The sequence below is a fragment of the Massilia sp. UYP34 genome (genome assembly GCF_056279385.1).
The window spans coordinates 283,353-397,377 of record NZ_JBWBRF010000002.1; the positions used below are offsets into that span (position 1 = coordinate 283,353).

Below are 114,025 nucleotides of genomic sequence, written 5' to 3' on the forward strand. Positions count from 1 at the left end.
CGGCTTCGGGGTGGCGCCGCCGCCCGGGCCTGCGGCGGGCGCCGTCCCGTCCAGCGCCGCCGCGGGTCCGGCGGTGCACCCGATGATGCAGTCCACGACGCAGCCCGCGATGCAGTCGTTGAGCGACCTGCTGTCCCGCGCGGGCGCCGCCGGCCCGGCCGCCGCCCCCGGGATGCTGGTCCTGCCCGGCCTGCGCGCCAGCCTGCCGCAGGGCGCGCTGTCGCGCGGCGATGAAACGACGCTCGACCTGCTGTCGCAGGTGTTCGGCGGCGTGCTGCACGACGACGGCGTCGCCCCCGAGACGCGCGAACTGATCGGTCACCTGCAGTTGCCGGTCTTGCGCACCGCGCTGCGCGACCGCAGCTTCTTCTTCCAGGAGGCCCATCCGGCGCGGCGCCTGCTCGACCTGCTGTCGCAGGCCGGCTGGGAGCGCCCGCTGGACGCGGACGACCCGGTCTACCGCGCCATGCGCCGCAGCGTCGAGCGCGTGCGCGATCAGGCCGACCCCGAGTTCGGGGCGGCCGTGGCCGACCTCGAGGCCGGCCTGGCCGCGCGCGATCACATGGAGCAGGCGGCCATGGCGGCGCCCATCGCCCAGGCCATGCGCAGCGAAAAGCGCGCCGCCGCCGAACGTTCGGCGCGGCGCGCGGTGGCGCTGCGCCTGGCCGGAGAGCGCTTGATCCCGGCAGTCACGGGTTTTCTCGAAGGCCGCTGGAGCGTCGCGCTGGCGCTGGCCTACACGATCGAGGACAGTCGTCCGGGCTCCGTCGACAATGCCACGCGCACGATGGACGACCTGATCTGGAGCGTCAAGCCGAAGGCGACCCAGGAGCAGAGAAAGGCCCTGATCGCGCGCCTGCCGGCGCTGCTGGCAAGCCTGAACAACTGGCTCGACGCCACCCGCTGGCAGGATGCCGAGCGCCTGCAGTTCTTTGCCGAGCTGGCCGAATGCCATGCCTCGATCGTGCGCGCGCCGATCGAACTCCTGCCCGAGCGCCAGCTCGAGCTGGCGCTCGAGGCGGCGCAGCAGGATGCGCTGCGCCGGATCGCGCAGGAGCAGGAACAGGAGCGCGAGCAGGCCCGCACCCAGGCCGAGGAAGCGCAGGCCGCGGCAAGCGATCCGGCCGCCGCCGCGCTGGCCGCACTGGAGCGCGGCATGCGCCTCGAACTGCGCGACGCGCACGTCGTGCGCCGGGTGCGCCTGGCCTGGGTCAGCCCGCTGCGCACGCTGTACATCTTTTCGGGCGCCGGCCGCCAGGAAGCCTTTTCGCTGCCGGCCGCGCGCCTGGCCGAGCTGCTGCGCGCAGGCGCGATGCGCGTGGTGGCGGCCGAGGGCGTGGTCGGCCGCATCCTGAGCGCGGCGGTGGGACCGGGCGCGGTCAACGACGCCGGCCCATCGGCGGCGTCGCACGCCGCGGCCCGCAGCGCCTGACGCAGTGCATGTCGCAGTGCATGTTGCAGTGCGTGAAGGTCCGCGAGCGATCGCCCTGGCTGTCCAGGCCCACGCCTGCAATGGTATGATGGGCGCTTTACCTCTACAGCCATAGCCGACCCCACGTGCGTCTCTCATCCATCAAATTGTCGGGATTTAAGTCGTTCGTCGATCCCACCAATTTCCAGGTGCCGGGTCAGCTGGTCGGCGTGGTCGGCCCCAACGGCTGCGGCAAATCGAATATCATCGACGCGGTGCGCTGGGTGCTGGGCGAGTCGAAAGCGTCCGAGCTGCGCGGCGAATCGATGCAGGACGTGATCTTCAACGGTTCCACCCACCGCAAGAGCGCCGGGCGCGCCTCGGTCGAACTGGTGTTCGACAACAGTGCCGGGAAGGCCGCCGGCCAGTGGGGGCAGTATGCCGAGATCGCGGTCAAGCGCACGCTCACGCGCGACGGCACGTCCACCTATTACATCAACGGCCAGCCGGTGCGGCGGCGCGACATCCAGGACATCTTCCTCGGCACCGGACTCGGTCCGCGCGCCTACGCCATCATCGGCCAGGGCATGATCGCGCGCATCATCGAATCGCGCCCGGAGGAATTGCGGGTCTTCCTCGAAGAAGCCGCCGGCGTCTCGAAGTACAAGGAACGGCGCCGCGAGACCGAGAACCGCCTGTCGGACACGCGCGAGAACCTGCTGCGGGTCGAGGACATCCTGCGCGAACTGAACGCCAACCTCGAAAAACTCGAAGCCCAGGCGGCGGTCGCCAACCGCTTCCACCAGCTGCAGGCCGACCAGGAAGAAAAGCAGAAGCTGCTCTGGCTGATGCGCAAGAACGAGGCCAAGGCCGAACAGGCGAAGTTCTTCCGCGAGATGGAAGAAGCCCAAACCAGCCTGGAAGCGCAGACCGCCAGGCTGCGCAGCGTCGAAGTCGATCTCGAACACCTGCGCCAGGCCCACTTCGCCGCCGGCGACCGCCTGCACACGGCCCAGGGCGCCCTGTACCAGATCAATTCCGAGATCGGCAGCCTGGAGGCGCAGATCAAGTTCGTGGTCGAGTCGCGCACCCGCCTGCAGAACCAGATCGCCGCGCTCACGGCGCAGCGCGACCAATGGCTGGCGCAGGAGCAGGAACAGCGCGAGGGCGAGGAAGAGGCCGGAATGCAGCTGGAAGAACTCGCCGTGCGCGCCGAGGGCGCCCAGATCGCGGTCGAGGTCCACAACGAGCGCCTGCCCGAGCTGGAAGCGGCCTGGCGCGCCGGCCAGGAACGGTCGACCGCTTCGCGCGCGCGCATCATGCAGGTCCAGCAGCGCATCGAGCTGGCCTCGGCCCATGGCCGCAACGCCGGCGGCATCCTGAGCAGCCTGGCGGCGCGCCGCGAACGCCTGCAGCAGGAGCGCAGCAGCCTCAATCTGCCCGACAGCGCGACCCTCGACAACCTGCGCCTGCAGCTGGAAGAAAAGCAGCAGTCGCTGGAAGAACAGACCATGCTGCTGGAAGAGGCGGCCGGGCGTCAGGAGGCGGTCGAGCTCGAACGCAAGGAAGCGCAGGCGCAGACGCAGGCCGAGAGCGCGGCGAACGCCCAGCTGGAGGCGCGCCTGGGCGCGCTGCGCCAGATGCAGGAGCGCGTGCAGACCCAGGGCAAAGTCCAGCCCTGGCTCGAGAAGCACGAGCTGGCCGGCTTGCCGCGGCTGTGGCAAAAGCTGGACGTGGAAGAAGGGTGGGAAACCGCGCTCGAGGCCGTGCTGAGGGAGCGTTCCGGCGCGCTCGAAGTATCGAACATCGACTGGGCCAAGGCCTTCGTGCTTGACGCGCCGCCGGCCCGCCTGGCGCTGTACGCGCCGCAGGCGGGCGGCCACGCGGCGCCGCCCGACGGGTTCAAGCCGTTCGCGAGCCTGCTGCGCGTGAACGACCCCGGCGTGCGCGGCGTGCTCGAAGACTGGCTGCATGGCGTCTACGTGGCTGACGCGTCTGACGCCTTCGCCGGGCGCGCGCGCCTGCCGCAGGGCGCGGCCTTCGTCACGCGCGACGGCCATCTGGTGACCCGTTCCAGCGTGCGCTTCCACGCGCCGGACGCCGAGCAGGACGGCATGCTGGCGCGCCAGCACGAGATCGAGAACACGGCCCGGCAGCTCAAGGCCCAGGCCTTGCTGGCCGACGAGGCGCGCACGCGCGCGGTGCGCGCCGATGCCGCCGTGGCCGACCTGGCGCGCCGGCTGCAGGATGCGCGCGGCCGCGTGGCCACCTTGCAGCGCGACGTGCATGCGCTGCAGATCGAGGTGCTCAAGCAGAGCGAGATCGAGGCGCGCTTCAACCAGAGGAGCGGCCAGATCGCGACCGACCTGTCCGAGATCGCGGCCCAGGAGTCCGAGCAGTGCCAGGCCCAGCTTGAAGCCGAACAGGAATTCGAGCAGCTCGACCTGGAACTGGCCGAGCTGCAGGAGGCGCACGAAGACGGCCAGACCACCTTCCTCGACCAGGAGCAGGCCCTGAGCCGTGCGCGCGAACACCTGCGCGAACTGGAACGCGGCGCGCAAGAGGCGCAGTTCGCCGAACGCGCCCAGCGCAGCCGCATCGACGAATTGCGGCGCACGATGGCGACCGCCGCCACCCAGGCCGGGCAGGTCGGCGCCAGCCTGGCCCAGGCGCGCCTGGAGCTGGAGGCCCTCGAAAGCGGCACCGCCCACGAAGGCTTGCAAGCGCTGCTCGAGCGCCGCACGACGCAGGAAGCGGCGCTGTCCGATGCCCGCCATGAACTGGACCAGGTCGCCCAGCAGCTGCGCGCGGCCGAAGAGTCGCGCATGCAGTCCGAGCGCAGCCTGCAGCCGCAGCGCGACCGCATCACCGAGATGCAATTGAAGGAGCAGGCCGCGCGCCTGAACCAGGAGCAGTTTGCCGAGGCGCTGGCCGCCACCGGCGCCGACGAGGCGGCGCTGGCCGAAAAGCTCGACCCGGAGCTGAAACCGCAGTACCTGCAGGCCGAGGTCACCCGGCTGGCCAACGCGATCAACGGCCTGGGCGCGGTCAACCTGGCGGCGGTCGACGAGCTGGCCCAGGCCACCGAGCGCAAACGCTTCCTCGACTCGCAGAACGCCGACCTGAACGAGGCCATCGCCACGCTCGAAGACGCGATCGGCCGCATCGACCGCGAGACCCGCGACCTGCTGCAGGATACCTTCGACCGCGTGAACGGCCACTTCTCGGAACTGTTCCCGATCCTGTTCGGCGGCGGCAACGCCAGGCTGGTGATGACCGGCGACGAGATCCTGGACGCCGGCGTGCAGGTCATGGCCCAGCCGCCGGGCAAGAAGAACGCCACCATCCACCTGCTGTCGGGCGGCGAAAAGGCGCTCACCGCGACCGCCCTGGTGTTCTCGATGTTCCGCCTGAATCCGGCGCCATTCTGCCTGCTCGACGAAGTCGACGCGCCGCTGGACGACGCCAATACCGAGCGCTTCTGCCGCATGGTCAAGCGGATGTCGGAACACACCCAGTTCCTGTTCATCTCGCATAACAAGATCGCAATGGAGATGGCCAGCCAGCTGATCGGGGTGACGATGCAGGAGCAGGGCGTCTCGCGCATCGTCGCCGTGGACATGGAGGCGGCCGCCGGCATGGCCGCCGCCTGAACCGGCGCGGCTCCCCCGGTGCGCCGTGCTACACTGGCCGGCCTCTGCCGCGGCACGTTCCACCGTACGAATGCTTGCAATGACCGACTACCCTAGAACATCGCAGTTTGCCCCGCAGATGCCATCGGAAGCGCCGGCGCTCGCGCAGCGCATGCGGCTGATCGGCGCGTCGCCGGCGCCGATGTGCATCGTGCGCGGCGACGGCGCCATGGCCGCAGCCAATCCGGCCTTCGCGGCGCTGCTGGAAGGCGCCGCCATCCGGGAGCTGGCCGCGCGCATCCTCGACGGCAGCCTGGCCCAGGCCGGCGCCGGGCTCGAACACCCCGCACCCGTCAAGCTCTCCCTGTCGCCGCTACGCGAGTCCGATGGCGCCATGGTCGGCGTGCCGGGCGTGCCGGGCGTGGCCGCGTCGCCGCAGGCCGGGAGCGAGGCGCGCTTTCGCGCGATCACGAACGCCATTTCGCAGATCGGCCTGCCGCGCCCCGGGCGCGCCGGCGCCGGCATCAAGATCGTGCCGGCGCGCCGGCTAGCGATGGCGTCCGCGCGGGGGAGTTGGTATGATTGCACGAATTTCCGTGGGGAGAGCGCCTGCACGGATGCATTTCGATCGAATTAACCATTTCGCAGAACAACAGGACCGCGCAGCCCGCAAGGCTGGCGGATTCGGCGCGAATTTCGCTATTGAGGCACAAGCAGCATGACTGAATTCCAAATGAGCCTGATCGCAGCCGGGGGCGTCTTCGTCGTCGGCGTCATCACCTACAACAAGTGGCAGGAATACAAGGCCAGGAAGAGCGTCGAACGCGCCTTCGCCTCCGACCACGACGACGTCCTGATGCGCGACGGCGAGCAGGCCCCGGCCGTGGACCGCCACGAGCCGGTGTTCGAGGCCGATCTCGACGACAAGGCGCCGCTGCTTGCCAAGGAACCCGTGCTCGACGCCGCCGCCTTCGCGCCGGCCGACGTCAAGCCCGAGCCGCAGCTCGCGACGCCGGCGCCGGCCGCCGCCCCGGCCCCGGCCCAGGCAGCGCCGGTCGCCCCGAGCGCCGGCGCCCCCGCCGCCAGCTACCGCGCCACCGGCGCCAGCGCTGCCCAGGATGCGGTGGCCGCTTCGCTGCCCGGCACCCGCCCCGGCATGCCGCCGGCCGAGCTGGCCGAATGCCTGGTCGATCCGCTGATCGACTGCCTGATTCCCCTCTCGCTCGAAACGCCTGTGCGCGGCGACAAGATCCTGCCGACCCTGCAGACGCTGCGCCGCGTCGGCAACAAGCCGATCCACTACATCGGATTTGCCGTCAGCGGCGAATGGGAGCCGATCGTGCACGGCGGCGTGTACACCAAGCTGCAGGCGGGCGTGCAGATGGCGACCCGCACCACGGCGCTGAACGAACTCGAATACTCCGAACTGGTCACCCGCCTGCGCGCGGTGGCCGACGAGATCGGGGCCGAGCCGGAAGTGCCGGACATGATCGAGGTGATGGCCGAGGCGCGCATCCTGCACCGCTTCGTGGCCGGCCACGACGCCCAGCTGGGCGTGAACCTGGCCGCGAATGGCGCGCCGTGGGCGATGCCGACCCTGATCGGCGCCCTCGAGAACGCGGGCTTCGACGTGCGCCCGGACGGCAGGTTCGCGATGCCCGACAAGGAAGGCGCGGCAGGCGCCGTGCTGTTCACGCTGTCGACCAACGTCACCCTGGGCGCCGACACCACCTCGCGCCTGACCCTGTTGCTGGACGTGCCGTGCGTCGCCCCCGCGCGCGACGGCTTCGGCCGCATGGTCGATACGGCGCGCGGCCTGACCCAGCGCCTGGACGCGACCATCGTCGACGATTTCGACCAGCCGCTGGTGGACGAGGCGCTGGACGAGATCAAGGCCCAGGTGGGCGAGTTCTACCAGGAGATGGACGCGGCCGACATTCCGGCCGGCTCGACCCGCGCGCTGCGCCTGTTCAGCTGAGGACGTGCGGTGACCGAGCAAGTGCAACAGAACGAGCGCGAGCGCAGCATTGAACGCATGCGCTGGCTGGTCGCGGAGCTGAACCGCGCCAGCTACAACTACCATGTGCTGGACGCGCCGACGATTCCCGACGCCGAGTACGACAAGCTGTACCACGAGCTGGTGGCGCTGGAAGCGCAGCACCCGGAAAGCGTCGACCCCGATTCGCCGACCCGGCGCGTGGGCGACGCCCCGATTCCGGAATTCGGCCAGGTCACCCATGCGGTGCCGATGCTGTCGCTGAACAACGGCTTTACCATCGAGGACATCGATAACTTCGACCGCAAGGCGCGCGAAGGGCTGGAAGTGCGCGAGGTCGTCTACAACGCCGAGCTCAAGTTCGATGGGCTGGCGATCAGCCTGCGCTACGAGGATGGACGCCTGGTGCAGGCGGCGACCCGCGGCGACGGCTACACGGGCGAGGACGTCACCGCCAATATCCGCACCGTGCGCGTGATCCCGATGCGGCTGCACGGCGCCGACCTGCCGGCGGTGCTCGAGGTGCGCGGCGAAGTGCTGATGTTCAAGCGCGACTTCGAGGCCCTGAACGAGCGCCAGCGCGCCGCCGGCCAGAAGGAATTCGCCAATCCGCGCAATGCCGCCGCCGGCAGCCTGCGCCAGCTCGACGCGCGCATCACCAGTGAGCGCAGGCTGCGCTTCTTCGCCTATGGCGTGGGTCAGGTGGAGGGCGCTGACTTGCCCGCCACCCATTCGGGCCTGCTCGACTGGTTCGAAGCGCTCGGGCTGCCGGTCGCGAAGGAACGCAAGGTGGTCGCGGGCCGCGACGGCCTGCTCGACTTCTACCGCGACGTCGGCGAACGCCGCAAGGCGCTGCCTTACGAGATCGACGGCGTGGTGTACAAGGTCGACCGCATCGAGGACCAGCGCGCGCTGGGCTTCGTCTCGCGCGCGCCGCGCTTCGCGCTGGCCCATAAATTCCCGGCCGAGGAAGCGCTGACCATGGTCCAGGCAATCGAGGTGCAGGTCGGCCGCACCGGCGCCATCACGCCGGTGGCGCGCCTGGTGCCGGTCTCGGTGGGCGGCGTGACCGTCACCAACGCGACCCTGCACAACGAAGACGAAGTGCGGCGCAAGGACGTGCGCGTGGGCGACACCGTGATCGTGCGCCGCGCCGGCGACGTCATCCCCGAGGTGCTGGCGGTGGTGCTGGAGCGCCGCTTGAGCCCGGAACCGCCAATCTATGAATTGCCGAAGCAGTGCCCGGTGTGCGGTTCGCACGTGGTGCGCGAGGCGGACGAAGCGATCGCGCGCTGCTCCGGCGGCCTGACCTGCGCGGCCCAGCGCAAGGAAGCGATCCGCCACTTCGCCGGCCGGCGCATGATGGACATCGAGGGCCTGGGCGACCGCTACATCGACAGCCTGGTCGAGGCAAAGCTGGTGGAGGGCGTGGCGGATCTCTACAAGCTCACGCTCGACGACCTGCTCAAGATGAAGCGCCTGGCGGACGAGCGCGACGGCACGACACCGGAGACTGTGAAGCAGGGCAAGGTCGCGACCAAGTGGGCCGACAACCTGCTCGCCGCGATCGCCGCCAGCAGGCAGCCGCCGCTCGAGCGCCTGCTGTTCGCGCTCGGCATCCGCCACGTGGGCGAGTCGACCGCCAAGACGCTGGCCGACTGGCTCGGGAGCCTCTCGCTGGTGCGGCGCGCGCCGGCCGCGCTGCTGCGCGTGCTGCCCGACATCGGCGGCACGGTGGCCGAGTCGATCGCCGAATTCTTTGCCGAAGAAAAGAATCAGATCGCCCTCGATGCATTGCTCACGGCCGGCGTGGGTCCGCGCGACGAGCATCCGCCGAAGGCGCAGCTGCGCGAAAAGCTCGACGAGATCAAGCTGCTGGCCGCGCTCGACATCCCGAAACTGACCGAGCCGCGCGCGCGCCAGGTGGTGGGCGCCGGCCAGGGTCTGGAAGACATCGGCGTTCGCACCGACTTCGGCATCTTCGGCCTGCCGGCAACGGTCGCGGCCGCGCTCGAGGAATGGATGGCGGTGCGCGAGAACCGGGAACGGGTGCAGTCGCTGGCGGCCCTGCGGCGTTCGCTGCTGGAATCCCTGCCCGAAGCTGCCGCCGCGCCCGAGGGGCCGCTGGCCGGCAAGACCTTCGTCCTGACCGGCACCTTGCCGACCATGAGCCGCGACGCCGCCGGCGCGCTGATCGAGCAGGCCGGCGGCAAGGTGTCGGGCTCGGTGTCGAAGAAGACCTCCTACGTGGTGGCCGGCGCGGACGCCGGCAGCAAGCTGGCCAAGGCCGAGGAGCTGGGCGTCACGATCCTGGACGAGGCGGCGCTGCTGGCGCTCCTCGGACCATAACCGAACCGTCAACAAGAAACCATGAACCTGATCCGCAAAGCCGTATTCCCCGTCGCCGGCCTGGGCAGCCGCTTCCTGCCGGCGACCAAGGCGCAGCCGAAAGAGATGCTGCCGATCGTCGACAAGCCGCTGATCCAGTATGCGGTCGAAGAAGCGGTGGCCGCCGGCATCACTGAGCTGATCTTCATCACGGGCCGCAACAAGCGCGCCATCGAAGACCATTTCGACAAGGCCTACGAGCTCGAATCCGAACTCGAGGCGGCCGGCAAGCAGGCCCTGCTCGAGACCGTGCGCGGCGTGATCCCGAAGAACGTCAACTGCATCTACATCCGCCAGTCCTCGCCCCTGGGCCTGGGTCATGCGGTGCTGTGCGCGCGCCCGGTGGTGGGCAATGAACCGTTCGCCGTGCTGCTGGCGGACGACTTCATGGACACCGCCGACGGTCAGAAACCGGTGCTGGCCCAGATGGCCGACGTCTACGCCTATGAGCGCAGCAGCATCCTGGCGGTGCAGGACGTGCCGCGCGAGCACACCCGCCAGTACGGCATCGTGAGCAGCGCGTGCTACCGCACCGGCCTGGAGCTGGTCTCGAACATCGTCGAAAAGCCGCAGCCCGCGGACGCGCCGTCGACCCTGGCCGTGGTCGGCCGCTACGTCTTGTCGCCCTCGATCTTCGACTACCTGGAAAACATCGGCAAGGGCGCCGGCGGCGAGATCCAGCTCACCGACGGCATCGCGGCCCTGATGCGCGACGAGCGCGTGCTGGCCTACCGCTACGCCGGCCAGCGCTACGATTGCGGCTCCAAGCTGGGCTATCTGCAGGCCACCGCCGCGATCGGCCTCAAGCACCCGGAGACGGCCGATGGTTTTCGCGCCTCGCTGGCCGGCCTGCTCGAAGGAAGAGGCCCGGCATGACGGTGCGCGCGATCCTGAAAATGGGCGACCCGCGCCTGCTGCGCGTCGCGCAGCCGGTGACGCGGTTCGATACGCCCGAGCTGCATGCGCTGGTCGCCGACATGTTCGAGACCATGCATGCCGCCAACGGCGCTGGCCTGGCCGCGCCGCAGATCGGCGTCGACCTGCAACTGGTGATCTTCGGCTTTGGCAGCAACCAGCGCTATCCCGATGCGCCGCCGGTGCCCGAGACGGTCCTGATCAACCCCGTGCTCACGCCGCTGTCGGACCAGATGGAAGAAGGCTTCGAGGGCTGCCTGTCGGTGCCCGGCCTGCGCGGCAGCGTGCCGCGTCATACGCGCCTGCATTACGAAGGGTTCGACCAGTTCGGCAAGCGCATCGTGGTGGACGCCGAAGGCTTCCATGCGCGCGTGGTGCAGCACGAAGTGGATCACCTGCTGGGGATCCTGTACCCGATGCGGATCCGCGACTTTTCCCGCTTCGGCTTCACCGAAGTGATGTTCCCCCAACTCGACCCCGGAGCCGACGATTGAGCCGCGCTTTCTTCTTCCTGGCCGCTGCGTGCGCCTGCCTGGCCGCGCCGGCGGCGTCGGCCGCTGACTTCTTCACGAAGATCGACCCGTCGCCCACGCGCCAGCTGTGGGTCGACACCGGCTTTTACACCGCGCATTTCGACAGCGACAAGGACCTGAACGGCAACAACAAGGGCCTGGCGCTCGAGTACCGCTTCAAGGGCACGATGACGGCCACCGCAGGCCGCTTCTACAACAGCGACCGCGCCTGGTCGAACTACGCGGGCGTGATCTGGCAGCCGTATGCGGTCGGCCCGGTGCGCGTGGGGCTGGCGCTGGCCGCCTTCGATGGTTACCCGAAGACGCGCGACGGCGGCTGGTTCCCGGGCGCGATCCCGACCCTGACCTATGAGTATCAGCGGGTCGGCGTGAACGTCGGGATCATCCCGAACTACAAGGACCGCCTGTATGGCGGCATTTCGTTCCAGCTGAAATTCAAGCTGTTCGACAAATAAGAGGGGCCGCGCGCTGCGGCCCCTGCGTCGGCGAGTGATCAGCTTTCCTTCGGGTACGGACTCGGCCCGCCCTCCGCGATAAACTGGTCGATCCGCTGCTGCAGCACCGGCAGCGGCACCGAACCCACGTGCAGCACGGTGTCGTGGAAGTGGCGGATGTCGAACTTCGGCCCCAGCGCCTTCTCGGCGCGCGCGCGCGCTTCCTGGATCGCCATCTGGCCAAGATAGTAGGATAGCGCCTGCCCCGGCCACGAGATGTAGCGGTCGACTTCAGTCTCCACCTCGTGCTTCGACAGCGCGGTGTTCTGCAGCAGGTAGTCCTGGGCCTGCTCCCGCGTCCAGCCCTTGGCGTGCACGCCCGTGTCGACCACCAGGCGCGAAGCGCGCCAGGCCTGGTAGCTCAGCATGCCGAACACTTCGTACGGGGTTTCGTAGATGTCCATCTCGGTGCCCAGGCGCTCGGTGTACAGCGCCCAGCCTTCGCCATAGGCCGAGATGTAGGCGCGGCGGAACGGCGGCACGCCTTTCTGTTCCTGCGCCAGCGGAATCTGGAACGCGTGGCCCGGCGCCGACTCGTGCAGGGTCAGGGCCGGCAGGCTGTACAGGGGCCGGGCCGGAAGGTTATAGGTATTGACCCAATAGGTGCCGGGACCGCCGCGACCGGCGGTCCAGAACGGCGCCTGGTCGTCGGGCACCGGCACGATCGCGAAGCGGCGGCGTGGCAGGTGGCCGAAGAACTGGTCGGCCTTGGCGTCGAACTTCTTGGAGGTCCAGGCCGCGCTCTTGAGCAGCTCTTGCGGCGTCTTCGCATAGAACTGCGGATCGGTGCGCAGGAACTGCAGGAAGGCCTGCAAGTCGCCCTTGAAGCCGACCTGCTTCATCACGTCGTGCATCTCGGCGCGGATCTTGGCCATCTCGGCCAGGCCGATCGCGTGGATCTGGTCGGCGGTCAGGTCGGTCGTGGTGAATTCCACGATCTTCGACTGGTAGTATTCCTTCCCGCCCGGCATGTCCTGGGCCGCCAGCGTGGTGCGCGCCTTCGGCACGTACTCGTCGCGGAAGTAGGCCAGCGCCTTGGCATAGGCCGGCTGTATCCTGTTCTGGATGAGGGCCACCGCCTGCGCGCGCAGCGCCGCCTGCTCGGCGGCCGGCATCGACGACGGCATCTGCCTGAACGGGTTGTAGAACACGACGTCCTGCGGCGTCTTCGCCCCGGTCACCGAGCTCAGGGTGCCTTCGCGGCCGGCCAGGGTGACCTTGGGCGGCGTGAAGCCGCGCGCCAGGCCGGCGCGCATATTGTCCAGCTCCTGGTCGAAATAGGCGGGCAGGCCTTCGAGCAGCGCCAGGTAATTGCGGTAGTCGTCGGCGCTCTTGAGCGGGCGGCGCGCGGCATAGGCGACGTCGGACCAGAATGCGGTGTCGGCGTTGACCGGCTGCTCGTACTCGCGGAAGCGCTGGGCGTCATGCAGGGCGGCGATCTGGGCGCGGTAGACGGCGAAATTGATGCGTTCGGCGGGGGAGAGCGCGCCTGGCGAAATCGCATCGAGTTCCTTCAGGATGCCGGCCCAGTAGACGCGGCGCCCTTCCTGGGCCGCGGCGTCGACCCGCGCATAACCCGGGCGTGCGTCGGGCGCGTTTTCGTCGCGCGCCAGGCGCTCGGCGATGCGCCACTTCCACTCCCTGGTGTAGATGTCCTTGAACCGTGCGTCTGCGGCGGTCGCGGTCGCTTTCACCGCGACCGCAGGTGCGTTCGTGGCGGCCACGGCCGCCGGCGCAGATGCCAGACCCATCACGACGGCGGCCGTCGAGACGGCGGCGCCCAGCTTGCATATTTTCATTGATCCCCTGATTAATAATGAGCATGATTGCTCGGCGATACACATCTTAGCGGGGAAACAGGCACATGCCTACCGCATGTTTCGCGCCGTAAATACCTGTGCTGACCCATGGCGCCGCGCAATTTTAATCGCCGGAAGGTCAGGAAATGGCAGGAAGCCAAGATATAATGTTCGTCAACCTATCGCCGGGCGAGCGCACGACGATTCCACGCGATCGTGTGCATGGACCTTTCATGAAGATAACGGCAGCAATTGCTATTCGACCTAGACATGATGACGAGTAAGGGCGGCCCCGGGCGTTCTGAAGAGCATATCCAGCTCATCCAATCCTGGCGGCGCCTGGCCGACCAGTTGGGTCCGCTCATCGGTGACAACGGCTTTTGCGCGCTGTATGGACGGGCATGCCGTCTTGTCGGTCCCGAATTTATTTGGCTGGCGGAAACGTCGCCATGCAAGACCCGCGACTCCCAAATCACCGCGCTGGACGAGCTGCTCGCCAGCGTGGCACCCGACCACGCAAAGGCCGCGCATGCGGCACTGCTCCAGACGTTTACCGAGTTGCTGGCGTCACTTATCGGCCAGGCTCTCGCACGACGCCTGCTCGATGCCGCCGCGCGGGACGGGGAAGAGAAGAATGCACAGGAGCACAAGTAATGAGCGATAAAGTATCCCTTGGAAAGCTGAGCACTGGCGTGCCGGGGCTCGATGTTCTCCTGGGGGGAGGGCTGAGCGAGTTTTCCTTCAACCTGATCGCCGGGCCGCCGGGATCGGGCAAGACCACGCTGGCCCATCAGATCATGTTTTCGCTGGCAAGCAACGAGCGCCGCGCCCTGTTCTTCACGGTGCTGGGCGAACCGCCCCTCAAGATGCTGCGTTACCAGCAACAGTACAGCTTCTTTGACATGGACATGGTCGGCAACTGCGTGCGCTATGTCAACCTGGCCGAAAACCTGCGCGCGGGCGATTTCAGCGGCGTGCTGACGCGCCTGATGAAGGAGGTCGAGGATTTCTCGCCCAGCCTGGTGTTCGTCGATTCCTTCCGCTCGGTGGCGCAGACCGCGCGCGCCGGCATCGAGGGCGTGGCCGATCTGCAGCACTTCATCCAGGAACTCGGCACCCGCATGACCAGCTGGCAGGCGACCACCTTCCTGATCGGCGAATACCTGCACGGCGACGCCGAAGCCAGCCCGATCATGACGGTGGCCGACGGTATGATCGCGCTGACGCCGGTGCACGAGGATAACTCTGTAGTGCGCAAGATGCGCGTGGTGAAGATGCGCGGCCAGGCCCACCTGGGCGGCTCGCACACCTTCCGCATCACCGACGACGGCATCCGCGTGTATCCACGCATCCTGCCGCCGCTGGCGTCCGACCATCACCAGGGGGCGCGGGTCGACCGCGCTCCGGCGCGCATCCCCACCGGCACCCCCGATCTCGACGGCCTGCTCCACGGCGGCCTGCCGCAAGGCCACTCGCTGCTGGTATCGGGGCCGAGCGGCTGCGGCAAGACGATCCTCGGCACCCGCTTCCTGCAGGCGGGCGCGCGGATGGGCGAGAAGGGCGTGGCAGTCTCGTTCGAGAAGGGCGCATCGCGCCTGCGCAATGCCGAACTGGCCGAGCTGGTCGCCAATGGCGACGTGCAGATGGTCGAAAGCCGCAAGATCGACCTGACGGTCGACGAGCTGCTCGACGAGATGAACGAGGCGATCGACCGCACCGGCGCGCGCCGGGTGGTGGTCGATTCGCTGTCCGAGCTGGCGCTGTACCTGGCGCCGGAAGGACGCAACCAGCTGCGTTCGACCGTGTTCCAGATGCTGTCCTCGCTGGCCAAGCGCGGCGTCAGCGTGCTGGTGACGATGGGACTGGACGACGAATTCACCCAGCTCAGGTTCAGCCAGGCCGACGTGGCCTATCTCACCGACGCCATCGTGGTGATGCGCTTCGGCGAGAGCGCAGGCCAGATCCGCCGCTTCATCTCGGTGGTCAAGGTCCGCGGCAGCGCCCACAGCACCGATCTGCGCGAATTTCGCATCGGCGACGACGGCATCCGTATCGAGCCGGTAGCGACCAAATTCGAAGGCGTGCTGCACGGTTTACCCGTCGCGCGCGGGATAGCCTGAATGAATCTCACGGCGGCGACACCAGGCAGCGACGACGGCACCCTGGCGCTCCGCCTGGCGGCGCTGGAACGCGAGGCGGAGCAGTTGCGCGGCGATCTCGTCGCCAGCCGCGCGCTGACCGCGAGCCTGCGCGAAGCGAACGAGCATCTGGTGCTGGCCGCGGTCGACGCCCAGACCTCGCGCGACGACGCCGAGGAAACCAACCGCCGCCAGAACGAATTCCTCGCCATGCTGGCGCACGAGCTGCGTAATCCCCTGGTGCCGATCAGCGTCTCGGCCAGCCTGCTCGAACGGGCGCCGGTGAATCCCGTTGCCCTGGAACGGCTGACCGGCGTGATCCAGCGCCAGGTGGGCCATATGGCGCGCCTGCTGGACGACCTGCTCGACGCCGCCCGCCTCAGCAGCGGCAAGATCACGCTCGCCATCGAGCCGCTGCGGCTGGCCGAGCTGATCGAGCATGCGGCGGAAACAGTCATGCCACGCGTGCGCGAGCGCGGCCAGGAGCTGGCGATCGCGCGGGCGGAAGATGCCCTGGTGGTCGATGGCGACCGGGTACGCCTGACCCAGGTGTTTACCAACCTGCTCAACAATGCCTCGAAATACACGCAGGACGGCGGCCGGATCGGGGTCGCGGCCCAGGCCGGCCCTGACGGCCGCGTGACGGTCACCATCGAGGACAACGGCGCCGGCATGTCCATTGAGACTATCGGCCGCGCCTTCGACCTGTTCACCCAGGGGCCGCGCACGCTGGCGCGCTCGGAGGGCGGGCTCGGGGTCGGGCTGAACGTGGTGCGTAATCTCGTCACCATGCACGGTGGCAGCGTCGCCGCCGCCAGTCCCGGGCTGGGGCAGGGCAGCACCTTCAGGGTGTCGCTGCCGCTGTCGAGCGCGGTGGCGTCCGACGGCGTGGCCGACGGCGCCGCGCCGGTCGCCGGCGCCAGGCGACGGATCCTGATCGTGGAAGACAATGCCGACGCGTCGGACGTGCTGCGCATGCTGCTCGAAGTCGAAGGACACGCGGTGGAAATCGCCGGCGACGGCCATGCCGGGCTGGCGCTGGCGCTGGAAGGGCGGTTCGACGCGGTCGTGTGCGACATCGGACTGCCGGGCCTGGACGGCCTGGAACTGATGGCGCGCCTGCGCGCCGCGGACGCGGGGACGGGAGTAAGTGCGGGCGCGCATGCTGGCACGGGTGCAGGCGCAACCCGGCCCCTGACGATCGCCCTGTCGGGCTATGGCCAGCCGCAAGACCGCGAACGCGCGCTGGCGGCCGGCTTCGACCGCTACCTGGTCAAGCCGGTGGCGCCCGGCGTGCTGATCGAGTTGCTGGCGGGCGCGGCGTCTTAGGCGCGGCGGCAAGGTTGGCTGCGCGCCCCGGCCGACCCTACGCCAACAAACGCCGCAGGCGCGTCACCGCTTCCTCGATCCGCTCGTACTTCGTCGCATACGAAAACCGCACGTGGCGCTGCGGCGCCGCCACCCCGAAATCGTCGCCCGGCACGATCGCCACGTGGGCGTCCTGCAGCACCGCCAGGCTGAACGCCGCGCTGTCGCCGCGCAGCGGGTGCGCCACGCGGTCGATGTCGGCGTACACGTAAAAGGCGCCGTCCGGCATCACCGGCACCCCGAAGCCGAGCTCGCGCAGCGCCGGCACCAGGTAGTCGCGGCGGCGCTGGAATTCGCGCCGGCGCTCCTCGAAGATCGCCAGCGCCTCGGGCTCGAAGCAGGCTAGCGCCGCGTGCTGGGCCACGGTCGGCGCGCAGATGAACAGGTTCTGCGCCAGTTTTTCGAACACCGGCACCAGGCTGTCCGGCACCACCAGCCAGCCCAGGCGCCAGCCGGTCATGTTGAAATACTTGGAAAAGCTGTTCACCGTGATCGCGTCGGCATCGAACGCCAGCGCGCTTGACGGCTGCTGGTCGTAGGACAGGCCCTGGTAGATCTCGTCGACGATGGCAAAGCCGCCGCGCGCGCGCACCGCCTCCAGCATGGCGCGCAACTGGTCAGGGGTCATCGAGGTGCCGGTCGGGTTCGACGGCGAGGCCACCAGCACGCCGCGCGTGCGGTCGCCCCAGAGGTCGGCCACGTGGTGGGCGCCGAGCTGGTAGCGGTCCTCGTGCGAACAGGGCACCAGCACCGCCTGGCCCCCGAAGCTGGCCACGAAATGGCGGTTGCATGGATAGGACGGGTCGGGCATCAGGACTTCGTCGCCTTCGGACACCAGCGCGGCGCAGGCCAGCAGCAGGCCGGCCGAGGCGCCGGCCGTGATCACGATGCGGCGCGGGTCGATGTCCAGGCCCTGGGTCGCGGCGTAGTGGCGCGAGATCGCCGCGCGCAGCTCGAACAGGCCCAGCGATTCGGTGTATTGGGTGACGCCGCCCCGAATGGCTTCTATCGCGGCGCTGGCCACGATGTCGGGCGCGGTGAAATCGGGCTCGCCGACGCTCATGCTGACGACGTCGTGGCCGGCGCGCTTGAGTGCGCCGGCGGCCTTGACCATCTCCATGACGCGAAACGGTTCGATCGCGTGCACGCGCTGGGCGACCTGGAGTTGGCGGTTGGGAGTAATGAGAGACATGCTGGATGGCAGGGAGTGGGAATCCCCGCCATCTTACTGGAAGCCGGGCTGACGCGCGCCCGAACGGCGGCGGCGCACCTGCAATCCGTACTTCTGCCAGACCCTGTCGATACAGGACATCAAGGGGGCCAGCGGCCGCCTGTACCGGCATCTCGAAGCTGGTGCCGGGCTGCGAGAACCAGGGCGAAGACGAATTGAGCACGCCAGCGGTGGCCGTGCTCGCCCAGGACCCGGATGGCCGCACCGTCGTCGTCGCCAACGCGCGCGCCGACGGCCAGGGCCGCCTGATGCAGCCGGCGCTGGGGTCGAACCGAGCCTGGCGAGCGCTTTCTTCAGATTGTCTTCAGCGCCCCGCGTCTGCCCGGGCGGCACGGGGCGTTGCGTTTGCGTCAAGACTGTCTGATCCGGCGGAATTCTGTCATGCTTATCGCCTGCACTTTCACAACAACGATAACGAAGACATGACCAAAGCCCCGATTGCCCGCCTGGCGCTCTGCATTGCAGCCATCCCGCTTGCCGCCAGCCCGCTCGCTCTCGCCCAGAACGCCGAACGCCAGCTGGCCGGCGTCACGCGCAACCAGAATTCCCTCGAGATCGCGACCAACGACGGCCGCTACCTGATCAAGCCGTATTCGAGCACGATCGTCGAGACCACCTTCATTCCCAAGGGCGAGCGCTTCGATCCGGCCTCGCACGCGGTGATCCTGGCGCCGGTGCAGGTGCAGGCCACGTTCAGGGACGAGGGCGGCCGCATCACCTACGCGGTCGACGGCGGCATCAGCGTCATGATCGACAAGCAGCCGTTCCGAATCAGCTACGCCTACAAGGGCAAGCCGCTGGTGGCCGAAAAGGGGGGCGTGCAGCGCGCCAACGGCATGGACGTCATCGAATTCGCGCTGGAAGACGGCGAGGCCCTGTACGGCGCCGGCGCGCGCGCGGTCGGCATGAACCGCCGCGGCCACCGCTTCCAGCTGTACAACAAGGCGCATTACGGCTATGCCGAGCGCTCCGAGCTGCTCAACTACACGATTCCGGTGGCGCTGTCGTCCAAGAAATATGCGATCCACTTCGACAATCCGCAGACCGGCTGGCTCGATTTCGACAGCCGCAACGACGGCACCCTGCGCTACGAGGTGATCGGCGGACGCAAGACCTACCAGGTCGTGGCGGGCGACAGCTGGGACCACCTGATGGCCGGCTACACCGGCCTGACCGGCCGCCAGCCGCTGCCGCCGCGCTGGGCCTTCGGCAACTTCGCCAGCCGCTTCGGCTACAAGTCCGAAGCCGAGACGCGCGCCGTGGTCGACAAGTTCGCGCAAGAGAAGATTCCGCTCGACGCCGTCATTCTCGACCTCTACTGGTTCGGCAAGACGGTGCAGGGCACGATGGGCAACCTGGCCTGGGACCGCGACACCTTCCCCAACGCAGAAAAAATGATGGCCGACTTCAAGGCCCGGGGCGTCAAGACGGTGGTGGTCACCGAACCGTTCGTGCTGACCACGTCGAAGCGCTGGGGCGAAGCGGTGGAGAAGGGCGTGCTGGCCACCGACAAGGCGGGCAAGCCCTACACGTATGACTTCTATTTCGGGAACACGGGCCTGATCGACATCTACAAGAAGGAAGGCCGCGACTGGTGGTGGAGCATCTACCGCGACCTCAAGAAGGGCGGCGTCACCGGCTGGTGGGGCGACCTGGGCGAGCCCGAGGTGCACCCGTCGAGCCTGCAGCACGCCACCGGCTCGGCCGACCAGGTGCACAACGTCTATGGCCACGACTGGGCGCGCCTGATCTTTGATGGCTACAGGCAGGAATTCCCGAACGAGCGGCCCTTCATCCTGATGCGCGCCGGTTACTCCGGCTCGCAGCGCTTCGGCATGATCCCGTGGTCGGGCGACGTCGCGCGCAGCTGGGGCGGCCTGCAGTCGCAGATGGAGATCTCGCTACAGATGGGCATGCAGGGCCTGGCCTATATGCACTCCGACCTCGGCGGCTTTGCCGGCGCGGTGCTGGACGACGAGCTGTACGTGCGCTGGCTGCAGTATGGCGTGTTCCAGCCGGTGTTCCGTCCGCATGCGCAAGAGGCGGTGGCGTCCGAGCCGGTGTTCCGCTCCGAGCGCACCAAGGTCCTGGCGCGCGAGGCGGTATGGCTGCGCTATGCGATGCTGCCGTATAACTACACGATCGCCTTCGACAACGAGCAGACCGGCATGCCCCTGATGCGGCCCCTGATGTTCGTCGAGGCCGATCCGGCCCAGCCGGCCGAGCGCTCGACCACCTATCTGTGGGGCCCGGACTTCCTGGTCACGCCGATCGTCCATCCGGGCGCCACCCGCGCCGAGGTGTACTTCCCGAACAGCGGCAGCGTGTGGTTCGACTTCCATACCGGCCGCGCGCACCAGGGCGGCATCCTCGAGACGGTGAAGCCGGTCGAGGCCCACATCCCGGTCTATGTGCGCGCCGGCGCCTTCGTGCCGATGGCGAAGGTGGTGCAGACCACGCGCGACTACACCGGCCGCGAGATCGACCTGCACTACTACCACGACGCGTCGGTGGCCGCCTCGAACGGCAAGCTGTACGACGACGACGGCGAGACCGCGAACGCCCATGCGCAGGGCAAGTACGAGATCGTGCGCTTCGACAGTCGATTCGCCGACAGGCGGCTCGAGATCGGCTTCAAGACCGAGACCGGCAAGGCGATGGCGGCAAAGGAACGGGCCTTCGCGCTCAAGGTGCACAATGTGAAGGCGAAGCCACGTGGCGTGACGGTCGACGGCCGCGCCGCGCGCTTCGTGTTCAACGCCCAGCAGCACCTGCTCGAAGTGCGGGTCCCGGCGCGCCAGGGCCAGGCGGCGCAGGTCGCCATCGAACTGTAACGACGACAGCGCGGTCTGTCGCACCGCGCTTCTTTAACGCGCCACGATCAGGCGCAGTCCCAGCCCGATGAACACTGCCCCCGCGATCCGGTCCAGCCACATGCCGGCCGTGGGCGTGCGGTTGAGCCACTGGCCGATCGCTCCCGAAAAATAGCCGAGCGCGCCGAAGATGGCGGCCGCCTGCAGCGTGAACACGATGCCCAGCAGGCCGATCTGCAGGTTGGCGTCGCCGCGCGCCGCCACCACGAACTGCGGCAGGAAGGACAGGAAGAACAGCGCCACCTTGGGATTGATGGCCGCGGCCACCAGCCCCTTGGCGAACAGCCGTCCTGCCGGCTCGCCGGATGCGCCGGCGGTGGTCACGCGCGCGCCGCCGCGGCTCCTGATCGCGCCCCATCCCATCCAGATCAGGTACAGGCCGCCCGCCACCTTGAGCGCGGTGAAGGCCGCTGGCGAGGCCGCGATCAGCGCGCTGACGCCGATCACGGCCAGCACGGTATGGCTGATGCAGCCGAAAGCGCACCCGAGCCCGAAGGCGATGCCGCGCAGGCGGCCCTTGGCGATGCCGGTGCTGAGCACCATCAGGTTGTCGGGGCCGGGAGAGAGGGTGATCAGGATGGCGGCGGCGAGAAAGCCGAAGAGCTGTTCGGGCGAGAGCATGGACGTGTCGAAAAAAGAAACGGGCGAACAGCTTATCGCATGTTCGCCCGCGCATGTTCGCCCGCGCATGTTCCCCCGTTCGGGCGGCGCGGGCCTGCAGTCTTACGACTTCTTGCAGCTCAGTTCCTTGGCATTGGCGCCCCACTTGATGGTGACCTTGCCCTGGTGTTCCTTGAATTCTTCGCTGCGGTTGCCGTAGGCGATGCCGCTGGCGGTCCGTTCTCCGCGCAGCAGCACGTGTTCCTTGTCGCGCACCGCGACCATCGAGGCGGGCGTGGTGTCGAGGAAGGTGGCGCTGATCTTGCTGCCGTCGCCGCAGGTGAAGGCGACCGGGCCGGTCGTCTTGACCAGCTTGTAGGTCGATTGCAGCTGCAGCATGCGGCTGCCGTAGGCGTTGTTGATGCAGCCGTTCATGTCCTTGGCTTCGGCGCACTCCTTCACGCCGTCCCACCATTTGGTGTGCCGCTCCTGCAGTTCCTTGCTGGCGCCGGCGTCGAGCTTTTCGAGCGCGGCGCGGTACAGGGCGAAGACCAGGCCTTCGGATTCGGCCGAACCGGGATGCTGGCAGATCTTGGCTTCGGCGCTGCCGATGCCCCTGGCGCAAAAGCCGGGCATCGAGACGGCCTGGACGCCCAGCGGCAGGGCCAGGACGGCGGCGGCGATGAGGTAACGTTTCATGGTGTGCTCCTTATTGTATCGAATGCGATGGTGGTGGCGGCGCTGCGTCGTGCAGCACCGATGGAGATGGGCCCTGGGGACGGCCGCTGGAGCTGAGTCCTACGCCGTGACCTTCGCCAGATCGAGTTCGACCCAGGTCGGCGCATGGTCGCTCGGCTTCTCGCGGCCGCGCACGAACTTGTCGACTCCGGCATCCTTCAGCGCCGGCTGCAGTGCGGGGCTGAGCAGCAGGTGATCGATGCGGATGCCGGCGTCGCGCCCGAAGGCGTTGCGAAAGTAATCCCAGAAGGTGTAGATCGTCTCGTCGGGGTGGATGGCGCGCAGCGAATCGAGCCAGCCCTGGTCGATCAGGCGCTCGAAGGCGGCGCGGGTCTCGGGACGGAACAGGGCGTCGTCGACCCAGCGCTCCGGCTTGTAGACGTCGCGCTCGGTCGGGATCACGTTGAAGTCGCCCGCCAGCACCGCGGGAACGCCCTGCGCCAGGAGTTCGAGGCCGCGCAGGCGCAGGCGCTCCATCCAGGCCAGCTTGTAGTCGAACTTGGGCCCCGGCGCCGGATTCCCGTTCGGCAGGTAGAGGCCGGCGATCAGGATGCCCTTGTAGACCGCCTCGATGTAGCGGCTTTGTTCGTCGGTCTCGTCGCCCGGCAGGCCGCGCTGCACCTCTTGCGCCGGCTCGCGGGTGATGATCGCGACCCCGTTCCAGCTTTTCTGGCCGTGCCAGAGCGCGTGGTAGCCGGCGTCCTCGATCGCCTGCAGCGGGAATTTGTCCTGCGGGGCCTTCAGCTCCTGCAGGCAGACGACGTCGGGCTGGCGCTCGCCGAGGTACTGGATGAGGGCATCCAGCCGGCTATTGATGCTGTTGACATTGTAGGTTACGACGAGCATGGCTTCTCCGATCGAGTTGAGGTCATTATGGCAACAATTTGCAGCATCAGGCGCACGGGTCGCTTGCCTGGTGCGCCGCTATGTCAATTGAAACTGGCGACGCAGGTTCAGGCGCGCGAGCACGCCAGGCAACCGCTCGAGCGGGCCTGCCTGGCGCACTTTGCGCGCGACGTCGGCGACCGGGTCTGGCTCCTGGCCGAGGGGAAGATCCGGGAACAGGCCACGCCGCAAGCATTCTTCGCCAAAGCCGCAACACCCGCGCGCGCAGCAGATCCTGGCCGAGCGCCGCCGCGACTGGCCGTTGCGAGAATCCGCCGCGCTGCTATGATGAAGGCCTTCGGCTTTCATCACAAGGCGGCAGCATGGCGCACCAGACCATCCTCGAGTTTTCGACCGGCGGCCGCGGTACCCGCGAGATCACGCGCGATGTGGCCGCCGTGGTCGCCGCATCCGGCGTGCAATGCGGCCTGGTCCAGGTCTTCGTGCAGCACACCAGCTGCTCGCTGCTGCTCACCGAAAACGCCGACGGCGACGTGCGGCGCGACCTGGAAACCATCGTTGCGCGCCTGGCGCCTGACGGCGATCCGGCCTATCGCCACGACGCCGAAGGGCCGGACGACATGTCGGCCCACGGCCGCACCATGCTGACCGACACCGCGCTCACGATTCCGCTCGGGGGAGGGCGCATGCTGCTTGGCACCTGGCAGGGCGTCTACCTGTGGGAACACCGCACGGCGCCGCACCGGCGCCGGGTGGTCGTCACGGTGCTGGGCGGCTGAACCGTGCACGCTGGCCGTCCGCAGATCATGCCGGCGGCATAAAATTCGCTGCGGCGTAGAGCGGCCCCGCGACTTCTGGTAACGTGAGGCGATCGAGCCCGTCCACGTCCGGAAAAAACCATGACCGCCGCCACCGCCAGCCGTCGCCGTACCCTCCTGACGTTAGTCGCGCTGTGCGCCGAAACGGCCCTGCTCGCGCGCGAGTATCTGCATGGCGGCGTGGCGTCGCATCACCTGCTGGCCAATCCCGACCTGCCCGCGGTGTCCAACTGGTGGGGCCTGCTGCTGGTGCCGCTGCTGACCTGGTGGACGGTGGGGCGCGTCGAGCGCCGCGCCGCCGGGGCGGGGGGGCCGGCAAGACGCGCGGCCCTGGTCGGCTTCCTGTGCGCGCTGGCCTACGGCGCCATGCTGGCGGCGCTGTTCGCGGCCGGCAGTCCCGTGGTGGATTACGTGTTCTTCGGCCTGCTGGCGCTGGCCCTCGTGGTGCGCCTGTGGCACGCCGAATACCTGCTGGGCTTTGCGCTGGCCATGAGTGTCGTGGCCGGCCCGATCCTGCCGGCCATGTTCGGGGCCATCATCGCGCTGTTTTCCTGGCTGGTGCATGCCGCGGCGCGCGCGCTGTGGCGCAGGCTGCGTCCGGGCGTGGCCTGAGCGAGCCGCCTGTCAGGAACCATCCTTTCCTGCTGTTCACCGCGATCTTCCTGACCCCGCTGTCGGTCCTGGTGGCCGTAATCTGGATCGCCGCGAGGGCAAAACGTTTTGGCGCCTGAGCCTCGGGCTTCGGCCCCGGACCGGGAGGGACGGGCCTGGACCGACCTCTGGTGTGGCCGTTCGCTGCGCTTTCTTCCTATAATTGATGGCCAGCCGGCGTGTTCCCGGCCGTTTTTCGCCACTTCCGACCAGCCATGACGTCCAGCACCGCCACGTTCGATGAAGAAGCGCGCCTCGCCGTCCTCGATTCCTACGGCATCCTCGACACGCCTCCCGAGCGTTCGTTCGACGATGTCGTGCGCCTGGTCAGCCAGTTGCTGGCCGCGCCGATCGTCGCGGTCAACCTGATCGCGCGCGACCGGCAATGGTTCAAGTCCGAGATCGGCCTGGGCAGGCGCGAAATGCCGCTGGACGACTCGATCTGCCGTTTCGCGCTGCTCGAGGAGGAGCAGATGATCGTGCCCGACATGCGCGAGGATCCGCGCTTCAGGGACAATCCGCTGGTGACGAAGGATGCCGGGTTGCGCTTCTACGCCGGCGCCCTGCTCAAGACGCGCGACGGCGTTGCGCTCGGCACCTTGTGCGTGCTCGATGACAAGCCGCGACCGCAGGGCTTGAGCGAGCAGGAGCAATTCGTGCTGGCCACGCTGGCGCACCAGGTCATGAGCCAGATCGAGCTGCGCAAGGCGATGGCCGAGCAGGAAAACCTGATCGCGGCGCTGCGCGAGGCCGACCAGCGCAAGGACGAATTCCTCGCCATGCTCGCGCACGAGCTGCGCAATCCGCTGGCGCCGATCGTCTCGGCCGCCACGATGTTGTCCAACTTTCACCTCGATCCCGTCATGGTGCAGCGCGCCAGCGAGATCGTGGCGCGCCAGGCCGGGCACATGACGTCGCTGATCAACGACCTGCTGGATGTGTCGCGCGTCACCCGTGGCAAGGTGGAACTCGAGTTGCGCGAGCTCGATTTCAAGGACGTCGTCGCCGACGCCATCGAACAGGTGCGCCCGCTGATCGAGAAGCACCAGCACCGCCTGACCCTGGACCTGCCGCCGGCGCGCGCCATCGTGGTGGGCGACCGCAAGCGCCTGGTCCAGATCATGACCAATATGCTCAGCAACGCCGCCAAGTACACGCTCGAAGGCGGTCACATCGCGGTGCGCCTGACGACGGATGGCGGCGCGCTCGCGGTCGACATTCGCGACGACGGCATCGGCATGTCGCCCGAACTGATCTCCAGCGCCTTCGACCTGTTCGCGCAAGGCGCGCGCGGCCTGGACCGTAGCCAGGGTGGGCTCGGCATCGGCCTGGCGCTGGTGCGCAGCCTGCTCAGGCTGCACGGGGGCGCGGTCAGCGCCAGCAGCGATGGTCCTGGCAAGGGCAGCGCCTTCCATGTCAGCCTGCCGCTGTCGACGCGCGACCAGGTCGAGCGGCGCGCGCGCGACCGCAACCCGCCGCGCGCAACTATGCCGGCGCTGCGCATCGGCGTGGTCGACGACAACGAGGACGCGGCGGTCACGCTGTCGCTGCTGCTGGAAACCCTCGGGCATACGGTGCTGATCGCGCACAGCGCGCGCGACGCGCTGGCGGTGTTGCCGGACTTCGGTCCGGACGTCTGCCTGCTCGACATCGGCCTGCCCGAGATGAACGGCTACGAGCTGGCCGCGGCGCTGCGCGCGCAGCCCGGCGCGTCGCAGGCGATCCTGATCGCGGTGACGGGGTATGCGCAGGAGAAAGACCGGGCGCGGGCGCTCGCGGCGGGCTTTCACGACCTGTTCGCCAAGCCGGTCGATCTCGAGGTCCTGGGCGCAGCGCTGGTGCAGATCGAGAGCCGGCGCGCGGCCTGACGCCGGCGCATGCCGGAGCAGCGCCGCTTGTTTGCGTCACGTTTTGCGCCAACTGTTGCGCCGCCGCTGGCGTGCGCCGGCGTCGCCGTGCGGCAGGCAGAATCTGTTCCTTCATGAGTCGTCGCGAAAGGACAGAGCAATGACACAGCGTTACCAACCCATCACGCGCCTGGGCCTGGGCGGCACCGGCCTTGGCGATATGTACCACGAGACCAGCGACGAGGCGGCGCACGATACCGTCGATGCCGCCTGGGATGCCGGCATCCGCTATTTCGACACCGCGCCGCACTACGGCGCCGGCCTGTCCGAGCACCGTTTCGGCCAGGCGCTGCGGCGCCGTCCGCGCAACGAATACACGCTGTCGTCCAAGGTCGGCCGCATCCTGGCGCCGAGCGAGACGCCCGAGATCGCGGCGCCGTTCGTGGGCGGCCTGCCGTTCCGGCGCATCGACGACTACACCGCCGACGGCGCGCGCCGCTCGATCGAGGACAGCCTGCAGCGCATGGCGCTGTCGCACATCGACATCGTCTATGTGCACGACTTGTCGCCGGACCGCTTGAGCCAGGCCGAGTACGAGCACCATTACGCGATCGCGGCCGGCCGCGGCGGCGCCTTCGAAGGGTTGGTCAGGCTGCGCGAGGAGGGCGTGATCAAGGGCTGGGGCATGGGCGTGAACACGATCGACCCGTGCCTGCGCGCGCTGCGCGACTCGGACCCCGACATCTTCCTGCTGGCCGGGCGCTACACGCTGATGGAAACCACGCCGCTGGACGAGCTGTTCCCGCTGTGCGAACAGCGCGGCGCCAGGGTGGTACTGGGCGGGCCGTTCAATTCGGGCTTCCTGGCCGGCGGCCCGAACTACGACTACGCCCCGGCGGATCAAGACAAGATCGCGCGCCGCGAGCGGCTGCGCCAGGTGGCCGCGCGCCATGGCGTCGACCTGCCGGCGGCGGCGCTGCAGTTCGGCCTGGCCCATCCGGTGGTGGCGGCCACCATCCCCGGCGCCAGCAGCGTGGCGCACCTGCAGCGCAATGCGGCCTTGATGAACATCGCCATCGCGCCGGCGTTCTGGGAAGAGCTGAAGGCCGAGGGCCTGCTGGCCAGGGAAGCGCCGCTACCGGACGGCAAGCCGGCGCTGCGAGGCGCTTAGAACTGCTCGTCCGGGGCCAGGTAACGCCACTGGCCTTCGGGCAGGTTGCCCAGCTTGACCTTGCCGATGCGCACGCGCTTGAGGCCCACCACCTTCAGGTCCACCATATCGCACATGCGCCGGATCTGGCGCTTCTTGCCTTCGCGCAGGGTAAAACTGAGCTGGTCCTCGTTCTGCCAGCGCACCTTGGCGGGCAGCAGCGGCTTGCCGTCCATCCACAGGCCGTGATTCAGTTTTTTCAGGTCGCTCTCGGGCAGCTTGCCCGGTTTGGTGTACTGCACCCGCACCAGGTATTCCTTGTCGACGCTGGTGGTCTCGCCGATCAGGTGCTTGGCGACGCGGCCGTCCTGCGACAGCACGAGCAAACCCACCGAATCGATGTCCAGCCGCCCGCACGGCACCAGGCTGCGCAGCTGGGTCGGATGGAACTGCTCCTTCGACGGGTCGTCCGCCCAGCGGTTCTCGGGCTTGATCAGGGCGACGGCCGGCGTGTAGCCGTCTTCGGCCTGGCCGCTGACGTAGCCGACCGGCTTGTTGATCAGGATGGTCACGCGTTTCGATTGCTCGGCCGCGGCCTGGCGCTCGACCGTGATGCGCTGGGTCGGCAGCACCTTGCTGCCCAGTTCCGAGACGACCTTGCCGCCCACCCGCACCCAGCCGCGGGCGATCCATTCATCGGCTTCGCGGCGCGAGCACAGGCCGAGTTCGGACATACGTTTGGAGAGGCGGAGCGGTTCGGTCATCTGGAAAAGCTTTACTGTAAAAAGAGGTGAATCACTAGACCTTCAGTGCATCGAGGAGGTCGGTCTCGAGCTGGAGCTGGGTGCGTGGATTGTTCAGGGCCGCGCCATCGATCAGGAACACGTCCTCGACGCGCTCGCCCAGGGTCATGATCTTGGCCGTGTGCAGGTTCAGCCGGTAGCGCGCCAGCACGCTGGCGATCGCGTACAGCAGGCCCATGCGGTCGTTGGCCGCGATCGACAGCACATGGAACTGGCCGCGCTCGTCCGGCCGCAGTTCGACCGTCGGCGTGATCGGGAAGGTGCGCGCCACCCGCGACAGGCGTCCCCGCACCAGCGGCGGCAGCGGCTCTTGCGACAGCAGTTGCGTGTACAGCTCGTGCTCGATCAGGCTGATGATGTCGCGGTAGCTGCCGGCGAAGTTCTCGTCCGCCACCAGGAAGCTGTCCAGCGCGTAGCCGTGCCGCGTGGTGTGGATCTTGGCGTCCAGGATGCTGAAGTTCTTGCGGTCGAAGTAGCTGCAGATGCGCGCGAACAGGTCGGGCTGGTCCTTGACGTAGACCGCCACCTGCAGGCCTTCGCCGATCGGCGCCAGCCGCGCCTTGACCACGGGGTTGTCGGCGTCGACCTTGTCGATCAGCGCGCGCGTCTGCCAGGCGATGTCGGAGGCGTCGTGGCGCAAGAAGTACGCCACGTCGAGCTGCTTCCACAGCGCGTCGTGGGCGTTGGCGTCCAGGCCGAACAGGCGCAGGGTGGCCAGCGCTTCCTTCTGGCGCATGCGCAGCTCGCGGTCGGCGCTATGCGGCTCGCCGCCCAGCACGCGCAGGGTGACCTTGTACAGGTCTTCCAGCAGCTTGGCCTTCCAGGCGTTCCACACCTTGGGGCTGGTGCCGCGGATGTCGGCCACCGTCAGGAGGTAGAGCGCGGTGAGATGCCGTTCGTCCTTGACCACGGCGGCGAAGGCCTGGATCACGTCGGGGTCGGACAGGTCCTGCTTCTGCGCCACCGTCGACATGGTCAGGTGCTGCTCGACCAGGAACACCACCAGCTCGGTGTCCTCGATCGAGAGGCCGTGGGCGTCGCAGAATTGGCGCGCATCGGTCATGCCGAGCTTGGAATGGTCGCCGCCGCGGCCCTTGGCGATGTCGTGGAACAGGGCCGCCACGTACAGCAGCCAGCGATCGTGGAAGTCGGCGATCAGCTGGCTGCAGAACGGATATTCGTGCGCGTGTTCCGGCATCGTGAAGCGGCGCAGGTTGCGCACCACCATCATGATGTGCTGGTCCACGGTATATACATGGAACAGGTCGTGCTGCATCTGGCCGACGATCTTGCGGAAAGCCGGCAGGTAACGGCCCAGGATGCCGAATTCGTTCATGCGGCGCAGCGCGTGCACCAGGCCGCGTGGCGCCTGCAGCACGCGCAGGAACAATGCCTTGTTGCCTTGGTCGGCGCGGAAGGCATCATCGATCAGCGTGCGCGCGTGCCACAGGGCGCGCGTGGCGCGCGCGCTCAATCCCTTCAGTTCGCGCCGTTCGGTCATCGCCACGAACAGCTCGAGGATGGCGGGTGGATGCCGTTCGAAGGTATCGTCGGCCACTATGTCGATCAGGCTGCCGACCTGGGTGAAGCGGGCGCTGATCGGGAAGGCCACCGCCGGCTGCGGGAACAGCTGCGCTTCGATGTTCTGCAGCAGGATCGTGTTGAGCTGGGTGACGGTCTTGGCGGCCCAGTAGTAGCGCTGCATCAGGAATTCGCTGGCGCGGCGCGCGTCCGGGCCTTCGCCGCTGGCGGTGAGGCCCAGGGTGCCGGCGATCGCGGTCTGGACGTCGAACACCAGCCGGTCTTCGCGCCTTTTCGTATGTAAGTGCAGCCGGATGCGGATGTCCTTGAAGGCGCTTTCCTTTTCCATCAGCTGGCGCGCCTCCATGCGCGTGATCAGGCCGCGCGTGGCGAGCTGGCCGAAGGTGTCGGCAAGACCCGCGGCCTTGGCCACCCACAGGATCACCTGCAGGTCGCGCAGCGCGCCGGGACTTTCCTTGACGTTGGGTTCGAGCGCGAAGGCGGTGTATTCGTACTTGGCGTGGCGCAGCCGCATCTCGGCGGTCTTGGCCTGGAAGAAGGCCTGCGGATCGAGTGCGTCGCGGTAGCGCCGCTGCAGTTCCTCGAACAGCGGCGCGCTGCCGGTGACCAGGCGCGCCTCCAGTAAGCTCGTCTGGACGGTGATGTCGGCGGCGGACTCGATGAGGCACTCGTCCACGGTGCGGATGCTGTGGCCGATCTCCAGGCCCAGGTCCCACAGCAACTGGACCAGGCCTTCCAGGCGCGCCTGGGTGATGGCGTCGGCCGGCTGCCCCAGCAGGATCAACAGGTCGACGTCGGAATAGGGGAACAGTTCGCCGCGCCCGTAGCCGCCCACGCCCACCAGGGCGGTATGCTCCGGCAGGCCGGCGGCCTGCCAGGCGTCGAGCAGGACGCCGTCGACCACCTGGCGCAGGCCGCGCAGGAGCTTCTCGGGCTTGCCGTCTTCGTGGAAGGCCTGAAACACCAGCTGGCGCTCGTTCTTCAGGCGCTGGCGCAGCGTGGCGCGGGCGGAGTCGAGCAGGGCGGCCTGTCCCATGGGCTTCCTTCAGGCCGCGGCCAGGCTCGGGACCGCGCCCGGGCTCAGGAGCGGCAGCACGATGGCGGGCGGCGGCGGGCTGCCGGCCGACATGGTCAGCACCTCGACCCCGGACTCGGTGACCAGCACCGTGTGTTCCCACTGGGCCGACAGGCTGCGGTCGCGGGTCTTGATGGTCCAGCCGTCCGGCATTTCCTTGATGTCGCGGCGGCCGGCGTTGATCATCGGCTCGATGGTGAAGATCATGCCGGGCTTGAGCTCTTCCAGGGTGCCCGGGCGGCCGTAGTGCAGCACCTGCGGCTCTTCGTGGAACACGCGGCCCACACCATGGCCGCAGAATTCGCGCACCACGCTGTAGCCGGCCTTTTCGGCGTGCTGCTGGATCGCATGGCCGATGTCGCCCAGGTGCTTGCCCGGCTTGACGGCGGCGATGCCCAGCCACATGCATTCGAAGGTGATCTCGGACAGGCGGCGCGCCATGATCGACGGCTCGCCGACCAGGAACATGCGACTGTTGTCGCCGTGGTAGCCATCCTTGGTGATCGGCGTGATGTCGATGTTGAGCGCATCGCCCGATTTCAGCACGCGCTCGCCCGGGATGCCGTGGCAGATCACGTCGTTGAGCGAGGTGCAGATCGAACCGGGGAAGGGCGGGTAGCCCGGCGGGGCATAGTTCAGGGTCGCCGGGGTCGTGCCCTGGACGTTGACCATGTAGTCGTACGCCAGCCGGTCGAGTTCGCCGGTGGTGACGCCGGGCTTCACGAACGGAGTGATATAGTCGAGCACTTCCGAGCCGAGGCGGCAGGCAATGCGCATGCCTTCGATTTCGTCAAGAGTTTTGGGAGTGGAGGCCATAGGGAATTCGTATCCTGCGGTAGTCGATGCGATAAGTCTGTGCAATAAGGGTCCATTATAGAGGAAACATTCCTTCCTCAGGGCTGCCCCCGCCGCCAGCGCCACGTCATGCTTGAACAAAACGGCAAATCCCGCTAGAATCTCGGGTTGCTCGGATTCGCATCGAGCAATGTTGTAAAAAGTAGCTTTAATTTTATTGAAATCTTATTGAAATCGCGAATGTGGCCCTAAAAGGGTGCCTGACTGGTGACTGGCCACATTCAAGACCCAACCCTGGAGAATCACATGTCCGTTACTATGCGCGAAATGCTGGAAGCCGGTATTCACTTCGGCCACCAGACCCGTTTCTGGAACCCAAAGATGGCGCCGTTCATCTTCGGTCATCGCAACAAGATCCACATCATCAACCTGGAAAAAACCATGGCGATGTACCAGGATGCGATGAAGACCATCAAGCAGATCTCGGCCAACCGCGGCACCATCCTGATGGTCGGCACCAAGCGCCAGGCGCGCGACATCATCGCCGCTGAAGCGCAGCGCGCCGGCGTGCCTTACGTCGACCAGCGCTGGCTGGGCGGCATGCTGACCAACTTCAAGACCATCAAGACCTCGATCAAGCGCCTGAAAGACATGGAAGCGCAAGTCGAAGACGGTTCGGTCGAGAAGATGTCGAAGAAAGAAGCGCTGCTGTTCTCGCGCGAAATGGAAAAGCTGCAAAAGTCGATCGGCGGCATCAAGGACCTGGGCGGCGTGCCTGACGCGATCTTCGTCGTCGACGTCGGCTACCACAAGGGCACCATCACCGAAGCCGGCAAGCTGGGCATCCCGGTCATCGGCATCGTCGACACCAACCATTCGCCAGAAGGCGTGACCCACGTCATCCCGGGCAACGACGACTCGTCGAAAGCGATCACCCTGTACGCACGCGGCGTTGCCGATGCGATCCTGGAAGGCCGCGCCAACGCCACCAACGAAGTCGTTGAAATGGTCAAGGCTGGCGGCGACGACTTCGTCGAAGTTTCCGAGCAGGCATAAGTGACGGCGGGTCGGAGCCTCTCCCGGTAGGTGGGGGGAAGCTCTCAGCGCTCGCTGACACATCGAAGGGGGCGCCGCATGCACGAGCCCCCCTTTTTTTAAGCTGAATACTGTGGGGCGTTGTCATAACGACCTGCAACCCCGGATAAAATATTTAGGAGAATCAACATGGCAGCGATTACTGCAGCGATGGTAGGCGAACTGCGCGCGAAGACCGACGCGCCGATGATGGAATGCAAGAAAGCACTGACCGAAGCCGAAGGCGACATGGGTCGTGCTGAAGAGATCCTGCGCGTCAAGCTGGGCGGCAAGGCATCGAAGGCATCGGCACGCATCACCGCCGAAGGCGTCGTGGCAACCTACATCTCCGGCAACGTCGGCGCGCTGGTCGAAGTCAACAGCGAAACCGACTTCGTCGCCAAGAACGAAGAATTCCTGGCCATGGTCAACCTGGCCGCCAAATTGGTCGCCGAGAACAACCCGGCCGATGTCGCCGCCCTCGCGGCACTGCCGCACGACGGCAAGACCTTCGACGACGTGCGTACCGGCCTGATCGGCAAGATCGGCGAGAACATGACCGTGCGTCGCTTCCAGCGTTTCGAAACCACCGGCAAGCTGGCGTCGTACCTGCACGGCACCCGCATCGGCGTCATCGTCGACTTCGACGGCGCGGACGAGCAAGTCGGCAAGGACCTGGCCATGCACATCGCTGCCATGAAGCCAGTTGCTCTGTCGTCGGAGCAAGTGCCAGCTGAAATGATCGAGAAAGAGCGTTCGGTCGCCGAACTGAAGGCCAAGGAAGACGCCGAGAAGGCCGTCGCCGAAGGCAAGCAGCCGCAATCGGACGAGATCGTCGCCAAGCGTATCGACGGCTCGGTGCAGAAGTACCTGAAAGAAGTGTCGCTGCTGAACCAGGCATTCGTGAAGAACGACAAGCAGTCGATCGAGCAATACCTGAAAGCATCGAACACCACCGTCAAGGCGTTCACCATGTACGTGGTCGGCGAGGGCATCGAGAAGAAGGTCGACGACTTCGCAGCAGAAGTTGCAGCCCAGATGGCTGCAAACAAGCAGTAATCAACTAGAACGGGCCGCAAGGCCCGTTTTTGCAGGATGGGCCGGGGCGCCCCTCCGGTCCACCCTGCATCGCGCTCCTGACGAGGCGTACGCCGTACAATCCATCAATCGCAGGACTGATGAGGCCCACCGACGAGGTGCTGGCCAGACACGAATTCGAAACATTAATTAGGAGCCGCTTCCATGACAAAACCAGCCTACCAACGAGTCCTTCTGAAACTGTCTGGCGAAGCGCTGATGGGCGACGACCCGTTCGGCATCAACCGCGCCACCATCGAGCGCATGGTGGCCGACGTGGCGGAAGTGGCGAAGCTGGGCGTGCAGGTGGCGGTCGTGATTGGCGGTGGCAACATCTTCCGCGGCGTCGCCCCTGGCGCCCAGGGCATGGACCGCGCCACCGCCGACTACATGGGCATGCTGGCCACCGTCATGAACGCGCTGGCCCTGGCCGACGCCATGCGCCACGTGGGCATCACCGCCCGCGTCATGTCGGCGATCGCCATCGAGCAGGTGGTCGAGCCTTACGTGCGTCCGAAAGCCCTGCAATACCTGGAAGAGGGCAAGGTCGTCGTGTTCGCCGCCGGCACCGGCAACCCGTTCTTCACCACCGACACGGCCGCCGCGCTGCGCGGCGCCGAGATCTCGGCCGAGATCGTCCTGAAGGCCACCAAGGTCGATGGCGTCTACAGCGCCGACCCCAAGAAAGACCCGAATGCGACCCGCTACGAGAACATTACGTTCGACGAAGCCATCGCCAAGCACCTGCAGGTGATGGACGCCACCGCCTTCGCGCTGTGCCGCGACCAGAAACTGCCGATCAAGGTGTTCTCCATCGTCAAGCCCGGCGCGCTCACCCGCGTGATCATGGGCGAAGACGAAGGTACACTGGTACACGTTTAAAATATTACTGAACAACAAGGAGAGCAGCATGTCCCTGGCTGACGTCAAAAAGAACGCGCAAGAGCGCATGGCCAAGTCCATCGAGACCCTGAAGGCCGACCTGGCCAAGGTCCGTACCGGCCGCGCCCACACCGGCATCCTCGACCACGTGATGGTCGAATACTACGGCACCCCGACCGCGCTGCCGATGGTCGCCAACCTGACCCTGGTCGACGCCCGCACCATCGGCGTCCAGCCGTTCGAAAAGAAAATGGCGAGCACCATCGAGAAAGCCATCCGCGACGCCGACCTGGGCCTGAACCCGTCGGCGCAGGGCGACATGATCCGTGTGCCGACCCCGCCGCTGACCGAAGAGCGCCGCAAGGAAATGGTCAAGCTGACCAAGTCGGAAGGCGAGGATGCCAAGATTGCCGTGCGCAATATTCGCCGCGACGCGAACGAAGCGCTGAAGAAAATGGTCAAGGACAAGACCGCGTCGGAAGACGACGAGCGCCGCGCCTCGGACGAGATCCAGAAGCTGACCGACAAGGCCGTGGCCGACATCGACAAGCTGCTGACCGAGAAAGAGAAGGAAATCCTGACGGTGTAAGGTCGGGCTCGACGGCTTTCTCGCGGACCGGCCCCGGCAACTTGCCGCGGCCGGTCCGCCTACCTTATGATTGTCCAATTCTGATTGGCTATTTGCGCACCGCGCATGCACCTGGGCGCAGCCCCGCTGGATACAAGATGTTCAAAAGTTCGACCACCGCCGTTCCCGACACGATCGCCGTGCCGCGCCACATCGCCATCATCATGGATGGCAATGGCCGTTGGGCCACCAAACGCCTGCTGCCGCGCGTCGCCGGCCACGTCAAGGGCGTGGAAGCCGTGCGCGGCATCGTCGAGGCCTGCGTGCTGCGCGGGGTCGAATACCTGACCCTGTTCGCCTTCTCGTCCGAGAACTGGCGCCGTCCGGCCGATGAGGTCTCGCTGCTGATGCGCCTGTTCGTGACGGCGCTCGAGCGCGAAGTCGCGAAGATGCACGCCAATCAAATCCGCCTGAAAGTCGTGGGCGACCTGAGCCGCTTCGATCCCAAGCTGCAAGAGATGATCGCCAATGCCGAGCGCCGAACCGCCGGCAATGCCCGCCTCACCGTCACCGTGTGCGCCAACTATGGCGGCCGCTGGGATATCATGCAGGCAACGGGGAAGATGGTGCAGGCCAACCCCGGCGTAACCGAATTTACGGAGGAAATGCTGGCTCCCCACCTGGCGATGGCGTATGCGCCCGAACCCGACCTGTTCATCCGGACCGGCGGCGAGGAACGCATCTCGAATTTCCTGCTGTGGCAGCTGGCGTATTCCGAACTGTATTTCACGAGCACCTTCTGGCCCGATTTCACGCCCGAGGCGCTGGACGAGGCGATCTCCTCGTTCCAGAGGCGCGAACGGCGCTTCGGCCAGACCAGCGCGCAAGTCGCGAAAAAGACCAACTGATGCTCAAGACCCGGATCCTCACCGCGCTCGTCCTGCTGGCAGTCCTGCTGCCGGTGCTGTATTCCAGCAACCCCACGGCGTTCGCGGTGGTCGCCTCGCTCTTCTTCGGGGCGGCGATCTGGGAGTGTTTCCGCCTGTTCAACCCGGGCGCGAAGAGCGCGGTCGCCATCGCCGTGGCCTGGACCCTCGCCTTCGCCTACGCCTTCTTCATGCGCGCGCAGGGCGACCCGACCTTCTGGTTCGCGATCGGCGCGCTGCTATGGGCATTGCGATTCGCGCCCACGCTCAAGCTCGGCCTGCCGCCCCTGGCCACCACGCCGAACACGCTGCTGAGCCTGCTGTACGCGATCGCGCTGGTGGCGTGCTTCGCCGCCATCGTCATGCTGTTCCAGTATTCGGCGCTGTTCCTGCTGTCGGTGCTCGTCATCGTCTGGTCGGCCGACATCTTCGCCTATGTGTGCGGCAAGACCTTCGGCAAGACCAAGCTCGCGCCGTCGATCTCGCCCGGCAAGTCGTGGGAAGGCGCCATCGGCGGCGGCATCGTGACGTTGCTGCTGGCATCCATCACCGTCCTGTTCGGCGGTGAGCTGCTCGCCAACACCTTCGCGGTGCGCGTGCAGGCCAGCTTCGGCTGGGCCGGCATGCTGGCCGTCATCGCCCTCATTGTCGTCGCCAGCGTGGTCGGCGACCTGTTCGAATCCCAGCTCAAGCGCCGCGCCGGCATGAAGGACAGCAGCAATCTGCTGCCCGGCCACGGCGGCGTGCTGGACCGGATCGACGCACTCGTGCCGGTCCTGCCGCTGGCGGCCCTGATCGCCACCCGGCTCTAGAAGGAAGTTCCCATGCAAGGCATTACCATCCTGGGTGCCACCGGTTCGATCGGCGCCTCGACCCTCGACGTGGTGGCGCGCCATCCCGACCGCTACCGCGTCCACGCCCTCAGCGCCCATTCGCGGGTGGAAGAACTGGCCGCCGCCTGCCGCCAGTTCCGCCCGCAGCGCGCCGTGGTCGGCAGCGCTAATGCCGCCGCGCAACTCGCGGCGCTGATCGCCGACCTGCCGACCAGCGTCGAATACGGCGAGGAGGCGTTGTGCGACATCGCGTCAAGCCCGGACACCGACATCGTGATGGCCGCCATCGTCGGCGCCGCGGGCCTCGCGCCGACGCTCGCCGCGGCGCGCGCCGGCAAGAAGATCCTGCTGGCCAACAAGGAAGCGCTGGTGATGTCCGGCCAGCTGTTCATGGACGCCGTGCGCGAGCACAAGGCGACCCTGCTGCCGGTCGACAGCGAGCACAATGCGATCTTCCAGGCGCTGCCGGCCTCGTATGGGCGCGCGCCCGACGGCTGCGGCGTGGCCAAGATCCTGCTGACCGCCTCCGGCGGCCCGTTCCTGAACCGCGCCGTCGACACGCTGGGCAGCGTGACCCCCGACGAAGCCTGCAAGCACCCGAACTGGGTCATGGGCCGCAAGATCTCGGTCGACTCGGCCACCATGATGAACAAGGGCCTGGAAGTGATCGAGGCCCACTGGCTGTTCGGCGCGCCGGCCGACCGGATCGAAGTCGTGATCCATCCGCAAAGCGTGATCCACTCGATGGTGTCCTACGTCGACGGCTCGGTGCTGGCCCAGCTGGGCAACCCCGATATGCGCACCCCGATCGCCAATGTGCTGGCCTACCCGGACCGGATCGATTCGGGCGTGGCCCAGCTCGACTTGACGCAAATGGCCGCGCTGCAGTTCTTCGCGCCCGACTTCGAGCGCTTCCCCTGCCTGGCGCTCGCGTTTGACGCGTTACGCGCGGGCGGCACCGCGCCGGCCCTGCTGAACGCGGCCAACGAGGTGGCGGTGCAAGCCTTCCTCGAGCGCCGCATCGGTTTTCGCGACATCGACCGCGTGATTCGCCACGCGCTCGACGTCGTGCCGCACGGCCCGGCCCCGTCGATCGAGGCGGTGCTGGCCCAGGACGCGCGCGCGCGCGCGGCCGCGAACGACGCCGTCTCGAACCTCGCGCCAGGCTTGCCGCGCTGACTTCCCGGAATCCGCCATGACCATGCTTTACACCGTGCTGGCCTTTGTGCTGGCGCTCGGTCCCCTGATCGTGATCCACGAGCTGGGCCACTACCTGGTTGCGCGCGCCTGCGGCGTCAAGGTGCTGCGTTTCTCGGTCGGCATGGGCCGCGTGGTCTGGTCGCGCCGCTTCGGCAAGGACCAGACCGAATGGGCGCTGTCGGCATTGCCGCTGGGCGGCTACGTCAAGATGCTCGATGCGCGCGACCCCGAGACGGCGCCGGTGGACGATTCCGATCTGGCTCGCGAGTTCACGCGCCAGAACGTCTGGAAGCGCATCGCCATCGTGGCCGCCGGCCCGCTGGCCAACTTCCTGCTGGCGATCGGCCTGATGGCCGCGCTGTACATGCATGGCGTGGACGAACCGTCGGCGCGCCTGCGCGAGGCGCCGGCGGCGTCCGAGGCGGCCAAGGCCGGCGTGCGCGGCGGCGATACCGTCGTCGCCGCGAACGGCAATCCGGTGCGCTCATGGTCCGAACTGCGCTGGCAGGTCGTGCATGCGGCGGTCGACAAATCCGACCTGCGCCTGGAACTGCGCGGCGCCCACGGCGGGGTCTATGCCGCCACGCTCCCGGCGGCGGTGGTCGGCCGGCTCGACGTCGACACCGACGTGATGGCCGAACTGGGCCTGGACCTGTGGCGTCCGCAGCCGCGCATCGACAAGGTGCTGCCGGATGGGGCAGGGCAGCGCGCCGGCCTGCGCGAGGGCGACCTGGTGCTGCGCATGGATGGCCAGCCGGTGGTCGACGGCATCGCCTTCATCGAGGCGGTGCGCTCGGCGCCCGGCAAGCCGCTGGCGCTCGAGGTCGAGCGCGACGGCCGGGTCGTGGCCCTGTCGCTGGCGCCGGAGGCGGACCCGAATGGCCGCGGCGTGATCAAGGCCATGGTGGCCCAGGCCCCGCAGATGGTGACCGTGACGTCCGGCCCGTTCGAGGCGATTGCGCGCGGGGCCGAGCGCACCTGGGACACCAGCGTGATGACCCTCAAGATGATCTGGAAGATGATTACCGGGGAAGCATCATGGAAGAATGTGACCGGTCCGATTACCATTGCCGACTATGCCGGGCAGACTGCAAGAATAGGTCTCGTAAGCTATTTACAGTTCATCGCCTTTATTAGTATCAGCTTAGGAGTAATGAATTTGTTACCAATTCCAGTTCTGGATGGTGGCCATTTACTGTATTATTCGCTGGAAGTTTTGACCGGGCGTCCCCTTCCTGCGCGCGTCGGCGAGTTCGCGCAGCGCGCCGGGGTCGGCCTGCTGTTCATGCTGATGGCGCTCGCCGTCTTCAATGACCTGGTGCGGCTGCTCTAGCGGCCCGCATTCGCTCCCGGAACCTGGCGCGGAAATGCCCGGCGCAGAATAATATGCAATCGTTGTCCAAATGACTGACCCTTTGATCCAGCCAATGAAATCACAACCAGATCGTTTTGCCCTGCCGTTCATTCGTCGCAGCTTGATCGGCGCGGCCGTGCTGGCCATGTGCGCCGGACATGCGCTGGCCGTCAACCCGTTCGTCGTCAAGGATATCCGGGTCGAAGGCATCCAGCGAACGGAAGCAGGCACCGTGTTCAGCTATCTGCCGGTGCGCGTGGGCGAAACCTTCGACGACGCCAAGGCGTCGAGTGCGATCAAGGCGCTGTACGCCACCGGCTTCTTCAAGGACATCCGCCTGGAGGAAGAAAACGGCGTGCTGGTGGTGCTGGTCGAGGAACGCCCGGCGATTTCGTCGGTCGACTTCACCGGGACCAAGGAATTCGAAAAGGACATGCTGGTCAAGGCGCTGGCCGAGATCGGCGTGGCCCAGACCCGCATCTTCGACAAGGCCTCCGTCGACCGCGCCGAGCAGGAGCTCAAGCGCCAGTACCTGTCGCATGGCCTGTACGGCGTGAAGATCACTACCACCGTGACCCCGATCGAGCGCAACCGCGTGACGATCATGTTCAACGTCGACGAGGGCGATGTCGCCAAGATCAAGGGCATCAACATCGTCGGCAACAAGGCCTTCAGCGACAAGCAGCTGCGCCAGTTGCTCGAACTGCGCCCGTCGGGCTGGTTCACCTGGTACTCGAAGGCCGACCAGTATTCGAAGCAGAAGCTGACCGGTGACCTGGAGACCATCAAGTCCTGGTACCTGAACCACGGCTACCTCGAAGCCAACGTCGAATCGACCCAGGTCTCGATCACCCCGGACAAGCGCGACATCTACCTGACCCTCAACATCACCGAGGGCGAGCAGTACACCGTCTCGAGCGTCAAGCTCGAGGGCGAGATGTTCGGCCGCGAGGATGAGCTCAAGGAACTGATCGTGCTCCAGCCGGGCAAGACCTATGTCGGCGACCTGCAGGAGGCGACCAACAAGCTGATCGCCGACCGCCTGGGCACCTTCGGCTACGCCTTCGCCAACGTGACGGCCAATCCGGAACTGAATCGCGAGAAACGCGAAGTCGCGTTCACCTTCTTCGTCGATCCGGGCAAGCGCGCCTACGTGCGCCACATGAACATCTCGGGCAACACGGTCACCCGCGACGAAGTGATCCGCCGCGAATTCCGCCAGTTCGAAAGCTCGTGGTACGACGCCAACCGCGTCAAGCTGTCGCGCGACCGCGTCGACCGCCTCGGCTACTTCAAGGACGTGAAGGTCGAAACGCCGGAGTCGCCTGGCACCTCGGACCAGGTGGACGTGAACATCGCGGTCGAAGAAAAACCGACCGGCAACTTCATGATCGGCGGCGCCTTCTCGCAGTCCGAGAAGTTCACCTTCACCGCGTCGATCTCGCAGGCCAACTTCGCCGGCAGCGGCAACACGGTCGGCATCGAACTGAACACCAGCAAGTACAACCGCACGATCGCGTTCTCGCAGACCAATCCGTACTTCACGGACGACGGCATTTCGCGCGCGTTCTCGCTGTACCTGCGCACCTCGCGCCCGCCGGCGCTGAACATCGGTTCGTATACCGTGCGCCAGATGGGCGGCAACCTGACCTTCGGCGTGCCGTTCTCCGAATCCGACACCGTCTACTTCGGCGCCGGCCTGGAACGCACCGAACTGGAAACCGACCAGACCTCGCCGACGATCTACCAGACCTTCGTGCGCCAGAACGGCGGCCCGGAGAGCGGCATCGGCAAGGCCACCACGAATGCGATCCCGCTGACCGCGGCCTGGGGGCGCGACACCCGCGACAGCGCGGTGACCCCGACCCGCGGCCGCTTCCAGCGCGCCAACTTCGAGATCGACGCCATCGGCGACGCCAAGTACTACCGGATGGTGTACGAGCACCAGTGGTGGAAGCCGGTCACGCGGTGGATGACGCTCGCCCTGCGCGGCGAACTCGATTACGGCAAGGGCATCGGCGGCAGCGCCTACCCGGTGTTCAAGAACTTCTACGCGGGCGGCATCGGTTCGGTGCGCGGCTACGAGAGCTCGTCGCTGGGCGTGGTCGATCCGCGCTACTACGACGCGATCGGCGGCTCCAAGCGCATCATCGCCAACGCCGAGCTGCAGTTCCCGTTCCCGGGCAGCGGCACCGACCGCAGCCTGCGCTGGTTCACCTTCGTCGACGGCGGCCAGGTATTCCAGGAAGACGCGAAGATCCGTTTCGACGAATTCCGCTACTCGGCCGGTATCGGCCTGTCCTGGATTTCCCCGGTCGGTCCGCTCAAGTTGAGTTATGCTAAGCCGCTCAATTCGCTGCCGGGCGACCGCCTGGAACGCTTCCAGTTCCAGATGGGCACCGGCTTCTAAGCGGACGACGGCGACCTGAAGAACGATTGCGAGAGACTTATGTTGAAAAATCTGATTGACTCGCCGCCTGGTGGACGCAAGTCCACGGTTCGACCCGCGCTTGGGGCCTCGCTGCTGCTGGCCGCCGTCTTCGGCGTGTCCATTGCCCCGCTGGCCCAGGCGCAGGCGACCAACAGCCGCATCGGCTTTGTCTACACCGAGCGCCTGATGACCGATTCCAAGATGGCCAAGGCGGCCGACGCCAAACTGACCGCCGAGTTCTCGAAGCGCCAGAAGGCGGTCGAGGAGATGGTCGGCAAGTACAAGCAGACGTCCGAGAAGTTCGACGCCGAGGCGGCCGGCCTGAATGAGCTGGACCGCACGCGCCGCGCGCGCGAGCTGTACAACATGCAGAAGGACGTCGAGCGCATGCAGCGCGAGTTCCAGGAAGACCTGCAGCAGCGCAAGAACGAAGAGCGCGCCGCGATCGCGCAAAAGGCCTATAAGCTGGTCGAGCAGGTCGCGGAACAGGAAAAGCTCGACGCCGTGCTGGTCGAGGCGGCGTGGGTGAGCCCGCGCGTGGACATCACCGACAAGATCCTGAAGCTGCTCGACAAGTAAAGCGGTACCGATTTTGACTTACACTGGAAAGACCGAGATGGGCATTCGACTGGGCGATTTGGTCGAGCGCTTCGGCGGACAACTGGTGGGCGACGCGGACCTCGAGGTCCAGGCGATCGCCCCCCTGGACAGCGCCGGCGCTTCGCACATCAGCTTCCTCAGCAACAGCAAGCTGCGCGCACTGGCCGCGCAAAGCCAGGCGGCGGCACTGATCCTGTCGCCGCTGGACGATCCGACGGTGGCCGCGACCTATGCAGGCGCGCGCATCGTCATCACCAACCCTTACGCCTACTTCGCCCGCGTGGCGCAGTATTTCGCATCGCTCACCGAGCAGGCGCCGGCGCCCGGCATCCATCCGAGCGCCGTGGTCGACCCCGGCGCCACGGTCGATCCGACCGCCCACGTCGGGCCGCACGTGACGATCGAGGCGGGAGCCGTTGTCAAGGCCCACGCCGTGATCGATTCAGGCTGCTTCATCGGGCGCGAGGCGGAAATCGGCGAGCACACGCACCTGTTCGCGAACGTGACGTTCCATGCGCGCTGCCGCATCGGCCAGCGCGGCATCCTGCATTCGGGCGCGGTGATCGGCACCGACGGCTTCGGCTTTGCCGTCGAAGCCGGCGCCTATATCAAGATCCCGCAGACCGGCCGCGTGCTGATCGGCGACGACGTCGACATCGGCGCCAACACCACGATCGACCGCGGCGCGCTGGACGACACCGTGATCGAAGACGGCGTCAAGCTCGACAACCAGATCCAGATCGGGCACAACTGCCGCATCGGCGCGCACACCGCGATGGCCGGCTGCGTCGGCGTGGCCGGCAGCGCCAGGATCGGCAGCCACTGCACCTTCGGCGGCGCCGCCATGGTGCTGGGCCACCTGGAAATCGCCGACAACGTCCATATTTCCTCGGGCAGCATGGTGTCGCGCTCGGTCCTCGAGCCGGGCCAGTACACGGGCTTCTACCCGCTGGCCAAGAACGCCGAATGGGAACGCAGCGCGGCGATCGTGCGCAACCTCGATTCGATGCGCGCCAAGATCCGGAACCTCGAGAAAACCATCAGAAACCTGACAGAACAAAAATGACCTCTCCAGAACTCAAGACCCTCGACATCACCCAGATCAAGGAATACCTGCCGCACCGCTATCCGCTGCTGCTGGTCGACCGCGTGCTGGACGTCGAGCTGGGCAAGCGCATCGTCGCGATCAAGAACGTCACCGTCAACGAAGAGTTCTTCAACGGTCACTTCCCGCACAAGCCGGTGATGCCGGGCGTCCTGATGATCGAAGCGATGGCGCAGACCGCGGCCATCCTGTCGTTCATGACGATGAACGTCAAGCCGGACGAGAATTCGGTGGTGTATTTCGTCGGCATCGACAACGCCCGCTTCAAGCGTCCGGTCGAGCCGGGCGACCAGCTGCGCATGGAAATCGAGATCCTGCGCGTCGCGCGCGGCATCTGGAAGTACAAGGCGGTGGCGACCGTCGACGGCAAGGTGGCGGTCGAGGGTGAGCTGATGTGCACCATCCGCGGCGCCGCCGAGGCCACGATGAAAGGCCCCGAAGCCGCGGCGCAGTAAAGGAGAGCCAGATGAGCAAAATCCATTCGACCGCGATCGTCGATCCGAAGGCGGAGCTGGACAGCTCGGTCGAGGTAGGCCCGTATTCGATCATCGGGCCGAATGTGCGCATCGATGCCGGCACCGTGGTCGGCCCGCACGTGGTCGTCGAGGGCCACACCACGATCGGCAAGGACAACAAGTTCTTCCAGTTCTGCTCGATCGGCGGCGCGCCGCAGGACAAGAAGTGGAACGGCGAACCGACCCGCCTCGAAGTGGGCGACCGCAACACGGTGCGCGAATTCGTCACCTTCAACCTGGGCACGGTCCAGGACGAAGGCGTGACCCGCGTCGGCAGCGACAACTGGATCTCGGCCTACGTCCATGTGGCCCACGACTGCCAGGTGGGCAGCAATACGATCTTCTCGAACAATGCCCAGCTCGCGGGCCACGTGCAGGTGGGCGACTGGGCCATCCTGTCGGGCTACGCCGGCGTGCACCAGTTCTGCAAGATCGGGGCGCACGCCTTCATCGGCATGTACACGAGCCTCACCCAGGACGTGCCGCCCTACGTGCTCGTCTCGGGCAATCCGGCCGGCGCGCGTGGCGTGAACCTCGAAGGACTCAAGCGCCGCGGCTTTACGCGCGAGCAGCTCGACGGCATCCGCAGCGCCTATAAACTGCTGTACCGCTCGAACCTGACCCTGGAAGAGGCCAAGGCGGCCCTCCAGGCCGAAGAAGAGCGCCTGCCGGCGGCCAGCGGCGATATTCGCCTGCTGCGCGAGTTCCTCGGCGCCGCCACCCGTGGCATCGTCCGCTAGCGATATGAGAAACGACGTTTCGCTGGCGTTGGTGGCCGGCGAGGCGTCCGGCGACATGCTCGCCGCGCGCCTGCTGGCCGGGCTGCGGCCGATGCTGCCCGACGCGCGTTTCCACGGCATCGGCGGGCCGCGCATGATCGAGCAGGGCATGGTGAGCGACGTGCCGATGGACACGCTCACGGTGCGCGGCCTGTTCGAAGTCATTCCGCGCTACCCTGAACTGAAACGCATCCAGAGCCGGCTGCGCGACCGCCTGACCGTCGAGCGGCCGGCCGCCTTCATCGGCGCCGACTATCCGGGCTTTAATCTCGGCCTGGAAGAGCAGCTGCGCGGCGTCGGCATTCCGACCGTGCACTTCATCGGGCCGCAGATCTGGGCCTGGCGCGGTGGGCGCATCAAGAAGATCCAGCGCGCGGTCTCGCACATGCTGGTGATCTTCCCGTTCGAGGAAGCGATCTATCGCGAGGCCGGCGTGCCGGTGACGTATATCGGGCATCCGCTGGCCGAGACCATCCCGCTGGCGCCGGACGTCGCCGCGGCGCGCCGCGCGCTCGGCTTGCATGCGGATGCGCGCGTGGTGACGGTGATGCCGGGCAGCCGCATGGGCGAGCTGAAATACCTGGCCGAGCCGTTCGTGCGCGCCGTCAAGCTGCTGGCCGCGCGCGATCCTGGCTTGCGCTTCGTGGTGCCGATGGTCGGCGAACGCCAGCGCGCCTACTTCGACGAGATCGTGGTCAAGGCGGGCTTGCAGGACGTCGAGCTGCAGGTGAGCGCCGCCGGCTCGCACACGGCGATCGCCGCCGCCGATGCGGTGCTGGTCGCTTCCGGTACCGCGACCCTCGAAGTGGCGCTGTTCAAGAAGCCGATGGTGATCGCGTATAAAGTGATGGCGGCGTCCTATGCGATCATGCGCCATATGGGCTACCAGCCCTGGATCGGCCTGCCGAACATCCTGGCGCGCGAGTTCCTGGTGCCGGAACTGATCCAGCACGCGGCCACGCCCGAGGCGCTGGCCGACGCCGTCTGGACCCAACTGCAGGATGCGGCCGGGCGCGAACGGCTGGCCGGCCGCTTCCTGGAAATGCACCACAGCCTGCTGCGCGACAGCGCGCGCGTCAGCGCGCAAGCGGTGCTCGGCGTCATTGGACGCGGCCCCAGGGCCGCGTGAATAGACATGAGAAAGAAGAAAGTCAATTTGTATCCCGGACTGCCGGCCAGGAACCGGCCGTTCACCGAGCTCGATGTCGTGTGCGGCGTCGACGAGGCCGGGCGCGGTCCGCTGGCAGGACCCGTGTTCGCCGCCGCCGTCATCCTCGATCCGCTGCGGCCGATCGAGGGCCTGCGCGACTCCAAGAAGCTCTCCGAGGCGCGCCGCGACGAACTCGCGCCGCTGATCCGCGAGCATGCGCTGGCCTGGGCCATCGCCGAATGCTCGTGCGAAGAGATCGACAGCATCAACATCCTGCAGGCGACCATGCTGGCGATGCGGCGCGCGGTGGAGGCGCTGCAGACGCTGCCGACGCTGGCCCTGATCGACGGCAACCGCTGCCCGCAGATGAACGTGCGCGCGCATGCGATCGTGGAGGGCGACGACAAGGTCAACGCCATCTCGGCCGCCTCGATCCTGGCCAAGACGGCGCGCGACGCCGCGCTGGTGCGCCTGCACGGGCTTTACCCGCAATACGGCTTCGACCAGCACAAGGGGTACGGCACGCCGCTGCACCTGGAGCGTCTGCGCCTGCATGGCCCGTCGCCGGCGCACCGCCGATCGTTCGCGCCGGTGCGCAACCTGCTGCAGGTCGACCTGTTTGCTGAAGTTGGTGGCCAGATGACTGAAGCAGAAACAGTATGAAAACCATCAGCTCGCGCGACAACGCGTTCTATAAAGATCTGAAAAGCCTGGCCACCAGCTCGCAGGCGCGGCGCAAGGCCGGGCAAAGCCTGCTCGACGGCGTGCACCTGTGCCAGAGCTGGCTCGAGCTGCGCGGCGCGCCGCGCCACTGCGTGGTGGCGGAAGGCGCGCTCGGCAACCGCGAAGTGCAGGCCATCGTCGCGCGCTGCGCGGCGCTGCATGCGCCGCTGACGGCGCTGCCCGACGCGCTGTTCAATGCCGTCAGCCAGGTCGAGCACGGCGTGCACCTGCTGTTCGTGATCGATTCGCCGCAGCCTTGCGCGGCGCCGGCCCTGGTGGGGCCGAGCGTGCTGCTGGACGGCGTGCAGGATCCGGGCAACGTCGGCTCGATCCTGCGCAGCGCGGCGGCGGCCGGCATCAAGCAGGTCTACTGCAGTCCCGGCACCGCTTTCTGCTGGTCGCCGAAGGTGCTGCGCGCGGCGATGGGCGCGCACTTCGTGCTCGACATCTTCGAGCAGGTGGAACTGGCGCCGCTGGTGCAAGGCGCTGCGGTGCCGGTGCTGGCGACCAGCGGCTATGCGGCCGAGCGGCTGTATGCGATGGACCTGCGCCAGCCGGTGGCCTGGGTGCTGGGGCACGAAGGGCAGGGCGTGTCGGAAGAACTCTTGAAGCTGGCCACGCACCGGGTCGCCGTGCCGCATGCGGGCCGGGTCGAGTCGCTCAACGTCGCCGCCTGCGCAGCCGTGTGCTTCTTCGAGGGGCTGCGCCAGCAGCAGATGTGGGAGCCTATGCCGGTAGGGGGGAGTCGCTCCTGACGCGCCTGGCAGGCGTGTGCTGCGTTGCTCGTCGCGCAGTGGCAAACCCGTGGGCTCGCCATGCGGCCTGCTCGCGCCTTGCCCACGCCAGCCACGCATCGCGGACGCGCATGTCGTCATGAGCTTCCCCCCACCTACCGGAATAGGCTCCAGGCTATAGACGGCTTCCTCCGCATCGCGTAGTCTTGCGGCTGGGAAACTGGAGTAACGATGGACATCGCGCATTTGCATTTTCTGGTAGCACAAGCCGACATGGCCCAGCGCAGGGCGCTGGTGGATTTGTTGCGCCAGCTCGGCGCCAGCCGCGTCACCGACGTGCCGGACGGGCATCTCGCGTTGCAGGCCCTGGAGGCCGGCATGGCCCCGGCGGTGAACGTCGCCATCGTCGATCTCGCGCTGGCGGGCATGGATGGGCTGGAGCTGATCCGCAAGCTGGGCCAGATTCAGGCGCCCGCGCGCGTGGTGGTGACGGGCGCACAGCCCGCCGACCTGCTGTTTTCGGTCGAGACCCTGGCCCAGGCCTTCGGCGTCGAGCTGCTGGGCGTGGTCGCCACGCCGGTCACCGCCGCCAGTCTGAAGCCGCTGCTCGACAACTACACCCCAATGGCGCGACCGCCCGAAAAGCCTGGCGACCCGCGCTTCACGTTCCAGCAGATCGGCATCGGCTTGCAGAAGCGCCAGTTCGAGCCGTTCTTCCAGCCCAAGATCGAGCTCGCGACCGGCCAGGTAAAGGGCCTGGAAGCCTTCGCCCGCTGGCGCCATCCCGAGCACGGCGTGCTGGGGCCGGCATCGTTCATGGCAGCGCTGGAAGAGAGCGGCCGCATCGACTTCCTGGACTGGAGCATGATCGAGCTGTCGGTGGAGCGCTGCCGCTGGTTCCAGGACCAGGGCATCCCGGTCCCGATCTCGCTGAACATCGCCCCCGAAACGCTGGCCCATCCGGCGTTCGCGCGCCAGATCGTCGCCTCGCTCGAGCGCCACCAGGTCCGGCCCGACTCCATCACCTTCGAGCTGCCCGAATCGTCGGTGCTGAACACCAATCCCGATTTCATCGAGCGCCTGGTGCGGCTGCGCATGATGGGCTTCGGCCTGGCGATCGACGACTACGGCACCGGCCGCTCGAACCTGCAACTGCTGGCCCGCGTCCCGTTCACGGAACTGAAAATCGACCGCAGCTTCGTCGACGGCGCCTCCAAGCGCCGGCCGCTGGGCACGGTGCTGCGCAGTTGCCTGAACCTGGCCCACAGTCTGGATCGCATGTCGGTCGCGGTGGGCGTCGAAACCCGGCAAGACTGGGACTTCCTCCAAAGCCTCGGCTGCACCTACGCCCAGGGCTACCACATCGCCAACCCCATGGAAGCGACCAACTTCCCCTCCTGGCTCGCCGACTGGCGCCAATTCTTCTAACCCCAAATAGGGTCAGAGTAGAATTGTTGTGCAATTTCCCAAATTCGGCCCGTAAATAAATAGGGTCAGAGTAGAATTATTGGCCAATTACTCAGCGGATAATTAGGGTCGGAGTCAAATTAACGGCTCAGCCGTGAATGTTGTCAAACAATTCGACTCTGACCCTAATTAGTTTGTGCGAGGTATAGCGCTAACACACGGAGGAAGTCGTCCTCCACGGCATTTTATTTCCCGAGTACTCGACCAGGGTCGATCAGATAGTAAAAAATATTGAGGGTCAGAGTGGAATTGCCGAGCAATTCCTTGAAGTTGTCAAACAATTCGACTCTGACCCTAATTAATGTGCACGAGCTTTTAGGCAAGCTGCGGCTAGCTTGTGTGAGATTAATTGCCCCGCCAAAAACTTTCCCGATAATTCGACACTGACCCTCGTGTGGTCAGTATTCGCGGCGGTCGGGTTTGATTTCCTGGAGGATGGTGGTGGCGATTTCTTCGATGGATTTCGTGGTCGACGAGAGCCAGCGGATGCCTTCGCGGCGCATCAGGTGCTCGGCCTCGTTGACTTCGTAGCGGCAGTTTTCCAGCGAGGCGTACTTGCTGCCGGCGCGGCGCTCGTTGCGGATTTGCGAGAGGCGTTCGGGCGTGATCGTCAGGCCGAACAGCTTGGCCTTGAACGGCGGCAGCGAAGTCGGCAGCCTGCCGCGTTCGAAGTCGTCCGGGATCAACGGGTAATTCGCTGCTTTCAGGCCGTATTGCATCGCCAGGTACAGGCTCGTCGGCGTCTTGCCGGAGCGCGAGACGCCGACCAGGATCACGTCGGCCTCGGCCAGGTTCTTGTGCGATTGACCGTCGTCATGCGCCAGCGAGAAGTTGATCGCCTCGATGCGGTTCTTGTATTCCTCGGTATCCACCGCATTGTGGATGCGCCCGATCGTGTGCGTCGATTTCACGTCCAGTTCCTGCTCGAGCGGCGCGACGAAGGTCTGGAACAGGTCCATGTGCATGCCGTTCGCCGAGCGGATCACGGCCGACAGGTCGTTCTTCACCAGCGTCGAGAACACGATCGGCCGCTGGCCGTGCAGCGCAAAGCTTTCGTTGATGCGGCGCGCGGCGTCGTACGCCTTCTCGATCGAATCCACGAACGGCAGGCGAATCTGGCGGAAACGCAGGTCGAACTGGCTCAGCACGGCGTGACCGAAGGTCTCCGCCGTGATGCCTGTGCCGTCGGAAACGAAGAACACGGTGCGCGATGCGGCGACTGGGAGAGGCAGGGAATCGTCGGTCATGGTGGCTGGGTCGGTATGCTTTGCTGACAAAGTGGCATTAAATGTGCGCTGCACTTCACCCCGCCGCGGGGTAAAATGCTCGGTAACGGGTTTTGCATTGTGCTGCACGCGGGCCAGAATAACAAGAACACGTCAAGACGCCCCCGCTTGCCGGCGCCGATGCACCAACAGCTTTCCATCATCAAGTAAGGGTGTTTTTATCATGACTAACCTAGCTACTCCAGCATTGTCGCCAGACGCACTGCAGGCCGACGGCGCCAATCGCGTCTACGTGGCCTCGTTCGAGGACCTGCGCATGACCGACGTCGAGTCGGTCGGCGGCAAGAACGCCTCGCTCGGCGAGATGATCAGCCAGCTGGCCGGCGCCGGCGTGCGCGTGCCGACCGGTTTCGCCACCACGGCCGACGCCTTCCGCGACTTCCTTGACCACAGCGCCGACGGCGGCCCATCGCTGGGCCAGCGCATCGCGACCCGCCTCGAGGGCCTGGACGTCGACGACGTGCGCTCGCTGGCGGCCGCCGGCGCCGAGATCCGCGGCTGGATCGTCGAGACCCCGTTCCAGCCCCGCCTGGAGCAGGACATCCGCGCGTTCTACGAGCGCCTGTTCGCCGGTTCGGACACCGAAGTCTCGTTCGCCGTGCGCTCCTCGGCCACCGCCGAGGATTTGCCGGACGCTTCGTTCGCCGGCCAGCAGGAATCGTTCCTGAACGTGGTCGGCATCGACAACGTGCTCGAAGCGATGAAGCACGTCTTCGCCTCGCTCTACAACGACCGCGCGATCTCGTACCGCGTGCACAAGGGCTTCACCCACGCCGAGGTCGCGCTGTCGGCCGGCGTGCAGCGCATGGTGCGTTCCGACACCGGCGCCGCGGGCGTGATGTTCACCATCGACACCGAATCGGGCTTCAAGGACGTGGTGTTCATCACCTCGAGCTATGGCCTGGGCGAGACCGTGGTGCAGGGCGCGGTGAATCCGGACGAGTTCTACGTCCACAAGCCGATGCTGGCCCAGGGCAAGTCGGCCGTCATCCGCCGCAATATCGGCTCCAAGCTGATCAAGATGGAGTTCACCAGCGAGGCCAAGGCCGGCCGCTCGGTCAAGACCGTCGACGTGCCGATCGAGCTGCGCAACCGCTATTCGCTGGTCGAGGAAGAGGTCATCGAGCTGGCCAAGTACGCGATGATCATCGAGAACCACTACGGCCGTCCGATGGACATCGAGTGGGGCAAGGATGGCCGCGACGGCAAGCTGTACATCCTGCAGGCGCGTCCCGAGACCGTGAAGTCGCAGCAGAAGTCCACCGACGCCCAGCAGCGCTTCAAGCTCAAGGGCACCGGCACCGTGCTGACCCACGGCCGCGCGATCGGCCAGAAGATCGGCGCCGGCCCGGTGCGCGTCATCACCGACCCGTCCGAGATGGAACGCGTGCAGCCGGGCGACGTGCTGGTGGCCGACATGACCGACCCGAACTGGGAACCGGTCATGAAGCGCGCTTCGGCGATCGTCACCAACCGCGGCGGCCGCACCTGCCACGCGGCGATCATCGCGCGTGAGCTGGGCGTGCCGGCGGTGGTTGGTTGCGGCGACGCAACCGACGTGCTCAAGGACGGCACCCTGGTCACCGTGTCCTGCGCCGAAGGCGACGAAGGCATGATCTACGACGGCCTGCTGGAAACCGAGGTCACCGAAGTCTCGCGTGGCGAACTGCCGCCGATCAAGACCAAGCTGATGCTCAACGTCGGCAACCCGCAACTGGCATTCGACTTCCAGTCGGTGCCCAACAACGGCGTTGGCCTGGCCCGCCTCGAGTTCATCATCAACAACAATATCGGCGTGCACCCGAAGGCCATCCTCGAGTACCCGAACATCGATGCCGACCTGAAAAAGGCGGTGGAGTCGGTGGCCCGCGGCCACGCCTCGCCGCGCGCCTTCTACGTCGACAAGCTGGTCGAAGGCGTGGCCACCATCGCCGCCGCCTTCTGGCCGAAGCCGGTGATCGTGCGCCTGTCCGACTTCAAGTCGAACGAGTACAAGAAGCTGATCGGCGGTTCGCGCTACGAACCGGACGAAGAGAACCCGATGCTGGGCTTCCGCGGCGCCGCGCGCTACCTGGCCGAGGACTTCGCCGAATCGTTCGCGATGGAATGCGCGGCCATGAAGCGCGTGCGCAACGACATGGGCCTGACCAACGTCGAGCTGATGGTGCCGTTCGTGCGTACCCTGGGCCAGGCCGAGAAGGTCGTGGACCTGCTGGCCAAGAATGGCTTGACCCGCGGCGAGAACGGCCTGCGCCTGATCATGATGTGCGAGGTGCCGTCCAACGCCATCCTGGCCGAGCAGTTCCTGCAGTACTTCGACGGCTTCTCGATCGGCTCCAACGACCTGACCCAGCTCACCCTGGGCCTGGACCGCGACTCCGGCATGGAACTCCTGGCCAAGGACTTCGACGAGCGCGACCCGGCCGTCAAGGCGATGCTGTCGCTGGCGATCAAGGCCTGCCTGGCGCAGGGCAAGTACGTCGGCATCTGCGGCCAGGGTCCGTCGGACCATCCGGACTTCGCCCAGTGGCTGGTGGACGAAGGCATCGAGTCGATGTCGCTCAACCCGGACTCGGTGATCGAGACCTGGCAGAAACTGGCCAAGGCCTGATTGCAGGCATGTTCCATCGCGGGCCGCCGGTGCTACACTGGCAGGAATGATCGCTTTCCAAGCCCTCGAGAATGACCGCCGCGCTTGTCGCGCGGCGGTACAGAACCCTCGTTACCCATCCCGGGTAGCGAGGGTTTTTTATTTCGTCTAACGAGAGGAGACCCTGACATGTCCGACTGGACGTACTGGCTGATCGGCGCCGGCATCCTGGTCGTCGCCGAGCTGTTCATCGGCACCTTCTACCTGCTGATGATCGCGATCGGACTCTTGTCCGGCGCCGCCGCGGCCTGGCTGGGCGCCAGCGGTCCGCTGCAGACCCTGGCGGCGGCGATCGTCGGCATCGTCGCCACCATGATCCTGCGCCGTACCCGCTATGCCCGGCACGGACGCGGCCAGGCCGCGAACGACCCCAGCATCAACCTCGACATCGGCCAGCGCGTCACCGTGCCGCAGTGGCAGGAGCGGCGCGCGCGCGTGATGTACCGCGGCGCGCTGTGGGACGTCGAGCTGCGCGCCGGGCTGGAGCCGGAGCCGGGCGACTTCGAGATCGTCGAGGTCCGGGGCAACCGCCTGATCGTCGCCCGCCGCTAGCGGCACGGAAGAACAACCCGTAACGAGAAAGGATGCACATGGAACCGTCTTTCAGCGTGGTCGCGATCGTGATCTTCGCCATTGCCCTGGTCTTCGTGTTCAAGACCATCAACGTGGTGCCGCAGCAGAACGCCTGGGTGGTCGAGCGCCTCGGCAAGTACCACGCCACCCTGGCCCCCGGCCTGAACATCGTGGTGCCGTTCGTCGACCGCGTCGCCTACAAGCACAGCCTGAAGGAGATTCCGCTCGACGTACCGCCCCAGGTCTGCATCACGCGCGACAACACCCAACTGCACGTGGACGGCATCCTGTACTTCCAGGTGACCGACGCCATGCGCGCCTCCTACGGTTCGTCGAACTACATCCAGGCCATCACGCAGCTGGCCCAGACCACGTTGCGCTCGGTGATCGGCCGCATGGAGCTGGACAAGACCTTCGAAGAACGCGACCTGATCAACACCCACATCGTCAACGCCATCGACGAGTCGGCCGCCAACTGGGGCGTCAAGGTGCTGCGCTACGAGATCAAGGACCTGACGCCGCCGGCCGAGATCCTGCTGGCGATGCAGGCCCAGATCACGGCCGAGCGCGAAAAGCGCGCGCTGATCGCGGCCTCGGAAGGCCGGCGCCAGGAGCAGATCAACATCGCCAGCGGCGAGCGCGAGGCGGCCATCGCGCGCTCCGAAGGCGAGAAGCAGGCCGAGATCAACCGCGCCATGGGCGAGGCGGCCGCCATCGTGGCGCTGGTCGAGGCCAGCGCATCGGCGCTGCGCCAGGTGGGCGAGGCGATCGCCTCGAAGGGCGGCATGGACGCGGTCAGCCTGCGCGTGGCCGAGCACTACGTGGACGCGTTCGCGAACCTGGCCGGGACCAACAACACCCTGATCGTGCCGGCCAACCTGGGCGACATGAGCACCATGATCGCCAGCGCGCTGCAGATCGTGAAGGTGCACAAGTGAAGCGCGTCTTTATCGTCACCGGCGGGTCCAATGGCATCGGCGCCGAGATCGCACGCCAGCTCGCGGCCCGGCACGGCGCCGGGGTCGCGCTGGTGCTGGCCGCGCGCAACCAGGGGCCGCTCGACCTGGTCGCCGGCCAGTGCCGCTCGCTCGGCGCCGACACGCTCACGGTGGCCTTCGACGCCGGCCGCCAGGACGATTGCCAGCGCCTGGTCGCGCGGGCGGTCGACCACTTCGGCCGCATCGACGTCCTGGTCAACAATGCCGGCCGTTCGGCGCACGCCCTGTTCGACGAGGTCGAGAACCTGGCCTGGTACGAGGAGCTGATGCGCGTGAACCTGTGGGGCAGCGTGTGGTGCACCCAGGCCGCGCTGCCGCACCTGAAGGCGAGCCGCGGCGCCATCGTGGCGGTGTCGTCGCTGGCTGGCCTGGTCGGGGTGCCGGGACGCACCGCGTATTGCGCCACCAAGTTCGCCATGAGCGGCTTCTTCGAGGCGCTGCGGGTCGAATTGAAGGAGGAGGGCGTCAGCGTGACGACGGCCTATCCGGGCGTGGTGGCCACGCGCATCCGCTGCCGAGGCTTCAACGCCAGGGGAGAGGAAGCGGGCGCCAGCGCGCTCAAGGAAGAGAAGGCGATGCCGGTCGGGGAATGCGCGCGCCTGATCGTCAAGGCGATGGAGGCGCGCCGGCGCGAAGTCGTGATGACGGCCCAGGGCAGGATCGGGCGCTGGCTCAAGCTGATCGCGCCCGGCCTGGTCGACCGGATGGCGCTGGCCGCCGTGAAGGACGACCTGCGGCCGCAATGAATCGTGGTGGTCACCGAGAGCCGGTTGAGCGCGTCGGCGGCGCAGCCGCCAACGCGTTACATCGCCATCAGAACCCCATGGTCGCCGACACCACCACGCTGCGCGGCGCTGCCAGCACCAGGTAGCCCGCGCCCGGATAGCCGCCGGCCGAGGCCCAGTAATTCTTGTCCGTGACGTTGTCCACGCGCGCGCGCAGGGTCAGGTCGCGGGCCATGAAGCGGGTGCTGTAGGTGGCGCCCAGGTCCACGCGGGTCCACGACGGCAGCTTTTGCAGGTTGGCGCCGTCGGCGTACTGTTTCGACGTGTACACGGTGCGCGCGTTCAGCGACAGGCCGGCCACGCCCGGCACGTCCCAGTCGGCGCCGATGTTCAGCTGCGTTTCCGGCACGCCGATCGCGTCCTTGCCCTGGTTCACGCCGCCGGCCGTCACGCGCTGCTCGGCGTCGATCAGGGTCAGGCCCCCCAGCAGCTTCAGGCCGCGCATCGGGGTGCCGAACACCGACAGCTCGAGGCCGCGGTTGCGCTGCTCGCCGAACACGCCGAACACGCGGTTCTCGACATAGGCGCTCGGCTGGCTGGTCGAGAACACGGCGGCCGTCACGCCGTAGCGGCCGCTGTCGTACTTGACGCCCGCTTCACGCTGGCGCGCGACGTAGGGTGCGAAGACCTCGCCCTGGTTGATTATGTCGACGCCCGAGGCGACCGCGCCGCGCTGCAGGCCTTCGCTGTAGTTGGCATATACCGACACGTCCTTGCGTGGCTTGTAGACGATGGCCGCGAATGGCGTGTTCTCGCTCGATTCGTAGCCCGAATTCTCCAGCCCGGTATTGTAGTCGTAGCCGAAGTCCTTGATGCGCTGGTGGCGCACGCCGACGTTGACCAGCACCTTGTCCTCCATGAACGACATGGTGTCGGCGACCGCCAGGCCCGACAGGATGGTCTTCGAGGTCACCAGCGGATCGCTCATGTCGCCGCCGGTGAAGAAGGTCGGCGACGGCGCCGCGACGTCGCGCGGCGCGTACAGGTTGGACCCGAAGCCGGCGAAGTCGCTCATGCCGTAGGCGTTGCGCGACTTGGAATGAAAACCGGACGCTGACGCGCTCAGCACATGCTTGACGGCGCCCGTGCGCAGCGAACCGCGCACGCCCACTTCGCCGGTGCGCACCTGGTCCTTGCGGATATTGTCGAAGCGGCTCATGGTGGCGTCGCCATTGACGGCGTTGACGTCGATGCCGGCCAGGATGTTGAACTCCTGGCCGTTGCGCAGGCCCGCGGCCGCCCAGGCCACCGCGTCGGTGCCCAGGTCGACCTCGGCGCGCACGGTGCCGAAGGTATGGCGCTCGTTGGAGACGGTCCAGGGCTGGGCGAAGTTGTGGCTCGCATCCGGCGCCGCGATCATTGGCAGGCCGGGCGCCAGGTCCACGCTCGGACGGGCATTGGTCAGCTGGTGGTCCTGCGCGCCGACGTCGGCCGACAGGCGGTAGCCGCGGCCGCGGTAGTCGACGCCGATCGAATACACGGACAGCTCGCGCTCTTCGCGGTCGACCGCCGTGTCGCCGTTGCGGTGCGCCACATTGACGCGCACGCCGGCGCGGCCTTCCTCGCCGAAGCGGCGGCCCAGGTCGATGGCGCCGTAGCCCTGGCCGCCGGTTTCGACACCCACGGTGACTTCGCTCAGTTCCTGGTTCGGGGCGCGCTTGGGCAGGATGTTGATCGAGCCGCCGATGCTGCCGCCGGCCGGCGCCGCGCCGTTGATGAAGCTGTGCGCACCGCGCAGCACCTCCACCCGTTCCATCAGCTCGGTGGCCACGAACTGGCGCGGCAGCAGGCCGTACAGGCCGTTGTAGGCGGTGTCGTCCGAACCGACCGCGAAGCCGCGGATCATGTACAGCTCCTGGTAATTGCCGAAGCCGCGCGCCACCCGCACCGACGGGTCGTTCTGCACCACGTCGGCCACGCTGCGCGCCTGCTGGTCCTGGATCAGCGCATGGGTGTAGTTGGTGCTGTTGAACGGGGTGTCCATGATGTCGACGTTGCCCAAGAGGCCCAGGCGACCGCCGCGCGCCACCTGGCCGCCGGCATAGGCCGCGGGCAGGCCCTGGGCCGAAGCGTCGGCCGACGCGGTCACGACGACGGTCGAGATGCTCTCGCCGGTGTCCGGCGCGTTCTGCTGGGCCGATACGGCGCCGGACGCCGTCATGGCGACGAGGAGGGCGGCGGCCAGCGCGGCCGGGGTGGGGGTTGGCTTCAGGGTCGGGCGCAGGGAATTCATGTGTCTTGCTCTTCTTATGCAATGGAGATGACGCGCATTCTATGCCTGAAGCTTGCGTCTGTAAATGAGAACGATTATTATTCGTGGTCTGTGTCGCTAGCTATTATGCTTACCCAATAACATGTCACCTGTTTCCCTGCGCCGCTGGGGCTGGATTCACAAGTGGTCCAGCCTGGTCTGCACCACCTTCATGCTGCTGCTGTGCCTGACCGGCCTGCCGCTCATCTATTACCACGAGATCGGCCACCTGCTGGGCAACGAGGTCGAGCCGCCGGCCCTGTCGCAACCGATGCCAATGGGCAACGTCGACGCCGTGATCGCCTCGGCCCAGGAGCTGTACCCGTCCAAGAAGCCGATGTTCATCTCCCAGGAAGCGGACGTGCCCGAGATCTGGAACGTGACCCTGGCCGACCACATGCACGACCACGACTACAAGCCGATCGCGGTCGATGCGCGCACCACGCAGGTGATCACCGAGCCGGCCTTCGAGGGCGGCGCATTCATGTCGACCATGCTGGCGCTGCACGTCGACCTGTTCATGGGCCTGGCCGGCCAACTGTTCCTGGGGTTGATGGCCCTGTTGCTGTTGGTGGCGATCGTCAGCGGCGCGGTCCTGTACTCGCCCTTCATGCGCAAGCTCGATTTCGGCACCGTGCGCAAGGAAAAGAGCAGCCGCCTCAAATGGCTCGACATGCACAACCTGCTGGGCATCGTCACGCTCACCTGGCTGTTCGTGGTCGGCGGCACCGGCATGATCAATACCTGGGCCGACCTGATGCTCAAGTATTACCAGCAAAACGAGCTCAGCGAGATCCTGGCCCAGTACAAGGACAAGGCGCCGCAGCCGCATACCGCCTCGGTGCACGACGCGATCGAAAAGGCCAGGGAGCGGCTGCCGGGCATGCGGGTCGCCTTCGTGGCCTTCCCGGGAACGGACTTCACCAGCGCCCACCACTACGGCATCTACATGAACGGCGACGAACCGTTCAGCTCGCGCATGCACCGGCCGGTGCTGGTCGACGCCCACACCGGCGAACTGACCGACGCGCCCGAACTGCCGTGGTACCTGAAAGCGCTGCTGGTGTCGCAACCGCTGCACTTCGGCGACTACGGCGGCCAGTGGATGAAATTCCTGTGGGCGGTGCTCGACCTGGCGACCATCGGGATCCTGGTGACGGGCCTGTACCTGTGGGTCAAGCGCGGCAAGACCGCCAACGCGACGGCCAAGGCCGCGGCCCTGGACAAGCACGCGCCGGCATGTGGCCACGGGGCGCCGGCGCTGGCGCGCGAGGGGGGCGGGTCGTGAGCCGCACCATGAGCCGCACCATGAGCCGCGCCGCTGGCCGAAGCCCGATGCAGATCTGGGGCGCGCCGATCGTGCTCGCCATCCTGACCACCATCGGCCTCATCTCGGCCCTGCTGGGTGACGGCATCTGGGACGCCCTGTCCGCCGTCACGCTTGGCATTCCCTGCCTGGTCGGCGCCTGGTCCTGCCTGCGCCGCACGCCGAGCGCCCGCCAGCGCCGCTGAACCGGCGGCGCCGCGCGGCGCCCGGGGCACGTTTGGTGCGCCGGGGTTGGTGACGGCCCGCGCCACGCTGTATACTTGGCGCCAGTCGATTCCGCACAGCATGAGCTGGCCGCGGGATTCGTCCATTCTCGAAAGGGCCTCATGTTTGCAGCAGTCGACCTCGGGTCCAACAGCTTCCGCCTGCACATCGGCGAGCCGCTCGGCGCCCGCATGCACATCGTGCGCACCGCGCGCGATCCGATCCGCCTGGCGGCGGGGCTCGACAGCCGGAACATGCTCAGCGAGGCGGCGATGCGCGGCGCCATCGCCTGCCTGCACGACTTTCGCAAGATCCTCGACGAATACCACCTCGACGCCGTGCGCGTGGTCGCCACCAACACCATGCGCGTGGCGAAGAACGCCGACCAGCTGCTGCCGCAGCTCGAAGCGGCGATCGGATACCCGATCGAGATCATCTCGGGCGAGGAAGAGGGGCGCCTGATCTACATGGGCGTGACCCGCGCCATCGAGCGCCACGACGAGCGGCGGCTGGTGATCGACATCGGCGGCGGCTCGACCGAGGTCATCGCCGGCGCCGGCGCCGAGATCCACCTGGTCGAGTCGTTCGGCATCGGCACCCAGCCGCAGGTGCGCGCCTATTTCCCCGACGGCCGCATCACCGCGCGCGCCTTCGACGCCGCCGTCACCGCGGCGCGCGCCCGCTTCGAGGACGCCGCCTCGCTGTATCACGCCCAGGGCTGGGACGCCGCCTACGGCTCGTCCGGCACCATGCGCGCCATTTCGGAAGTCATCGGCCGTAACGCGATCGGCGACGGTGCGGTGTCGCAGGCCAGCCTGCTGCTGCTGCGCGACCTGCTGATCGAGCTGGGCCACGTGGAAGCCGTCTCGCTTCCGGGCGTCAAGCGCGACCGGGTGCCGGTGATGGTCGGCGGCCTGACGGTGCTCATCGGCGCCATGCAGGAGCTGAAGGTCGAGCGCCTGCAGGTGGTCAATGCCGGGCTGCGCCTGGGCGTGCTGTCCGACCTCGAGCTGCGCGCCAACCGGCGCGACCGGCGCGACGCCGCGGTCCGCTCCTGCATGCAGCGCTTCCGGGTCGACACCCAGCGCGCGCTGCGCACCTGCGGCATCGCGACCCTGCTGTACGAACGCCTGCAGCCGCAGGCCGACAGCCAGCCGCACTACCTGGCCTGGAGCGGCATGCTGCACGAGATCGGCCTGGCCATCTCGATGAGCGGGGCCCACAAGCACGGCGCCTACATCGTCGAGCACGCCGACCTGGGCGGCTTCACCACGCGCGAGCAGCGCCTGCTGGCGACCCTGGTGCTGGGGCAGAAGGGCAATCTGCGCAAGATCCGCGACGCGCTGATCGATCCCGACCTGGCCAAGGCGGTGCTGGCGCTGCGCCTGGCGGTGGTGTTCATGCACGCGCGCGCCGACAACGACATCGGCGGCCTGCGCCTGCGCATGAAGAGCAGGATCGAGATCGACCTGCCGCCGGAACTGCTGGCGCGCCATCCGACGCTGGCGCCGTGGTTCGAGAAGGAAGAGGGCAACTGGAATGAGGTCGGAATCGGCTTCCAGGTGCGGTAGGGTCGGCGGCTTTGCCGCCGACGCGGTGATAGATTGCCACTAGATCATTCGGCGCGATACCGGAGCCGATCACCATCACCGCATTGCAGCAAGCCGCCAACCCCACGCCGTTCAGCGCAATTTGCCGATCACGTCGGGCCCCGCCACCAGCCGGATAAAGGGTACGCCGTCCGCCCCCTTGTGCTCGATCCAGAACACGCCCGCCTTGCGGATGCGCCAATCCTGCTTGTCTCCGCACACGACCATCGACGCGACTTGCCCCAGTAGCGGCTGGTGGCCGACGATCAGCGCCGGCTGGCGGTGCCCGGGCCAGCCGCAGGCGGCGATGATCGCCTCCGCGCTCGAGTCGGTGCTGAGCGCCTCGACCACCTCGTAGCGCCGTCCCAGCGCCTCGACGGTCTGGATGCAGCGCCTGGCCGGGCTCACCAGGATGCGGCAGGCGGGCGGAAGCTTGCGGTCGAGCCAGGCGCCCATGCGCGCGGCGTGGCGTTGGCCCTTGGGCGTGAGTGCGCGCGCCGCATCCGGCTCGCCCGGCTCGGCCTCAGCGTGGCGCCACAGGATCAGTTCCATTGTCGGTCTCCTTGTCGTTGGCGTCCCCTTTGAGGCTGGCGGCGCCGAGCATGTCCATCAGCACCTGCTGCGCGCTGTACTGCGGCTGCTTGCCGCGCGCCTTGCGGCGCCGGTAATGGCCGTCGGACGCCAGCTCCCAGGCATTGACGTTGTCCTTCAGGTAGGGGTGCAGCCCCTCGCGCAGCACGCGCCGCTTGAGCGCGGTCGAGCGGATCGGGAATGCGACTTCGACCCGGCGGAACAGGTTGCGGTTCATCCAGTCCGCGCTGCTGAGCACCACGTCGTGCTTCAAGTCGTTGCGGAAGTAAAAGATGCGGGTGTGCTCCAGGAAGCGGCCGACGATCGAGCGCACCTTGATGTTGTCGGACAGGCCGTCCACGCCCGGCCGCAGCGAGCAGGCGCCGCGCACGATGAGGTCGATCTTGACTCCGGCCTGCGAGGCCTCGTACAGCGCCTTGATCACCGATTCGTCGGTGAGCGAATTCATCTTGGCGATGATGCGGCCCGGCCGGCCATGGCGCGCGATCTCGGCTTCCTGGCGGATCGCGCGCACGATCTCTTTCTGCAGCGAGAACGGCGCCAGCCAGATGCTGGCCAGCTGCCTGGGCCGGGTCATGCTGGTGAGGTGGATGAACACCTCGTTGACGTCGGCGGTGAGTTCCGGATCGGCGGTCAGGAGGCCCATGTCGGTATAGAACTTGGCCGTCGTCGGGTTGTAGTTGCCGGTGCCGAGATGGGCGTAGCGGCGCAGGCCACTGGGTTCGCGGCGCAGCACCAGGGCCATCTTGGCATGGGTCTTGAGGCCCACCACGCCATACACCACCTGGGCCCCGGCCTGCTCGAGCTTCTCGGCCCAATTGATGTTGGCTTCCTCGTCGAAGCGCGCCATCAGTTCGACGATGACGGTGACTTCCTTGCCGCGCCGCGCGGCCTCGATCAGCGCTTCGACCAGCTCCGAATTGCTGCCGGCGCGGTAGATGGTCTGCTTGATCGCCACCACGTTGGGATCGGCCGCCGCGCACCCGATGAAGTTGATCACCGGCTGGAACGACTCGAACGGGTGGTGCAGCAGCGCGTCGTGCTTGCGCAGGGTGGCGAACAGGTCCGGGCCGGACAGCTTGCCGGCATAGCCGGGCACGAAGGGCGGGAATTTCAGTTCCGCCTGGTCGTTGGCGTTGACGATCTCGAGCAGCCGGCCCAGGTTGACCGGGCCGTCGACCGTGAACAGGCGGCTGCGGTCGATCTGGAACTGGTCGAGCAGGAAGTCCGACAGGTGCTCGGGGCAGGAGCGGCCCACCTCCAGGCGCACGGCGAAGCCGTACTGGCGGCTGTGCAACTCGCTGCGCAGCGCCTGGCGCAGGTTCTTCACTTCTTCCTCGTCGACCCACAGGTCGCTGTTGCGGGTGACGCGGAATTGCGAGTGCGACACCACCTCGCGGCCGGTGAACAGGTCGGCCATGTGGGCCTGGATCACCGACGACAGCATGCAGTAGGAGGCGCCTTTCTTGTCCGAGAGCTCGTCGGGCAGCCGGATCACGCGCGGCAGCACGCGCGGCGCCTTCATGATCGCGATGCCCGAGCCGCGCCCGAAGGCGTCCTTGCCGCTGAGCTCCACGATGAAGTTCAGGCTCTTGTTGATCACGCGCGGGAAGGGATGGGCCGGATCGAGCCCGATCGGCGTGAGCAGCGGGCGCACCTCGTTGTCGAAGTACTGCTTGACCCAGGCGCGCTGGGCGGGGTTGCGTTCGCTGCGGTGCAGCAGATGGATGCCGTGCTCGGACAGTTGCGGCTGGATCTCGGTGTTGAACAGGCTGTACTGGCGGGCGATCAGGTGGCGGCATTCGGCGCTGGCGCGTTCCAGGTCGGCCGCCAGGACGTCGGGCAGGGCGCCGCTGTCGCGGTCGATCTGGTACTGGGCCAGCAGGCTGGCGACCCGCACTTCGAAGAACTCGTCCAGGTTGCTCGCCACGATGCACAAGAAGCGCAGGCGTTCGAGCAGGGGAACCGACGGGTCTTCGGCCTGGGCCAGCACGCGGCGGTTGAATTCGAGCAGCGACAGTTCGCGGTTCAGGTAGGCGCCACTGTCGGAAAATTGTTTGAGCTCAGCCTCGATGGCCTTTTTCTTCATGTCCATATTCTGCGGTCGTAGTCGTCCCGCAGTCAGTGTAGATGTCAAATATGACAACCCGGTGACACCGGCGCCCCTTCGCCTGCAATTGACTTAACGAACTGTTAAGCCTTGATACGATGGCGACGGCTATGCTTGGCGCTCCATTCACCGAGGAGCCGTCCATGAGAAACTTCGTACGCGCCAACAAGGGCTTCCTGATGTTCCTGCTGTTGTTCGGCGTGTTTCGCAGCGCGGTGGCCGACTGGAGCCCGATCCCGAGCGGCTCGATGCGGCCGAACCTGCTGGAGGGCGACGTGGTGCTGATCAACCGCATGGCCTTCGACCTCAAGATACCATTGACCGAGCGGAGCGTGGCGCACCTGGGCGAGCCGGCGCGCGGCGACATGGTCGTATTTCACGCGCCGCACGACGACATCCGCCTGATCAAGCGCGTGCTGGCCGTGCCGGGCGACCTGGTCGAGATGCGGGGCGACCGCCTGTTCATCAATGGCGAGGGCGCCAGCTATTCGGTGCTGGGCGAGGCGCGCGAGCGCAGCCGCGGCCACGCGGTCGACGCCATCCGGCTGGAAGAGCGGGTGGCGGGCACGCGCCAGCGCATCCAGGTCTTGCCGGGCGTTGCGGCGCCGCGCAGCTTCGACCCGTTGCGCGTCCCGGCCGGCCAGTACCTGATGTTGGGCGACAACCGCAACGACAGCGCCGATTCGCGCGTGATCGGCCTGGTGCCGCGCGAGAAGCTGATCGGCCGCGCCGAGCGCATCCTGGTGTCGGCCGCCTACCAGGAAGACTGGATGCCGCGCCTGGACCGCTTCGGCCTGTCGCTGCGCGCGCCGTAGGGCGACGCCGGGGCGACCGCGCCGCAGCACGGGGTGAGGATCGGTGAGGATTGAAGGGGGCGACATGGCGTACAATCGCGTCCCCCTGACGATCGCATCGTGCGGTATCCAGGCGCCCATTCGCAATGATCCCGAAAGTGTAGTACATGCAAAAGCTCCTCACCGTCATCCTCGCCTGCCTCGGCATGATCGGCGCCCTGGCCATCGATACCTATCTGCCGTCGATGCCGGCGATCGGCGTCGAATTCGGGGTCGGCCCGGTGGCCGTGCAACAGACCCTGAGCGTGTTCCTGTTCACGTTCGCCTTCATGATGCTGTTCTACGGCACGCTGTCGGATTCCTTCGGCCGCCGGCCCGTGATCCTGGCCGCGCTCCTGGTCTACACGCTGGCCTCGATCGGCGCGGCGTGGGCGCCGAGCTTCGGCTGGCTGCTGGTGTTTCGCGCGCTGCAGGGCCTGTCGGCCGGCGCCGGTTCGGTGATCGGCCAGGCCATCGTGCAAGACCGTTTTTCGGGCGCGCAAGCCCAGCGCATGATGTCGCACATCATGATGGTGTTCGGCCTGGCGCCGGCCATCGCCCCGATCCTGGGCGGCTGGCTGCACGTGCACTTCGGCTGGCGCGCGTCGTTCGTGTTCCTGGCCGTGTTCGGCGCGGCGCTGATCGTCCTGGTCATGAAAATGCTGCCCGAAAGCCTGCCGGTCGACAAGCGCCAGGCCTTCCACCCCGGAACCATCGGCCGCAACTACCTGATGGTGCTGCGCAACCCGCAATTCGTGTTCCTGGCGCTGTCGGTGGGCCTGGCCTTCAGCGGCCTGTCGCTCTACATCGGTTCGGCCTCGAACTTCGTGATGGAGATCCTTGGCCTGCCCGAGACGGCGTTCGCGTGGATGTTCATCCCGCTGGTGGGAGGCATGGTGGTGGGCTCGGCCTGGGGCGGCAGGCGCGCTCACCGTGCGACCCCCGGCGCGACCCCCGGCGCCATGATGCGGACCGGCTACGTGCTGATGGCGCTGGGCGTGGCGCTCAACGTCGGTTATCACGCGCTGTTCCCGGCCAGCGTGCCGTGGTCGGTGCTGCCGCTGTTCGTCTATACCTTCGGCCTCGCGGTGGCGATGCCGGCGCTGCAGTTGACCGCGATGGGCCTGTTTCCGCGCAACCGCGGCCTGGCCTCGTCGATGGTCGGCTTCATCCAGATGATGTCGTTCGCGCTGGTGTCGGGCCTGGTGGCGCCGCTGCTGTTCGACAGCGCCCTGAAACTGGCGCTGGGCGTGGCGGCCGGCCTGCTGCTGAGCTTTGGCGCCTGGCGCCTGTCGGTGCGCAGCGCGGTGGCGCCGGGCGCGCTGGGCGCCTGACACGTCCGCCCACACCACGGCCGCGTCAGCGGCGGTTGGTCTTCATGGCCTGGTTGACTTCGCGCTTGGCGTCGCGGTCCTTCTCGGTGGCGCGCTTGTCGTGCTGCTTCTTGCCCTTGGCCAGGCCGATCTCGCATTTCACGCGGCCTTTCTTCATGTGCAGGTTGAGCGGCACCAGCGTGAACCCGGCGCGCTCGACCTTGCCGATCAGCTTGTCGATCTCGGCGCGGTGCAGCAGCAGCTTGCGCGAGCGCAGCGCCTCCGGGTGGCTGAAGGTGGAAGTCGTCGTCAACGCACTGACGTGCGCGCCGAACAGGTAGAGCTCGCCGTTGCGGACGAGCACATAGGCTTCCTTGATCTGCACCCGCCCTTCGCGGATGGCTTTTACTTCCCAACCCTCCAGCACCAGGCCCGCTTCGTAGCGGTCTTCGATGAAGTAGTCAAAAAATGCTTTTTTATTGTCAGCGATGCTCATGAAAAGGCGAAAATTCGCGTGTCGGTTAAACTACTGCCATTGCGCCAACAAACGGCGCATGCAAATGACCAACATCATAACAAACGGTTGACCAATGGCAGTAGTGCACAAATCAGTTTTCCTTGGCTATAGCGCAGAACAGATGTTCGACCTGGTCGCCAAGGTCGAGGATTACCCCAAGTTCCTGCCCTGGTGTGCGGGCGTCAAGGTGGTGGAGCGGACTGACGACAAACTGGTCGCCAGCCTGCAGATCAATTTCCACGGCGTTAAGCAAAGCTTCACGACGGCGAACCACAACCAGCGCCCGACCCAGATGAAGATGCACCTGGTGGACGGTCCTTTCAAGATGCTGGAGGCAACCTGGAGTTTCAAGGCCCTGCGTGAAGATGCCTGCAAGATCGATTTCGACATGCAGTACGAGTTCTCGAGCGTGATCCTGGCGCAGATCGTCGGCCCCGTATTCGGAATGATCGCCAACAGCATGGTCGACTCGTTCTGCAAGCGCGCCGAGGCGCTGTATGGCTGAGACGCTGCGCATTTCGGTGTGCTATGCCAGCGACCGGGTCGAATGGCTGCACCCGATGCAGGTCGACGCGGGCACGACCATCGGCGAGGCGATCGAGCGCAGCGGCGTGCTCCAGGCCTTTCCCGACATCAACCTGACGACGCAGCCGGTCGGCATCTATGCCAAGAAAAAGACGCTCGACACCGTACTGCGCGAGCGCGACCGCATCGAAATCTACCGGCCGCTCGTGGCCGATCCCAAGGAGTCGCGCCGCAAGCGCGCGGCCAAGAAGGCGCGCGGCGCGCCCGCCGCTGGGGCCGACCTGGCCGACGACGGCGCCTAGCGGCACGCACGCGTTGTCTGTTGTGCGCCCGCAATAATTGGATAGATTCCACGGGGTTTCTTGGTATCATGACGACTCCCATGGGCCGAGGCGTGCATGCGGCGAAAGGCAAGGGCGCACGGCGCCCCGGAGCCTGGCCTGACACGATGGCGCCCATTCGTCGCCGCCGTGCCGCCATGCCGGTGTGTCCACCCGCCGCGTTACTACCCGCCTTATTGCTGTGCCGATATTAAATGCCGTAAGTTTGTTATTGGTGACCACCGCCTTGTCCGGTGTCATGCTGCTGGTCCTGTCGTCGCTCGCCAAGAGCGAGGTGGCGGGTATCCGTGAGTGGCGACGGGCGAACCTGCTGGCGGTGGTGGCGCTGACGCTGTTCGCCGGGCGCGGGCTGGTCCCCGATTTCCTGAGCATCGAGGTGGCCAACGCGCTCTACATGGGCACGATCACGATGTGCTATGCGGGCTTTCGCCGTTTCCTGGGGCGCTCGGTCCCGTGGCGGATGCTGGCGTGCGGGGCGCTGGCCGCCATGTCCGCGCTCGTGTTCTTCCATCTTGCCGTCGATTCGCCGCCGCTGCGCATCGTGGCGATGTCGATCTACCACAGCGCCGTCTGTTTCGCGATCGGCGTCGCCTTGCGCGCGCCGGCCGAGCCGCGCCTGCGCTATTCGTTCATCTTCACCCGCTGCGCCGCCCTGGTGCTGGGCGTGGGCCACGCCTGGCGCGGCGCCTTCTACGCCATCGATGCCTACCAGCCTTATTCGCTGCTCGAGGCGAGCAACTACAATATGGTGTTCTTTGCGATCGGCACCCTGGCGCTGCCGGCGCTGACGCTGGGCGCCGTGATGATGGCCAATGCGCGCCTGATCGCCGCCAGCATGCACGCCGCCGACCACGATCACCTGACCGGCGCCGCCTCGCGCCGCGCATTCTTCGCCTTCGCCGAGCGCGAGCTGGCGCGGGCCGGGCGCAGTGGCAGCGGTCTCGGCCTGTTGCTGGTGGATGCCGACCACTTCAAGCGCATCAATGACACCCATGGCCACGGGGTCGGCGACCAGGTGCTGCGCGACCTCGTCGAGCGCACCCGGCAAGCCATCCGCAAGATCGACTACTGCGCGCGCCTGGGCGGCGAAGAGTTCGCGGTGCTGCTGCCCGACGCCGACGGCGGCACGGTGCTCGCGGTGGCGCAGCGCCTGCGCGCCGCGCTCGAACACGCGCTGCCGGCGGGGGCGGGCGAGGCCGGCGTGTCCTGTACGGTCAGCATCGGCATGGCCATGCTGCAACCTGGCGAGCACATCGCCAGCCTGATGGCGCGCGCCGATACGGCCCTGTACGCGGCCAAGGCGGGCGGGCGCAACCGCGTGGAGGTCGCGCCCGAGCCGCTCACCGGCCCGATGAGCGGCGCGCTGAGCGGCAAACTGAGCGAGCCGGCGGCGTAGCGGCTCAGCGGCACTCCTGCAGCGCGCGCTTCACCTGTTCGCTGCGCGCGGCCTTTTCTTCGTCGCTCAGATAGGTTTTTTCGCCATCCGGTCCGACCCGCGCGACGCGCATGCCCGAGGCGAGACTGGCCTCTGTCTCGCGCGCCGCGGCGCAATGCTCGGCCAGGCGCCGGCGGCGCGCGGCTTCTTCCTGGCTTGCTTGCTCCTGCTCGGCGCGCGCCTTGCTGCGTTCGCGGAAGGCGGCTTCCTGCTCGGCCAGGGTGGGCGCTCTGGCCGCGGCCTGGCCCCCGGTTGGCGTCGCGGCGGCAGGTTCCGCAGGAGGCGCTGGTTCGGGCGCCGGGCGGCCGGGCGACTTGAGGATCTTGCTGGCCGGCGTGCCGGGCGGCGGTGGGCGGTCGGTATACTGGCGCGTGCCGTTGGGGCCGATCCAGACGTACTGGGCATGGGCGGCGGTCGCGGCAAAGAGGAGCAGGGCGCCGAGGGCGTGTCTGGACAGAAGAGGCATGAGATGGTTCCTGATTGAATCGCGTCGATTTCGCCATGTCCTGGCTCGGCTGTCAATTGCCGGGCGCACCATGCAAAAGAAATTTTGCGCCTCCCCGGCGACGGCAATGGGGAGTTTCTGTATAATTCGCTTTTGCGCCTATAGGAAATACTATGCGTCTCCTCCAAAAAGCACTCACCTTCGATGACGTGCTGCTCGTCCCGGCTTATTCCAACGTTCTCCCGGCCCAAACCTCGCTGCGTACCAAGCTGACCCGGAACATCACGCTGAACATTCCGCTGCTGTCGGCGGCCATGGACACCGTCACCGAATCACGTCTGGCGATCGCAATGGCGCAAGAGGGCGGCATCGGCATCATTCACAAGAACCTGAGGCCGAGCGACCAGGCGCGCGAAGTGGCGCGGGTGAAGCGTTTCGAAGCCGGCGTGCTGCGCGACCCGATCACGATCCCGCCGACCATGAAGATCCGTGAAGTGCTGGCGCTCTCGCAGCAGCACGGCATCAGCGGCTTCCCGGTGGTCGAGGGCAGCCAGGTGGTGGGCATCATCACCAACCGCGACCTGCGTTTCGAGGAAGACCTGGAAGCCGAAGCGCGCGCCAAGATGACGCCGCGCGAGAAGCTGGTGACCGTGAAGGAGAACGCGGACACGGCTGAAGCCAAGCGCCTGATGAACAAGCACCGCCTGGAGCGCGTGCTGGTGATCAACGACGACTTCGAGCTGCGCGGCCTGATCACCGTGAAAGACATTCAAAAGTCGCACGAGCACCCGCTGGCCTCAAAAGATTCGCAGGGTAAGCTGCTGGTCGGCGCCGCCACCGGCGTGGGCCCGCGCGACGAGGAGCGCATCGAACTGCTGGTCGCCGCCGGCGTGGACGTGCTGGTGGTGGACACCGCCCACGGCCACTCGCAGGGCATCCTGGACCGCGTGAAATGGATCAAGGAGCGCTTCCCGCACGTGGACGTCATCGGCGGCAACATCGCCACCGCCGCCGCGGCGCTGGCGCTGGTGGAAGCGGGCGCCGATGCGGTGAAGGTTGGCATCGGCCCCGGCTCGATCTGCACCACCCGTATCGTCGCCGGCGTCGGCGTGCCGCAGATCACCGCGATCTCGAACGTGGCCAAGGCGCTCGAAGGCACCGGTGTGCCGTGCATCGCCGACGGCGGCATCCGCTTCTCGGGCGACATCTCGAAAGCGCTGGCAGCCGGCGCCCACACGGTCATGATGGGTTCGATGTTCGCCGGCACCGAAGAAGCGCCGGGCGAAGTGATCCTGTATCAGGGCCGCAGCTACAAATCCTACCGCGGCATGGGCAGCCTGGGCGCGATGGCCGACGGTTCGGCCGACCGCTACTTCCAGGAAGCCTCGAGCACGGCCGACAAGTTCGTCCCGGAAGGCATCGAAGGCCGTGTCGCCTACAAGGGCAGCGTGCTGGCGATCATCTTCCAGCTGATCGGCGGCGTGCGCCAGTCGATGGGCTACTGCGGCTGCTCGACCATCGATGAGCTGCGCGAGAAGGCGGAGTTCGTCGAGATCACCTCGGCCGGCATGCGCGAATCGCATGTGCACGACGTGCAGATCACGAAAGAAGCGCCGAACTACCGTTCGGAGTAATCGACATCCGCCGCGGCCTTAGCGACGGCTGCGCTCTTGTGGGGTGGACGGGTTCCCCTCCCACCCGTTCAATCGACGCACGCGCTGTTTGAACGCGTGGCCGGCGCAGCCATCCACCCTACGATCACCACCTACTGTCTCCCTATGCATTCCAAAATCCTCATCCTCGATTTCGGTTCCCAGGTTACCCAGCTGATCGCCCGCCGCGTGCGTGACGCCGGCGTGTTCTCCGAAGTCTTCCCCTATGACGTCAGCGACGAGTTCGTCCGCGAATACGGCGCCTCGGGCATCATCCTGTCGGGCAGCCACAACTCGACGCTCGAAGGCGATTCGCCGCGCGCGCCGCAGGCGGTATTCGAAGCCGGCGTGCCGGTGCTGGGCATCTGCTACGGCATGCAGACCATGGCGGCCCAGCTGGGCGGCAGGGTCGAGAACGGCCTGAAGCGCGAATTCGGCTACGCCGAAGTGCGCGCCCGCGGCCATACGGCGCTGCTCAACGGCATCAACGACTTTGTGACCGACGAAGGCCACGGCATGCTGAAGGTCTGGATGAGTCACGGCGACAAGGTGCTGGAGATGCCGGAAGGCTTCAAGCTGATGGGTTCGACCGACAGCTGCCCGATCGCCGCGATGGCCGACGAAGAGCGCCGCTTCTACGCGTTGCAGTTCCACCCGGAAGTGACCCACACCACCCAGGGCGAAGCCATCATCGGCCGCTTCGTGCACGAGATCTGCGGCTGCAAGTCGGACTGGAACATGCCCGACTATATCGGCGAAGCCGTCGCCAAGATCCGCGAGCAGGTCGGCACCGATGAGGTGATCCTGGGCCTGTCGGGCGGCGTCGACTCGAGCGTCGCCGCCGCGCTGATCCACCGCGCGATCGGCGACCAGCTGACCTGCGTGTTCGTGGACCACGGCCTGCTGCGCAAGGACGAAGGCAAGATGGTCATGGACATGTTCTCCAAGAACCTCGGCGTAAAAGTCGTGCGTATCGATGCCGAGGCGCAGTTCATGGGTCACCTGGCCGGCGTCACCGACCCCGAGCAGAAGCGCAAGATCATCGGCCGCGAGTTCGTCGAGGTATTCCAGGTCGAAGCGGGCAAGCTGACCAACGCCAGGTGGCTGGCGCAGGGCACGATTTATCCGGACGTGATCGAATCGGCCGGCAAGGGCAAAAAGGGCCAGACCATCAAGAGCCACCACAATGTGGGCGGCCTGCCGGAGACCCTGAACCTCAAGTTGCTCGAGCCGCTGCGCGAGCTGTTCAAGGACGAGGTGCGCAAACTCGGCGTGGCGCTGGGGCTGCCGCATGACATGGTCTATCGTCATCCGTTCCCGGGCCCTGGCCTGGGCGTGCGCATCCTGGGCGAGGTGAAGAAGGAGTATGCCGATCTGCTGCGCGAGGCGGACGCGATCTTCATCGAAGAGCTGCGCAACACCCCGTTCGAAGTGCCGCACGTGCCGGGCATCGATGCGGGCAAGGCGCCGGTGAACTGGTACGAGGCGACCAGCCAGGCGTTCGCCGTGTTCCTGCCGGTGAAGTCGGTGGGGGTGATGGGCGACGGGCGTACTTATGAGTACGTGGTGGCGCTGCGTGCGGTGCAGACGCTGGACTTCATGACGGCGCAGTGGGCGCATTTGCCGCATTCGCTGCTGGGCAAGGTGAGCAATCGGATCATCAACGAGGTGCGTGGTTTGAATCGCGTTGTGTATGACATTTCGGGCAAGCCGCCGGCGACGATTGAGTGGGAGTGAAACGCAGCGTGGCAAAGAGTGGCATCAACGACGCCTGAGCCCCTGATTTCCTCATCCTGGACGGGGGCAGCGGCGCCCGGTTGCCTGTTGTGCCGGCTTCCCTGCGTCGCCTGGACGCCCGATGCCGCGCGTGCTTGATACGGCCCGACAACTGGCGCTGACCGCTGGCGGCGTGCTCGTCTTCGTATCGGCTCGAACGCTCGAAGTTCTCCCGCCTCGCCTCAGGCGGATGCCTTGATCAGTTCCAGCACTTCACGGAAGCGTGCCTGCCTGCAGTCGCCCAGCCACTCGAACATGACCATCTCGTGGGTCACGATCGTCGCGCCTGCGTGGGCCAGTCGGCTCATCGCAGCGGCGTGATCGCCGGGGTGGCGCGAACCGCTTGCATTGGCGACGACCCAGACGCGCTTCCCGCTTTCAAGCAGTCCGAGCGCCGTTTGCATCATGCAGACGTGGGCTTCGCAACCGGCGATGACGATCTGCTCGCATCCGGGCTTCGCGTCGTCCAGCGCGCCCAGCAGCCCGTCTTTGCACGCGTCGAAGTGGGTCTTGGCGAGGGTGCGGTCACACCCGGCCTTGACCTGTTCAAGGTTCGGTCCGAGCTTGTCCGGATTCTGTTCGGTCCCCAGTACTGGAATGCCGAGCAGCCGCGCTACCTGGCCGAGCAGCTGTGCAATGCCCGCGACGTGGCTAGCTTCGTGAATCGCCGGCATCAGCCTCGACTGGTAGTCCACCAGCACCAGTACGCTTTTTTCAGCACGCATCATAGTCATCGTCAACTCCGCGAATGCGCTTCAGCCCGGGAGACCAGCTGTGCGAGATAGGTGTCGAACAGATCCTGCGATGCTTGCCTGAACATGCGGATACGCCCGGTGTGGCTGAGCACCAGCAAACCGACGGTATGAGCGAACAGCGCGGTGACTTCTTGCAGCGCCTTCGTCGCCGTCAGGCCGAGCTGTTGCAAGGCGTCCTGAGAGGGCTGCAGCGCATCGCGCAGGCGTGCATTGAGCGTCTCGTTCAGTTCCGGCGTCAGGCCCCGCGGCTGCATGCCCTGGAACAGGTAGAAGCCGAGGTCGAGGTCGCGCGAATTCTCGCGATAGAATTCAAAAAAGGCCCGCGCCGTCGCGCGCAGGCAGTCCGCTCCCGGAGCGCAGTTCTCGCGGGCGTGCTCGACCAGCGCATTGAGCCTGTCGAGCGATTCGCCGAGCAGGGCGCCGTAGAGTGCTTCCTTGCTGGCGAAATAGCTGTAGATCGCGCCTGGCGTGTAGCCGGCCCGGTGCGCGATCTCGCGGATGCTCGTCTTTTCCATTCCCAGTTCGAAGAAGGCCGACCGCGCGGCATCCAGGATCAGTTCGCGCCTGACGTCGGCCAATGCCTGGTGGCGTGCCTGGCGCGCGACCTGGGTCTCCTTTTCCTTCTTGCCGGCGCTGCGGCGGGGTGCGGACGATGGGGTGTTCATGGGGTCAGTATAAACGTTGACAAGCGGATTGAACACCGTTTAATCTGAAGATCACTGTTCAATGGAGATCGCGATGAACGTCCCCCACGAAGCTGCGCCGGCCACCTGCGTCGACCTGATGTCCGGCGAGCAGTACCGCGAATCGCTGCGTGAGTACAAGCCCAGGGTCTACGTCGACGGACGCGAAGTCGACAGCGTGGCCGACGAGCCGGCCTTCCGGCCCGGCATCAATGCCCTGGCCTACACTTACGACTACGCGCTGCGCCCCGAACTGCAGCCGATCGCGCTGGCCACCCAGACCCGGCGCAACCGTGTGGTCAGCAGGATGCTGCACCTGAACGAGTCGGCCGGCGACCTGTTGAACAAGCTCGAGGCCGTGCGGGTGCTGTGCCAGGAAACGGGGTGCGCGCAGCGTTATCTGGCCCACGATGCCCTGAACGGGCTGGCGCAGGCGGTCGCCTGTATCGACGACGCCAAAGGCTCGGCCGAGCACAGGGCCCGCTTCGATGCCTACCTGGCCCACGTGCAGGACCAGGATCTGTCGATCGGCGTGGCGATGACGGACGCGAAGGGCGACCGCAGCAGGAAGCCGCACCAGCAGGCCAATCCGGATACCTACGTCCACATCGTCGAACGCAACGGCAAGGGCATCGTCATCAGCGGCACCAAGGCCATCGTGACGGGCGGGCCCTACATGCACGAGTTGCTGGTCATGCCGAGCCGGAACATGGGACAGGAGGACGAAGACTTTGCCGTATGTTGCGCGGTGCGTGTGGATGAACCGGGCATCACGATCGTCGCCCGGCCGGCGGGGCGACCCGGCGAAAAGCTGGAGCACGGAGACGCCCTGTTCTCGCGCAAATACGGCCAGTCCACGGCCGTGGTCATGTTCGACCGTGTCTTCGTTCCCTGGGAACGCGTGTTCTATGCCGGCGATTGGGAACACAGCCATGTGCTGACCTATAGCTATGCGACCCACCACCGCCACAGCTGTATCGCAGCGCGCGCCGGGTTCGGCGACCTGCTCATCGGCGCCGGCGCACTGATGTGCGAAGCCAACGGCCTCGATCCGGGCGCCAAGAGCAATCTGCGCGACCCGATGGTGGAGCTGATCACCATTACCGAGGGCTTCTATGCCTGCGGTGTCGCGGCAAGCGTCTATGCCACCCAGGACAAATACAGCGGCTCATTCATGCCCGACCCGGTGTTCAGCAACATCGGCAAGTTGCTGCTGGCGACCAAAATCTACGACATGCACCGGATCGCGCACGAGGTTTCCGGCGGCCTGATCGTCGCGCTGCCGGGGCCGGACGAAGACCATAACCCGGCGACGGCTGCCAGGCTCTCCGAAGTGCTGCAGGCCAGCCCGGACATCCCCTACGACAAGCGCATCGAGACGGCACGCTTCATCGAAGACCTGACGGCATCCTATCAGGGCGGCTGGTACTCGGTGATCAGCCTGCACGGTGGCGGGTCGCCGGCCGCCATGAAGCAGGAAATCTGGCGCAACTACCCGGTCGGAAGCAAGGTCGAGCTGGTGGAGCGCCTGCTCGAGCGTGGTATCCTGCACGACGAAAGTCGCTCGATCACCAGGAATCGCCAGCCCGGCCGCTGCTGCGATACCGGCTGCTCCAAGCCGGGGCAGCCGGTGATGGTACCGCTTCCCGTGAGCACCCGAGCGCAGTGATACCGATGCCGCCGGCTGCCGCGGGCGGCCCGGCCCTGATGAATCACTCACATCTGGAGCGCGCATGGATTATCCGGTCTTTTACCATGAGTCGATCGAATCGCCGGAGACTTTCTGGTCTCGCGAGGCACAGGCCATCGACTGGCATCGCCCCTTTGACGCCGTCCTCTCCACGGCAAGCCCGGAATTTGCCAGGTGGTTCGCTGGCGGCAAGCTCAACCTTTGCCATAATGCGGTCGACCGGCATCTCATCGACCGTGCCGACCAGCCCGCCCTGGTCTGGCATTCGACCGAAGTCAACCAGGAACGCATCTACACCTACGCCGATCTGCACGCGGAAGTGCAGGCGATGGCGGCCGTATTTGTCGCGCATGGTGTCGCCCAGGGCGACCGTGTGCTGATCTACATGCCGATGATTCCGGAGGCCGCGTTCGCGATGCTCGCGTGCGTCCGGCTGGGCGCCATTCACTCCGTCGTGTTCGGTGGCTTTGCCAGCGCAAGCCTGGCGACGCGCATCGAAGATTCGGCCCCGAAGCTGATCGTCTGCGCCGACGCGGGTTCGCGCGACGGCAAGGTCATCGCCTACAAGCCCTTGCTCGACCAGGCCATCGAAGCCTCGGCCTACAAGCCGCAGCAGGTACTCGTCGTCGATCGCGGACTGAGCGCGCCAGCGTGGGTCGAAGGGCGGGACGTGGACTATGCCGGCGCACGGGCCAGGGTGGCCGGGGGCGCGTCCGTGCCATGCGCATGGGTCGATGCATCCCATCCCTCGTATATCCTGTACACGAGCGGGACGACAGGCAAGCCGAAAGGGGTGCAAAGGGATACCGGTGGCTATGCGGTCGCCCTTTCCTCCAGCATGAAGCACATCTTCCTGGGCGAGCCGGGCGGATCCTTTTTCGCCACCAGCGACATCGGGTGGGTCGTCGGGCACAGCTATATCGTCTATGGCCCCTTGATTGCCGGGATGACGACCCTGATGTACGAGGGCCTGCCGACACGGCCGGGCCCGGATATCTGGTGGTCGCTGGTCGAGCGCTTCCGGGTGCGGGCGATGTTCAGTTCCCCGACGGCCGTTCGCGTGCTCAAGAAGGAAGGGCAGGATGCGGCGCGCAAGCATGACCTGAGCTCGCTGCGGGCCCTGTTCCTCGCCGGCGAACCGCTCGACGAAGCGACGTCCGGCTGGGTGCAGGATACCTTGCAGGTGCCGATCGTCGACAACTACTGGCAGACCGAAACCGGCTGGCCGATCCTGGCATCGGCCATCGGCTTCGACAAGTGCGCGCCGAAGGCGGGCAGTGCGGGATTGCCGATGTACGGTTACGACGTCAAGCTGATCGACGAGCTCACCGGCGAAGAGATCGCCGGCGCCAACCGGAAGGGCGTGGTCGCGATTGTGGCGCCGTTACCGCCCGGTTGCATGCAGACCGTGTGGGGCGACGACGACAGGTACGTCGACACTTACTGGCGCAGCATTGCCGGGAAAGTCGTCTACAGCACGTTCGACTGGGGAGTTCGCGACGAGGACGGGTATTTCTTCATCCTGGGACGAACCGACGATGTCATCAACGTGGCAGGCCATCGCATCGGCACGCGCGAACTAGAAGCATGCATTGCGGCCCACCCGGCGATCGCGGAGGTCGCGGTGGTCGGCGTGGCGGATTCGCTGAAGGGACAGGTGCCGCTGGTGTTCGCGGCCGTCAAGCAGGGCAGCGCTCGGCTGAAAGCCGACCTGAAACAGCTGGTTGCCACCCAGTTGGGAGCGGTGGCGCGGCCATCCGATATCCATTTCGTCTCCGCGCTGCCGAAGACCAGGTCGGGGAAACTGCTGAGGAGGGCACTGCAGGCGCTCGCCGAAGGGCGCGACCCGGGCGACCTGAGTACGCTTGAAAATCCTGCCGCCATGGTCGAAGTGGCCGAGTCTCTACAAAAGGAGCCAGTCGGTAGTTAGCACCGGCGCTGCGCATCCCCAGCCACCCGCAGCTTCTCTCGTCGACTGCCGTCGACCGGCATTCGGCCTGGCTCGAGCACAAGATCTCCCGAACCGTCCCGCCACGCGCCGGTCAAACCTGACTTCCTCGGCCAGATCGGAGCACCTCATTAACACCAACGTGCCTGAGCTATGCGACAGCGCCAATGGACAGCCCGCGGCAGGCCGGCCGGTTTGCGTTCAGTTTCCCATAGAGGACGATCATGGCCATCAAGAACATTGCAATCGCCTGCCAGGGCGGGGGCAGCCATGCGGCGTACACGGCGGGTGCGCTGCCGGTGCTGCTGCCCCGCTTCGACAATGTCCTCATTGCGCGCTCCGGCGGCAAGCGGAACTTCGTGGAAGAGGGCAGCGGTGAACACCTGAACCTGGCCGGCATCAGCGGCACCTCGGGTGGCGCGATCAGCGCGCTGCTGGCCTGGTTCGGTTACCTGACCGGTGGACCGCAGGCCGCGCAGGCCCGGCTCGACGCCTTCTGGGATGCGAACTGCGCGCACCAGCCGGGCGAACGCATGCTCAACGAGATGACGCAGTTGACGGGCCGTATGCTGAGCGTCGATCTGAAGTTCAGCCCCTATCTGCCGCCACTGCGCGATATCGAACGCTTCGCCACCCGGACGTGGCCTTGGATGACGAATATGTGGCCGCCCTTGGGTAACTGGATCCGCGACCACTATTTCCAGTTGCGCGAAACGGTCGCACCCCACGTGGATTTCGAACTCGTCGGCGCGATCGGCGATTTCTGCAGCATCGCCCAGGAGGTGAAACGCTGGCAGTCCTGCGACCTGGAGGCAAGGATGGTCGACGCGGGGCAGCCGGGCCACGCCGACATACGCACGAAACGCCATGCCATCGAGGAGAGGATCCGGGCGAAAATGGAGACCACGCGCCGCCTCGTGGATCGGATTGCCCGCCAGGACCTGGAACCGGACTGCGTGCTGCGCGCCGCCTTCGACGCCTGGGAAGTGCCGCAGTACAGCTTTGAGCCCGCCTCGCTCGACCGGCTGGCTGCAGCGGTGCAGGATGTCAGCTACACGATCCCGCAGCTCCTGATTGGCGCCGTCGACATCGACAGCGGCGCTTTCCTCGCCTTCAGCTCGGAACGTTCGCCGGAGGAGGCCGGTGTGACGCTCGACGCGGTCATCGCCTCGGCTTGCCTGCCGTGGATGTTCAAGGCACAGGAGATCGCCTGCATCGACCCGGACACCCAGGAATTGCGCGCCACCGCCTGCTGGGACGGCCTGTTCTCCCAGAATCCGCCGATCAAGAACTTCATCTCCCACCTCGTCGATCCAGCCAAGAAGCCCAACGGACTGTGGATCCTGCAGATCAACCAGGACAAATGCGATTTCAGCAAGCGCATTGCAGACGTGACCGACACCTATCGCTATGGGAGCGAGCTCTGGCATCGGCGCGACACGCTGTCGGGCAACCTGTCGCTGAACCAGGAAATGGCCTTCATCGAAGCGGTCAACCGCCGGCTGGACGACCCATACCAGGCCGGGCGCTCGCAGGACAAGCCGGTCGAAATGGCGCGCATCGTCATGGATGCGGAAGCGGTCAGCGCCGCCACGGGGCGCGAACTGGGTATCTTTTCCAAATTCGACCGTGACCTGGCGCTGAAAAACACGCTGGTCGAGCATGGGCGCGTGCAGGCCGCGCATTTCCTGGCATTGCGCGGCGACCGCGACCCGCTATGCAGCGACCTGGCGGGCGCGCTGGAGCAGTGCGGCGCGCGGCCTGGCAGGGGGCGGGCGCGGGCGGCGATCTGGCGCTCCGCGCAAATCTTCGGCGCAATGCTGTCGCCGGACGTGCTCACGCTCGACCGTGCGCCGGGCATGCACCGGGACGGCGTGCCCGAGGGCAGCCTGATGTGGCACGTGAGCGATGCGGTCGTCGACGGCCGGGTCGTTGGCATCAGGGGCCGCACCGCACTGCTGAACCAGGGAGACGGCTGGCGGCTGGGCGAAACGCGGCTGCTCGAAGTGTGGCAGAAGGAGGCGGCGGTCGCGCAGCGGCCGGGACCGACGGACCGGGAGCAGGAGCTGCAGCCCCCGCCGGCCGGCGCCGAGCGGCGTCATACGGCGGCAGCACGGCCGCGGGGCTTGCACTAGGATGGTGTCCCGGCGCCTGTCCTGCTGCTTTCATCGGCGGGCTGGCGGACCCGATTCATGCTCGCTGCTGCCACGGGCATGGGTGAGCCCGGCATGGTATTGCTCGTGGTATTGCTCACGCAGGACTAATAAATCCGAAACGGATTCAGCAGCTTACCTGAACCATTGATTATCGAATGGGATTGACTGGAGTCCTCTAAGTAACTGATTTTGAATTGAAAAATAAAGAGCCGTTGATCATCGGATTGAATGATCAACGGCTTTTTTACTGTCTTGGCCTGAATCGCCACGAGTTTTCTAGGCACTCGAGAGCCGTTGGAAATACTGCTTTTCATACTCGACCGGCGACAAGTCATTGCTGAAGCTGTGCCGGCGCTTCGGATTGTAGAACATCTCGATGTAATCGAAGACATCCTGCCTTGCCTCTTCCCGGGTGCCGTAAATCTTGCGTCGGATTCGTTCCCTTTTCAAGAGCTGGAAGAAGCTCTCGGCCACGGCGTTATCGTGGCAGTTTCCTCGTCGGCTCATGCTTTGCTGCAGATTGTGCTGGCTCAGGAAGTCGCGCCAGTCATAGCTGCTGAACTGACTGCCCTGATCGGAATGCACCATCACCGTATTCTTGGGCTGCCGCCGCCAAACCGCCATCAAGAGCGCATTCATCGCCAGCTCGCGATCGATGCGTGAACTCATCGACCAGCCAATTACCTGGCGCGAGAACAGATCAAGCACCACGGCTAGATAAAGCCAGCCCTCATAAGTGCGGATGTACGTGATATCTGTCACCCAGACCCGATTCGGTTCTTGCACGTCGAACTGGCGCTGAAGATGGTTGGGCGCTACCAGCGAAGGGGCGCCGCCGCGTTTGTACTTGCGCTTGGCGTAGCCGGTTTGCGAACGAATCCCGGCCGACCTCATCAGACGGTGGACGCGATTGATGCCGCATTGTTCACCGAGCTCGCGCAGATCGTCGCTGACTTTACGGTAACCGTACACGCTGCCGCTTTCCAGCCACGATTCCTTGATGGGAACCAGAAGGCGCTTGTCTTCCCTGGCTCGCTTGCTTTCAGGGCTCAGGCGCCACGCATAGAAGCCACTCGGATGCACCTCGAGCACTTTGCACAGCCGGCGCACCGGAAATTGGTCCTGCAACTCAATAATTAAGGTGTACCGTACCCGGACGTCTTGGCAAAGTACACCGCGGCCTTTTTCAATATGTCACGCTCCTCCGTGACGCGCTTGAGCTCGGCCTTCAGGCGCCGCATCTCGTCGGACTGGGCATCGACAGCCTTGCGCTCCGCCTCGGGCACGCCATAGCGCTTCGTCCAGGCGTACAGACTGTGGATGCTTATCCCGAGCCGTGCCGCTACTTCGCTCGCCGGGTGACCGCCCTGCGCCACCTGCTTGACCGCTGCAATCTTGAATTCCTCTGTGTACCGCTTACCGCTCATATCTTCTCCTTGTGCCCGACATTATGGCTCAGGAGTGTCTACTGAAGTCGTGGCGATTCAGTGAGCTTGTGCAGACTGAATGTCCCTCCAAGCAAGCGCGCATTTTTCTTGGCCAGGATCGACTAGGCATCGAGGTCGCCGAAGGTAGTGGATGCGAATGCCCTGTGAAAACGAGAGTCCTGTTTTCGTCACAGTAAATGACATTTCACAATACAAAATGCTCGCTGCGCAGCAGCAGAAATTTATTCTGCTCTATAAGACTTGTTTTTACTATGTGAAATGAAACTCGTAGGTTATTGAAAACAAAGGAAATTAATTTACTTCATCGCGGATGGGTTTAACGCGTGCGATGCAGCAGAACTGCGTACCATTAAATACATGAAGCCGCTTGCTGTATGGGCACTGGCAACATGCTCGGTCATCCAGGTTTTTTAATCCGCAAATCAGGAGTTATTCATGTCTCAGTTTCAAGCCGATATCGAATCGATTTCCAGTCTCAAGAAGGTGTACGGAAGCGCATGGAATGCGATCAATCCCGAGTCTGCCGCACGCATGCGCGCCCAGAACCGGTTCAAGACCGGCCTCGATATCGCGCGCTACACCGCCAAGATCATGCGCACCGATATGGCGGCCTACGATGCCGATCCGTCCATGTATACCCAGTCTCTCGGCTGCTGGCATGGCTTCATCGGCCAGCAAAAGCTGATTTCGATAAAAAAGCATTTCAACAGCACGGATCGCCGCTACCTCTACCTGTCGGGTTGGATGATCGCAGCCCTGCGTTCGGAATTCGGCCCGCTGCCGGACCAGTCGATGCATGAAAAAACGACGGTGCCCGCCCTGATCAAGGAGCTATATACCTTCCTGCGCCAGGCCGACGCACGCGAGCTGGGCGACCTGTTCCGCCAGCTGGACGGCGCATCTAGCGCCGCCAGGGAGGAAATCCAGCAAAAGATCGACCGGCACGTGACCCATGTGGTGCCCATCATCGCCGACATCGACGCCGGTTTCGGTAACGCAGAGGCGACCTATCTGTTGGCCAAGCAGATGATCGAAGCGGGCGCTTGCTGCATCCAGCTTGAAAACCAGGTGTCGGATGAAAAGCAGTGCGGTCACCAGGACGGCAAGGTCACCGTGCCGCACGAGGACTTCCTTGCCAAGATCCGCGCGGTCCGCTACGCCTTCCTCGAACTGGGCGTGGACGACGGTGTGATCGTTGCCCGTACCGATTCCCTGGGCGCTGGCCTCACGAAGCAGATCGCGTTTACCCGCGAACCCGGCGACCTGGGCGACCAGTACAACGCCTTCCTCGACGCCGAAGAAGTGTCGGTCGAGTCCCTGAATAACGGCGACGTGCTCCTCAGCCGCGACGGCAAGCTGGTGCGCCCCAAGCGCCTTCCGAGCAACCTGTTCCAGTTCCGCGAGGGAACGGGCGAAGCCCGCTGCGTGCTCGACAGCATCACCTCGCTGCAGAACGGCGCCGACCTGTTGTGGATCGAAACCGAGAAGCCGCACATCGGCCAGATCGGCGGCATGGTGAAGGAGATCCGCAAGGTGATTCCGAACGCAAAGCTGGTCTATAACAACAGCCCGTCCTTCAACTGGACCCTGAACTTCCGCCAGCAAGTGTTCGACAGCATGAAGGCCGAGGGCAAGGATGTCGGCGCATACGAACGCAACATGCTGATGAGCGCCGAATACGACGAGACGGAGCTGGCGCGCATCGCCGATGAAAAGATCCGTACCTTCCAGGCCGATGCCGCGCGCGAGGCGGGCATCTTCCATCACCTGATCACGCTTCCGACCTACCATACCGCGGCATTGTCGACCGACAACCTGGCCAAGGAATACTTCGGCGATCAAGGCATGCTGGGCTATGTGAAGGGTGTGCAGCGCAAGGAAATCCGCCAGGGCATCGCCTGCGTCAAGCACCAGAACATGTCCGGTTCGGATATCGGCGACGATCACAAGGACTACTTCAGCGGCGAAGCTGCGCTGAAGGCCGGTGGCAAGCACAATACGATGAATCAGTTCTGATCGGCTGCTGGAACGGGGGCGCCTGCCGAGCGCGGCGCCCAACATTCTCACCAATCTCTGGGACAACCATGAATAATACAAACACCGGCTCCGCAAGCACCCTTGCGACTGCCCCGCAGAGCGACGGCGCAATGGACGATCGTCTTCGCGACCACCGCCAGATTCACACAGACCCGCAGGTGCGGACCTTGACGGAAACCGCCGGCTTTTCCGAACAGCCGGCGAATGACGCCGTACGGCCAGTGGGCCGAGTAGGGATCATGGGTGCTCACGGTGCGAGTATCAACCTCGCCATGGGCCTGCTTGACGCCGGCATGCCGGTCACCGTGTTCGACAAGCGGGATGCGCTCGACCAGGGGCTTGCGCTGCTTCGCTCGCGTTACGAACAGTCACTGGTCAGTGGAGCACTGGCTGCGGGCCAGCGCGACTGGCGGCTTGCGCTTTGTAGCGCCACCGCCAGGTTTCACCACCTGAAGGACTGTGATCTCGTCATTGATATGATGTCCGTCGAAACCCAGCTCAGGGAACGATTCTTCCGGCGGCTCGACGAAATCGGCAAGTCCAGCGCAATCCTGATCGTCAACGCTTCTGGATGCGGCGTCGACCGGGTTGCCCGCGTCACCAGGCGCCCCGCCGATGTACTGGGGCTGCGCTTCTCGAACCCTGTCGATCCGTCAGAAAAACTTGTATTGGTTCGTGGACGGGAAACCTCGGGCGAAGCGTATGCTACGACAGCCGGACTGTTCTCCACCATCGGGAAGCTGGCAGAAGAATAGCGCTCGTCCAGCGGCCGCAAGCTGTCCAGATCGGTTGCCGGCAGCGAGCCCGGGACGTCTTGTAGCAGGGGCCGGCATAGTTGCAGCAAACCATTCTTCGCGTTGGACTCGAGACAGTCGTCCCGTGTTCGACATGGCCCGGACCGAGGTACATGGTATATCGGATGGTATCGACGAGTCTTTGGCCATAGGAAGCTCCCTCTGTTCAATGACTTAGCTCAGCCATTGTTCATTGAGTGGGCGTGAGCGGAGTTCCCTAAGTAACTGATTTTGAATTGAAACTGAAGAGCTGTTGGTCATTTGGGGTGAGTGATCAACATCTTTTTTCTATCTTGGCCGACTGGTTTAGTTACGTGCCGATGGTCGACGTGCTGCTTAAAGCCTCACGCGCCTTTCAAATGCTTTGCGAAGAATTTCAAAATGCTCGAGTTCATCGTCGATAGACTTGATCTGACCGTGCGTCCGACAGGCATGAGCGCAGCCGCCACGCATGGCAGAGCCGAACGCGCGGTCGAACGCGCCGATCACCCCACGGAAATCCGCGATCCCGCGCACCGCATCAGTCAGACAAACCCTAGCGCGCCAGCGTCAGCACCGCCACCCCCGCCAGCACCATCGCCCCGCCCATCCATGTCCGCGCCGACAAGACCTCCCTCTGCGCGAACAGATAATACCCGCCCGGGATCACCAGGAGCGGCGTGCTCAGGGTGATCAGGTTGGACAGCGCGACCTCGATATAGCGCAACGACCAGATCGAGCACACCTGCGCCGAGATCGTCAGCACGCCGCAGGCCACGAACAGCAGCAGCCCGCGCCGGTCGGCCGCGCGCAGGCTGGCGGGCAGGCCGCGGACTTCCCGGCCGAGCGCCAGGGACAGCAGCAGCCCGGTGGCCGCGCCCAGCAGGGCGCCGACGATCGGCTGGTTCCAGTCGCGGATCGCCGCGCCGCGCACCACGGTCCCGATCGCATACGCCATCGATCCGCCGGCGCCGAGCATCAGGGCCGAACCCTTGATGCGGTCTGTCAGGCGCGGGCGCACGGGCGCCGGTCCGGCGCGCTGGCCGCGCGAGAACATGCCCGGCACGTAGCCGATCAGCGCCAGCCCCAGGATGGTGAACACGATCGCTCCCGTCCTCGGCGGCGACAGCGTCTCGCCCAGCGCGGCCCAGGCGATCAGCGCCGCGAAGCCGGGACTGCTGACCTGGAACAGGCTGGCCTTGGACGATCCCATGCGCACCACCGCCTCGAAGAAGAACCAGCGTCCGAGATAGGTGGAAAAGGCCCCGCCCAGCATGAAGAACAGCGCCGCCTGCCACGACCAGCCGATGCCGGTTCCGGACAGCAGCAGCTGGCCCGCCAGCAGCAGCGCGCAGAACACGACATTGACGCTCACCGAGACCAGGAAGCCCAGTTCGAGGCCGACCCGCATCGAAGCCTGCTTGATCAGCAGCACATTGGCCGAGAACATGCCCAGCGCGGCCACGGCCAGGACGATGCCGAAGCTGTGCGCGGTCATCCCGCGGCCGCTAGCGCGACGTCGTGGCCCTCGCGGCCGGAGTCGAGCAGCGCCAGGCAGACTTCCAGGGTGGCGCGCGCCCAGCGGCCGTCGTGCAGCGGCGTCACGCCGTGCGCCACCGCGTCCACCAGTTCGTCGATCACTTCGAAGCGCGGCACGGCCGGCGCGGGCAGCGGATGGTGTTCGCGCTTGCGGTCGCCATACACCATCACCCCGGACGGCAGCGGACGCAGGTCGGCGCGCTCGCAGCTGACCACCAGCGGGCCGAAATGCTGGTGCAGGGCGGCCGCATCCAGCGCCGGCGGCCGGTAGTCCGGCCCACCGTAGGTGCCGGCCGCCTTCAGGCGCGCCTCGGCCTCGCTTGATGCCAGGGTGTCCAGGCGCCGCCGCGCGGCGCCGTAGTCGTCCGCGTTCCTGGCATTGCCCATCTCGCCGGTCCAGCCCATCCACTCGTCCGAATCGAAGTGCGCGTAGCCGCTATAGGTGAGCGAGGCGAAGGCGCCGTCCGCGAACCACAGCATGGCGCTGTAGGCGCCCTCGGTGGGGCGCGACGGGTCCCAGGCGCCCAGCGCGGCGCGCACCCGCACCACCGGGCTGCCGGCCAGCAGGCGCACCACGTCCACCTGGTGGGCGGCCTGGCTGAACACCACGCCGCCGCCTTCGGCCGTCATCAGTTCTTCGGGCCGGCGCGGGCGGAACAGGAAGTCGGTGTAGTTCAGGGCGTGGATCATCTTCACCCTGCCGTATTCCCCACCCGCCACCAGCGCGCGCGCCGCCAGGTAGGGCGAGTCGAAGCTGTGGCAGTGGCCCACCACCAGGTGCACGCCCGCTTCCCGGCAGCACGCGATCATCCGATCGCACTCGGCCAGCGAGAGCGCCATCGGTTTCTCCACCAGCACGTGCTTGCCCTGGCGCGCCGCGACTTGCGTGTGGTCCGCATGGAACTGGTGCGGGCTGGCGATGTAGATGGCGTCCACCGCGGCGTCGGCGGCGAGCTCCTCGATCGTCGCGTAGGCGTTGGCCGCGAAATCCTGCGCGAACCGTGCGCGCGCGGTGGGGCGCGGGTCGCAGGCCGCGACCAGCGCGATCCTGGGGTCGCGCAGGAAGGTGGGCAGCATCAGCGAAAAGGCGCGTCCCAGTCCCGCGACGCCCAGCCGGATGGTCGGTGCTGTCATGGCGCCGTCCTCACAGGTCGATCACGATCGTGTCGGTCTTCGCGCGCGATACGCAGGGCATGATGTGGTCGTCCATCTCGTCCGGCATCAGGACCATGTCGCGGTGGTCGGCCACGCCCTCGAGCAGGCGCGTGCGGCAGGTGCCGCAGGTGCCGCTCTCGCACGAGGCGCGCACCTCGCAGCCGCCGGCGCGCAGCACGTCCAGGATGCTTTGCCCGACCGGGACTTCGAATTCGCGGCCGCTGGCGGCCAGCCTGACGGTGAAGGGTCGGTCGTCGGGGCGCGCCGCGCCGCCCTGGGCGAAACTCTCGAAGTGCAGGTTGGCGCTGTTCCAGTGGCCGCCCATGTCGCGCACCGCTTCCATCAGGCCGCGCGGGCCGCAGCAGTAGATATGCTTGCTGCTGGGGCGCTCGAGCACCGGCCACAGGTCGAAGGCCTGGGCGGCGTCGCCGCAGTCGTGGTGGATCACCACGTTGGCGCGCAGCTCGGGCGTCGACAGTTCTTCCAGGAAGGCGGTGGTCTCCGGCGACTGGGTGAAGTAATACAGCTTCCATGGCGCCGGCGGCAGCTCGCCGAACGAGCGGATCATCGACAGGATAGGCGTGATCCCGATGCCGCCGGCGATGAAGATGTAGCCGGCGCGGGTGTCGACCAGCGGGAAGGCGTTGTCGGGCAGCGAGGTCGGCAGGATCATGCCTTCACGCGCCTCGTCGTGCATGCTCAGCGACCCGCCCTGGCCGTTGGGGTCGCGCTTGACGGCGATGACGTAGCGCTCGCGTTCGTTCGGGTCGTTGCACAGCGAATATTTGCGCAGCATGCCGTTCGGCGCCTGCACTGTCACGTGCGCGCCGGGTGTAAATGGTGGCAGCTCGGCGCCGTCCGCGGCCCGCAGCTCGAAGGTGCGGATGCCGTTGGCCGCGTCGCCGACGCTGGCAATGCGCAGCTGCATCATCGCTTCAGTGGTGATTTGCATGTCTCGTTCCTTCCAGTAGCGCCCGCGCTCCAGCCGCCGCGGCCGATGTCTTCCATCGGCGCGTCGCGCACATCGCGCGCCCGCGCCGCATCGAGGGTATCGTCGTGTTCGAACCTGGCCGGGCCGCGGCTCAGATCTTGTACGACTCGTAGGTGGCGGGATGGAACAGCTCGTCCACGTCCATCAGGCGCGCCGACAGGCCCTGCGCGTGGTGTGCGCGCACGAAGGTCTCGAGGGTCTTGCGCGCCGGCTCCACGCCGTACGACCAGTAGTCCGCGCCCATCAGCTCGCGCGCGGCCTTGAGCTGCTCTTCGACGAAGGGCAGCGTGACTTTGGTGGCCGAGGTGTCGGCCAGCTTGTCGAGCGCCGCGTCCTTGGCCTGGCCGAAGGCCTTGGCAACCGCGCCCGGCAGCCATGGATGCGCGGCCGCCAGTTCCTTGCGCACGCCCACCACGTGCATGATCGGGAACACGCCGGTGCGTGCGTAGTACTCCTTGGCCGTGGCGGTCGGGTCGTCGAACAGCCAGCCCACGTTCGGGTTGCGGGCCGCCGCGCCGCTGGGCGGGCGCGGGGCGATGAAGCCGTCGATCTCGCCCGCGTCCAGCATGTCGGAGATGGTGCGGTCGGGCGGGGCGCTTTCCATCTCGACGCCAGGCGGCAGCTGCAGCTTGATCTTCTCGGGACGGCCCGGGGTGTCGATCCCGCCGCGCACCCAGGTCACGTCTTGCGGCGCCACGCCGTAGTCGTTCTGCAGGATGGCGCGCGCCCACACGATCGCGGTCAGCTGGTACTCGGGAATGCCGATGCGCGCGCCCTTCAGGTCTTCGGGACGCTTGACGCGGTCCTTGCGCACGTAGATCGAGGTGTGGCGGAAGGCGCGCGACAGGAACACCGGGATCGCCACATAGGGGCTCTCGTCGCGCGAGGCCTTGACCAGGTAGCTCGACAGCGACAGCTCGCTGATGTCGAATTCACGGTTGCGGAAGGCGCGGAAGAAGATCTCTTCCGGCGACAGGGTCATGTAGACCGGATCGACGCCGTCGATCTGGACGCTGCCGTCGAGCAGGGCGCGGGTGCGGTCATAGTCGCCCATGGCGACGGAAAGGTTCAGCTTGGCCATGCGTGTGTCTCCTTGTGATTATTGGTCTGAGCGGGCAGTCGGCGCTCAGTCGTTCGGGCCGTCCGTGTTGTACGACGGCTCCAGGGCGGCCACCGGCCGGGTCCAGATGTACTCGGCCTCGTAGTTGCGCCAGTCGACGGTCTTGGGCACGATCGCCTGGTACGACACGTCGCGCGGCGGGATCCGCAGTTCGCCGGTGCCGATGGCCGCTTCGCCCTGCTGGAAGGCGGCCAGGGCGTCGAGCATGCGGCGCCGGAACTCGACCACCGCGATGTCGCTGGCGCCGAGGCGCTCGCGGGTGCGGTCGGCCACCGGGCCCATGGTCACCCACATCGCCAGGTCCTGGTTCGGGAAGCCCGTGATGCCGGTGAAGTTCCCGGCCTTCATCTTTTCGCGGTCCTGCATGAAGTTGTTCTCGCGCGTGCGCAGCGGGCGGTACTCGGCGTCGAGGTCGACGCCCACGCGCTGGCCCAGGAACTTGCGCCAGGTCTCGGTTTCCGGCGTCTGCGAAGGATGGCCCCAGGCGATGAAATAGAAGGCCGTGCAGGTGTCGTCACGCGGCACGTTGATGTTGGCCACGTTGTACAGGTTGTTGGGCGGGATCAGCGCGGTGGCCGGCGCCACGAAAATCGTCGAGCGCACGTAGTCGTGGGTCGCGGCGTTGGCGATCGGGCGCCGGATCGCGGCATAGCGAAAGCCATAGCCGGTGCGCTGGACCTGCATGCGCGGCGCCTTGTCGGTCGACGGCCGCAGCCAGTTCTTGTCGGTGGCTTCGGCGCTGCTGACGCGGGCCGGCACGAAGTCCGACGAATGCAGGCTCGAGCTGTGGGCCGAATCGATCGCGCCTTCCAGGATCTGGGCCCAGTTGCACGGCACCAGCACCTTGGCGATGCTGACCCGGGTATCGGCGGTCGGCGCCCAGGCCGGCGGTGCGAACTCCGGCACGGCGTCCTGCGGGCCCATATAGGTCCAGACGAAGCCGCCCCATTCCTTCGTCGGGTAGGCCAGGTGCTTGACCTTGTCGGCCATGCAGCTCGCCGCCGGCTCGGACGCCATCTCGATCACGTTGCCGCGCACGTCCATCTTCCAGCCGTGATACAGGCAGCGCAGGCCGCCGTCCTCGTTGCGGCCCAGCGCCAGCGAGGCCTTGCGGTGCGGGCAGTATTCGTCCATCACGCCGACCTCGCCTTCGGTATCGCGAAACACCACCAGGTCTTCGCCGAACATGCGCGCCCGCACCGGCGCGCCGTCCGGTTCGCTGACCTCTTCGATCAGGCATATGGGCTGCCAGTGGCGCCGCATCAGTTGACCCATCGGCGCGTCGCCCTCGACGCGGCACAGCAAGTCGTTTTCTTCCTTGGTCAGCATGTCTCTCTCCGGATTGTCGAACGCCGGCCGCTGGCGGCCATGCATGAATAAACTTAGATCTCTAAGTATAAGTATAGGATCGGGCAAACGGTTTGTCCAGTGCGTTCCGGGGTTTTTCGCGCGCGGCGGGCAGGGACGGGCGCGCGCGGGCGCGCCGCCATGGCGCTGGCCGCGGCGGCGTGAAGGTCGGCGGGGGGAGGGAGGGAATGAGGCCGCGCGGCGGCCGGTGGACGAGGGTGCGGGCGCGGGCCCGGCTTACTTGGCGGCGCTGCGGGCGACGATGTCGCCGAGGCGGCGGGTGGACGGCATCTTGCGCGCGACGTCGGTGGCTTCGCGCTCGTCGGCCGCGAGATTCTTGATGATGTTGAGCAGCACCTTGCGGGTGACGCGGATCTCTTCCTCGCTGCTGCCTCGCATGCTCACGTCGTTGACCTCGACCGCCAGCGGCACCAGCTTGCTTTCCAGCGCGCGGCCGGCCTCGGTCAGGAACACGTACATGTTCTTCTTGTTTTCGGGCGACTGGCGGCGCTCGATATAGCCCAGTTTTTCCATGCCGGTGAGGGCGGCATAGGTGGTGGGCTCCATCACCCCGGCCGCCTCGCTCAGCGCGCGCTGGGTCACGCCGTCCTTGCCCCACAGGATGCGCAGGAAGGTCCAGTGGCCGAACGAAACGTCGTGCTCGATCAGCCGGATCTGCAGGGCCCGCACCAGGGCGCGGGTCGCGTCCTTGACCAGGTGGGCGAGGCGGTCGTCGAAGCCGCCGTCCTGCCAGTGGTTGAGGATGGCTTCGGTTTCGTTGTTCGCCGCGGTCTTGGTCTTGGTCTTGGTCTTGGTGCTCATGGGGGCAATGCTGCGTCGTCGGCTCGGAACCGTCATTATACGAGGCGCCGGCGCGCGGTCGGCGCGCGGACCCGCCGACCGCGCGCCGGCCGGCCGTTCACGCGGTTTCCGCGAACGCGCTGATGCTGCGCTCGAAGGCCGACAAGACCTCGGTCTCGATCGCATGCAGCTCGGGGCTGCCGTAGACGCGCGGATGCGGCAGGTCGACCTTGATCACCTGGGCGATGCGGGTCGGCTTGGGCGTGTACACCACGATGCGGTCGGCCAGGTAGCAGGCCTCGACGATGTCGTGGGTCACGAACACCACCGTGCGGCGGTCCTTGAGCCAGGCGTCCACCAGTTCCGAACGCAGGCGGCGCGCGGTCAATTCGTCGAGCGCGCCAAACGGCTCGTCCATCAGCAGCAGGTCGGGATTGCGGATGTAGGCGCGGGCGATGCCGACCCGGTGCTGCATGCCGCCCGAGATCTGGTGCGGATAGAAGTCTTCGTAGCCGGACAGATTCACCAGTTCCAGCACCTGGCGGATCCGTTCGTCCTCGCCGGGCACGGCGCGGCCGCCTTCGGCGCGCAGCGCGAAGCGCAGGTTCTGTTCCACCGTGCGCCACGGCAGCAGCCGCGGCTGCTGGAACACGTAGCCGTAGTGCGGCTTTTGCCGGGCTACCGGCACGCCGCCCACCTTCACCTCGCCGCGGGTGGCCTCCAGCAGGCCGGAGATGCAGTTGAGGGTGACCGACTTGCCGGAACCGGATGGGCCCAGCAGGCACACGAATTCGCCGTTCGCGACCTCGAAGCTGACGTCGTCGACCACCAGCAGGGGGCCGGTCGCGGTGTCGAAGACCTTGGTCAGGCCCTGGATGTCAATGCTGCTCATGTGATGTCCCTTTATGCTTTCTTCCAGCGGGTGATGAAGGCTTCGATGGGCTTGATGATCAGCCATTCGGACAGCATCATCAAGAGCACCAGCCACAGGGTCCAGGCGAAGACCTCGGTCGGTCGGCTGAATTCCCAGCCGACGAACAGCTTGTAGCCGACCCCGCCGCCGCCGGCGCCGCCGGCGAACAGTTCGGCCAGCACGCTGATCTTCCAGCACATGCCGAGCATGGTGCGGCTGGCGCTGAGCAGGTACGGGGTCAGGCTCGGGAACACGATGTGGCGCAGCACCATCGTGCGGTTGGCGCGCACCGATTCGCTCATGCCGAGCAGCAGGCCGTCCACGTTCTTGAGGCCGGCGGCCACGTTGAACGAGACGATCGGGAAGGCCGCGACGACGATCGTAAACACCACCGAGAACGGGGTCAGGCCGAACCAGATCAGCGCCATCAGCGCCCACACCACATAGGGCACGGTCTGCACGAAGTTCAGGATCGGGTTGGTGAACGATTCCATGCGCGCCAGCGCGAAGCCGATCAAGGTGCCGAACACCAGCGAGATCACGGCGCCGATCAGCACCGAGCGCGCGGTGGCCAGCGTGGCCGGGATCAACAGGCCGTCCTGGTGCAGCAGGCCGATGGTGTCGAGGATGTCGCCCAGTGGCGGGAACACATAGGCCGGCTGGGTGGCGGCGATCAGCTGCCAGACCGCGACCAGCACCAGGTAGGGCAGGATCGCGACGGCGGTGCGCCTGAGGCGCGCGCCCCACGGCGACGGGGCGGAATGCTTGGCCGCGGCGCCCGACGGCGCCGCGAGGGTTTGGGAAGTCATCATGGCATCGGCTCCCGGCATCACAGCTTGATCCAGAACTCGCTGGCCTTCACCGGCGAACGCAACTGCCGCGCCTCGAGCATGCGGTCATACAGGTTCTGCGCGATTTTGATGGTGGCGGGATCGTTCGGCGTCTTGATGATGTTCGGGATGTACGGCAGCAGCAGCTCCTTCACCTGGGCCGGCGTGAGCTTGATCTCGGGCATGACCTCGGTCAGCGCCGTGGCCGCCGCATCGGTGTTGTCGGCGAGCCTGGCCATGGCCTGCTCCATCACATCCACGAACTTGGCGGCGGCGGCCTGGTTCTTGGTCACGAAGTCCTTGCGCGCCGCAATGACGAGCGCCAGGAACGGTTCCTTGTAGTGCGACCGGTACAGGTCGTCAGGCTTGAACATCACCTTCACGCGGCCGCTCTGGATCGCCGGCGTCAGGTAGGGTTCATACAGGGTGGCGGCGTCGATGTCGTTCTTGCCCAGCGCCAGCAGGATGGCCGACGGCGGCAGCGTGGACACCTTGACGTCGCGCATCAGGTCGACATTGACCAGCTTCAGCGCCGCATAGGTGGCGCCGTAGTTGGTGCCCGACAGCGAGACCACGCCATAGCGCTTGCCCTTGAGGTCGGCAGGCACCTTCAACGGCGAGGCGGTGGGCGTGACCACGGCCCAGATATCGGCCGGCGTCGCGGCCCGCAATACCTGCAGCGGCACCCCGGAAGAATACAGCTGGGCCGCGTTGATCGCGCCCATGTTGATGTCCACGTCGATCGCGCCGGCCTTGAAGGTGTCGTACTTCTGGTTGGACTGGACGAAATTCTTCAACTGCACGTCCAGGCCGGCGCGCTTGAACGAGCCATCCTTCATGGCCAGCGCCAGCGCCGCAGCCGAGACATCGGTCGAGACGGTGCTGCCGACGATGATCCTGGTCTGGGCATGGGCGCTCAGGGCCACGCCGGCGCTGAGCAGCATCGTGCCCGCGACGCGCGCGGCAAGGCCTGCGAACTGGTGAAATCCGTATTTCATGTTGTGTCTCCTCGGCTGTCTTCATGTGTGTGAGATGTCTGGCGCGATGTGCTTGCAGAGATCGGCGCGACCTGGCGTCGTCTTGCTTTATTTAGATCTCTAAGTAAAATATAAGACAAGCCGCTGGCTTTGTCCAGCACACATGTGCGCCGTGCGCGCCAAATTGGTCGCGCGGTCCGACAGGAGGGAACGATGCAGGTGACAGCGCCGGAGCTAAAGTACTCACCCGTCAATAAATGTGTTTTTGGCTGCCAGAACCGGCGCGTTGCTGCGTTGGCTCCTGCTTGCAGTGCTCGCACTGCGGCGCAGTCGCCGCCTTGCACCGCATCCGGTTCTGTTTGCCAAAATTCACATTTATTTCCGGTTGAGTACTTAATCGGAGAAATCGCGGAACAGGTCGGCCACCGTGCGCCGCAGCCAGATATTTCCGGGCTCCGCATGGAAGCGGTCGTGCCAGTGCTGCTTGACCGCGTAGCTGGGCAGGTCGAAGGGCAGGGCCAGGATCTGCACCTGTTCCTGCGTGCGCAGCGTCATGCCGAGCATCTTCGGCACGATCACCAGCAGCTCGGTCTCGGCCACCACCCGCGCCACGCCCAGGAAGCTCGACAGGTTCAGCACCACCTCGCGCTGCACGCCCTGCATCGCCAGCGTCTTGTCGACGATGGTGTGACCGGTGCCCGAGGTGCTGACCCGGATGTGCGCCTCGGCCAGGAAGGCCTGCCTGGTCGGTTCGCCGCGGATGCGCGGATGGTTGCTGGCCGCCAGGCACACGAAGTTCTGGGTGAACAGCGTCTTCTGGTAGAAGCCCGCTTCCAGGTGCGGCATGAAGCCGATCGCCATGTCGACTTCTCCCGATTCGAGGCGCTTCGGACTCTCGGGCGTGATCTTTTCGGCCACCACGCTGACCTTGGGCGCCACGCGCCGCAGGTGGTTCATCAGGCGCGGCAGCAGGACCACTTCCGAGATGTCGGTCATGCACAGGCTGAACTCGCGCTTCGCCTCGCTGGGAACGAACTCGGTCGGCGCCAGGCGCGCCGCTTCCAGCGTGGCCAGCACGGCGGCCAGCTGCGGATGCAGCGCCTGCGCGCGCGGCGTCGGTTCCATGCCGTGCGAGGTGCGGATGAACAGCTTGTCGTCGAAATGCGCGCGCAGTTTGTTGAGCGCGATGCTCACCGTGGCCTGCGCCAGGCCCAGCCGCTCGGCCGTGCGCGACACGCTGTGGCTGGTGAAAATACCGTCGAAAACCTGCAGCCATTCCAGGTCAAATTTGGCCATGAGCCATGTCTCCTTCGTCGTTATGATCGTGCCTTTATTGAAAAACATAATACAGCTAATTACCTCAGCGATTTGCGCAAGGCAAGGCGGCAGGCGACACTTGTTGCGATCCGGACGGTGCCGGGCCCCAAAAAGCGGCGCCCGGCGCACCGCCGGTACCTGCCCTGCATAGATGGGGTATCAATAAATGGAAGCAAGCAGGAGGCGCCATTGGCTGCGCAAGACAACAGTGAATTATCGATCGTAATAGTAGGTGGCGGCATCGGCGGCATGGCGGCGGCGCTGGCGCTGTCGCGCCAGGGAATCCGCATTACCCTCCTCGAACAGTCCGCCGAGATCGGCGAGATCGGCGCCGGCATCCAGCTCGGGCCGAACGCCTTCGCCGCGATGGATGCGCTGGGCGTCGGCGAGAATGCGCGCCGGCGCGCCGTGTTCACCGAGCGCCTGGTGATGATGGACGCGGTCGACGGCGCCGAGGTGGCCACCTTCGAGGTGGGCGAGGCCTTCCGCCAGCGCTTCGGCAACCCCTATGCCGTGATCCACCGCGCCGACATCCACCTGTCGCTGTACGAGGCGGTCAGGGAGTCGCCCCTGATCACCTTCCACACCTCGGTGCATGCGGTGGACGTGGAACAGGACGGCCGCAGCGCGACCGTGATCGATCGCGCCGGACGCCGCTACACGGGCGACGCCGTGATCGGCTGCGACGGCGTCAAGTCGGTCATCCGCGACAAGCTGGTCGGAGACCGGCCGCGCGTGTCGGGCCACGTGGTGTACCGCGCCGTGGTGCCGGTGGACGAGATGCCGGAAGACCTGCGCTGGAACGCGCCGGCGGTGTGGGCCGGTCCCAACTGCCACCTGGTGCACTACCCGCTGCGCGGCGGCCAGCAATACAACCTGGTGGTGACATTCCACAGCCGCGAAGAGGAAACCTGGGGCGTGCGCGAGGGCAGCCAGGAAGAAGTGCTGTCCTACTTCACCGGGATCTGCGAACGTCCGCGCAGCCTGCTCGACAAGCCCACTTCCTGGAAGCGCTGGAGCACGGCCGACCGCGACCCGATCGAGACCTGGAGCCAGGGCCGCATCACGCTGCTGGGCGATTCGGCCCACCCGATGCTGCAATACCTGGCCCAGGGCGCCTGCATGGCGATCGAGGATGCGGTCACCCTGGGCGAAGCGATCCGCCACTGCGAAGGCGACCTCGACGCCGCCTTCGGGCTGTACCAGCGCTCGCGCGCCACGCGCACCGCGCGGGTCGTGCTGTCGGCGCGCGAGATGGGCCGCATCTATCACGCCAAGGGCATCGAGCGCCACGTGCGCAATGCGCTGTGGCAGGGGCGGCCGGCCGAGCGCTTCTATGACGCGCTCGAATGGCTGTACGGCTGGCGGGCCGAGGACTGCCTGGCGCCATGATCGCTCCAACCTTACCCCCACCTTCGGCGGCGAACCTTTCATCATCAAGGAACAGAACCATGTGTCAGGACAAGCATCACGATCAGCACGGCTTCACCCAGCAGGCCCGCGACCACGCCGACGGCGCATCGACGGCGCCGGCGGCGCAGGTCGCCGAGCTGGTGACGGCCAACCACATCCTGTACGACCAGGGCGTGCTCGACGCTTTCGGCCACGTCAGCGTGCGCCACGCGGAGCAGCCCGACCGCTTCCTGCTGGCCCGCAATATGGCGCCCGGCCTGGTGCAGGCGCAGGACATCGTCGAATTCGACCTCGACGGCAATCCCTTCAATGCCGCCGGGCGCGCCATCTATCTCGAGCGCTTCATCCACAGCGAGATCTACAAGGCGCGGCCCGACGTGGTCGCCGTCGTCCACAGCCACTCTCCCTCGGTGGTGCCGTTCAGCGTGTCGAAGACCTCGCCGCTGCGCGCTACCTGCCACATGGCCGGCTTCATCGGCGTCGCGGCACCGGTCTACGAGATCCGCGACCATGCGGGGGAGGGCAGCAGCCTTCTCATCACCAGCCAGGAGCTGGGCCAGTCCCTGGCCGGCACCCTGGGTACGCGCTCGCTGGTGCTGATGCGCGGCCACGGCTCGACCGTGGTGGCCGACTCGCTGCGGCGCGTCGTGTACCGCGCCGTGTACACCGAAGTGAACGCGCAGATCCAGTCGGCCGCGCAGCAGCTGGGCGAAGTCACCTTCCTGTCCGAAGGCGAGATCGCCGAGACGGTGCGCGTGATCGAGACCCAGGTCGTGCGGGCCTGGGATTTCTGGAGCATCAAGGCCGGTGCGACGGCCCGCGCGCTGGCCGAGCAGCAGGCCCGGTTGGGCGCATGAACCCATGACGCGGCGCCGCAGCGCCGCCCCTGAAAAAAACAAAACAGGAGACACCCATGCATCACATCACCCGCAACGCGGTCGCGGCGCTTGGCCTCGCCGCCGGCATGCTCGCATCTAGCCTGGCCGCGGCCCAGGACTATCCGAACAAGGCGGTCACGATCGTGGTCCCGTTCAGCGCCGGCGGCGGCACCGACACCATGGCGCGCGTCATCGCCGAAGGCCTGAACAAGGCGCTGGGCCAGCCCTTCGTGGTCGAGAACAAGCCGGGCGCCGGCGGCAACCTCGGCATGGCCGCGGTGGCCCGTGCGCCCAAGGACGGCCACACGCTGCTGATGGTGACCAACAACATCGCGATCAATCCGTCGCTGTACAAGAAGGTCAACTTCAACCCGACCAAGGACTTCGAGCCGATCGCCATCGTCGGCAGTTCGCCGGTGGCGATCTCGGTCCACCCTTCGCTCAAGATCGACGACCTGGCCGGGCTGGTCAAGTACGCCAAGGCCAATCCGGGCAAGCTGTCCTATGCCTCGTGCGGCGCCGGCACCCCGCAGCACCTGGCGGCCGAGCTGCTGGCGCAGATGACCGGCATCGAGATGATCCACGTGGGCTACAAGGGCTGCGCCGGCGGCCTGCCCGACCACCTGTCGGGCCTGGTTCCGGTCTCGTTCAGCACCATCGCGATCATGGCCCCGCACGTCAAGAGCGGCAAGATCAAGGGCATCGCCGTCACCGGCTCGGCGCGCTCGCCGCACACGCCCGATCTGCCGACCGTGAGCGAGGCGATCAACCTGCCGGGCTACGCGATCGACGTCTGGTTCGGCCTGTTCGCGCCGGCCGGCACGCCGCAGCCGATCGTCGCCAGGCTGAACGCCATCGTCAACAAGGAGCTGGCCACCGCCGGCGTCAAGACCAAGATGGCCGAGCAGCAGTACGACGTGGTGGGCGGCACCCCGGCCGCGCTGGCGGCCAGGGTCGGCCAGGACATCCCGCGCTACCTGCAGGTGATCCGCAGCGCGAACATCACTGCCAACTAATTGGCCAACCGATCGGCCAACTAGACGGCCGGCCGATCGGCCACCCCGGAGACTGCCATGAACGAACGCCAAGCCCTGTACGACGCGATGTCGCCACAGCACCTCACGCCGCTGTGGGAGTCGCTCCATTCCCTGGTGCCGCGGGAGCCCCGCACCCCGTGCGTACCACATCTGTGGGCCTACCAGGACGTGCTGCCCTTCCTGATGCGCGCCGGCGAGCTGATCTCGGCCGAGGAAGCCGTGCGGCGCGTGCTGATCCTGGAAAACCCGGCCCTGCGCGGCCAGTCCAGCATCACGCAAAGCCTGTACGCCGGCCTGCAGCTGATCATGCCGGGCGAGATCGCCCCCAGCCACCGCCATTCGCAGAGCGCGCTGCGCTTCCTGGTGCAGGGTTCCAGCGCCTACACGGCGGTCGACGGCGAGCGCACCACGATGCGCCCGGGCGACTTCGTGATCACGCCGTCGTGGACCTTCCACGACCACGGTAATCCGGGTGTGGAGCAGGGCGGCGAGCCGGTGGTCTGGCTCGACGGCCTGGACATCCCGACCGTGCGCTTTTTCGATGCCGGCTTCGCGGAAAACCATCCCGAGAAGGAGCAGCCGGTGTTCCGGCCGGAGGGCGACAGCCTGGCGCGCTATGGCGCCAACATGCTGCCGCTGCGCTATGACGCGCCCTACGGCATGACTTCGCCGGTGTTCAACTATCCGTACGAACGCACCCGCGAAGCGCTGGCCAGGCTCGCGCACGGCGGCCCGGTGGACGAGTGGCACGGCGTCAAGCTGCGCTACGTGAACCCGGCCACCGGCGGCTGGCCGATACCCACCATCGGCGCCTTCATGCAGCTGCTGCCGAAGGGCTTCGCCGGCAAGGCGCAGCGCGGCACCGACGGCACCGTCTATTCGGTGGTCGAGGGACGCGGCCGCGCCATCGTCACGCGCGGCGACGACGAACACGTGTTCGCCTTTGGTCCGCGCGACCACTTCGTGGTGCCGTCGTGGTATGCCGTGCGCTTCGAGACGACCGAAGAGACCGTCCTGTTCAGCTTTTCGGACCGCCCGATCCAGCAGGCGCTGGGCATCTTCCGCGAGCAGCTCCTGTAACAACCACTTCAACCGACGACCGACCAGGAACCACCATGACCACAGCTTACGCCTTCCCTCCCGCGCCCATCGCCGCCGTCCCGGTGGCCGGCGCCGCCACTGCCTTCCCGGTGCGCCGCATCTACTGCGTCGGCCGCAACTACGTGGAGCACGCCCAGGAGATGGGTTTTTCCGGCCGCGAGGCGCCATTCTTCTTCTGCAAGCCGGCCGACGCCGTCGTGCCGGTGGCGCCGGGCGAGACGGTGGCCATTCCCTATCCGTCGCAGACCGCCAACCTGCACCATGAGATCGAACTGGTGGTGGCGATCGGCAAGGCTGGCCGCGACATCGCCGAAGACCAGGCGGCGGCCCACATCTTCGGCTATGCCGTCGGCCTCGACATGACCCGGCGCGACCTGCAGATGGACCTGCGCAAGGCCGGCCGTCCCTGGGAGCTGGGCAAGGCCTACGACCAGTCGGCGCCGATCGGCCCGATCCATCCGATCGCCGCGACCGGCGAGATCGCCAAAGGCGCCATCCGGGTCGACGTCAACGGCGAAAAGCGCCAGCACAGCGACATCACGAAGCTGATCTGGAACGTCAACGAGACCATCGCCTACCTGTCGCGCTACTTCGAGCTGCAGCCGGGCGACCTGATCTTCACCGGCACGCCGGAAGGCGTCGGCGCGGTCGTGGCGGGCGACCTGATGACGGGCAGCGTCGAGGGACTCGGCGAGATCCGCGTCCGGATTTGCTGACCCCGCACGACAGGGACGAACCGATGGCCTACGTACTCCACAATTACTTTCGCAGCTCGTCGTCGTACCGCGTGCGCATCGCCCTGAACCTCAAGGGGCTGAACTACCGCTACGCGCCGGTGCACCTGAACCGCGACGGCGGCGAGCAGTTCGGCGCCGGCTTCCGCGCGATGAGTCCTGACGCCGTGGTGCCGGTGCTCGAGGCCGACGGCATCCACCTGCTGCAGTCGAGCGCCATCATCGAATGGCTGGAAGAGACGCATCCGGCGCCGGCCCTGCTGCCGGCGGCGCCGGCCGAGCGGGCCTGGGTGCGCGCCTTGTGCGCGACCATCGCCTGCGAAACCCACCCGCTGAACAATCTGCGCGTGCTCAAGTACCTGACCGGGCCGATGGGCCTGGACGAGGAGCGCAAGGCCCGCTGGGCGCGCCACTGGTGCGAGAACGGCCTGGCCGCGGTGGAGGCCATGCTGGCGCGGCGCCAGCGGGCCAGTCCATTCTGCCATGGCGATACGCCCGGGATGGCCGACGTGTTCCTGGTGCCGCAGATGTTCAACGCCCAACGCTTCGGCGCCGACCTGTCCGCGTTCCCGCTGGCCGGCGCGATCGTCGAACGCTGCGACAGCCTGCCGGCGTTCGGCGCCGCCCACCCGGCGCGCCAGCCGGACGCGGAATGACCCGCATCCTTTCAACCCGGACAAGGAGCCCGATGCGCCACCAGATCCACCGACCGACGTCCTGAGGGGCCATGCCCGTCAGGTAGCACTGCCATTGCCCTGGTAAGACCCCATGCCGACGCCACCTGGATGCCGGCAGGGCAAGTTGCACCCCAAAAGAAGTCAACAACAAAACATCAATGGAGACAATATGCACCTGGCACGAACCAGTATCGCCCTCGCAAGCGCCGTCCTCGCCCTGTCGACGACGGCCCATGCCCAGACCAACGTCCAGCTCTACGGCCTCGTGGATGCCGGCGTCGAATACGTCAACAAGGTCCGCACCGGCGGGGTGGGCTCGCCCACCGACGACATCGTCCGCGTGCAGTCGGGCAGCGCCCAGAGCTCGCGCTTTGGCCTGCGCGGGCGCGAGGACCTGGGTGGCGGCCTGTCCGCCGTGTTCGCGCTCGAAAGCGGGATCGCCATCGACACCGGCAGCCTGAGCCAGGGCGGCCGCCTGTTCGGCCGCCATGCCTACGTGGGCCTGAACCACAAGACCCTGGGCGAACTGCAGCTGGGCCGCCAGGCCAGCGTGGTGTACGACTACGGCGTGCAGTACGATCCGGTCACGGCGACCCGCTATTCGGCCGTGGTGTTCGACCTGATGTATGCCGGGCGCGTCGACAACGCGGTCAAGTACCTCGGCAAGTTCGGCGGCCTGAACGTCGGCGCCCAGTACAGCGTCGGCTACGACAGCCTGATCGCGGGCGGCAGCGAGGTGGCGGGCGCGTCGCGGGTCGGCCGCCAGATGGGCGTGCATGCGAGCCAGGCGATCGGTCCGCTGCAGTTCGGGCTGCTGTACGACCGCCAGAACGGCGCCTCGGTCGGCACCCAGCACAATACCCTCGAGCGCATGACGGCGGGCGCCTTCTACACCGTCGCGCGGCTCAAGCTGTTCGCGTCCTACCAGCGCCAGCGCGCCGAGACGCCGGCGCTGCGCCGCGACACCGACCTGTACTGGGTCGGCGCGGTGCACGCCGGCCCCAGCCCCTGGACCTTCAGCGGCGGCCTGTACTTCAACGATCCCGACGGCAGCGCCAACAAGTCCACCATGCTGACCCTGATGGCCAGCTATGCCTTGTCCAAGCGCACCGACCTGTACAGCGAGGTCGCGTTCATGAAGAACCAGGACGCGGCGATGCTTGGCATGGGCGGCGCCGTCAACCCGGGCGACAACCAGGGCGGCGCGATCGTCGGCATCCGCCACCGCTTCTGAGCGCGCAGTGCTGCTCACTTCGACAGGAGACAAGCATGACCATGAACCGCCGCCAATTCGCCGTCGCCGCCTGCACCATCGCCGCCTTGCCCGCGGCGCCGGCGCTGGCCCAGGACAACTACCCGAACAAGCCGATCCGCATCATCGTTCCGCTGCCGCCGGGCGGCTCGAACGACGTGCTGGCCCGCATCCTGGCCGCCAGGATGAGCGAGACCTTCGGCCAGCCCGTGATCGTCGAGAACCGTCCCGGCGCGGCCGGCAATATCGCCACCGACCATCTCGCCAAGTCGGCGCCGGACGGCTACACGCTCGGCATCGCCCCCAACCAGACGGTGGCGGTCAATCCCGTCCTCTATCCCAAGCTGCCTTTCAACGTGCTCAAGGACCTGGAGGGCATCTCGCTGCTCGGCCAGGTGCCGATGGTGCTGGTGGTCTCGTCCAAGGTCACGGCGAAATCGGTGGCCGAACTGGTCGCCCAGGCCAGGGCCGCCCCCGGCAAGCTGACCTATGCCTCGGCCGGCTCGGGCAGCCCGCAGCACATGGCGGCCGAGGTGTTCCAGTCGATGACCGGCACCGACCTGCTGCAGGTGCCCTACAAGGGCTCGTCGCCGGCGCTGGTCGACGTGCTGGCCGGCCTGGTCGACGTGATGTTCTGCCCGCTCAATTCGGCCTTGCCCCTGATCCGCAGCGGCAGGCTGCGCGCGCTGGGCTCGACCGGCAAGGAGCGCCTGGCGCTGCTGGACGACGTGCCGGCGATCGCCGAAACGGTGCCCGGTTATGAGAGCGACATCTGGATCGGCATGGTCGCGCCGGCGCGCACACCGCCCGCCGTGGTGGCCAGGCTCAATGCCGAGCTGCGCCGCGTGCTGGCCCTGCCCGACGTGAAGGCCAAGCTGGCGGAGCAGGGCATCACCGCCAGTTCCAGCAGCGCGGCCGAGCTGACCCGCCTGATCGCGAGCGACCAGAAACGCTGGGCCGGCGTGATCCAGGCTGCCAACATCAAGCCGGAATGACGGCCGGCCGTTTTCGACCTCGACCTTTTTTATCTGGACTCACCATGACCACGACCCCTACGCCGGCGGTGCGCCGCGACATTCCCACCCCGTCGGAGCCGGACGGCACCGTGTGGTGCAGCGACGCGCTGGCCGACATGCTGCGCGCGCTCGACGTGCCCTACGTGCTGCTCAACCCGGGCGCGAGCTTTCGCGGCCTGCACGACAGCATCGTCAACCACCTGGGCAACGAGAAGCCGCAGATGATCGTCGTCCTGCACGAGGAACACGCGGTGGCGATCGCCCACGGCTACGCCAAGGTGGCCGGCAAGCCGCTGGCCGCCATCCTGCACAGCAACGTCGGCCTGATGCACGGCTCGATGGCGATCTTCGACGCCTGGGTCGATCGCGTGCCGGTGCTGGTGCTGGGCGCGACCGGCCCGGTCGACGCCGCCAAGCGCCGGCCCTGGATCGACTGGATCCACACGGCCCAGGACCAGGCCGCGCTGGTGCGCCACTTCATCAAGTGGGATGCCCAGCCGGCGTCGATCGGCGCCGCCCAGGAAGCGCTGCTGCGCGCAAAGCAGATCGCCACCACCGCGCCCCAGGGGCCGGTGTACGTCTGCTTCGACGCCGCGCTGCAGGAGTCGAAGCTGGCGCAGGCGCCGGCGCTGCCGGATCCGGCGCGGTACCGGGCCCCGCCGCCGGCGCGGCCGGCCGACGAACTGGTGGCGCAGGCGGCGCGGCTGCTGTCCGGCGCGCGCCGGCCGGTGATCCTGGCCGGCCGGGTCAGCCGCGACCTCGAGGGCTGGCGCCAGCGCGTCGAGCTGGCCGAGCTGCTGGGCGCCGAGGTGCTGACCGACCTCAAGATCGGCGCCGCCTTCCCGACCGCGCATCCGCTGCACGCCGCCCCCAGCGGCCACTTCCTGAACGAGACCGCGCGCGCGGTGCTGCGCGGCGCCGACGTGGTGCTGAGCCTCGACTGGCTGGACCTGGCGGGCACGCTCAGGCAGGCCTGGGGCGACGAGCCGGTCGGCAGCCAGATCATCCAGGTCTCGGTCGACCACTACAGCCACAACGGCTGGAGCATGGACCACCAGGGCCTGCCGCCGGTCGACGTGTTCCTGGCCACCGAGCCCGAGCCGGCGGTGGCGCTGCTGCTGGGCGCGGTGGAGCGGCGGCAGGCGCCGGCGCCGCAGCGGGCGCCGCTGCCGGCGCCGGCCGAGATCCAGCCGGGCCCGATGACGGTGGCGATGGTGGCCGGCATCCTGCGCCGCGCCGTGGGCGCGCGCAAGGCCTGCCTGATGCGCCTGCCGCTGAGCTGGAGCGGCGACCTGTGGGACTTCGATCATCCGCTCGACTTCCTCGGCTACGACGGCGGCGGCGGCATCGGTTCCGGCCCCGGCATGGCGATCGGCTCGGCGCTGGCGCTCAAGGGCGGCGACCGGCTGCCGGTGGCGGTGATCGGCGACGGCGACTACATGATGGGCGTGAACGCCCTGTGGACGGCGGCCAATGCGCAAGTCCCGCTCCTGATGATCGTCGTGAACAACCGTTCGTTCTTCAACGACGAGATCCACCAGGAGCGCGTCGCGCGCCAGCGCAACCGGCCGGTGGAGAACCGCTGGATCGGCCAGCGCATCGCCAATCCCGAGCCCGACCTGGCCATGATGGCGCGGGCCCAGGGCCTGACGGCCTTCGGCCCGGTCGAGGATGCGGCCGAACTCGAGCGTGTCCTGGCCGACGCCATCGCCCTGGTCGAGGGCGGCGCCGCGGTGGTGATCGACGCCGTCGTGCGCACCGGCTACAGCCCGGCGATGACGGCGGGACTGACGCGGGCCGACTGAACGACGGGCAAACCATTTATTCGAAAGCGATCATGCGCACGAAAGACATTCCTAACGGCATCCTGCCGACGCACCGCGGCCTGTTCTATGGCGGTATCTGGCACGCACCGATGGCGGGCGGCCAGGCCGAGACCTTCAACCCCTGCTACAACGAAGTCATCACGACGGCGCCGGTGGCCGACGGCGCCGACGTCGACGCCGCGGCCCAGGCCGCGCACGCGGCTTTCCCGGCCTGGGCGGCGACGCCGCCGGTGGAGCGCGGCCGCCTGCTGCGGCGCGCGGCGGCCGTGCTGCGCGAACACGCGCAGCCGCTGGCCCTGCTCGACGCGCTCAACAACGGCAATCCGGTCGCCGCGCTGGCCATGGATGCCGGCTTCGCGGCCGACTGCCTGGACTATTTCGCGGGCCTGGCCACCGAGGTCAAGGGCGAGACGATCCCGATGGGCGACGGCAACTTCAACTACACGGTGCAAGAGCCGCTGGGCGTGATCGCGCGCATCGTCGCCTACAACCATCCGCTGATGTTCGCCGCCGCGCGTCTGGCGGCGCCGCTGGCGGCCGGCAACACGGTGGTGGTGAAGGCGCCCGACCAGGCCCCGCTGTCGATTCTGCGCCTGGCCGAGCTGGTGGGTGATATCTTCCCGCCCGGCGTGGTCAACTTCCTGTGCGGCGGCCGCGCGTGCGGCGACGCCATGACCCGCCATCCCCTGGTGCGCAAGGTCACGCTGATCGGCGGTGTCCCGACCGGCCGCGCGGTGATGAAAAGCGCGGCCGACGCGCTCAAGCCGGTGCTGCTGGAACTGGGCGGCAAGAACGCCCTGGTGGCCTACCCGGATGCGCGCATCGACAAGCTGGTGGACGGCATCATCGCCGGCATGAATTTCACGTGGTCGGGCCAGAGCTGCGGTTCCACCAGCCGCGTGTTCCTGCACCAGTCGATCCACGACGAAGTGCTGGAGCGGGTGGCGGCCCTCTTGCCGCAGCGCCACAAGCCGGGCATCCCGACCGATCCCGCGACCACCATGGGCTCGCTGGTGAGCCAGGCCCAGCTCGACAAGGTCAAGGGCTATGTCGCCAAGGGGCTCGAGGACGGCGGGCGCCTGGTCTGCGGCGGCCGGCAACCCGACGACCCGGCGCTCAAGGATGGCTTTTTCTACGAGGCGACGGTGTTCGCCGACATGCAGCCAGGCATGCGCCTGGCGCAGGAAGAGGTGTTCGGCCCGGTGCTGTCAGTCTTCAAGTGGTCGGACGAAGAGGAACTCTGGGCCCAGGTCAATGGCGTCGATTTCGGACTGACCGGGTCGATCTGGACCCAGGACCTGGACACCGCGCACCGGGCGGCGCGCCGCATCCATACCGGCTACGTCTGGCTGAACAACGCCAGCCAGCATTTCATGGGCGCGCCGTTCGGCGGCGTCAAGCAGTCGGGGATCGGCCGCGAAGAGTGCTTCGCCGAGCTGCTCGAGTTCACCTACACCAAGAATGTCAACCTGAAGTTCGGGTGAGCGGGAGGCTGCACTGCCATCATTGATCCGTCATCCGAAGATTTTCTGGGTCGGCGTCGTCTTCCTGGGCTTCGGTATCGGCGCCATCGTCATTGGCGAGAATGACGAGGCGGGCAGCGCCGCGCGCATGGGCCCGAGCTATTTCCCGATCGTGCTCGGCGGGATGCTGGCCGCTGTGGGCGTCATCGGCGTGGCGCGTTCGGACTTCGGCAGCGGCGAGCCGGTCGGGCGCCTGCACCAGAAGGAGCTGGCGCTGGTGCTGGTGCCGGTGCTGCTGTTCGATTTGCTGATGCGCGGCGCCGGCGTGGTCGATGTAGCTTGGACGGCGAACGCCCGTCGCAGCTGCTGAGCAGAAGCGAGGAGCCGGGCCAACCCGACGAGATACGCGGAAACTATTGCTTCAACGCAGCAGTGATGTGTTTCAAAATCGAATTTTCAACAAGTGCCGATTGACCCAAGTTCAGAAAGCCGATAGCATTCCTAAAAATGACAACGTTGGACAATTCGCCGGGGGCGGGGCCCTCGAGCGGAATGCGCCGACGCACAGGCCCCAGGCCCAAGGAGACAGTTTGTCCACTATCCACGACGTCGCCGAAAAGGCAGGCGTATCGATCAAGACCGTGTCGCGCGTACTCAACGACGCGAGCAGCGTGTCGGCCAAGACCCGCGTCCGCATCGAAGAGGCCATGCAGGCGCTCGACTTCGCCCCATCGGCGGCGGCGCGCATGTTGCGCGGCGTGCCGACCGGGCTGGTCGCCGTGATCGCCGAAAAACTCACCACCACCCCCGATTCGTCCGAGATCATCAAGGGCATCCAGTCGGTGTGCGAAGAGCTGGGCAAGATGCTGATCATCGGCGAGACCGGCGGGCGCGCCGATGTCGCCAGCCGCCTGGTGGCCGATATGCGCGCGCGGCGGGTCGAAGCGATCATCTTCGCCACGCCATTTCACCGCGAGATCACCCTCAACGAAATGCTGGGCCAGACGCCGACGGTGCTTGCCAACTGCTTCGAAGCCACGCCGCGCTATCCACAAGTGGTGCCGGACGACGAGGCGGGCGGGTACGCGGCGGCGGCGACAGTGCTGCAGGCCGGCCACCGCAAGATCGCCTTCCTGCAGCTGATCGGAGACATGGTCGCGACCCGCCTGCGGATGCAGGGTTTCCAGCGCGCGATGCGGGAGCACGGGGTCGCGCCGCGCACCGAATGGCTCCTGCATGGCGCCACCGCGGCCGAGGACGAATTCGCCCAGCTCGAAACCACGATCGACGGCCTGGTTGCCGGCGCCGATCGACCCAGCGCCATCCTGTGCGGTAACGACAAGATGGCGATGCGGGTCATCTTCATCCTGCAGCGGCGCGGCCTGCGCGTGCCCGAAGACGTCTCGGTGGTCGGCTTCGACGATTTTCGCCTGATCTCCGAGGCGCTCGATCCCGGTCTCACCACGGTCGCGCTGCCGTACCGCGAGATCGGCGAACTGGCGGCGCGCCAGGCCCTGGGCGGCGTGCAGGATGCCGGCATGGTGCGCGTGGCCTGCCGCCCGGTGCTGCGCGGCACCCTGAGCGCGCCCGCGAAGGCGAAAGGCGCGCGCCGATGAAGCCGGTCCTGTTTCCCCTGGTCGCAGCGCTGGCCTGTCATGCACTGGCCTGTCAGGCACAGGCCGCGCCGATCGAGATCAAGGCCTGGCGCCATGATACGGGCGACGCCGAGATGGTCGCCAGCGGCCAGATGGTCGAACGTTTCAACCGCAGCCAGGACCGCTGGAAGGTGGTGGTCGAATCGATCCCGCAAGGTTCCTATACCGAATCGGTCACCGCCGCTTCACTGGTGGGCCACCTGCCATGCGTGATGACGATCGACCAGCCGGCCGTGCCCAATTTCGCCTGGGCCGGCAATATCCGCCCGCTGGACGACCTGCTGCCGGCGGCGGTGGTAGCACCGCTGCTGCCGGGCGGCCGCGGCGTCTACGACGAGCGCCTGTACAGCGTTGGCCAGTTCGACGTGGTGCTGGCCCTGTTCGCGCGCCGTTCGGCGCTGGCGCGCGAGGGCGTGCGGGTGGCCACCATCGAGCAGCCCTACACGGCCCAGGAACTGTATGAGATCGTCGCGAAAGTGAAGAACGCAGGCCGCTACCGCTTTCCGCTCGACCTCAATGGCAAGGCCAGGGGAGAGTGGGTCAGCTATGGTTTCTCGCCCTGGTTCCAGAGCGCCGGCGCCGACCTGATCGACCGCGCCGATTACCGGCGCGTGGACGGCGTGCTCAATGGCGCCCCGGCCCTGGGCGTGGCGCGCTATTACGCGCGCCTGTTCAAGGAACGCCTGGCCGAACGCAATCCGGCCGACGAAAAGGGTTTTGAACAGGGACGTTCGCTGATCCAGTACACCGGATCATGGAAGGCGCGCGACTATGCCGAGCGTTTCGGCGACGATCTGGCGGTGATGCCGCCGCCCGACTTCGGCCAAGGCCCGCGGGTCGGCGCCGCCTCGTGGCAGTGGGCGATCGCACGCAATTGCCGGCATCCGGAAGGCGCGGCCGCCTTCCTGGCCCACGTGCTGTCAGCGCACGAGATGGCCGCCATGTCGCGCGCCACCGGCCTGATTCCGGTCACTGTGCAGGCAGCGGCGCTCACCGAGCGCTATCGCCCGGGCGGCGAGGGCCGCATCTATTTCGACTTCGCGGCCCGCTACGCGGTCCCGCGCCCGGCCACGCCGGCCTATCCCGCGATCTCGGCGGCCTTCGAGAAAGCCATGTCCGATCTGCGCGGCGGCAAGGACCCCGATGAAGCGATGGACGAGGCGGTCGAAGCGATCGAGTACGACATCGCCCGCAACAACGGCTATCGCAACATCCACGCACGAGAGGCGGCCAGCAAATGAAGACGATTCTTGGGCGCGACCACCCGCTGGCGGTGAGCGGCTTTGCCGGGCCGGCATTGATCCTGTTCGGCGTGTTCGTGCTGCTGCCGCTTCTGCTGGCGGCAGCCGCCACCTTCACCAACCACCGGCTGGTGTCGCCCGAGCCCACCCGCTATGTGGGGCTCGACAACTACACGCGGCTGCTGGCATTGCAGGTAACGACGGTGGCGCCGCTGCGCGATGCCGCGGGCGACGTGCAGCGCGATGAAGAGGGTTTGCGCTATCCCACCTGGCGCCAGGTGCGCCAGGCCCAGCCCGGATTGGCCGGCTACCGGCCGGCCTGGCAATTCGAGCTCGGCGAGCGCCGGGTGGTGCTGGCGGCCACCGATCCGCTGTTCTACCGCTCACTGATCAACACCTTCCTGTTCGCGCTGCTGGTGCTGCCGCTGCAGTGCGGCGTGGCGCTCGGGCTGGCGCTGCTGGTTAACCAACGCATGCGCGGCCGCATCTTCTTTCGCACCGTGTATTTCGCGCCGGTGGTCACGTCGATGGTGGTGGCCTCGATCGTGTGGTCGTTCATGCTCAATACCGACCGCGGCCTGATCAACGAGTTGCTGCGCACGCTGACCGGCAATCCCGACGCCGGTCCCGATTGGCTGGGCGAGAGCAGCCACGCGCTGCTGGCGATCGCCATCATGTCGGCCTGGCAGGGCGCCGGTTTCCAGATGCTGGTGTTCCTGGCCGGGCTGCAGTCGATCTCGTCGGAGCTGTACGAGGCGGCCACGCTGATGGGCGCCAATGCCTGGCAGCGCTTCATCCACGTCACCCTGCCGGGCCTGCGCAACACCATCGTGTTCGTGCTGGTGTCGACGATGTTGATGGCCTTCGGCCTGTTCACGCAGGTCGACGTGATGACCTCGGGCGGGCCGCTCGATTCGACCACCACCGTGGTCTACCACGCGGTGCGCAGCGGCTTCAGGCAGCAGGACATCGGCTACGGCTCGACCATCACCGTCGTGTTCTTCGGCATCGTGCTGCTGGTGTCGCTGCTGCAGCGCGCGCTGCTGGCGAAAGGAGCGAAATAATGACTGATCTGATTCGCCGAATGCTGTTGCGCCTGCCCATGCTATTGGCCATGTGCGCGCTCGGCGTCGTGTTCGCGACCCCCTTGCTGTTCATGTTCGCCGCCTCGTTCAAGCACGACGACGCCATCTTCGCCAACCTCGCCAGCTGGACCAGCTATGTGCCCGACGCCGGCTGGTCGCTGGCCAACTACGCCGCCATCTTTGAGCGCAGCAACCTGCCGCTGTTCCTGCTCAACTCGACCATCATCGCGGCGCTGGTGGTGGTAGGCGGCATCCTGGTCAACAGCATGCTCGCCTTTTCGCTCAGCCGCATGCGCTGGCGCGGCCGTGGCGCGGTGCTGTCGGTGGTCGTGGCGATGATGGTGATCCCGTTCGAGGTGATCGCCATCCCGCTGCTGTCGCTGGTCGCGCGGCTGCCGTGGCCGGGTGTCGAGGCCGGCGTGCTGACCTGGCAGATGGGCTGGTTCAACAGCCTGCACGTGCAGATCATTCCCTTCCTGGCCAATGCCTTCTGCGTGTTCCTGTTCTATCAGTTTTTCCGCGATATCCCGCCCGAACTCGACGAAGCGGCCAAGATGGACGGCGCCGGTCCCTGGGCCCTGTTCTTCCGGATCATCCTGCCCAATAGCGGGCCGGTGATCGCCACTGCCGCCATCGTGCTGTTCATCGCCGCCTGGAACCAGTACCTGTGGCCGATCATGGTGGTGCAGGGCGAGGCCGCGCGTCCGGTGCAGCCGGGCATCCAGCAATTCTTTGGACGCGCCAATTCCTGGGGACAGATCATGGCCTACGCGTCGGTGGTGACCCTGCCGGTGCTGGCGGTATTCCTCGCATTCCAACGCCAGTTCGTCGCCTCGGTGGCGGGTTCCGGCATCAAGGGCTAAGGCCTCACTTTCACTCTCGCTAACCACAATGACACTGAGCATCGACGACAAATTCATCTGGGACTTCTGGCATTTCGACGAGGATGGCGAGCAGCATCTGTTCATGCTGCAGGCCGACCGCGCCATCGGCAACCCCGACCTGCGCCATTGGAACGTGTCGGTCGGCCACGCCGTCTCGCGCGACCTGCGCAACTGGGATTATCGCGGCGCCGTGTTCCAGCCGTCCGCCAGCCCGGCCTGGGACGACTTCACCACCTGGACCGGGTCGGTGATCCGCGCCGAAGGTTGCTACCACCTGTTCTATACCGGCACCAGCCGCAGCGAGAACGGCATGCGCCAGCGCATCGGCCACGCCACCTCGAACAGCATTCACGGCCCATGGACCCGGGTCGGCGACGGCCTGGCGCTCGATCTCGACGAGCGCTATTACGAAGAATTCGCCGAGGGCAGCTGGCACGACCGCGCGCTGCGCGATCCATGGGTGCTGCCCGAGAAGATCGATGGCGCCTACCACATGTTCTTCACCGCGCGCCGCAAGGACGGTGAGAAGTTCGAGCGCGGTGTGATCGGCCACGCCGTCTCGACCGACCTGGTGAACTGGGAAGCGACCGCGCCGGTGTACGCGGGCGGCCACTACGGCCAGCTCGAAGTGCCGCAGGTGTTCGAACGCGACGGCCGCTGGTTCTGCACCTTCTGCAATGTACGCGAACACTGGTCCGAAGCACAGCGCGCCGGTCACGGCGGCGGCGTGTCCGGGACCCATTACCTGGTGGCGGATCACCCGCTGGGACCGTGGACGCCGGCCGAAGGTTTCCTCGATGGCGATGTGCCATGCAGGCGCTACGCCGGCAAGATCCTGCGCGATCCGCTGACCGGCAAGGACTGCCTGATGGCTTTCCTCGATACCGGTGCAGACGGCAAGTTCGTCGGCCAGATCGGCGATCCGATCCCGCTGCGCCTGGAGGATGGACGCTACCTGCTGGACGATTCGTCCAGCCAGGAATGACAACGATAGACAAGAATTAGGCCGCCGGCGAGCGGCCATTCAAAACGATCAAGGAGACCTGGTGAAACCATCCCTGCAAACTGGCCTGGCGCTGCTGCTGGCCTCATTCCTGCCCGCAGCCGCAGCCGCAGCCGCAGCCGCAGCCTCAGCCGCCGTCGGCGCGGCACCCGTCACGCCTGGCCCAGCGCTGGCGGCTTGGAGCCTGGACGAGGGCCGAGGCCGCGACACGCTCGAAGCGGTGTCCAAGCGCCGAGATCCGGTGAGCTTCGTGTTCAATGAAGCCCGCTACAAGCCGAACTCCGACCCGGAATGGCGCGCGGCGAGCGCCTGCATCAAGGGCGGCTGCCTGCTGTTCGACGGCTACTCGACCGATATCGAGGCGCCTGGCCTGTCGGCGCAGCAGTTGGCTGCCGGCTGGACCATCAGCGCCTGGGTCGCGCCGCATGCCTTCGAGTGGGGGGATGGCGGCCAGTATTCGGGCTTCCTGAGCCAGTATGACGAACAGGCCAGGTCCGGCTTTTCCTTCGGCATGTACCGCTTCGGCGCCTGGGGCATCAAACTTGGTTTCGGCGCCCATGAGTACGACCTGCGTGTGAACGACCGCAAGTTGCTGAAAGACCGCTGGTCGCACGTGGCGGCCAGCTTCGACCCGCACACCCGGCGCGTCAAGCTGTTTCTCAATGGCGAAATGGTGGCAAGCGGCGCCGCACGCAGGGACGGCGCCTTCACGGTGCCGGCGCGCGGCCTGACGATCGGTCGCCACTCCGAGCCGCGCAAGGTGGCGGAGGTGTTCGAGATGAATACCTTCCTCGGCCTGATGGATGAGGTGCGCATTGAGTCCGGCGCGCGCGACGCGGCGCGCATCGCGGCCGCCATGCGCGCCGACCTTGCCGCGCGTGGCGGCAAGGCGCCACGACTGGCGCGCGCCGACCTCACGATCGACGCCGCCGTGTTCGACGGCGACCGCCATCGCCCGCAGTACCACGCGATGCCCGATTTCGGCTGGATGAACGAGCCGCATGCGCCGTTCCTCTACCAGGGCCAGTACCACCTGTTTTTCCAGAAGAATCCGTTCGGCCCGTTCTGGCACCAGATCCATTGGGGCCACTGGGTCAGCCCGGACATGGTGCACTGGCGCGAGCTGCCGATGGCCCTGGCGCCGGAAGACGATACGCTGGCGCCGGATGGCATCTGGTCCGGCAGCGCGACGTACAAGAAAGACGGTACGCCGATGCTGTTCTTCACCGCCGGTAACGACTCGGCGCCGGTGCGCGAGCGCAGCGGCGTGGCCTGGCCCAAGGACTTGAATGACCCCGAACTGCTGCAGTGGGAAAAGCATCCAGTGCCGGTGACCGTGCAAGAGGAAGGCTACGGCCGCAAGGGCGATTTCCGCGACCCGTTCGTGTTCAGGGACGAGCAGGGCGACCGCTGGTTCCAGTTGGTCGCCTCGCGCGAGCCGGGCCGCAGCGGCACGGCCCTGGTCTATGAATCGACCGACCTGATGAACTGGAAGGCGCGCGGGCCGCTGTTTACGATCGACCCGGTCAAGTACCCGGCCTTCGACCGTACCTGGGAGCTGCCCTTGCTGCTGCCGATCGGGAAGGGCAAGGACGGCCGGCCGCGCCACGCCTTCCTGATCGACGTGAAAGCGCAAGCCTATTACTGGACCGGCGTGTTCGACGCCGCCAGCGCGCGCTTCATTCCCGACAGCGAGGCGCCGCGCGTGTTCGACCTGGGCGAAGGCCACTTCTCGGGCCCAAGCGGCTTCGTCGATCCCAAGACCGGGCGCAGCATCGTGTTCTCGATCGCCCAGGGCCAGCGCACAGCGCAGCAGGAATGGGACAGCGGCTGGGCCCACAATGCCGGCCTGCCGATCGCCTTGGGTATCGGCGCCGACGGCGACCTGCGCCTGGCGCCGATCGCCGAACTGGCCAGCCTGCGCCAGGAACTGCTGCTCGACCTGAGCGACGTGAGCGCTGCGACCGCGGCGGCCCGCCTGGCAAGCGTCAAGGGCGACCTGCTCGAGGTCGAGCTGG

97 protein-coding genes (2 of these 97 only partly in view) are annotated in these 114,025 nt (G+C 66.7%); 69 read left to right on the forward strand and 28 right to left on the reverse strand.

Annotated features, from left to right (window positions below; genetic code table 11):
• From ACZ9AQ_RS04670 to ACZ9AQ_RS04705, 8 genes are all read left to right on the forward strand, one after another.
• Nucleotides 1–1,432, forward strand: partial view of a DUF1631 family protein gene (locus tag ACZ9AQ_RS04670; protein WP_429202425.1) — the 3' portion only. 839 nt of this gene lie to the left of the window's left edge; the window shows 1,432 of its 2,271 coding nt (coding positions 840–2,271); its start codon lies off the left edge, out of view; the stop codon is at nt 1,430–1,432.
• A gap of 125 nt (nt 1,433–1,557) precedes the next feature.
• On the forward strand, nt 1,558–5,064 hold the full coding sequence (gene smc, locus ACZ9AQ_RS04675; protein WP_429202423.1) for a chromosome segregation protein SMC: 3,507 nt from the start codon (nt 1,558–1,560) through the stop codon (nt 5,062–5,064).
• Nucleotides 5,065–5,143: 79 nt separating this feature from the next.
• A complete protein-coding gene (locus ACZ9AQ_RS04680) occupies nt 5,144–5,680 on the forward strand; it encodes a hypothetical protein (RefSeq protein WP_429202421.1) in 537 nt (178 codons plus the stop codon).
• A gap of 81 nt (nt 5,681–5,761) precedes the next feature.
• Entirely contained in the window at nt 5,762–7,021 is a 1,260-nt protein-coding gene (locus ACZ9AQ_RS04685; protein ID WP_429202420.1) for a cell division protein ZipA C-terminal FtsZ-binding domain-containing protein, read from the forward strand.
• A gap of 57 nt (nt 7,022–7,078) precedes the next feature.
• Nucleotides 7,079–9,388 (forward strand): NAD-dependent DNA ligase LigA, encoded by a 2,310-nt coding sequence (ligA, locus tag ACZ9AQ_RS04690; protein WP_429202840.1) that lies wholly within the window; start codon nt 7,079–7,081, stop codon nt 9,386–9,388.
• A 21-nt stretch (nt 9,389–9,409) separates the two neighbouring features.
• The gene (galU, locus tag ACZ9AQ_RS04695) at nt 9,410–10,303 is read left to right on the forward strand and encodes a UTP--glucose-1-phosphate uridylyltransferase GalU (RefSeq protein ID WP_429202418.1); all 894 of its coding nucleotides are present in this window, start codon (nt 9,410–9,412) and stop codon (nt 10,301–10,303) included.
• Complete coding sequence (def, locus tag ACZ9AQ_RS04700; protein WP_429202416.1) at nt 10,300–10,836, forward strand: peptide deformylase; 537 nt, start codon at nt 10,300–10,302, stop codon at nt 10,834–10,836. The genes galU and def overlap by 4 nt, the downstream gene beginning before the upstream one ends.
• Entirely contained in the window at nt 10,833–11,330 is a 498-nt protein-coding gene (locus ACZ9AQ_RS04705) for a hypothetical protein (protein WP_429202414.1), read from the forward strand. The genes def and ACZ9AQ_RS04705 overlap by 4 nt, the downstream gene beginning before the upstream one ends.
• A 38-nt stretch (nt 11,331–11,368) precedes the next feature.
• Here the strand turns inward: ACZ9AQ_RS04705 and ACZ9AQ_RS04710 are convergent, their stop codons facing one another.
• A complete protein-coding gene (locus tag ACZ9AQ_RS04710; RefSeq protein ID WP_429202412.1) occupies nt 11,369–13,168 on the reverse strand; it encodes a DUF885 domain-containing protein in 1,800 nt (599 codons plus the stop codon).
• A gap of 270 nt (nt 13,169–13,438) precedes the next feature.
• Between ACZ9AQ_RS04710 and ACZ9AQ_RS04715 the strand changes: the two genes are divergently transcribed.
• The 3 genes from ACZ9AQ_RS04715 to ACZ9AQ_RS04725 are packed head-to-tail and all read left to right on the forward strand — an operon-like array spanning nt 13,439 to nt 16,635.
• Entirely contained in the window at nt 13,439–13,822 is a 384-nt protein-coding gene (locus ACZ9AQ_RS04715; protein ID WP_429202411.1) for a hypothetical protein, read from the forward strand.
• Nucleotides 13,822–15,288, forward strand: coding sequence for an RAD55 family ATPase (locus ACZ9AQ_RS04720; protein ID WP_429202409.1), 1,467 nt, complete (start codon nt 13,822–13,824; stop codon nt 15,286–15,288). The genes ACZ9AQ_RS04715 and ACZ9AQ_RS04720 overlap by 1 nt, the downstream gene beginning before the upstream one ends.
• Nucleotides 15,289–16,635 (forward strand): hybrid sensor histidine kinase/response regulator, encoded by a 1,347-nt coding sequence (locus ACZ9AQ_RS04725; protein ID WP_429202407.1) that lies wholly within the window; start codon nt 15,289–15,291, stop codon nt 16,633–16,635. It begins immediately after the preceding gene.
• 37 nt (nt 16,636–16,672) lie between these two features.
• Here the strand turns inward: ACZ9AQ_RS04725 and ACZ9AQ_RS04730 are convergent, their stop codons facing one another.
• Complete coding sequence (locus tag ACZ9AQ_RS04730) at nt 16,673–17,866, reverse strand: pyridoxal phosphate-dependent aminotransferase (protein WP_429202406.1); 1,194 nt, start codon at nt 17,864–17,866, stop codon at nt 16,673–16,675.
• A 461-nt stretch (nt 17,867–18,327) separates the two neighbouring features.
• On the opposite strand from ACZ9AQ_RS04730, the gene ACZ9AQ_RS04735 reads away from it, so the two are divergent.
• On the forward strand, nt 18,328–20,739 hold the full coding sequence (locus tag ACZ9AQ_RS04735) for a glycoside hydrolase family 31 protein (protein WP_429202404.1): 2,412 nt from the start codon (nt 18,328–18,330) through the stop codon (nt 20,737–20,739).
• A 33-nt stretch (nt 20,740–20,772) separates the two neighbouring features.
• Here ACZ9AQ_RS04735 and ACZ9AQ_RS04740 read toward each other — a convergent pair whose 3' ends face one another.
• From ACZ9AQ_RS04740 to ACZ9AQ_RS04755, 4 genes are all read right to left on the reverse strand, one after another.
• A complete protein-coding gene (locus ACZ9AQ_RS04740; protein ID WP_429202402.1) occupies nt 20,773–21,399 on the reverse strand; it encodes a LysE family translocator in 627 nt (208 codons plus the stop codon).
• Nucleotides 21,400–21,501: 102 nt separating this feature from the next.
• A complete protein-coding gene (locus tag ACZ9AQ_RS04745; RefSeq protein WP_429202400.1) occupies nt 21,502–22,077 on the reverse strand; it encodes an MliC family protein in 576 nt (191 codons plus the stop codon).
• A gap of 99 nt (nt 22,078–22,176) precedes the next feature.
• Nucleotides 22,177–22,962: an exodeoxyribonuclease III gene (gene xth / locus ACZ9AQ_RS04750; protein ID WP_429202398.1), complete on the reverse strand. Its 786-nt coding sequence runs from the start codon at nt 22,960–22,962 to the stop codon at nt 22,177–22,179.
• 78 nt (nt 22,963–23,040) lie between these two features.
• Nucleotides 23,041–23,310, reverse strand: a complete 270-nt coding sequence (locus ACZ9AQ_RS04755) for a hypothetical protein (protein ID WP_429202396.1) — start codon at nt 23,308–23,310, stop codon at nt 23,041–23,043.
• Nucleotides 23,311–23,324: 14 nt separating this feature from the next.
• On the opposite strand from ACZ9AQ_RS04755, the gene ACZ9AQ_RS04760 reads away from it, so the two are divergent.
• From ACZ9AQ_RS04760 to ACZ9AQ_RS04775, 4 genes are all read left to right on the forward strand, one after another.
• Nucleotides 23,325–23,741, forward strand: a complete 417-nt coding sequence (locus ACZ9AQ_RS04760) for a secondary thiamine-phosphate synthase enzyme YjbQ (protein ID WP_429202395.1) — start codon at nt 23,325–23,327, stop codon at nt 23,739–23,741.
• Between the two features lie 120 nt (nt 23,742–23,861).
• Nucleotides 23,862–24,392 carry a hypothetical protein gene (locus tag ACZ9AQ_RS04765; protein ID WP_429202394.1) on the forward strand — a complete coding sequence of 177 codons (531 nt, stop codon included), beginning with the start codon at nt 23,862–23,864 and terminating at the stop codon, nt 24,390–24,392.
• Nucleotides 24,393–24,646: 254 nt separating this feature from the next.
• Nucleotides 24,647–26,299, forward strand: a complete 1,653-nt coding sequence (locus tag ACZ9AQ_RS04770; protein WP_429202393.1) for a hybrid sensor histidine kinase/response regulator — start codon at nt 24,647–24,649, stop codon at nt 26,297–26,299.
• Nucleotides 26,300–26,438: 139 nt separating this feature from the next.
• On the forward strand, nt 26,439–27,449 hold the full coding sequence (locus tag ACZ9AQ_RS04775; RefSeq protein WP_429202391.1) for an aldo/keto reductase: 1,011 nt from the start codon (nt 26,439–26,441) through the stop codon (nt 27,447–27,449).
• On the opposite strand, the gene ACZ9AQ_RS04780 is transcribed toward ACZ9AQ_RS04775, so the two are convergent.
• From ACZ9AQ_RS04780 to map, 3 genes are read right to left on the reverse strand one after another with little or no spacing between them, the layout of a single operon-like run.
• Entirely contained in the window at nt 27,446–28,192 is a 747-nt protein-coding gene (locus ACZ9AQ_RS04780; protein WP_429202389.1) for a pseudouridine synthase, read from the reverse strand. The genes ACZ9AQ_RS04775 and ACZ9AQ_RS04780 overlap by 4 nt on opposite strands.
• A 34-nt stretch (nt 28,193–28,226) precedes the next feature.
• On the reverse strand, nt 28,227–30,809 hold the full coding sequence (locus ACZ9AQ_RS04785) for a [protein-PII] uridylyltransferase (protein WP_429202388.1): 2,583 nt from the start codon (nt 30,807–30,809) through the stop codon (nt 28,227–28,229).
• Between the two features lie 9 nt (nt 30,810–30,818).
• Entirely contained in the window at nt 30,819–31,664 is an 846-nt protein-coding gene (map, locus tag ACZ9AQ_RS04790) for a type I methionyl aminopeptidase (RefSeq protein ID WP_429202386.1), read from the reverse strand.
• A 285-nt stretch (nt 31,665–31,949) separates the two neighbouring features.
• On the opposite strand from map, the gene rpsB reads away from it, so the two are divergent.
• The 17 genes from rpsB (at nt 31,950) to ACZ9AQ_RS04875 (ending at nt 49,022) form a co-directional block, all read left to right on the forward strand.
• Nucleotides 31,950–32,699, forward strand: coding sequence for a 30S ribosomal protein S2 (rpsB, locus tag ACZ9AQ_RS04795; protein ID WP_005667508.1), 750 nt, complete (start codon nt 31,950–31,952; stop codon nt 32,697–32,699).
• A gap of 168 nt (nt 32,700–32,867) precedes the next feature.
• The gene (gene tsf / locus ACZ9AQ_RS04800) at nt 32,868–33,776 is read left to right on the forward strand and encodes a translation elongation factor Ts (RefSeq protein WP_429202384.1); all 909 of its coding nucleotides are present in this window, start codon (nt 32,868–32,870) and stop codon (nt 33,774–33,776) included.
• Nucleotides 33,777–33,959: 183 nt separating this feature from the next.
• A complete protein-coding gene (gene pyrH, locus ACZ9AQ_RS04805) occupies nt 33,960–34,676 on the forward strand; it encodes a UMP kinase (RefSeq protein WP_429202382.1) in 717 nt (238 codons plus the stop codon).
• A gap of 28 nt (nt 34,677–34,704) precedes the next feature.
• On the forward strand, nt 34,705–35,265 hold the full coding sequence (frr, locus tag ACZ9AQ_RS04810) for a ribosome recycling factor (RefSeq protein WP_429202380.1): 561 nt from the start codon (nt 34,705–34,707) through the stop codon (nt 35,263–35,265).
• Nucleotides 35,266–35,402: 137 nt separating this feature from the next.
• Entirely contained in the window at nt 35,403–36,152 is a 750-nt protein-coding gene (gene uppS, locus ACZ9AQ_RS04815; protein ID WP_429202379.1) for a polyprenyl diphosphate synthase, read from the forward strand.
• Entirely contained in the window at nt 36,152–36,982 is an 831-nt protein-coding gene (locus ACZ9AQ_RS04820; protein WP_429202377.1) for a phosphatidate cytidylyltransferase, read from the forward strand. The genes uppS and ACZ9AQ_RS04820 overlap by 1 nt, the downstream gene beginning before the upstream one ends.
• A 12-nt stretch (nt 36,983–36,994) precedes the next feature.
• Complete coding sequence (gene ispC / locus ACZ9AQ_RS04825) at nt 36,995–38,182, forward strand: 1-deoxy-D-xylulose-5-phosphate reductoisomerase (protein WP_429202375.1); 1,188 nt, start codon at nt 36,995–36,997, stop codon at nt 38,180–38,182.
• Nucleotides 38,183–38,198: 16 nt separating this feature from the next.
• Entirely contained in the window at nt 38,199–39,536 is a 1,338-nt protein-coding gene (gene rseP, locus ACZ9AQ_RS04830) for an RIP metalloprotease RseP (RefSeq protein WP_429202373.1), read from the forward strand.
• A 94-nt stretch (nt 39,537–39,630) separates the two neighbouring features.
• Nucleotides 39,631–41,967, forward strand: coding sequence for an outer membrane protein assembly factor BamA (bamA, locus tag ACZ9AQ_RS04835; protein WP_429202371.1), 2,337 nt, complete (start codon nt 39,631–39,633; stop codon nt 41,965–41,967).
• Between the two features lie 39 nt (nt 41,968–42,006).
• Nucleotides 42,007–42,567, forward strand: coding sequence for an OmpH/Skp family outer membrane protein (locus ACZ9AQ_RS04840; protein ID WP_429202369.1), 561 nt, complete (start codon nt 42,007–42,009; stop codon nt 42,565–42,567).
• A 37-nt stretch (nt 42,568–42,604) separates the two neighbouring features.
• On the forward strand, nt 42,605–43,654 hold the full coding sequence (lpxD, locus tag ACZ9AQ_RS04845) for a UDP-3-O-(3-hydroxymyristoyl)glucosamine N-acyltransferase (protein ID WP_429202368.1): 1,050 nt from the start codon (nt 42,605–42,607) through the stop codon (nt 43,652–43,654).
• The gene (gene fabZ, locus ACZ9AQ_RS04850) at nt 43,651–44,148 is read left to right on the forward strand and encodes a 3-hydroxyacyl-ACP dehydratase FabZ (protein ID WP_429202366.1); all 498 of its coding nucleotides are present in this window, start codon (nt 43,651–43,653) and stop codon (nt 44,146–44,148) included. Before lpxD ends, fabZ begins: the two co-directional genes overlap by 4 nt.
• An 11-nt stretch (nt 44,149–44,159) precedes the next feature.
• On the forward strand, nt 44,160–44,948 hold the full coding sequence (lpxA, locus tag ACZ9AQ_RS04855; protein ID WP_429202365.1) for an acyl-ACP--UDP-N-acetylglucosamine O-acyltransferase: 789 nt from the start codon (nt 44,160–44,162) through the stop codon (nt 44,946–44,948).
• 4 nt (nt 44,949–44,952) lie between these two features.
• Complete coding sequence (lpxB, locus tag ACZ9AQ_RS04860; protein WP_429202363.1) at nt 44,953–46,116, forward strand: lipid-A-disaccharide synthase; 1,164 nt, start codon at nt 44,953–44,955, stop codon at nt 46,114–46,116.
• 6 nt (nt 46,117–46,122) lie between these two features.
• Entirely contained in the window at nt 46,123–46,800 is a 678-nt protein-coding gene (rnhB, locus tag ACZ9AQ_RS04865) for a ribonuclease HII (RefSeq protein ID WP_429202361.1), read from the forward strand.
• On the forward strand, nt 46,797–47,615 hold the full coding sequence (locus tag ACZ9AQ_RS04870) for a TrmH family RNA methyltransferase (protein ID WP_429202359.1): 819 nt from the start codon (nt 46,797–46,799) through the stop codon (nt 47,613–47,615). The genes rnhB and ACZ9AQ_RS04870 overlap by 4 nt, the downstream gene beginning before the upstream one ends.
• Nucleotides 47,616–47,825: 210 nt before the next feature.
• A complete protein-coding gene (locus ACZ9AQ_RS04875) occupies nt 47,826–49,022 on the forward strand; it encodes an EAL domain-containing response regulator (RefSeq protein ID WP_429202358.1) in 1,197 nt (398 codons plus the stop codon).
• A gap of 437 nt (nt 49,023–49,459) precedes the next feature.
• On the opposite strand, the gene ppsR is transcribed toward ACZ9AQ_RS04875, so the two are convergent.
• Nucleotides 49,460–50,308, reverse strand: a complete 849-nt coding sequence (gene ppsR, locus ACZ9AQ_RS04880; RefSeq protein ID WP_429202356.1) for a posphoenolpyruvate synthetase regulatory kinase/phosphorylase PpsR — start codon at nt 50,306–50,308, stop codon at nt 49,460–49,462.
• A 202-nt stretch (nt 50,309–50,510) separates the two neighbouring features.
• Here ppsR and ppsA point away from each other — a divergent pair, with 202 nt between their 5' ends.
• The 4 genes from ppsA (at nt 50,511) to ACZ9AQ_RS04900 (ending at nt 55,314) form a co-directional block, all read left to right on the forward strand.
• The gene (gene ppsA / locus ACZ9AQ_RS04885) at nt 50,511–52,958 is read left to right on the forward strand and encodes a phosphoenolpyruvate synthase (protein WP_429202354.1); all 2,448 of its coding nucleotides are present in this window, start codon (nt 50,511–50,513) and stop codon (nt 52,956–52,958) included.
• A gap of 168 nt (nt 52,959–53,126) precedes the next feature.
• Nucleotides 53,127–53,549 carry an NfeD family protein gene (locus ACZ9AQ_RS04890; protein WP_429202352.1) on the forward strand — a complete coding sequence of 141 codons (423 nt, stop codon included), beginning with the start codon at nt 53,127–53,129 and terminating at the stop codon, nt 53,547–53,549.
• Between the two features lie 38 nt (nt 53,550–53,587).
• Nucleotides 53,588–54,508 (forward strand): SPFH domain-containing protein, encoded by a 921-nt coding sequence (locus ACZ9AQ_RS04895; protein WP_429202351.1) that lies wholly within the window; start codon nt 53,588–53,590, stop codon nt 54,506–54,508.
• Nucleotides 54,505–55,314, forward strand: a complete 810-nt coding sequence (locus ACZ9AQ_RS04900; RefSeq protein ID WP_429202349.1) for an SDR family oxidoreductase — start codon at nt 54,505–54,507, stop codon at nt 55,312–55,314. Before ACZ9AQ_RS04895 ends, ACZ9AQ_RS04900 begins: the two co-directional genes overlap by 4 nt.
• Nucleotides 55,315–55,381: 67 nt before the next feature.
• Here ACZ9AQ_RS04900 and ACZ9AQ_RS04905 read toward each other — a convergent pair whose 3' ends face one another.
• Nucleotides 55,382–57,586: a TonB-dependent receptor gene (locus tag ACZ9AQ_RS04905; RefSeq protein WP_429202347.1), complete on the reverse strand. Its 2,205-nt coding sequence runs from the start codon at nt 57,584–57,586 to the stop codon at nt 55,382–55,384.
• A 121-nt stretch (nt 57,587–57,707) separates the two neighbouring features.
• Here ACZ9AQ_RS04905 and ACZ9AQ_RS04910 point away from each other — a divergent pair, with 121 nt between their 5' ends.
• From ACZ9AQ_RS04910 to ACZ9AQ_RS04920, 3 genes are all read left to right on the forward strand, one after another.
• On the forward strand, nt 57,708–58,892 hold the full coding sequence (locus ACZ9AQ_RS04910; protein WP_429202345.1) for a PepSY-associated TM helix domain-containing protein: 1,185 nt from the start codon (nt 57,708–57,710) through the stop codon (nt 58,890–58,892).
• Nucleotides 58,889–59,116, forward strand: coding sequence for a hypothetical protein (locus ACZ9AQ_RS04915; RefSeq protein ID WP_429202343.1), 228 nt, complete (start codon nt 58,889–58,891; stop codon nt 59,114–59,116). The genes ACZ9AQ_RS04910 and ACZ9AQ_RS04915 overlap by 4 nt, the downstream gene beginning before the upstream one ends.
• Nucleotides 59,117–59,257: 141 nt before the next feature.
• The gene (locus ACZ9AQ_RS04920; protein WP_429202341.1) at nt 59,258–60,706 is read left to right on the forward strand and encodes a Ppx/GppA phosphatase family protein; all 1,449 of its coding nucleotides are present in this window, start codon (nt 59,258–59,260) and stop codon (nt 60,704–60,706) included.
• Between the two features lie 111 nt (nt 60,707–60,817).
• Here the strand turns inward: ACZ9AQ_RS04920 and ACZ9AQ_RS04925 are convergent, their stop codons facing one another.
• Nucleotides 60,818–61,276, reverse strand: coding sequence for a SixA phosphatase family protein (locus ACZ9AQ_RS04925; protein WP_429202339.1), 459 nt, complete (start codon nt 61,274–61,276; stop codon nt 60,818–60,820).
• Entirely contained in the window at nt 61,248–63,410 is a 2,163-nt protein-coding gene (gene ppk1, locus ACZ9AQ_RS04930; RefSeq protein WP_429202338.1) for a polyphosphate kinase 1, read from the reverse strand. Before ppk1 ends, ACZ9AQ_RS04925 begins: the two co-directional genes overlap by 29 nt.
• Before the next feature lie 158 nt (nt 63,411–63,568).
• Here ppk1 and lepB point away from each other — a divergent pair, with 158 nt between their 5' ends.
• Both lepB and ACZ9AQ_RS04940 read left to right on the forward strand, forming a co-directional pair.
• A complete protein-coding gene (gene lepB / locus ACZ9AQ_RS04935; protein ID WP_429202336.1) occupies nt 63,569–64,240 on the forward strand; it encodes a signal peptidase I in 672 nt (223 codons plus the stop codon).
• Between the two features lie 146 nt (nt 64,241–64,386).
• Nucleotides 64,387–65,592 (forward strand): multidrug effflux MFS transporter, encoded by a 1,206-nt coding sequence (locus tag ACZ9AQ_RS04940; RefSeq protein ID WP_429202334.1) that lies wholly within the window; start codon nt 64,387–64,389, stop codon nt 65,590–65,592.
• Between the two features lie 25 nt (nt 65,593–65,617).
• Here the strand turns inward: ACZ9AQ_RS04940 and smpB are convergent, their stop codons facing one another.
• Nucleotides 65,618–66,067, reverse strand: coding sequence for an SsrA-binding protein SmpB (gene smpB / locus ACZ9AQ_RS04945; RefSeq protein WP_005667675.1), 450 nt, complete (start codon nt 66,065–66,067; stop codon nt 65,618–65,620).
• A 94-nt stretch (nt 66,068–66,161) separates the two neighbouring features.
• Between smpB and ACZ9AQ_RS04950 the strand changes: the two genes are divergently transcribed.
• The 3 genes from ACZ9AQ_RS04950 (at nt 66,162) to ACZ9AQ_RS04960 (ending at nt 68,350) form a co-directional block, all read left to right on the forward strand.
• The gene (locus tag ACZ9AQ_RS04950) at nt 66,162–66,593 is read left to right on the forward strand and encodes a type II toxin-antitoxin system RatA family toxin (RefSeq protein WP_208277973.1); all 432 of its coding nucleotides are present in this window, start codon (nt 66,162–66,164) and stop codon (nt 66,591–66,593) included.
• The gene (locus ACZ9AQ_RS04955; protein WP_429202332.1) at nt 66,586–66,915 is read left to right on the forward strand and encodes an RnfH family protein; all 330 of its coding nucleotides are present in this window, start codon (nt 66,586–66,588) and stop codon (nt 66,913–66,915) included. The genes ACZ9AQ_RS04950 and ACZ9AQ_RS04955 overlap by 8 nt, the downstream gene beginning before the upstream one ends.
• A 265-nt stretch (nt 66,916–67,180) precedes the next feature.
• Nucleotides 67,181–68,350: a GGDEF domain-containing protein gene (locus tag ACZ9AQ_RS04960; RefSeq protein ID WP_429202330.1), complete on the forward strand. Its 1,170-nt coding sequence runs from the start codon at nt 67,181–67,183 to the stop codon at nt 68,348–68,350.
• A gap of 4 nt (nt 68,351–68,354) precedes the next feature.
• Here ACZ9AQ_RS04960 and ACZ9AQ_RS04965 read toward each other — a convergent pair whose 3' ends face one another.
• Nucleotides 68,355–68,855: a DUF4124 domain-containing protein gene (locus ACZ9AQ_RS04965; protein WP_429202328.1), complete on the reverse strand. Its 501-nt coding sequence runs from the start codon at nt 68,853–68,855 to the stop codon at nt 68,355–68,357.
• Between the two features lie 152 nt (nt 68,856–69,007).
• Here ACZ9AQ_RS04965 and guaB point away from each other — a divergent pair, with 152 nt between their 5' ends.
• Both guaB and guaA read left to right on the forward strand, forming a co-directional pair.
• Nucleotides 69,008–70,468, forward strand: coding sequence for an IMP dehydrogenase (gene guaB / locus ACZ9AQ_RS04970; RefSeq protein WP_429202326.1), 1,461 nt, complete (start codon nt 69,008–69,010; stop codon nt 70,466–70,468).
• A 144-nt stretch (nt 70,469–70,612) separates the two neighbouring features.
• A complete protein-coding gene (gene guaA, locus ACZ9AQ_RS04975; RefSeq protein WP_429202324.1) occupies nt 70,613–72,223 on the forward strand; it encodes a glutamine-hydrolyzing GMP synthase in 1,611 nt (536 codons plus the stop codon).
• A gap of 221 nt (nt 72,224–72,444) precedes the next feature.
• Here the strand turns inward: guaA and ACZ9AQ_RS04980 are convergent, their stop codons facing one another.
• Nucleotides 72,445–72,996: an isochorismatase family protein gene (locus ACZ9AQ_RS04980; protein WP_429202323.1), complete on the reverse strand. Its 552-nt coding sequence runs from the start codon at nt 72,994–72,996 to the stop codon at nt 72,445–72,447.
• 2 nt (nt 72,997–72,998) lie between these two features.
• Entirely contained in the window at nt 72,999–73,682 is a 684-nt protein-coding gene (locus ACZ9AQ_RS04985) for a TetR/AcrR family transcriptional regulator (protein WP_429202322.1), read from the reverse strand.
• A 73-nt stretch (nt 73,683–73,755) separates the two neighbouring features.
• On the opposite strand from ACZ9AQ_RS04985, the gene ACZ9AQ_RS04990 reads away from it, so the two are divergent.
• From ACZ9AQ_RS04990 to ACZ9AQ_RS05000, 3 genes are all read left to right on the forward strand, one after another.
• On the forward strand, nt 73,756–75,369 hold the full coding sequence (locus ACZ9AQ_RS04990; RefSeq protein WP_429202320.1) for a 4-hydroxyphenylacetate 3-hydroxylase family protein: 1,614 nt from the start codon (nt 73,756–73,758) through the stop codon (nt 75,367–75,369).
• A gap of 64 nt (nt 75,370–75,433) precedes the next feature.
• Nucleotides 75,434–77,320, forward strand: a complete 1,887-nt coding sequence (locus ACZ9AQ_RS04995) for a propionate--CoA ligase (protein ID WP_429202318.1) — start codon at nt 75,434–75,436, stop codon at nt 77,318–77,320.
• Nucleotides 77,321–77,562: 242 nt separating this feature from the next.
• Nucleotides 77,563–79,473: a patatin-like phospholipase family protein gene (locus ACZ9AQ_RS05000; RefSeq protein ID WP_429202316.1), complete on the forward strand. Its 1,911-nt coding sequence runs from the start codon at nt 77,563–77,565 to the stop codon at nt 79,471–79,473.
• A 297-nt stretch (nt 79,474–79,770) separates the two neighbouring features.
• Here the strand turns inward: ACZ9AQ_RS05000 and ACZ9AQ_RS05005 are convergent.
• Nucleotides 79,771–80,921 (reverse strand): IS3 family transposase gene (locus tag ACZ9AQ_RS05005; RefSeq protein WP_429202314.1). Its coding sequence is split into 2 segments (ribosomal slippage): nt 79,771–80,681 and nt 80,681–80,921, totalling 1,152 coding nucleotides; the frame shifts between segments, so codons are not numbered across the junction.
• A 456-nt stretch (nt 80,922–81,377) separates the two neighbouring features.
• Here ACZ9AQ_RS05005 and ACZ9AQ_RS05010 point away from each other — a divergent pair.
• On the forward strand, nt 81,378–82,958 hold the full coding sequence (locus ACZ9AQ_RS05010; protein WP_429202313.1) for an isocitrate lyase: 1,581 nt from the start codon (nt 81,378–81,380) through the stop codon (nt 82,956–82,958).
• Between the two features lie 68 nt (nt 82,959–83,026).
• Nucleotides 83,027–83,734 (forward strand): 3-hydroxyacyl-CoA dehydrogenase NAD-binding domain-containing protein, encoded by a 708-nt coding sequence (locus ACZ9AQ_RS05015; protein ID WP_429202311.1) that lies wholly within the window; start codon nt 83,027–83,029, stop codon nt 83,732–83,734.
• Between the two features lie 574 nt (nt 83,735–84,308).
• Here ACZ9AQ_RS05015 and ACZ9AQ_RS05020 read toward each other — a convergent pair.
• The 10 genes from ACZ9AQ_RS05020 to ACZ9AQ_RS05065 all read right to left on the reverse strand — a co-directional run bounded on the left by ACZ9AQ_RS05020 (nt 84,309) and on the right by ACZ9AQ_RS05065 (nt 94,721).
• Nucleotides 84,309–85,250 (reverse strand): DMT family transporter, encoded by a 942-nt coding sequence (locus tag ACZ9AQ_RS05020; protein WP_429202309.1) that lies wholly within the window; start codon nt 85,248–85,250, stop codon nt 84,309–84,311.
• On the reverse strand, nt 85,247–86,425 hold the full coding sequence (locus ACZ9AQ_RS05025) for a Gfo/Idh/MocA family protein (RefSeq protein WP_429202307.1): 1,179 nt from the start codon (nt 86,423–86,425) through the stop codon (nt 85,247–85,249). The genes ACZ9AQ_RS05020 and ACZ9AQ_RS05025 overlap by 4 nt, the downstream gene beginning before the upstream one ends.
• A gap of 10 nt (nt 86,426–86,435) precedes the next feature.
• Complete coding sequence (locus tag ACZ9AQ_RS05030) at nt 86,436–87,398, reverse strand: PDR/VanB family oxidoreductase (protein WP_429202305.1); 963 nt, start codon at nt 87,396–87,398, stop codon at nt 86,436–86,438.
• A gap of 130 nt (nt 87,399–87,528) precedes the next feature.
• The gene (locus ACZ9AQ_RS05035; RefSeq protein WP_429202304.1) at nt 87,529–88,518 is read right to left on the reverse strand and encodes a substrate-binding domain-containing protein; all 990 of its coding nucleotides are present in this window, start codon (nt 88,516–88,518) and stop codon (nt 87,529–87,531) included.
• Nucleotides 88,519–88,563: 45 nt separating this feature from the next.
• The gene (locus tag ACZ9AQ_RS05040) at nt 88,564–89,886 is read right to left on the reverse strand and encodes a Rieske 2Fe-2S domain-containing protein (protein ID WP_429202302.1); all 1,323 of its coding nucleotides are present in this window, start codon (nt 89,884–89,886) and stop codon (nt 88,564–88,566) included.
• A gap of 255 nt (nt 89,887–90,141) precedes the next feature.
• Nucleotides 90,142–90,726, reverse strand: coding sequence for a MarR family winged helix-turn-helix transcriptional regulator (locus ACZ9AQ_RS05045; RefSeq protein WP_429202301.1), 585 nt, complete (start codon nt 90,724–90,726; stop codon nt 90,142–90,144).
• Between the two features lie 97 nt (nt 90,727–90,823).
• Entirely contained in the window at nt 90,824–91,597 is a 774-nt protein-coding gene (locus ACZ9AQ_RS05050; RefSeq protein ID WP_429202299.1) for an ABC transporter ATP-binding protein, read from the reverse strand.
• An 11-nt stretch (nt 91,598–91,608) separates the two neighbouring features.
• Nucleotides 91,609–92,430 carry an ABC transporter permease gene (locus ACZ9AQ_RS05055; protein WP_429202297.1) on the reverse strand — a complete coding sequence of 274 codons (822 nt, stop codon included), beginning with the start codon at nt 92,428–92,430 and terminating at the stop codon, nt 91,609–91,611.
• A 17-nt stretch (nt 92,431–92,447) separates the two neighbouring features.
• The gene (locus ACZ9AQ_RS05060) at nt 92,448–93,446 is read right to left on the reverse strand and encodes an ABC transporter substrate-binding protein (RefSeq protein ID WP_429202295.1); all 999 of its coding nucleotides are present in this window, start codon (nt 93,444–93,446) and stop codon (nt 92,448–92,450) included.
• 372 nt (nt 93,447–93,818) lie between these two features.
• Nucleotides 93,819–94,721, reverse strand: coding sequence for a LysR family transcriptional regulator (locus ACZ9AQ_RS05065; protein ID WP_429202294.1), 903 nt, complete (start codon nt 94,719–94,721; stop codon nt 93,819–93,821).
• Nucleotides 94,722–94,991: 270 nt separating this feature from the next.
• Between ACZ9AQ_RS05065 and ACZ9AQ_RS05070 the strand changes: the two genes are divergently transcribed.
• The 17 genes from ACZ9AQ_RS05070 to ACZ9AQ_RS05150 form a co-directional block, all read left to right on the forward strand.
• On the forward strand, nt 94,992–96,134 hold the full coding sequence (locus tag ACZ9AQ_RS05070; protein WP_429202838.1) for a 3-hydroxybenzoate 6-monooxygenase: 1,143 nt from the start codon (nt 94,992–94,994) through the stop codon (nt 96,132–96,134).
• Between the two features lie 59 nt (nt 96,135–96,193).
• Complete coding sequence (locus ACZ9AQ_RS05075) at nt 96,194–97,012, forward strand: class II aldolase/adducin family protein (RefSeq protein ID WP_429202293.1); 819 nt, start codon at nt 96,194–96,196, stop codon at nt 97,010–97,012.
• Nucleotides 97,013–97,068: 56 nt separating this feature from the next.
• The gene (locus tag ACZ9AQ_RS05080; protein WP_429202291.1) at nt 97,069–98,049 is read left to right on the forward strand and encodes a Bug family tripartite tricarboxylate transporter substrate binding protein; all 981 of its coding nucleotides are present in this window, start codon (nt 97,069–97,071) and stop codon (nt 98,047–98,049) included.
• A 57-nt stretch (nt 98,050–98,106) separates the two neighbouring features.
• Nucleotides 98,107–99,150: a gentisate 1,2-dioxygenase gene (gene gtdA, locus ACZ9AQ_RS05085; protein ID WP_429202289.1), complete on the forward strand. Its 1,044-nt coding sequence runs from the start codon at nt 98,107–98,109 to the stop codon at nt 99,148–99,150.
• A 35-nt stretch (nt 99,151–99,185) separates the two neighbouring features.
• Nucleotides 99,186–99,887: a fumarylacetoacetate hydrolase family protein gene (locus ACZ9AQ_RS05090; RefSeq protein WP_429202287.1), complete on the forward strand. Its 702-nt coding sequence runs from the start codon at nt 99,186–99,188 to the stop codon at nt 99,885–99,887.
• Between the two features lie 23 nt (nt 99,888–99,910).
• Nucleotides 99,911–100,561, forward strand: coding sequence for a maleylacetoacetate isomerase (maiA, locus tag ACZ9AQ_RS05095; RefSeq protein WP_429202286.1), 651 nt, complete (start codon nt 99,911–99,913; stop codon nt 100,559–100,561).
• Nucleotides 100,562–100,751: 190 nt separating this feature from the next.
• Nucleotides 100,752–101,816 (forward strand): porin, encoded by a 1,065-nt coding sequence (locus ACZ9AQ_RS05100; protein WP_429202284.1) that lies wholly within the window; start codon nt 100,752–100,754, stop codon nt 101,814–101,816.
• A 35-nt stretch (nt 101,817–101,851) separates the two neighbouring features.
• Entirely contained in the window at nt 101,852–102,829 is a 978-nt protein-coding gene (locus ACZ9AQ_RS05105) for a Bug family tripartite tricarboxylate transporter substrate binding protein (protein WP_429202283.1), read from the forward strand.
• A gap of 44 nt (nt 102,830–102,873) precedes the next feature.
• The gene (locus ACZ9AQ_RS05110) at nt 102,874–104,655 is read left to right on the forward strand and encodes a thiamine pyrophosphate-binding protein (protein WP_429202281.1); all 1,782 of its coding nucleotides are present in this window, start codon (nt 102,874–102,876) and stop codon (nt 104,653–104,655) included.
• Between the two features lie 32 nt (nt 104,656–104,687).
• Nucleotides 104,688–106,160, forward strand: a complete 1,473-nt coding sequence (locus ACZ9AQ_RS05115) for an aldehyde dehydrogenase family protein (RefSeq protein WP_429202280.1) — start codon at nt 104,688–104,690, stop codon at nt 106,158–106,160.
• Between the two features lie 22 nt (nt 106,161–106,182).
• Nucleotides 106,183–106,509: a tripartite tricarboxylate transporter TctB family protein gene (locus tag ACZ9AQ_RS05120; RefSeq protein ID WP_429202279.1), complete on the forward strand. Its 327-nt coding sequence runs from the start codon at nt 106,183–106,185 to the stop codon at nt 106,507–106,509.
• 220 nt (nt 106,510–106,729) lie between these two features.
• The gene (locus ACZ9AQ_RS05125) at nt 106,730–107,755 is read left to right on the forward strand and encodes a LacI family DNA-binding transcriptional regulator (RefSeq protein WP_429202277.1); all 1,026 of its coding nucleotides are present in this window, start codon (nt 106,730–106,732) and stop codon (nt 107,753–107,755) included.
• Nucleotides 107,752–109,035 (forward strand): sugar ABC transporter substrate-binding protein, encoded by a 1,284-nt coding sequence (locus ACZ9AQ_RS05130; RefSeq protein ID WP_429202275.1) that lies wholly within the window; start codon nt 107,752–107,754, stop codon nt 109,033–109,035. The genes ACZ9AQ_RS05125 and ACZ9AQ_RS05130 overlap by 4 nt, the downstream gene beginning before the upstream one ends.
• The gene (locus ACZ9AQ_RS05135; RefSeq protein ID WP_429202273.1) at nt 109,032–110,099 is read left to right on the forward strand and encodes a carbohydrate ABC transporter permease; all 1,068 of its coding nucleotides are present in this window, start codon (nt 109,032–109,034) and stop codon (nt 110,097–110,099) included. Before ACZ9AQ_RS05130 ends, ACZ9AQ_RS05135 begins: the two co-directional genes overlap by 4 nt.
• Nucleotides 110,099–110,983, forward strand: a complete 885-nt coding sequence (locus ACZ9AQ_RS05140) for a carbohydrate ABC transporter permease (RefSeq protein WP_429202271.1) — start codon at nt 110,099–110,101, stop codon at nt 110,981–110,983. Before ACZ9AQ_RS05135 ends, ACZ9AQ_RS05140 begins: the two co-directional genes overlap by 1 nt.
• Before the next feature lie 28 nt (nt 110,984–111,011).
• Entirely contained in the window at nt 111,012–111,989 is a 978-nt protein-coding gene (locus tag ACZ9AQ_RS05145) for a family 43 glycosylhydrolase (RefSeq protein ID WP_429202269.1), read from the forward strand.
• Between the two features lie 61 nt (nt 111,990–112,050).
• Nucleotides 112,051–114,025, forward strand: the 5' portion of a protein-coding gene (locus tag ACZ9AQ_RS05150) for a GH32 C-terminal domain-containing protein (protein WP_429202267.1). Its footprint extends 416 nt past the window's final position; 1,975 of the gene's 2,391 nt are visible here — the first part of the coding sequence; it begins with the start codon at nt 112,051–112,053; its stop codon lies off the right edge, out of view.

What these genes read in the sequence shown, in the direction of transcription:
- ACZ9AQ_RS04680 (WP_429202421.1), top strand. Translation starts at nt 5,144, where the DNA reads ATGACCGACTACCCTAGAACATCGCAGTTTGCCCCGCAGATGCCATCG.
- ACZ9AQ_RS04685 (WP_429202420.1), top strand. Translation starts at nt 5,762, where the DNA reads ATGACTGAATTCCAAATGAGCCTGATCGCAGCCGGGGGCGTCTTCGTC.
- ligA (WP_429202840.1), top strand. Translation starts at nt 7,079, where the DNA reads ATGCGCTGGCTGGTCGCGGAGCTGAACCGCGCCAGCTACAACTACCAT.
- galU (WP_429202418.1), top strand. Translation starts at nt 9,410, where the DNA reads ATGAACCTGATCCGCAAAGCCGTATTCCCCGTCGCCGGCCTGGGCAGC.
- def (WP_429202416.1), top strand. Translation starts at nt 10,300, where the DNA reads ATGACGGTGCGCGCGATCCTGAAAATGGGCGACCCGCGCCTGCTGCGC.
- ACZ9AQ_RS04710 (WP_429202412.1), bottom strand. Translation starts at nt 13,168, where the DNA reads ATGAAAATATGCAAGCTGGGCGCCGCCGTCTCGACGGCCGCCGTCGTG.
- ACZ9AQ_RS04715 (WP_429202411.1), top strand. Translation starts at nt 13,439, where the DNA reads ATGATGACGAGTAAGGGCGGCCCCGGGCGTTCTGAAGAGCATATCCAG.
- ACZ9AQ_RS04720 (WP_429202409.1), top strand. Translation starts at nt 13,822, where the DNA reads ATGAGCGATAAAGTATCCCTTGGAAAGCTGAGCACTGGCGTGCCGGGG.
- ACZ9AQ_RS04725 (WP_429202407.1), top strand. Translation starts at nt 15,289, where the DNA reads ATGAATCTCACGGCGGCGACACCAGGCAGCGACGACGGCACCCTGGCG.
- ACZ9AQ_RS04730 (WP_429202406.1), bottom strand. Translation starts at nt 17,866, where the DNA reads ATGTCTCTCATTACTCCCAACCGCCAACTCCAGGTCGCCCAGCGCGTG.
- ACZ9AQ_RS04735 (WP_429202404.1), top strand. Translation starts at nt 18,328, where the DNA reads ATGACCAAAGCCCCGATTGCCCGCCTGGCGCTCTGCATTGCAGCCATC.
- ACZ9AQ_RS04740 (WP_429202402.1), bottom strand. Translation starts at nt 21,399, where the DNA reads ATGCTCTCGCCCGAACAGCTCTTCGGCTTTCTCGCCGCCGCCATCCTG.
- ACZ9AQ_RS04745 (WP_429202400.1), bottom strand. Translation starts at nt 22,077, where the DNA reads ATGAAACGTTACCTCATCGCCGCCGCCGTCCTGGCCCTGCCGCTGGGC.
- xth (WP_429202398.1), bottom strand. Translation starts at nt 22,962, where the DNA reads ATGCTCGTCGTAACCTACAATGTCAACAGCATCAATAGCCGGCTGGAT.
- ACZ9AQ_RS04755 (WP_429202396.1), bottom strand. Translation starts at nt 23,310, where the DNA reads ATGAAAGCCGAAGGCCTTCATCATAGCAGCGCGGCGGATTCTCGCAAC.
- ACZ9AQ_RS04760 (WP_429202395.1), top strand. Translation starts at nt 23,325, where the DNA reads ATGGCGCACCAGACCATCCTCGAGTTTTCGACCGGCGGCCGCGGTACC.
- ACZ9AQ_RS04765 (WP_429202394.1), top strand. Translation starts at nt 23,862, where the DNA reads ATGACCGCCGCCACCGCCAGCCGTCGCCGTACCCTCCTGACGTTAGTC.
- ACZ9AQ_RS04770 (WP_429202393.1), top strand. Translation starts at nt 24,647, where the DNA reads ATGACGTCCAGCACCGCCACGTTCGATGAAGAAGCGCGCCTCGCCGTC.
- ACZ9AQ_RS04775 (WP_429202391.1), top strand. Translation starts at nt 26,439, where the DNA reads ATGACACAGCGTTACCAACCCATCACGCGCCTGGGCCTGGGCGGCACC.
- ACZ9AQ_RS04780 (WP_429202389.1), bottom strand. Translation starts at nt 28,192, where the DNA reads ATGACCGAACCGCTCCGCCTCTCCAAACGTATGTCCGAACTCGGCCTG.
- ACZ9AQ_RS04785 (WP_429202388.1), bottom strand. Translation starts at nt 30,809, where the DNA reads ATGGGACAGGCCGCCCTGCTCGACTCCGCCCGCGCCACGCTGCGCCAG.
- map (WP_429202386.1), bottom strand. Translation starts at nt 31,664, where the DNA reads ATGGCCTCCACTCCCAAAACTCTTGACGAAATCGAAGGCATGCGCATT.
- rpsB (WP_005667508.1), top strand. Translation starts at nt 31,950, where the DNA reads ATGTCCGTTACTATGCGCGAAATGCTGGAAGCCGGTATTCACTTCGGC.
- tsf (WP_429202384.1), top strand. Translation starts at nt 32,868, where the DNA reads ATGGCAGCGATTACTGCAGCGATGGTAGGCGAACTGCGCGCGAAGACC.
- pyrH (WP_429202382.1), top strand. Translation starts at nt 33,960, where the DNA reads ATGACAAAACCAGCCTACCAACGAGTCCTTCTGAAACTGTCTGGCGAA.
- frr (WP_429202380.1), top strand. Translation starts at nt 34,705, where the DNA reads ATGTCCCTGGCTGACGTCAAAAAGAACGCGCAAGAGCGCATGGCCAAG.
- uppS (WP_429202379.1), top strand. Translation starts at nt 35,403, where the DNA reads ATGTTCAAAAGTTCGACCACCGCCGTTCCCGACACGATCGCCGTGCCG.
- ACZ9AQ_RS04820 (WP_429202377.1), top strand. Translation starts at nt 36,152, where the DNA reads ATGCTCAAGACCCGGATCCTCACCGCGCTCGTCCTGCTGGCAGTCCTG.
- ispC (WP_429202375.1), top strand. Translation starts at nt 36,995, where the DNA reads ATGCAAGGCATTACCATCCTGGGTGCCACCGGTTCGATCGGCGCCTCG.
- rseP (WP_429202373.1), top strand. Translation starts at nt 38,199, where the DNA reads ATGACCATGCTTTACACCGTGCTGGCCTTTGTGCTGGCGCTCGGTCCC.
- bamA (WP_429202371.1), top strand. Translation starts at nt 39,631, where the DNA reads ATGAAATCACAACCAGATCGTTTTGCCCTGCCGTTCATTCGTCGCAGC.
- ACZ9AQ_RS04840 (WP_429202369.1), top strand. Translation starts at nt 42,007, where the DNA reads ATGTTGAAAAATCTGATTGACTCGCCGCCTGGTGGACGCAAGTCCACG.
- lpxD (WP_429202368.1), top strand. Translation starts at nt 42,605, where the DNA reads ATGGGCATTCGACTGGGCGATTTGGTCGAGCGCTTCGGCGGACAACTG.
- fabZ (WP_429202366.1), top strand. Translation starts at nt 43,651, where the DNA reads ATGACCTCTCCAGAACTCAAGACCCTCGACATCACCCAGATCAAGGAA.
- lpxA (WP_429202365.1), top strand. Translation starts at nt 44,160, where the DNA reads ATGAGCAAAATCCATTCGACCGCGATCGTCGATCCGAAGGCGGAGCTG.
- lpxB (WP_429202363.1), top strand. Translation starts at nt 44,953, where the DNA reads ATGAGAAACGACGTTTCGCTGGCGTTGGTGGCCGGCGAGGCGTCCGGC.
- rnhB (WP_429202361.1), top strand. Translation starts at nt 46,123, where the DNA reads ATGAGAAAGAAGAAAGTCAATTTGTATCCCGGACTGCCGGCCAGGAAC.
- ACZ9AQ_RS04870 (WP_429202359.1), top strand. Translation starts at nt 46,797, where the DNA reads ATGAAAACCATCAGCTCGCGCGACAACGCGTTCTATAAAGATCTGAAA.
- ACZ9AQ_RS04875 (WP_429202358.1), top strand. Translation starts at nt 47,826, where the DNA reads ATGGACATCGCGCATTTGCATTTTCTGGTAGCACAAGCCGACATGGCC.
- ppsR (WP_429202356.1), bottom strand. Translation starts at nt 50,308, where the DNA reads ATGACCGACGATTCCCTGCCTCTCCCAGTCGCCGCATCGCGCACCGTG.
- ppsA (WP_429202354.1), top strand. Translation starts at nt 50,511, where the DNA reads ATGACTAACCTAGCTACTCCAGCATTGTCGCCAGACGCACTGCAGGCC.
- ACZ9AQ_RS04890 (WP_429202352.1), top strand. Translation starts at nt 53,127, where the DNA reads ATGTCCGACTGGACGTACTGGCTGATCGGCGCCGGCATCCTGGTCGTC.
- ACZ9AQ_RS04895 (WP_429202351.1), top strand. Translation starts at nt 53,588, where the DNA reads ATGGAACCGTCTTTCAGCGTGGTCGCGATCGTGATCTTCGCCATTGCC.
- ACZ9AQ_RS04905 (WP_429202347.1), bottom strand. Translation starts at nt 57,586, where the DNA reads ATGAATTCCCTGCGCCCGACCCTGAAGCCAACCCCCACCCCGGCCGCG.
- ACZ9AQ_RS04910 (WP_429202345.1), top strand. Translation starts at nt 57,708, where the DNA reads ATGTCACCTGTTTCCCTGCGCCGCTGGGGCTGGATTCACAAGTGGTCC.
- ACZ9AQ_RS04920 (WP_429202341.1), top strand. Translation starts at nt 59,258, where the DNA reads ATGTTTGCAGCAGTCGACCTCGGGTCCAACAGCTTCCGCCTGCACATC.
- ACZ9AQ_RS04925 (WP_429202339.1), bottom strand. Translation starts at nt 61,276, where the DNA reads ATGGAACTGATCCTGTGGCGCCACGCTGAGGCCGAGCCGGGCGAGCCG.
- ppk1 (WP_429202338.1), bottom strand. Translation starts at nt 63,410, where the DNA reads ATGGACATGAAGAAAAAGGCCATCGAGGCTGAGCTCAAACAATTTTCC.
- lepB (WP_429202336.1), top strand. Translation starts at nt 63,569, where the DNA reads ATGAGAAACTTCGTACGCGCCAACAAGGGCTTCCTGATGTTCCTGCTG.
- ACZ9AQ_RS04940 (WP_429202334.1), top strand. Translation starts at nt 64,387, where the DNA reads ATGCAAAAGCTCCTCACCGTCATCCTCGCCTGCCTCGGCATGATCGGC.
- smpB (WP_005667675.1), bottom strand. Translation starts at nt 66,067, where the DNA reads ATGAGCATCGCTGACAATAAAAAAGCATTTTTTGACTACTTCATCGAA.
- ACZ9AQ_RS04950 (WP_208277973.1), top strand. Translation starts at nt 66,162, where the DNA reads ATGGCAGTAGTGCACAAATCAGTTTTCCTTGGCTATAGCGCAGAACAG.
- ACZ9AQ_RS04955 (WP_429202332.1), top strand. Translation starts at nt 66,586, where the DNA reads ATGGCTGAGACGCTGCGCATTTCGGTGTGCTATGCCAGCGACCGGGTC.
- ACZ9AQ_RS04965 (WP_429202328.1), bottom strand. Translation starts at nt 68,855, where the DNA reads ATGCCTCTTCTGTCCAGACACGCCCTCGGCGCCCTGCTCCTCTTTGCC.
- guaB (WP_429202326.1), top strand. Translation starts at nt 69,008, where the DNA reads ATGCGTCTCCTCCAAAAAGCACTCACCTTCGATGACGTGCTGCTCGTC.
- guaA (WP_429202324.1), top strand. Translation starts at nt 70,613, where the DNA reads ATGCATTCCAAAATCCTCATCCTCGATTTCGGTTCCCAGGTTACCCAG.
- ACZ9AQ_RS04980 (WP_429202323.1), bottom strand. Translation starts at nt 72,996, where the DNA reads ATGACTATGATGCGTGCTGAAAAAAGCGTACTGGTGCTGGTGGACTAC.
- ACZ9AQ_RS04985 (WP_429202322.1), bottom strand. Translation starts at nt 73,682, where the DNA reads ATGAACACCCCATCGTCCGCACCCCGCCGCAGCGCCGGCAAGAAGGAA.
- ACZ9AQ_RS04990 (WP_429202320.1), top strand. Translation starts at nt 73,756, where the DNA reads ATGAACGTCCCCCACGAAGCTGCGCCGGCCACCTGCGTCGACCTGATG.
- ACZ9AQ_RS04995 (WP_429202318.1), top strand. Translation starts at nt 75,434, where the DNA reads ATGGATTATCCGGTCTTTTACCATGAGTCGATCGAATCGCCGGAGACT.
- ACZ9AQ_RS05000 (WP_429202316.1), top strand. Translation starts at nt 77,563, where the DNA reads ATGGCCATCAAGAACATTGCAATCGCCTGCCAGGGCGGGGGCAGCCAT.
- ACZ9AQ_RS05010 (WP_429202313.1), top strand. Translation starts at nt 81,378, where the DNA reads ATGTCTCAGTTTCAAGCCGATATCGAATCGATTTCCAGTCTCAAGAAG.
- ACZ9AQ_RS05015 (WP_429202311.1), top strand. Translation starts at nt 83,027, where the DNA reads ATGAATAATACAAACACCGGCTCCGCAAGCACCCTTGCGACTGCCCCG.
- ACZ9AQ_RS05020 (WP_429202309.1), bottom strand. Translation starts at nt 85,250, where the DNA reads ATGACCGCGCACAGCTTCGGCATCGTCCTGGCCGTGGCCGCGCTGGGC.
- ACZ9AQ_RS05025 (WP_429202307.1), bottom strand. Translation starts at nt 86,425, where the DNA reads ATGACAGCACCGACCATCCGGCTGGGCGTCGCGGGACTGGGACGCGCC.
- ACZ9AQ_RS05030 (WP_429202305.1), bottom strand. Translation starts at nt 87,398, where the DNA reads ATGCAAATCACCACTGAAGCGATGATGCAGCTGCGCATTGCCAGCGTC.
- ACZ9AQ_RS05035 (WP_429202304.1), bottom strand. Translation starts at nt 88,518, where the DNA reads ATGGCCAAGCTGAACCTTTCCGTCGCCATGGGCGACTATGACCGCACC.
- ACZ9AQ_RS05040 (WP_429202302.1), bottom strand. Translation starts at nt 89,886, where the DNA reads ATGCTGACCAAGGAAGAAAACGACTTGCTGTGCCGCGTCGAGGGCGAC.
- ACZ9AQ_RS05045 (WP_429202301.1), bottom strand. Translation starts at nt 90,726, where the DNA reads ATGAGCACCAAGACCAAGACCAAGACCAAGACCGCGGCGAACAACGAA.
- ACZ9AQ_RS05050 (WP_429202299.1), bottom strand. Translation starts at nt 91,597, where the DNA reads ATGAGCAGCATTGACATCCAGGGCCTGACCAAGGTCTTCGACACCGCG.
- ACZ9AQ_RS05055 (WP_429202297.1), bottom strand. Translation starts at nt 92,430, where the DNA reads ATGATGACTTCCCAAACCCTCGCGGCGCCGTCGGGCGCCGCGGCCAAG.
- ACZ9AQ_RS05060 (WP_429202295.1), bottom strand. Translation starts at nt 93,446, where the DNA reads ATGAAATACGGATTTCACCAGTTCGCAGGCCTTGCCGCGCGCGTCGCG.
- ACZ9AQ_RS05065 (WP_429202294.1), bottom strand. Translation starts at nt 94,721, where the DNA reads ATGGCCAAATTTGACCTGGAATGGCTGCAGGTTTTCGACGGTATTTTC.
- ACZ9AQ_RS05070 (WP_429202838.1), top strand. Translation starts at nt 94,992, where the DNA reads ATGGCGGCGGCGCTGGCGCTGTCGCGCCAGGGAATCCGCATTACCCTC.
- ACZ9AQ_RS05075 (WP_429202293.1), top strand. Translation starts at nt 96,194, where the DNA reads ATGTGTCAGGACAAGCATCACGATCAGCACGGCTTCACCCAGCAGGCC.
- ACZ9AQ_RS05080 (WP_429202291.1), top strand. Translation starts at nt 97,069, where the DNA reads ATGCATCACATCACCCGCAACGCGGTCGCGGCGCTTGGCCTCGCCGCC.
- gtdA (WP_429202289.1), top strand. Translation starts at nt 98,107, where the DNA reads ATGAACGAACGCCAAGCCCTGTACGACGCGATGTCGCCACAGCACCTC.
- ACZ9AQ_RS05090 (WP_429202287.1), top strand. Translation starts at nt 99,186, where the DNA reads ATGACCACAGCTTACGCCTTCCCTCCCGCGCCCATCGCCGCCGTCCCG.
- maiA (WP_429202286.1), top strand. Translation starts at nt 99,911, where the DNA reads ATGGCCTACGTACTCCACAATTACTTTCGCAGCTCGTCGTCGTACCGC.
- ACZ9AQ_RS05100 (WP_429202284.1), top strand. Translation starts at nt 100,752, where the DNA reads ATGCACCTGGCACGAACCAGTATCGCCCTCGCAAGCGCCGTCCTCGCC.
- ACZ9AQ_RS05105 (WP_429202283.1), top strand. Translation starts at nt 101,852, where the DNA reads ATGACCATGAACCGCCGCCAATTCGCCGTCGCCGCCTGCACCATCGCC.
- ACZ9AQ_RS05110 (WP_429202281.1), top strand. Translation starts at nt 102,874, where the DNA reads ATGACCACGACCCCTACGCCGGCGGTGCGCCGCGACATTCCCACCCCG.
- ACZ9AQ_RS05115 (WP_429202280.1), top strand. Translation starts at nt 104,688, where the DNA reads ATGCGCACGAAAGACATTCCTAACGGCATCCTGCCGACGCACCGCGGC.
- ACZ9AQ_RS05130 (WP_429202275.1), top strand. Translation starts at nt 107,752, where the DNA reads ATGAAGCCGGTCCTGTTTCCCCTGGTCGCAGCGCTGGCCTGTCATGCA.
- ACZ9AQ_RS05135 (WP_429202273.1), top strand. Translation starts at nt 109,032, where the DNA reads ATGAAGACGATTCTTGGGCGCGACCACCCGCTGGCGGTGAGCGGCTTT.
- ACZ9AQ_RS05140 (WP_429202271.1), top strand. Translation starts at nt 110,099, where the DNA reads ATGACTGATCTGATTCGCCGAATGCTGTTGCGCCTGCCCATGCTATTG.
- ACZ9AQ_RS05145 (WP_429202269.1), top strand. Translation starts at nt 111,012, where the DNA reads ATGACACTGAGCATCGACGACAAATTCATCTGGGACTTCTGGCATTTC.